The organism is Herbaspirillum sp. FG34 (assembly GCF_057809315.1).
Window position 1 is genome coordinate 1 of sequence record NZ_JBMDJS010000016.1, and the last position, 107,263, is coordinate 107,263.

A 107,263-nucleotide genomic window follows, 5' to 3' on the forward strand; every position below is an offset into this window, starting at 1 on the left:
GCCAGCGCCCTTTCTGGACAGAACGCATCTCACGCCTATTTATGAAATGGGTTCTGATAATTCCATCCCGCTTTATCGCGTCAGATAGTCCTTGAGCAGTGCAATACGGAAAATGGTCTCGCCCGAATCCCGGTCAACGATGAGGATGGCATACGGCCCCGGATAGTCCTTCATGTCGGCAATGTAGGCACCCAGGCAGGCGGGCGCCTCGGTCAATATTTCGGAGCCGATCAAGGTGGTTGGATAATTCTCGAGCATCCAGAACCGCGCATCGGTGCGATCCAGATTGCTGGATTTGAAGGGGCTAAGATTCCACCGGGGAGGAAACACCTGGTTGGTCGAAGGAATGAACATGGCCTTGATCTGCTCGGTCTGGCAATTCATTTTCTCCATCATCGAGTCGGCCGGGCGGTAGTCCAGCGGTCCAATGCCGTTCCAATAGAAACGGATGAAGAACAGCAGGACGTAACGAAAGACGAAAATGGCGATCAGCGTCCAGCACACAATTCTGATCTGACGGTGGTGGTCTGCGCACCATTGAAATTGGCGCCTGTTGAGCATGTTCTGCTTCCTCCGGTCGGGTTGTCTTCTTGTTGAACGTGATGTTCTTCAGCGTGCAGTGCTCGTCTCTGGGAGAGCGGCTCAAGGCTCCTTTGTGCTACTTGAACGGTATGCAAGAAAGAGAGCCATTGAAGCGCAAATCGCGGTGGGGGGATATTGAAATTCTTCTGGATTGAGCGAGGGCTTGACGATTTTTCCTTCGATCAAAAATCAAATGATATTCAGCACAACGCTTCCATCTGGACGGTCAGGTGGAATAGTTTGCTTCGTCAGTCTTGGTCGGTATGAAATAGAGAGGCGGGAGGGAAGGGGGCGAATTCGGACACCTCAATCGCGGTGACTCTCTCCCTCCGAAATGTCAGGTTCATCGCTGATCGGATGAAGTCCGCTGATGCCGGGTAATCGGAGATATTCTCAATACGTCGAAAGGTGAGGTGCTATCCCGAGGGGGGCTCCCAAGGCAATCAACATCGACCAACACCAACAAGCCACACCCGCCCCGATTCCCCCCAATCGCCCCAACTTGACCCATTTTTCGCGTAAAATGCCGCATTCTCCGAATCCGTCGAATACAGCAAACAACCATGGCCATCAAGTCAGACAAGTGGATCCGCCGCATGGCGGAGCAGGAAGGAATGATCGAACCCTACGAGCCCGGTCAGGTGCGCCTGGCGGCCGACGGGAGCAAGATCGTTTCCTACGGCACCTCGTCCTATGGCTACGATATCCGCTGCGCCAACGAATTCAAGATCTTTACCAACATCAATTCCACCATCGTCGATCCCAAGAACTTCGATGAGAAATCCTTCGTCGATTTCAAGGGCGATGTCTGCATCATCCCCCCCAACTCCTTCGCCCTGGCACGCACCGTCGAATACTTCCGCATCCCGCGCAGCGTGCTGACCATCTGCCTGGGCAAGTCCACCTACGCGCGCTGCGGCATCATCGTCAACGTCACCCCCTTCGAACCCGAATGGGAAGGCTATGTCACCCTGGAGTTCTCCAACACCACCCCGCTGCCCGCCAAGATCTACGCCGGCGAAGGCTGCGCCCAGGTGCTGTTCTTCGAGAGTGATGAAATCTGCGAAACCTCCTACAAGGATCGCGGCGGCAAGTACCAGGGGCAGCATGGCGTGACCCTGCCCAAGACCTGATGGGTTGAATTCCATAAATGATATAAATCATTTATGGAATGTTGCTGCACTATGATTGACGGGCTGCGCCGGCCAATCAAGCGCCTCGCAGCATGTCCGTCGGATCAGAGGGCGCGCTGGTTGACGCGCCCGGTCAGTTCTTCGGCCGATTCTCTTCGCTCGCTATAGCGGTCAGTCAGGAAGGGCGAGACGTCGCGCGTCAACAGCGTGAATTTGAACAGTTCCTCCATCACGTCCACCACGCGCTCGTAGTATGCCGACGGTTTCATCCTGCCGGCTTCGTCAAACTCCTGATATGCCTTGGCCACCGAAGACTGGTTCGGGATGGTCAGCATCCGCATCCAGCGACCGAGTATCCGCATCTGGTTGACGGCGTTGAAGGACTGCGAGCCGCCCGATACCTCCATGACCGCCAGCGTCTTGCCTTGCGAAGGGCGAATGGCGCCCTGAGAGAGTGGAATCCAGTCGATCTGTGCCTTCATGATCCCCGTCATGGCACCATGGCGTTCAGGCGAGCACCACACCATCCCTTCAGACCAGTTGGCCAGCTCCCGCAGTTCAAGCACTTTCGGATGTGTGTCCGGTTCGCTGTCCGGCAGCGGCAGGCCGCGCGGATCAAAGATCCTGACATCGCCACCCAATGCCTCCAGCAAGCGGGCCGCTTCCATGGTCAGCAGTCGGCTATAGGAGCGTTCACGAACGGAGCCGTACAGCAAGAGAAATCGCGGAGGGTGTGACGACGCCCCGATCCTGGCGAAATCGGCGATGGAGGGGGCCTTGAACTGACTCGCGTCGACGTTGGGCAGATCACCTGGCAGAGTTGACACGGTGGCCCTCCGCATTGACGACGACTTCGCCGTCTTCTTTCGTGAATCCACCTTGCTGAGGATTTTCCAGGATCTCCAGTACCAGCTCCGAGGGGCGGCACAGGCGGGTTCCCCTGGACGTCACCACGAATGGCCGGTTGATCAGAATGGGATGGGTCAGCATGGCATCGAGCAACTGGTCGTCGCTCAGAGCGGCATCATCCAGGCCCAACTCGGCGTAGGGCGGAGCTTTTTGACGGATGGCGTCGCGTACGGTGAGACCGGCATCCCGGATCATCTGGACCAGCTGCTCGCGGCTGGGCGGGTGCTGCAGGTATTCGATGATCGTCGGCTCTTCACCGCTGTTGCGGATCATGGCCAAGGTGTTGCGGGAGGTGCCACATGCGGGGTTATGGTAGATCGTGGTCATGATGAATGCCTGTGTTGAAGTTGACGGAGCGGGCAGGGCCATCCTGCTCATCCCCCCAGCCTGATGGCCAGAGCGGATAGGGTGATCAGCAGGACCGGCAGCGTCAGCAAGGCGCCGACCCTGAAGTAATAGCCCCAGGAAATATGAATGTTCTTCTTGTCCAGCACGTGCAGCCACAGCAAGGTGGCCAGGCTGCCGATGGGGGTGATCTTGGGGCCAAGGTCGCTGCCAATGACGTTGGCGTAGATCATTGCCTCTTTCACGACGCCCTGTGCGGTGGTGGCATCGATCGATAGTGCCCCGACCAGCACCGTGGGCATGTTATTCATGATGGAGGACATCAAGGCCGTCAGGAAACCGGTGCCGAGTGCAGCGCCCCAGACGCCATGTTCGGCAAGACCGTTCAGCACGCCCGTCAAGTGGTCCGTCAGTCCTGCATTGCGCAGTCCATACACCACCAGGTACATCCCCAGCGAGAAGAACACCACCTGCCAGGGCGCGCCTTTGATGACTTCACGCGTGGAAATGACTTGGCCCTTGCCTGCGACTGCCAGGAGAATCACTGCGCCCGCGGCTGCCATGACGCTGATCGGTACGCCCCTGTCTTCCAGCCAGAAAAAGCCTGCCAGCAGCATCGCAAGTACCCACCAGCCGGCGACGAAGGTCGCTCGATCATGGATGGCTGCGGCGGGTTCTTGCAGTTGCGTCAGGTCATAGTGTCGGGGGATATCGCGGCGGAAGTAGATGAACAGGACGATAAGCGTCGTCACGACCGAGACCACGTCCACCGGGATCATGACCGAGGCGTATTGCGCGAATCCGATCTTGAAGAAGTCCGCCGAGACGATATTGACCAGGTTCGACACCACCAGCGGCAGGCTGGCCGTGTCGGCGATGAAGCCGGCCGCCATCACGAAGGCCAGTGTTGCCTGCGGCGAAAAGCGAAGTGCCAGCAGCATGGCGATGACAATGGGAGTGAGGATCAGCGCAGCGCCGTCGTTGGCGAACAGGGCCGATACCGCCGCGCCCAACAGGACCAGCAGCACGAACAGCAGACGCCCGCGTCCACCTCCCCAGCGCGCTACATGCAGGGCGGCCCACTCAAAAAAGCCGGCCTTGTCCAGCAACAGGCTGATGATGATGATGGCGATGAAGGTGCCGGTAGCGTTCCAGACGATATGCCAGACCACCGGGATATCCGAAAGATGGATGACGCCCGCCGCCAGCGCCACGGCCGCACCGGCGCAGGCACTCCAGCCAATGCCCAGTCCTTTGGGCTGCCAGATGACAAACATCAGGGTGAGCAGGAAGATGACGAGCGCAGTCAGCACTTTCTATCCTTGGTCAGTAAATGAGGGGGCAGGGGTTTAAGTCGGTGGGTGCTCATGATGAACTCTGTCTGATGGTTCCCGCTGTTGCTGACGTGGTGGTGGAGCGCTCGCTGCAGGCGCTCACGGGCGAGCACGGATTGCCCCCGCAGCAGTTTTCCGTCAGAAAACTCAATACTTCATTCATTGCACCGTAGTTGGCCGCGTAGATGACGAAACGCCCGTCCTGGCGGGAGCTCACCAGGCCGGCGTGTGTCAGCTCTTTCATATGAAAGGAGACGGACGAGGGGGCGATGCCCAAGGTTTCTCCGATCTTGCTGGCGGCGCAGCCTTCGGGGCCGAGCTGAACCAGGTGCCGGAAGATGGCCAGGCGCGATTCCTGGGCTAATGCGGCCAATGCGGTGATGACAGTCCTGGTTTCCATTTCGCTCTCCTTCAATCCAATATTTCAATTATTATTGAAATATTGGATCGAAGCAAGAGGCCGTCTCCACATCGCCGCCTGCCTTCAGGTTGAAATCCACACTCTCATCAGCTGCAAGCCTGCTTTGTATGGATGTGAAACTTGCCATATGCAGCAGATATCAACGCCGTTTGCGCCCCGCACTCAATTTCAAGGCTTCCTGCCGCATCAGGCGCGCCGCACCGCTGATGCTGCCAGTCCGGTAAGCCAGGTGCAGCGGTGCCTTCAGCTCGGGCGCACCGGTCAGCTTCAGGTACACCACGCCCTCCGCATTGACCCGCGTCATCGATGCCGGGATCACCGCCACCCCCACGCCAGCAGCCACCAGCGATAGCGTGGACAGATTCTTGCGCGCCTCCTGGATCACCTGCGGCGAGAATCCGGCCGCATGGCAGGCCGCGATGATGGTGTCGTACAGGCCAGGACCGTTGGGCCGGCGCGTCATGATGAAGGATTGCTCGGCCAGTGCGTGCAGGGCGAGGCTCTTGCGCTTGCCCTGCTCGGCCAGCGGATGGTCGATGGGCAACGCGGCCACCATGTCTTCGACCAGCATGGTCTCGATGGTCAATCCGCCCGAATCGCCCACCGGGGAACGGACGAAGGCCAGATCCAGCCGCTTGGCGCGCAGTGCTTCGATCAGTTCATTGGTATTGCTCTCTTCCACCGTCATGGCGACATCCGGCGCATCGGCGCGAAAGGCGCGGATCACCGAATGCACGAAGGGATGCAGCGAAGCCGATTCGGTAAAGCCCACCGCAATGCGCCCCATCTTGCCCTGTGCGATACGGCGCACGCTGGCCACCGACGTATCGAGTTGCGCCAGCAGGGCGCGTGCATCATTGAGCAGGGCCACCCCGCTGTCAGTGAGCTCCATGCCGCGCGGCAGGCGGTTGAAGAGGGTCACGCCCAGCTCGCGCTCCAGCAGGCGGATCTGCTGCGACAGCGGCGGCTGCTGGATGCCGATGCGCTCGGCCGCCTTGGTCAGGTGGCCCTCTTCAGCCACAGCGATGAAGTAGCGCAGCAGGCGCAGATCGATGGAAGGTGACATATTTTTAAAATATGGATCAAGTATCTGACATATATTAGACAAAAACCCTCCCCAAGAGTAGCCTTTCATTCATCCGGCAATCACGCCGCGTTCGCATGAGATGATGATGAGTACTCCTGACCTGCCGGCCCCTGAGCGGGCCGTTCCTTCTACCCGGGAAATCTTCCTGGGCTTTCTTGGCCTGGGCATGACCGCCTTCGGCGGTGCCTTGCCGCTGGCGCACCGCATGATCGTGGAGCGCCGTCGCTGGCTCACCGATCCCGAATTCGTCGAGCTGCTGGGCCTGTGTCAGTTCCTCCCCGGGGGCAACATCATCAACCTGTCGGTGGCGCTGGGCATGAAGTTCCGGGGCTGGAAGGGGGCGCTGGCCGGTATCACCGGGCTCATCGCCGTGCCCTCGATGGTGGTGATCCTGCTGGGCATGATCTACCAGCACTTCCAGCATGATCCCAACGTCAAGCACCTGTTCGCGGGACTGGCGGCGGCGGCAGCGGGGCTGTTGATCCAGATGGCCGTCAAGATCGCCTTGCCCCTGCGCAAGAACCTGGTGCTGGCGGGCGTGGCAGTGGTCTGTTTCATTGCCATCGCCTTGCTGCGCATTCCGCTGCTGTGGGTGATGCTGGTGATGACGCCCGTCAGCGTGGTGCTCACCGCCCGCTATGGCAGCCGCTTCGCGGCCAAGCCGCAGACTGCGGGCAAGAAGGAGGGCGCGCAATGAGCCAGACCCTGATCGCATTGGCCATCATCTTCACCCAGTTGTCGGTGCTGGCCTTCGGTGGCGGCAATACCATCCTCCCCGAGATGCAGCGCCAGGTGGTGGAAGTCCATCACTGGATGAGCGCCGAGGATTTCAGTGCGCTGTTTGCATTGGGTCAGGCCGCGCCGGGCCCCAACCTGATGGTGGTTACGCTGGTGGGCTGGCATGTGGCGGGCTTCTGGGGGATGCTGGTGACCAGCCTGGCCAAGTTCGGTCCGTCCTCCATCATCACCATCATCATGTTGCACGTCTGGGAGAGGTGCAAGGACAAGCCCTGGCGGCGTCACGTGCAGGCCGGCCTGCTGCCGGTCACCGGCGGGCTGGTGGCGGCTTCGGCGCTGTTGATCGCGCAGGCGTCGATCACGCATGGCTTCCTCGCGGCCATCACGGCGACCACCGCCATCATTGCGCTCAAGACCAAGATTCATCCGCTGTGGTTGTTGTTTGGCGGGGCACTGGCGGGTTATTTCTATCTCGGTAGCTTCTGATCGGATTGCATCCGGCAGCAGCATGAAAAAAGCCGATGCCTTCGCAGGCACCGGCTTTTTTTGCACGCAGCACCGAGACTTACTGCTTGACGCAATCCACGAAGTAATCGCGGCGGCCGTTGACTTCACGCTTGACCAGTCCGTGCACGTCGGTTTCGAAGCCCGGGAATTTCTCGTTGAAATCACGCGCAAACTTCAGGTAATCAACGATGGTCTTGTTGAAGATCTCACCCGGGATCAACAGCGGAATGCCCGGCGGATAGGGGGTCAGCAGGATCGAGGTCACGCGACCTTCCAGTTCGTCCAGGGGGACGCGATCGATTTCGCGGTGGGCCATCTTGGCGAAGGCGTCCGAAGGCTTCATGGCCGGCTGCATGTCCGAGAGATACATCTCGGTGGTCAGGCGGGCCACGTCGTAGGCGCGGTAGGTCTCGTGGATCTGCTGGCACAGGTCGCGCAGGCCCAGGCGCTCGTAGCGCGGGTTGCGCTGGGCGAACTCGGGCAGGATGCGCCAGATCGGCTGGTTCTTGTCGTAGTCGTCCTTAAACTGCTGCAGCGCCGTCACCAGGGTGTTCCAGCGGCCCTTGGTGATGCCGATGGTGAACATGATGAAGAAGGAATACAGGCCGCACTTCTCCACGATCACGCCGTGCTCGGCCAGGTACTTGGTCACGATGGAAGCAGGGATGCCGCTCTCGCCGAACTGGCCGTTCAGGGCCAGGCCGGGGGTGACGATGGTGGCCTTGATCGGGTCCAGCATGTTGAAGCCCGGCGCCAGGTTGCCGAAACCGTGCCAGTCGTCCTCGGCCTTGATGACCCAGTCCTCGCGCTCGCCGATGCCGTCGGCGGCAAAGCTGTTGGGGCCCCAGACCTGGAACCACCACTCATCGCCAAATTCCTGGTCGATCTTCTTCATGGCGCGACGGAAGTCCAGCGCCTCCAGGATGCTTTCTTCCACCAGCGCCGTGCCGCCCGGTGCTTCCATCATGGCCGCCGCGACGTCGCAGGAGGCGATGATGGAGTACTGCGGCGAGGTCGAGGTGTGCATCAAGAAGGCTTCGTTGAAGGCGTCTTCGTCGAGCTTCACGGTTTCCGATTCGCGCACCAGGATCTGCGAAGCCTGCGACAGGCCGGCCAGCAGTTTGTGAGTCGACTGGGTTGAGAAGATCAGCGACTTCTTGGCGCGCGGACGGTCCTTGCCAATGGCGTGCATGTCCTTGTAGAAGTCGTGGAAGGTGGCGTGCGGCAGCCAGGCTTCGTCGAAGTGCAGGGTCTCGATCTCGCCGTCGAGCATGTTCTTCAGGGTCTCGACGTTGTAGACCACGCCGTCGTAGGTCGATTGCGTGATGGTCAGGATGCGCGGCTTCTTGTTCTTGGCTTCGCGGGCGAAGGGGTTGGCTTCGATCTTGCGCTGGATGCTTTCGAGGGTGAACTCTTCCAGCGGGATCGGGCCGATGATGCCGAGGTGATTGCGGGTCGGCATCAGGAACACGGGAATCGCACCGGTCATGATGATGGAGTGCAGGATGGACTTGTGGCAGTTGCGGTCCACCACGACGATGTCGCCGGGGGCGACGGTGGAGTGCCAGACCATCTTGTTGGAGGTCGAGGTGCCGTTGGTGACGAAGTAGCAGTGGTCGGCATTGAAGATGCGCGCCGCATTGCGCTCCGAGTTGGCCACCGGGCCGGTGTGGTCCAGCAGTTGGCCGAGTTCTTCCACGGCGTTGCAGACGTCGGCGCGCAACATGCGTTCGCCGAAGAACTGGTGGAACATCTGGCCCACAGGTGACTTCAGGAAGGCCACGCCGCCGGAGTGACCGGGGCAGTGCCAGGAATAGGAGCCGTCCTGGGCGTAATCGACCAGGGCGCGGAAGAAGGGCGGGGCCAGGCCGTCCAGGTAGGACTTGGCTTCACGGATGATGTGACGGGCCACGAACTCCGGCGTGTCTTCGAACATGTGAATGAAACCGTGCAACTCGCGCAGCACATCGTTGGGAATGTGGCGCGAGGTGCGGGTTTCACCGTAGAGATAGATGGGGATGTCGGCGTTTTTATGACGGATTTCGCTGACAAACGCACGCAGGGCCTTCAGGGCGTGGTCGGTCTCTTCATCCGAGCCGGCGCCCATTTCTTCATCGTCGATGGACAGGATGAAGGCCGAGGCGCGCGACTGTTGCTGGGCGAACTGGGCCAGGTCGCCATAGCTGGTCACGCCCAGCACTTCCATGCCTTCGGCTTCGATGGCGTCGGCCAGGGCGCGGATGCCCAGGCCCGAGGTGTTTTCGGAGCGGAAGTCTTCGTCGATGATGACGATGGGGAATCGGAATTTCATGGATTTCTCCAGGCTTTGCGCGCGGGGAGCCGGTTCGGCACACGCGCGCAGGGGGTCAAAAGAAAAGCGCCTGGGCTGGCAGTGCTTGCGCGCCGGAAAAATGAAAGCGGGATTGTCGCAGATATGCGCGCCACGTGTGCGCCAACTGCGCTAAAGAGCTGCGCAGTGTAAGCAAAAAAGGGAAAAAACAACAGCCTGTTGTCGGGCCGGATCAACGTCTTTGGTATGTCACAAAAGCGTAGTCCAATCCGGAAGTTTCGGACCGGTGGTTCTCGCGCGCCGTCTCCTGCCACAGCGCCTGGTCCAGGGCCGGGAAGAAGGCGTCGCAATCGAAGACTTTCCCGATGCGGGTGATGATGAGGCGGTCCACCAGCGGCAGCGCCTCGGCATAGATCTGCGCCCCGCCGATGATGAAGGCCGGCGCTGCCTGCACCAGTGCGGCGGCTTCCTGCAGGGAGCCGGCCGTCTCCACGCCCGCGTGTTGCCACCCGCCATTGCGGGTGATGACGATGTTGCGCCGGTTGGGCAGCGGCCGACCGATCGATTCGAAGGTCTTGCGGCCCATCAGGATGGCATGCCCGGAGGTGGTGCGCTTGAAATGCGCCAGGTCTTCCGGCAGATGCCAGGGCAGGGTGTTGCGGATACCGATGCCGTTGTTGAGGTCGGTGGCGACGACGATGGTCAGGGAGCCGGAAGCAGTGGTCATGCGCAAATCTGGGTTGGAACGAGGGGAAAGCAGGCCGGCACGGGGCCGGAGGCAGGCGCGACAAAACATAATGTTACAGCAGCCATGCTGCAACACGGAACTTTATGCAGCGCCATCTGCCCTTATATCTGAACCGGTCGGCTGCCTTGAGCACTAAAGCCGGGTTTGCGGCCGAATGAAGTTTCTTTCATGAAACATTGCCCATTGGGGCCATTCCGGCCGCAAGCATGCCATCCCGATATGAACTAGCGAACAATCCTGGCCACATTTGGGTAAACTAGCGCCTGCCTTCCGGTGCGGCGCTGCTTCCAGTGTCTGCCGGGGCAATCAACCAGAAAACTGCATGTCCGACAAAACAATAATGCTGCTTCACACCACCTCCTGGCCTGGCGAGGGACTTGTTTCCCCGCGCAGTGCCGCACGACGGGCCTGGTGGCGTCGCCTTGCCGCTCCGGCGGCCCTGGCGGGTCTGCTGGCGCTGGCCTTGCCGCAGGCGGCCCTGGCCTTCGATTTCAACACGGTGGCCGCCCGCGCCAAGGCACTGGCCGGCAAATCCTACAAGAAGCCTGCTGATGACCTGCCCAAGTCGCTCAAGGACCTGAGCTACGAGCAGGCCAGCCGGCTCTACTTCCGCGATGACAAGTCGGTCTGGCGCGCGCAGAAGCTGCCCTTCGAACTGTCCTTCATCCATCTTGGCGCCAGCTATACCGAGCCGGTCAAGATCAATGAAGTGGTGGGCAACGCCGTGCGCGAGATCCATTTCAGTCCGGCCCTCTTCGACTACAGCGCCAATCGCAGCGTCGATCCGCGCACCCTGCGCAATATCGGCTTTGCGGGTTTTCGTATCCGCTTCCCGCTCAACTCGGCCAAGGTCAAGGATGACGTGCTGACCTTCCACGGTGCCAGCTACTTCCGCGCCATGGGGAAAGGGCAGAGCTACGGCCTGTCGGCACGTGGTCTGGCTATCGATACGGCGCTCTATTCGGGCGAGGAATTCCCCCGCTTCACCGAATTCTGGCTGGAGCGCCCGGCCGCCGATGCCAAGGACCTGGTGATCTACGCGCTGCTGGATTCGCCGCGCGCCACCGGCGCCTATCGCTTCGTGTTGAAGCCCGGCGTGGATACGGTCATGGACGTCAAGGCCCAGATCTACCTGCGCAGCAACGTCACCAAGCTGGGCATTGCTCCGCTGACCAGCATGTTCCTCTTCGGCGAGAACCAGCCGGGTCCGGCCGACGACTTCCGTCCGGAAGTGCATGACTCGGACGGCCTGGCCATGCAGTCGGGGACCGGCGAATGGCTGTGGCGTCCGTTGGTGAACCCCAAGCGCCTGCTGGTGACCTCGTTCTCCTTCGACAATCCCCAGGGCTTTGGCCTCATGCAGCGTGACCGCAACTTCTCGCACTACGAAGACCTGGACTACAACTACCAGTCGCGCCCCAGCGCCTGGGTCGAGCCCAAGGGCAAGTGGGGTTCGGGCCGCGTGGAGCTGGTGCAGATCCCCACGCCTGACGAGACCAACGACAACATCGTGGCCTACTGGATCCCCAACACGCTGCCCAAGCCGGGCCAGCCGCTGAACGTGGAATACCGCCTGTCCTGGCAGAAGGACAACGAGAAGCGCCCGCCGCTGGCCTTCGTCACCCAGACCCTGTTCGGCCATGGCTATCGTCCCAAGCAGGACGGCAAGACCGATGAGGTGCAGCAGCTGGCGATTGACTTCGATGGTGGCAATCTCAAGAAGCTGCCCGCCAACGCGCGGGTGGAAGGGGTGGTCGAGGCCGATGCCAATGGCAAGCTGGCCAGCGTGACTACCCGCAAGAATGACGTGACCGGCGGCTGGCGTGTGGAAGTCAAGCTGCGCCGTCTGGAAGAAAACAAGCCTGTCGAGCTGCGCGGTTTCCTGCGCAATGCCAATGGCGGCACAACCTTGTCTGAAACGTGGAGCTACATATTACCCCCCAACTAAGGCAGACTTCGGCAGCCTCGCAGACGCTGGAGGATTACCTCGCGTGCCTGCCGCTGTCGCCTGAACAACGCCAGGACCTGGCCGCGCGGGCGGGTGCAATCGGCTCCGGCGATCCGGTGGTCGACCTGCACCGCGTGCTGGCCGAGGCCAGCGGACGCGATGCCAGCCTGGTGCCGGCCGCGGCGCAAGCCTCGGTCGATGCCCGCCTGCGCCTCATGTATCCCGCCGCCCAGCCGGTTGCGGTGCCGGCCGTGCAAGCTGCGCGGGCCGTGCAGGGCGCCCCGGTTCCACCCATCGGTCAGGAGCGCGGCCAGCCGCGCATTCCGGTCGGGCCGCCTCTGCAGCGCAAGTCCATGGTGCCGCGTCCCTGGGGTGAACTCAATCCGTTCTCGCGTTGGGTGGAAGAAGAAAACCGCCGCCTGGAACGTCGTCCCAGCCGCTGGCGGCGCGCCCGCAAGGGCCGCGCCAAGGTGGTCGAAGCCGTGCCGCCGGTGGATGACGAACCGCGCTACATCGAAGATCACCTGGACCAGTCCGAGGCCCCCGATCCCAAGGGGCATTGGCAGCATACGGGCAACGTGCGCCGTATTACGCTTTTGGTGCTGATGGTGTTGCAGACCTCGATGGCCACCTACTTCATGAGCGACGTGCTGCCCTATCACGGCACCAAGCCGCTGGAGATGCTGGTGCTGTTCCTGTTCGGGCTGCTGTTCCTGTGGGTCTCGGCCGGGTTCTGGACGGCCATGACGGGTTTCCTGGTCTTGATGCGTGGTGACGACAAGTATCTGATCTCGCATGAGAAGGCCGGCAATACCGAGATTGCACCCGAGGCCCGCACGGCCATCGTCATGCCCATCTGCAACGAGGATGTGGCGCGTGTCTTCGCCGGCCTGCGGGCGACCTACGAGTCGCTGGAACGCACCGGGCAGATCCGGCATTTCGATTTCTTCATCTTGAGCGACAGCGGCGAAGCTGATATCTGCGCGGCAGAAACCGCCGCATGGGATCGCCTGTGCCGCCAGACTGGTGGCTTCGGGCGCATCTTCTATCGCCATCGCCGCCGCCGCGTCAAGCGCAAGAGCGGCAACCTGGACGATTTCTGCCGCCGCTGGGGCGCCGCCTATCGCTACATGGTGGTGCTGGACGCCGACAGCGTCATGACCGGCGAATGCCTCACCAAGCTGACCCGCCTGATGGAAGCCCATCCGGGCGCGGGCATCATCCAGACCGCGCCGCGTGCAGCCGGACGCGATACGCTCTATGCGCGCATCCAGCAGTTCTCCACGCGCGTATACGGCCCGTTGTTCACGGCCGGCCTGCATTACTGGCAGCTGGGCGAATCGCACTTCTGGGGCCACAACGCCATCATCCGTCTGCAGCCCTTCATGAAGTATTGCGCGCTGGCGCCGCTGCCGGGCAAGAGCAACCTGTCCGGGCCGATCATGTCGCACGACTTCGTGGAAGCCTCGCTGATGCGGCGCGCCGGCTGGTCGGTGTGGATCGCCTATGACCTGGATGGCAGCTATGAAGAAATGCCGCCCAATCTGCTCGACGAGTTGAGCCGCGACCGCCGTTGGTGCCAGGGCAATCTGATGAACTTCCGCCTGTTCCTGGCGCGCGGCATGCACGTGGTGCATCGCGCCGTGTTCGTCACTGGCGTGATGGCCTATGTGTCGGCGCCGCTGTGGGGCCTGTTCCTGATCCTCTCCACGGTGTTGCTGGCGGCCCATACGCTGATCGATCCGCAATATTTCACGGCGCCCCGCCAGTTGTTCCCGATCTGGCCCGAGTGGCATCCGGAAAAGGCCCTGGCGCTGGTGTCGGCTACGGCCACCATCCTGTTCCTGCCCAAGATCCTGGCCGTGCTGCTGTTTGCGGTGAAGGGCGCACGCGGTTTCGGTGGCGCGCTGGCCTTGTTCGTGAGCATGCTGATCGAACTGCTGTTCTCGATGGCGCTGGCCCCGGTGCGCATGCTGTTCCATACGCGCTTCGTGCTGGGGGCCTTCCTCGGCTGGAATGCCGGCTGGAAGTCGCCGCCGCGGGCCGACAATGAAACCGGCTGGGGCGAGGCGGTGCGTCGCCATGGCTGGCATTCGGTGCTGGGCGTGGCCTGGGGCGCGCTGGTGTACTGGCTCAATCCCTCCTTCATCTGGTGGCTCATCCCGATTGCCGGTTCGCTGGCCGTTTCGGTGCCGGTGTCGGTGCTGTCTTCGCGGGTAACTTATGGTCGTGGTTTCCGCCGTGCCGGTCTGTTCAAGATCCCGGAAGAGACCTCGCCGCCGCTGGAACTGCGCGAGACCGTGCGCCATCACGAAGAGACGCCGCCGTTGCCGGGCTTCGTCGAGGCCGTGGTCGATCCGTCGTTCAATGCGCTGGTGTGCGCCACCGCGCATGCGCACCCGCAGGTGCCGGCACTGACGCAGCACCTGCGCGAGAAGCTGGTGCGTAGTGCGCTCAAGGATGGACCGGACGCGCTCAACGACAAGCAGAAGAACAGCATCCTGGAAGAGCCGGGCCTGCTGTCGCAACTGCACCAGGCGGTCTGGAGCGGTGCTGCCGAGGTTCATCCCGACTGGCACGCGGCCCGCCAGCAGGCCGTACCCGCCAGCGCCATCGAAGCACCGGTACTGGCCGCCTGAGGGGGCGCGCCAGCACCGCAACAGGGACGGCCGAAGACATTCGGCCGTCATGTTTTGCAGGGATCATCACGCCTTGTTGAATCCGACTTGAACGCTTGCCGCCAGTGACATGACCGAGCCGCACGAACCACTTCCACATATTATTCCGACCACCCATGCGCCTGCGCGGCAGAAAGCCTGGTGGAGCGGTATCGCCCTGGCGCTGGTGCTGGGCGGCGGCTATGCGCTGTATTCCCGCCAGGCGCCGCCACCGCCGCCGCCCAAGCCGATTCCGGTGAAGCTGGAGACGGTCGCGGTAGAGCGCGCCGACCTGGAACAGGTGGTCAACGCCACCGGCAATGTGGTGGCTCAGGATTACGTGGATGTCGGCTCCAAGGTGGCCGGACAGATCTCGGATGTGGAAGTGGTGATCGGTGAGTCGGTCAAAGCCGGGCGCCTGCTGGCCACCGTGGCGCCGGCCGTGCAGAACAGCCGCATCGAAAGCAACCGTGCCACCCTGGCGCGCCTGAAGGCCGAACTGGCCGGACAGAACGCCCAGCTCGACTTTGCCCAGTTGCAGTTCCAGCGCCAGACCCAGCTCAAGGCCGAGAACGCCACCCGCGAAGAGTCCTATGAATCCAGCCGCATGAACATGTATGCGGCGGCGTCCCGCGTGGACGCCACCAACGCCCAGATCCAGCAGACCGAAGCGGCCATCCGTGAAGATGAGGCGGTGCAGAAGCAGACCCGCATCGAAGCCCCCGCCGGCGGTACCATCGTCACCCTCAATGCACGTCCCGGCCAGATGGTCAGCGCCAACCAGGAAGTGCTCATGCGCATCGCCGATCTCTCGCGCATGACGGTGCAGGTGCCGGTCGCGGAAGAGGACGTGACGCGCCTGCAAAAGGGCATGACGGCGTATTTCACCACGCCCGGCTACCCCGGCAAGCGCTGGAGCGGCAAGCTGCGCCAGATCATGCTGCTGCCCACCGATGACTCCGGACGCCAGGGCAAGAAGGCGTATTACACCGTGCTCTTCGATGTGGCCAATCCCAGCCGCGAACTGATGAGCGGCATGAGTGCCGACGTGTATTTCGTGCTGGCGCGCGCCGAGCATGTGCCGACCATTCCGCGTTCGCTGGTGACCAAGCCGGGCATGGACGGCACCCAGAGTGTCAAGGTGGTGGCTCCCGATGGCACGCTGGAGACGCGCAAGATCAAGATCGGCATTCGCGATGGCGAACGCGCCCAGGTACTGTCGGGGTTGAAGGAGGGCGAGCAGGTGCTGCTGCCGGCCAATCCGCCGGCGCTTGCCAAGTAGTCGCGCACGGCCGGCAGGGCTTGCTGTACAGTAACGGCTGCCCGGGCGGCCCGGTTTCTCCGTTTTCCGTTTTTCGACGTTCAAGGCCATGACATTGCGTAGTTCACTGCTGCTGACTTCTTTCCCGTTGCCCCGCTTGACGCGGGTGGCGATGGCCGTCGCGCTGGTCCTGGCCATCGGTGGCTGCGTCACGCGGGACGTGCAGCCCGATCCCATCCTGGAAATGCAGGTGCCCGACCAGTGGGGCGGCGGCGCCTCCGCCGACGTCGCCCACGCCGAGCAGCTGTGGCCCGATAGCGACTGGTGGAAGCAGTTTGGCAGCAGCGAATTGTCCGCGCTGGTGCAGGAAGGCCAGCGCAACAATTATGAAATCGCCGCCGCCTTCTCGCGCGTCAAGCAGGCCGAGGCACAGGCCCGCATCGCCGGGGCGCCACTGTTGCCCAACGTGGCACTGAACGCGGGTGCCAGCCGCGAGATGCCCATTTCCGGCGGCACACCGACCAACACCGCCAATGCCAGCCTGCAGGTCAGCTACGAAATCGATTTCTGGGGCAAGAACCGTGCGGGCGTCGAAGCCGCTGAAGCCACCTTGCGTGCCAATCGTTACGATCGCGAGACGGTGGCCCTGACCGTCACCAGCGGCATCGTCTCCACCTATCTGCAGGTGCTGTCATTGCGCGACCGGCTTGAGATCGCGCGCCAGAACGTCAACAATGCCGAGCGCGTGTTACGCCTGGTGGAGGCGCAAAGCCGCGCCGGCTCAGCTTCGCCATTGGACCTGGCGCGCCAGCGTTCGGCCCTGGCCAACCAGCGCCAGTTGATTCCCGACCTGCAGCAGCAGGAACAGGATGCGCAGACCGCGCTGGCCATCCTCTTGGGCCGTCCGCCGCAGAATTTCAAGGTCGAGGAAAAGGGTCTGGCGCGCATCCAGATGCCGCGCATCTCGGCCGGCCTGCCTTCCGAACTGCTGACCCGCCGCCCCGACATCCGCCGCGCCGAGGCCAATCTGGCGGCCGCCAATGCCAATGTGGCGGTAGCACGGGCCGCGCTCTTCCCCAGTATTTCGCTCACCGGCTCCACCGGCGCGCAGAGCAATGCCTTGCTGTCGCTCTTCAATGGTCCCAATCTGTTTGCCAATCTCGGTACCAGCCTGATCGCGCCGATCTTCGATGGCGGCAACCTGCGCAACCAGCAGGCGCTGGCCGAAGCGCAGAAGGAAGAGCTGGTGCAGGTCTACCGGCAGCGCGTCATTACCTCGTTGTCGGAAGTGGAAAAGGCGCTGGGCGCCATTCGCAGCCTGGAAGAGCGCTATCGCCTGAAAATCAATGAAGTGGACCAGGCGCGCTTCGCCTTCGAACTGGCCGAGATCCGCTACCGCGCCGGTGCGGAAGACCTGCTGGTGGTACTCGATACCCAGCGCACCCTGTCCGAAGCCCAGAACCAGCTCGGCCAGATCAAGCTGCAGCGCCTGCAGGCCACGGTCTCGCTCTACAAGGCGCTGGGCGGCGGCTGGCAGGACAAGCAGGTTCCGGACGACACCGTCACCCGCACCGACACCGTTTCCTGAACACGGGCAGGCTCAGGCCTGCGCCCGCCACTCCTGCACCAGCAGGTGCACCAGTTCCCCCACCGTATAACCATCCCGGATCAGCGCGGCGCCCTGTCCGGCCCAGTGGGCACCGAACTCGTGCACGTCCCTGGCGCTGGCCAGGGCATGCAGTTGCTTGGCGGCGTCGTAGGCGGCGGGGTAGGCAGGGAGGCGGTTTGCAGTCGATATGTCGATTTCTTCCATGAAACGGTTGACGATGCCCCGTGCGCGGCGGCCCGAGATCGCTGCCGTCACGCGGGTGTGGTGGGCACGTGAACTTTTCAGCAAATTCCTGTAGGCGGCATTGGCCCCCGATTCGCGGGTGAGCAGGAAGGCCGTCCCCAACTGCACTGCCTGTGCCCCCAGTTGCAGGGCCGCGGCGATGCCGGCGCCGTCCATGATGCCGCCAGCGGCGATCACCGGCAGTCGGCAGTGCGTGGACAGCAGGCGGACCAGGGCGAAGGTGCCGATTTCTTCATCCTTGTGTTCATCGAAGATGCCGCGATGGCCGCCGGCCTCGATACCTTGCGCGACGATGGCATCGACGCCCGCAGCTTCGATCAGGCGCGCCTCCTCCAGGCTGGTGGCGGTGGCCATGAGGAAGACGCCTGCATTCTTGAGCGCCTGGATCACGCCCGCCTGCGGCAGACCGAAGTGGAAGCTCACCACTGCCGGGGGCAGTTCCAGCACCAGCTGCTGCATCTCGGTATCGACGACGAAGCTGCGGTAGATCTCCTTGAGCGGCAGCTTGATACTGCCGCCGAATTCGTCCAGATGCCCTTGCAGATGCGCGATCCAGGCCGCATCGCGCGCCCCGTCCAGCACCGCTGGCTGATGGCAGAAAAAATTGACGTTGAAGGGTTTGTCGGTCAGGGCATGCAGTTGCGCCAGGGCTTCGCGCGCCTGCGCCACCGAAGAGGCGCCCAGCGCCAGCGAGCCCAGTGCGCCCGCATTGGACGCCGCAGCGGCCATGGTGACGGTGGAGGTGCCCGCCATGGGCGCCTGGATGATGGGATGGGCCAGGCCCAGTCGTTGCAGCAGCGCAGTGAACATGCGAACTCCCGAAGCGCAGGCCGGCGCCGATGCGATGCCGTGGCCTGCCGAAGTGGATCAGACCGCCATGGGCGCGGTCAGCGGGGCGTGGTGCTGGTAGTTGACCAGCGAGAAGTCGCTTGGCTCGACCCGTTCCAGCCATTGCGGGGCGTACTCGCGGGTCCTGGCGAATTCCGGCACGCGCTCGGCGATGGCCAGTTGCGGCAGCGGGTAGGGCTCGCGCGTCAACTGCTCCTTGACCATGTCGATATGGTTTTCGTAGATGTGCGCATCGCCCACGAAGTAGCTGAACCAGCGCGGCCGGTAGCCGGTCAGGCGTGCCACCAGGTGCAGCAGCGCCGCCCCCTCGGCCAGGTTGAAGGGCGTGCCCAGGCCGATGTCATTGCTGCGCACGTACAGGCAGAGCGAGATTTCACCGGTGCTCTGGTTGGGCAGGAACTGGTACAGCAGATGGCAGGCGGGCAGGGCGATTTCGTCGAGCACCGCGCAGTTCCAGCCGTGGAAAAGGATGCGGCGGCTGCCGGGATTCTTGACGATGGTGTCCAGGCATTCGCGCAGCTGGTCCACGGCTTTGTAGAGCAGGACTTTTTCCACGCCCTTGTCCTGCAGCGAGGAGACGATGGCAAAGCCCTTGGCGCGGGCCGCGTCGATCTGCGCGGTGTGCGCGGCGTCGATCAGCTTGTAGGCCGGCCATTCTCGCCATTGCACGCCATACACCGGACCCAGATCATCGGTGCCGGTACGGAAGGGATTGGCCAGCCAGTCGGCGTTTTCGTTGGCGTTCTGGTCCCAGACCTTGCAGCCGAGAGCACGAAAATCGGCCGCGCTGCGGGTGGCGCGCAGGAAGCCGCACAGTTCGCCCACCACCGACTTGAAGGCCAGGCGTTTGGTGGTCACCGCCGGAAAACCCTTCTGCAGGTCGAAGCGCATCATGGCGCCGGGAATGCTCAAGGTGCGGATGCCGGTGCGGTTGTCTTGCCAGGAGCCGTTCTCTAGCACGTCCTGGATGAGGTCTTGGTATTGTTTCATTGCAATGCTCGGGAGGCTGGCCGGGTGGCCAAAAGATGAAGGATTGTAGCGTATCGACCGCCCGAACACCCGATGCCGGACCGGCTTGTCATTGCAGCAAGATGAAGAAAAACACCGGAGACGCTGTTCCGTCCCGGTGTTCCCCGCAAGCCCGGGCCTGTTTCAGAATCCGACGTTCTGCCCGCCCTTGAGTTGCAGCATGTCACGCGCTTCGTCCGGCGTGGCCACCTGCAAGGACAGCGCCTCGATCACGGTACGGATACGACGCACTTGATCGGCATTGCTTTTGGCCAGTTGGCCGGGGCCGTCCCACAGAGAATCTTCCAGCCCCACGCGGGTGTGTCCGCCCATGGCGGCGGCCATGGTGGCAATCGGGATCTGGCCGCGTCCGGCCCCCAGCACCGACCAGAAATAGGCATCGCCGAAGAGACGGTCGGCGGTGCGCTTCATGTGCATGACATCTTCCACATCGTTGCCGATACCGCCGCGCAGGCCGAATACCGACTGGATCAGGAAGGGCGGCTTGATCAGGCCGCGGTCGATGAAGTGCGCGGCCGTGTAGAGGTGGCCGATGTCATAGCACTCGATCTCGAAGCGGGTCTGGTTGGCGCTGCAGGATTCAAGGATGTAGGCGATGTCCTTGAAGGTATTGCGGAAGATGCGGTCGTCCGAGCCGGCCAGGTAGGGTTGTTCCCAGTCGTACTTGAAGTCCTTGAAGCGGTTCAGCATTTCATACAGGCCGAAGTTCATCGAGCCCATGTTCAGGGAAGCCACTTCCGGTTTCAGTTGCAGCGCCGGTTGCAGCCGTTCTTCCACCCCCATGGTCGGCGCGCCGCCGGTGGTGAGGTTGATGACCACGTTGGAGGCGGCCTTGATCTGCGGCAGAAATTTGCGGAAGGCGTCCGGATCCTGGGTCGGCTTGCCATTGTGCGGGTCGCGCGCATGCAGGTGCACGATGGCCGCGCCCGCCTCGGCGGCAGCCAGGGCTTCATCGCGGATCTGCTCGGGCGTGACCGGCAGGTAGGGCGACATCGAAGGCGTATGGATGGCGCCGGTGACGGCGCAGGTGATGATGACTTTGCGAGGCTGGGCCATGGGACTTGCTCCTGGAGAGGACAAAGAAAAGGGGAAGGGCGCTAGGCCAGCGTTTCGACGTTGCCGCACACCGACAGGCTCTGGCCGCTGATGGCAGCACCGGCGGGCGAGCAGAGGAAAAGGATCTGGTTGGCGATGTCCTGAGCGCTGACCATGCGCCGCAGCGAGACCTTGGAAAGCAAGCGTGAGCGCATTTCTTCATGTTCGATGCCATAGGCCGCCGCCTTGGCGGCCACGATGCGCTCCTGTCGCGGCCCTTCGACGATGCCCGGCAAGACGGCATTGACACGGATGTTGGACGGGCCCAGTTCGATGGCCCAGGTCTCGGTCAGGCCGATGACGCCATACTTGGATGCCGAATAGGGCGTGCGCAAGGCAAAGCCCAGCCGACCGGCCACCGAGGAAATATTGACGATGGCGCCGCCGCCGTTTTTCTTCAGCATGGGCACGGCGCGCCGGGTGCAGAGGAAGGGGCCGGTCAGGTTGATGGCGATGGTCTGGTCCCATTGCGCCGCATCGATGTCTTCCACCGGCAGCGTGGGACCGGCAATGCCGGCATTGTTGACCAGGACGTCCAGTCTTCCGTCCCAGCGCGCGGCCAGGTCGGCGAACATGGCATCGACCTGCGCCGCACTGGCCACGTCGGTACGGCTGAAACTCACCGCCGCGCCTGCCAGTCGGGCACGTGCATCGGCCAGGAAAGCCTCATCGATATCGCAGACGTGCACTTGCGCGCCTGCTTTGATGAACGTTTCAGTAATTGCGAGGCCGATGCCCTGGGCACCGGCGGTGACGATGACGTGATGGTCCTGCAGGTTCAGATCCATGGTTTGGTCTCCTGGGGGGGGGATCCGGCCCCGATGCCAGCGTGGGCTGGTCTTGTCGTAGTGGGGAAAGGCCGGTGCGAACGACTGTAGTGGAGCCGCGCAGGAGCGTCAACGGCAGCATTCTGACTCGGGACTTCCCTTGAAACCGCCCGATCCGGCCGCCACAGCCCACGGGTAGCGGGCTCTGGCACAGCGGCCTGGGCCATGGCTGGGGTGGAGCATGAACAGATTGCGCGACAGGGAAAAACTTTCATCAATGCGCGAGGGGAGGAGGGGCGGGAAGGGTGGCTGCGGCACTGCATCAAATTTCGCGGAGAGGGGCGGGGCTGTTGGTACAATGCCCACTTTCTGCCACTTCCCCTCTCTCTACAGGCTTATGGATATCCTTCTGTTCCTGGTCGATTTCATCCTCCACATCGACCGTCACCTGGCCGAACTGGCCGTTTCCTATGGTCCCTGGTTATTCCTGATCCTGTTCCTGATCATCTTTTGCGAAACCGGTCTGGTGGTCACGCCCATTCTGCCCGGCGACTCGTTGCTTTTCGTGACCGGCGCCCTGGCCGCTACCGGCGCCTATGACATTCACCTGATGCTGCTGACCCTGATCGTGGCCGCCATCCTGGGCGACAGCACCAACTACCAGATCGGCAAGATGCTGGGTATCAAGGTGTTCGACAAGCCCAACTCGCGCATCTTCAAGAAGGAATACCTGGACAAGACCCATGCCTTCTTCGAGAAGCACGGCGGCAAGGCCATCATCATCGCCCGCTTCGCCCCCATCGTGCGCACCTTTGCACCCTTCGTGGCGGGCGTGGGCGCGATGACTTACAAGCGCTTCTTCCTCTACAACGTCATCGGTGGCATCGCCTGGGTGGCCAGCTTCGGCTATGCCGGCTACTTCTTCGGCAACCTGCCCATCGTCAAGAAGAACCTGAGCCTGTTGATCGTGGCCATCGTGATCCTGTCGATCCTGCCGGGGATCATCGAGTACTTGCGCCACAAGCGTCGTCCGGGCTGATCGCCTCACGACGCGAAGCCAGCAAAAAACTGCCGTTCAGCCTGAAGGCTGAACGGCAGTTTTTCTTTCAGGCGCTGCTTGTGAGGCCCAGGTCCTGTTTGCCGCCGTATTGCACATCCGGCCGCAACGGTGTCTTGCTGGACGCCGCCCGCACGTATTGCGGCGGCCAGGCCACGTCTTCGCGCAATTGCTGAGCGGCATGCAGCGGCCAGTAGGGATCGCGCAGCAGTTCGCGCGCCAGCAGCACCAGGTCGGCCTGGCCGGTCCGCAGCACGTGCTCGGCCTGGAAGGCGTCGGTAATCATGCCGACCGTGCCGGTGGCGATGCCGGTCTGGTTTTTCACGCGCGCCGCAAAGCCGGTCTGGTAACCGGGGCCGACCGGAATGGCCGCCGAGGGCAGGTTGCCGCCCGTGGACACATCCACCAGGTCCACCCCCATTTCCCGCAGGCGGGCCGAGAGGGCCACCGTATCGTCGGCGCCCCAGCCGCCCTCGGTCCAGTCGGTGGCCGACAGGCGCACCAGCAGGGGCAGTTCGGCGGGCCAGACGGCGCGGGTCGCCTGCACCGTTTCCAGCAGGAAGCGGATGCGGTTCTCGAAGCTGCCGCCGTACTGGTCGGTGCGGTGATTGCTCAGGGGCGAGAGGAACTGATGACCCAGGTAGCCGTGCGCGCCATGCAGTTCGACTACCTTGAAACCGGCGGCCAGGGCGCGACCGGCGGCCTCGGCGAAGGCTTGCACCAGTGCGGCAATTTCCGCCGTACTCATGGCATGCGGTTCGGTATAGGTGGTATCGAAGGCCAGGGCCGAGGGCGCCTGCGGCAGCCAGCCTCCCTTGGCCACCGGCACACTGGCCGCCGGGCCATCCCAGGGACGCAGGGCACTGGCCTTGCGGCCCGCATGCGCCAGCTGGATACCGGGCACGGCACCCTGCTGCTCGATGAAGCGGGTGAGACGGCGCAGGGGCGCGACGTGCTCATCCTTCCAGATACCGAGATCGGCGCTGGTGATGCGGCCTTCCGGAACCACCGCCGTGGCCTCCATGATGACCAGGCCGGCCCCGCCCACGGCACGGCTGCCCAGGTGCACCAGGTGCCAGTCGTTGACGAAGCCGTCCTCGGCCGAATACTGGCACATCGGGGAGACGGCGATGCGGTTGGGCAAGGTGACCCCGCGCAGGGTCAGCGGCGAAAACAATAGACTGCTCATGCAAGAACTCCTGTCATGTCATGGCATCGGGAAGATGCCGAGATGCGCAGTCTAGGGGATTTCTTCAAATTGCGTCGGCGGCCCCCGCCGTATGCCTTATTGCGTCTCGAACTGCAATGCCGCCAGGCTGGCATAGAGGCCATCGCGGGCCACCAGTTCGGCATGGGTGCCGGTCTCGACGATGCGACCGTGTTCCAGCACGATGATGCGGTCGGCGCGCTGCACGGTGGCCAGGCGGTGCGCGATGACCAGCGTGGTGCGGCCGACCATGGCCGCTTCCAGGGCGCTTTGCACCAGGCGCTCGGATTCGGCATCCAGGGCGCTGGTGGCTTCGTCCAGCAACAGCAGCGGTGGGTTCTTCAGCAGCGCGCGGGCGATGGCGATGCGCTGGCGCTGGCCACCGGAAAGGCGCACGCCGCGCTCGCCCAGGAAGCACTGATAGCCCTCCGGCAGGCGTTCGATGAATTCATGCGCAGCGGCCATGCGGGCGGCCGCGATCACTTCTGCATCGCTGGCATCGGGGCGACCGAAGCGGATGTTTTCCATGGCATTGGCCGAGAAGATCACGGTGTCCTGCGGCACGATGCCAATCGCCTTGCGCAGGTCATGGAGGGTCAGGTAGCGGATGTCCACGCCCTCCAGTCGGATACTGCCGTGCTGCGGATCGTAGAAACGCAGCAGCAACTGAAACAGCGTGGTCTTGCCGGCCCCCGAGGGACCGACCACGGCCACCGTCTCTCCCGCACGCACATCCAGCGAGAAGCCGGACAGTGATGCGCTGCCGGGGCGCGAGGGATAGTGGAAGTCCAGGTCTTCGATCTTCAGGGCTGCGCCGTTGGCGGTGCGTGGCGGCAGTTGTTCCGGCAGCAGTACGGACTGTACCGGCGACTGCGCCGCCAGCAGGTCGAGCAGGCGTTCGGTGGCGCCGGCGGCGCGCTGGGTGTCGCCCATCACTTCCGAGAGGGCGCCCAGCGAACCGGCCACCAGGGATGCGTACAGAATGAACTGGCCCAGCTCGCCGCCGGTCATGCGGCCCTGCATGACCGCATGCGCGCCCAGCCACAGCACGAAGACGATGGCACCGAAGACCAGCAGGATGGCTACGACGGTGAGCAGCGAGCGGGCGCGGATGCGGTCCATCGCTGTCTGGAAGGCACGCTCGACGGAATCGCCGAAGCGGCGCGCCTCGATCTCTTCATGCGTGAAGGCTTGCACGGTCGGCATGGCGTTGAGGATTTCACCGGCCATGGCGGCGGCATCGGCCACGCGGTCTTGCGAGGCGCGCGAGAGCTTGCGCACGCGGCGCCCGTAGAAGACGATGGGCAGCACCACGGCCGCCAGCATGACGATGATGATGGAGGTCAGCCTGGCGCTGGTGATGAAGAGCATGCTCATGCCGCCCAGGAACAGCAGGGCATTGCGCAGGGCCATCGAAATGCTGGTGCCGACCAGGGCCTGGATGAGCGTGGTATCGGTGGTCAGGCGCGAGAGGACTTCGCCGCTCTTGGTGGTTTCGAAGAATTCGGGACTCTGCGTCACTACGTGGGCATAGACCGCGCTGCGCAGGTCGGCGGTGACCCGCTCGCCCAGCCAGGACACCATGTAGAACCGTGCCGCCGTGGCCACCCCCAGCACGCAGGCCACGCCGAACAGGGCCAGGAAATACAGGTTGATGTGGCTGGCGCTCTTGCTGCCGGCCGCGCCAAAACCGAGGTCGATCATCTGCTTGAAGGCATAGGGTACGGCCAGTGTGGCTGCGGCCGCCACCAGCAGCGCCAGGCCGGCCAGCAGGAACTGCTTCTGGTAGGGCGCGAGAAAGGGGAGCAGTCCGCGCAGTGCGGCCAGCGCGGATTTGCGGGCGGTGGGAGAATCCGAGGCTGGCGTGGCGTCGGTGGCAGGGGAGTTGATGCGGGAAGGAGTCGTGGAGGACATGGACATGGATGAGCTGTTGAGGCTGCCGGGCCAATCGTTGCGTGCATGTTGCCGCACGACCAGAGTCGCCGGTCAACGCCGGGAAAAACTGCTGGCTGCGTTGAACCAACCGGGCTTGCCTTAATCGGAAGAGGCATAAGTATAGACAGTCCGTGCAGACATCGCGCAGCTTGTCTCACAACGCGATGTTGTTCGTCAGCCATTGCTTGCCTGCCTTGCCCTGCTAGAGTATGCGGATTCGAGCGCGATCAGCTCGACCGGCGCAGCGCAGCAGCAGGCATCCGCATCATCCCAACCCCATGACAGGCAAGGAGATTCGCTTGGCCCAACCCGCACTGATCCCCTCCCGCCGGGAGGTCGCGCCAGCAGAGCGTACATCACATGATGAACTGCTGGCCGGGCTCACCGCCGCCGAGGCGGCCATCTCACCCAAATATTTCTATGATGCGCTGGGCAGCAAGCTCTTCGAAGCCATCTGTGCTCTGCCCGAGTATTACCCCACCCGTACCGAAGCCGCCATCTTCGCCGCCCATCAGCAGGCCATGGCGCAGGCCATCGGCAAGGGCTGTACCTTGATCGATCTGGGCGCCGGCAATTGCGCCAAGGCCGCCGCGCTGTTCGAGGCCTTGCAGCCGCAACAATATGTGCCGGTGGATATCTCCACCGATTTCCTGCACCAGTCGGTGGCCGGTTTGCAGGAGCGCTTCCCGCAACTGCCCATGTTGCCGCTGGCGATGGATTTCTCCGCCACGCTGGCACTGCCGGAAACGGTGCGACAGCAACGCCGCCTGTTCTTCTATCCCGGTTCCTCGCTGGGCAACTTCGATCCACGCCAGGCGCTGGACTTCCTGCGCCGGGTGCGTGCGGCCTTGCCGCCCGGTGCCAGCGATGGCGGCATTCTCATCGGGCTGGATCTGGTCAAGGATGCGCGCGTGCTGGAAGCGGCCTATGACGATGCCATCGGTGTGACAGCGGCATTCAACCTGAACCTGCTCAACCATGTGAACGACTTGATCGGGGCTGACTTCAGCCCCCGCGACTGGCGCCACGTGGCCTTCTACAACGGCCGCCAGCAGCGCATCGAAATGCACCTCGAAGCGCGGCGCGACCTGATCGTGCGCTGGCCGGGCGGACGCCGCACCTTCCATCAGGGCGAGCGCATCCATACTGAATACAGCCACAAGTTCACCGAGCAGGACATCCTGGGCCTGCTGGAAGAAGCCGGATTCGGCAATTGCCGCCTGTGGTTTGACCAGCGGCGCTGGTTCGCGGTCTGCCATGCGCAGGCGCGCTAGGCGGCGCTGGCCCATATTGATTCAATGATTCTTGCAGGAGACCGGATGCCTTCCGTCATTACCCAGGACACCACCACGCAAGGCGAAGACGACCAGGCCGTCGTCACTGCCGCCACCGCTGCCACCATCGATGCCGTCATCGACGCTGCCGTCCAGCACCTCCATCAACGCCCGCGCGAGCGCCTGGGCGACCGTTACCGGCGCCTGCGCCGGCAGTCCCTGCTCATCGCCGAACCGCTCTCGGCCGAGGATTGCTGCGTGCAGGCCATGCCGGATGCCAGCCCCGTCAAGTGGCACCTGGCCCACACCACCTGGTTCTTCGAAACCTTCCTGCTGGAGCGTTTCCAGAGCGGCTTTACGCCCTTCCATCCGCAGTTCCGCGTGCTCTTCAATTCCTACTACGACGGCGTGGGCGAGAAGTTTCCGCGTCCGCAGCGCGGGTTGCTCACGCGGCCCGCGCTGGAGGAGGTGCTGGCCTATCGCGAGCAGGTCGATGCACGCATGCTGCTGCTCATCGATGCCCTGGAGTCGGAACCCGGCGAAGCGGGCAGCGCGCATCCGCAACTGTCGGGTTTCCTTGCGCTGCTGGAATTGGGCATGCAGCACGAGCAGCAGCATCAGGAGCTGATGCTCACCGACATCAAGTTCCTGCTGTCGATGAACCCGCTGCAACCGGCCTATCAACCCCTGCCGATGAACCTGCAGCTGGACGACCCGGCCGAGCTGGCGCTGCGCTGGCATCGCATCGAGGCCGGTATCGTCGAGATCGGTCATGCCGGTGGCGGCTTTTGCTTCGACAACGAGACGCCGCGCCATCGCCAGTTCGTCGAGCCCTACCAGTGCGCTTCGCGGCTGGTGAACAATGCCGAATACCTGGCCTTCGTTGAGGCGGGCGGTTATGAAGATGCCGCACTGTGGTTGTCCGAGGGATGGGAATGGAAGCGGCAGGCTGGCCTGTCGCATCCCCTGTACTGGCGCCGCGGCGCCGACGGCCAGTGGCGCGAATTCACCGAGTATGGCGTACAGCCCTTGCAGCCGCATCGGGCTGCCGTGCATCTCTCGTATTACGAGGCCGATGCCTATGCCCGCTGGGCTCAGGCCCGTCTGTTGACCGAGGCCGAGTGGGAACATGCCGCCGCGCGGCTGCATGGGCGCGGACGTGAATTTTTTGGCGTGGCCTGGCAGTGGACCAGCAGCAGCTATGGGCCTTACCCCGGCTTCACCGCCGCACCGGGTGCGGTAGGTGAATACAATGGCAAATTCATGGTCAACCAGTACGTGCTGCGTGGGTCATCTTCGGCCACGCCGCTGAACCACGCACGGTTGACCTATCGCAATTTCTTCCCGGCCAGCGCACGCTGGCAGGTCAGCGGCATACGCCTGGCCCGCCAGGGCTGATGGCCTTGCTTGCGTCTTCAAGCTGCCACCAGGGCCGCAGCCGGCCCTGGTGGCGGTACCGACTTTGACCTCTCAGAAGGTTTCCCACTCTTCCGATTTGTCTTCCTTGCTGGTGGCCGGAAGCGCGCGTGGTGCCGGCGCGGCAGCCGCGGCGCGGACTGCGGGCGGCTTGCCGGGCAGGGCCGTCGTCGATGCCGGTGTCGCCGTGCGCAACGGTGCGGCGCGCACCACCGGAGCCGGTGCGGGTGCCGTGCCCAGGTCATCGAGACGGAACACGCTCACCAGTTCCAGCAGTCGCTGCGCCTGATCCTGCAAGGCCTGCGCGGCGGCGGCGGCTTCCTCCACCAGCGCGGCATTCTGCTGGGTAGTGTTGTCCATCTGCATGATGGCCTGGTTGACCTGCTCGATGCCATCGCTCTGCTCGCGCGTGGCGGCCGAGATTTCCCCGACGATGTGGCTGACCTGCTCGATGCTGTGGACCACCTCATCCATGGTGCTGCCGGCCTGTGCCACCAGTTCAGTGCCGGCCGTGACCTGGCCGACGGAATCATTGATGAGTTCCTTGATTTCCTTGGCGGCGGTGGCCGAACGCTGGGCCAGGCCGCGCACTTCCGACGCCACCACCGCGAAGCCACGGCCCTGTTCCCCTGCGCGTGCTGCCTCCACGGCCGCATTCAGCGCCAGGATGTTGGTCTGGAAGGCGATGCCGTCGATGACCGAGATGATGTCCACGATCTTGCGCGAGGAATCATTGATGGCGCCCATGGTCTGCACCACCTGCTTGACGGTCTGGCCGCCCTGGTTGGCCACTTGCGTGGCGTTGCCGGCCAACTCGCTGGACTTGCGGGTGTGGTCGGCATTCTGTTTGACGCTGGAGGTCAGCTGTTCCAGCGAGGAGGCGGTTTCTTCCAGGGCGCTGGCCTGCTCCTCGGTGCGCGAGGACAGGTCCAGGTTGCCGCTGGCGATCTGGGTCGAGGCGGTGACCATGGAGTCGGTACCGCGCCGCACCTCCTGCACGATGGCCTTGAGCTTCTGGTTCATGGCCGCCAGCGCCTGCAGCAGTCGGCCGGTTTCATCGTTGGAGTGGGCGGCGATGACGGCGGTCAGATCCCCCGCCGCCACGGTCTCGGCCACTTCCACGGCACGGCTGAGCGGACGGGTGATGCTGCGCGAGATGGTCCAGGCGATGAAGGCGGCGAACAGCGCCGAGAGGAGGCCGGAGACCAGCATGATGGTGCGGGTGGAGCTGTAGATGGCTTCGGCATCGGCAACCGACTGATCCATCAGTTTCTGCTGCATGTCCGAGAGCGCATCGAGATGGCCGAAATAGAGTTTCTGCAGCGGCATCATCTGCTCCAGCATGAGCTTGATGGCGGCATCCTTCTCGCCACTGTTGTAGAGGCGGTCGATCTCCTTGCGCAGGGCGGCGTAGCTCTTGCGCGTTTCCGTAACCTTTTCGAACTTGGCGCGGGCCTCCGCATTGACGATCAGGCTGCCCAGTTCATCGTAGAGCTTGGTGTTTTCCGCTGACAGGCGCTCGATGGTTTGTTGTTCGTTGGCAATCTGCGCCGGATCGCTCATGAGCAACTGGTTGCGCAGCGAGATGGCCAGATCGTCGACTCTGCCGGAAATGTTGTTGATGATGTCGATCTTCTTGTAGCGGTCATTGACCACCAGGTCCAGCGCCTGGTTGATGTTGCTCAAGCGGGCCAGGCCCAGCGTGACGATGGCGGCGATCACCAGGATCAGTACCGAGAACGCGAGTGTGAGTCGTATGGAAATGCTGAGATTGTTGAAGCGCATGATTTTCCCCCCGAAAAATGTGGATGCGGCTTGCTGATGAGAGATGTCACACGTGGCATGTGACTTTTGACTGGTATGACGACCAGCAAGCAATAATAAGCCAGTTACGTACATTGAGAACGTTTGGCACACGTAAATTCTGCGAACTTGTCCGGCGTCAGGGAAAACGAGGATCAGCGCAGATTGCCGCGCATCAACGTGGCGGCCGTGCAACGACGTCAGACGGCAAGAGGGCGGGGGAGGGGGATGCAACAACGCCGCCCGGTAGGGCGGCGTCGCGTTCAGAAAGCGGCCGGGATCGCCGGCCGGATTCCGTTTCAGGCAGCCTTGGCCTGTGCGGAGCCAGCCTGGTTGGCGCTCTCGCTGATGGCGATCTGGCGGTTCACGGCAGACAGCACGGCCTTGAAGGAGGCAGTCACGATGTTGGCGTCGATGCCCACACCGAATCCGGTCGGGGCTTCGTTCAGGCGCAGCTCGATATAGCTGGCAGCCTTGGCGTCGGCGCCGGCACCGATGGCGTGTTCATGGAAGTCCATCAACTTGATGTCCAGGCCCAGCGCATGCACGAAGGCATCGATGGGACCATTGCCGCTGCCGCGCACGGTCACCGGCTGGCCATTGCGTACGATGTCGACTTCGATGTTGATGGATTCGGCCTTGGAGCTGTCTTCGGACATGCGGTGCGCACGGTAGACATAGGGCTCTACGCGCTCCAGGTATTCACGCTGGAAGATGGCGTGGATATCGGAGGCGGCGATTTCCTTGCCGGTGGCATCGGCCTCGCGCTGGATGGCGCGCGAGAACTCGATCTGCAAGCGGCGCGGCAGGGCCAGGCCATATTCCTGTTCCAGCAGGTAGGCCATGCCGCCCTTGCCGGACTGGCTGTTGACGCGGATGACGGCATCGTAGCTGCGGCCCAGGTCGGCCGGGTCGATCGGCAGATAGGGTACTTCCCAGATGGCGTCGGGCTGCTGCTTGGCGAAGCCCTTCTTGATCGCGTCCTGATGCGAGCCGGAGAAGGCCGTGAAGACCAGATCGCCGACATACGGGTGGCGCGGGTGAACGGGGATCTGGTTGCATTCTTCCACCACCTGGCGCACCACGTCGATATCGGAGAAGTCCAGGCCCGGGTTCACGCCCTGGGTGTACAGGTTCAATGCCAGCGTGACCAGGTCGACGTTGCCGGTGCGCTCGCCGTTGCCGAACAGGCAGCCCTCGACGCGGTCGGCGCCGGCCATCACGGCCAGCTCGGCCGAGGCCACGGCGGTGCCGCGATCATTGTGCGGGTGCACCGAGATGATGGCGCTGTCGCGGTGCTTCAGGTTGCGGCACATCCATTCGATCTGGTCGGCGTAGACGTTGGGGGTGGCGCACTCGACGGTGGAGGGCAGGTTCAGGATGATCTTGCGCTGTGGGGTGGCACCCCAGGTTTCGCAGACGGCATCGCAGATGTCCTTGGAGAAATCCAGCTCGGTGGTGCTGAAGGATTCCGGCGAGTATTCGAAGCGCCATTCGGTGCCCGGGCGCGCATCGGTCAGTTCCTTGACCAGGCGGGTGCCGGTGACGGCGATGTTCTTGATCTCCTCGCGCGACATGTTGAAGACGATCTTGCGGAAGGCCGGGGCCACCGAGTTGTACAGGTGGACGATGGCCTTCTTGGCGCCTTCCAGCGATTCGACGGTGCGGCGGATCAGTTCTTCGCGCGACTGGGTCAGCACGATGATGGTGACGTCATCGGGGATGCGGTTCTCGACGATGAGCTTGCGCACGAAATCGAAATCGGTCTGCGAGGCGGAGGGGAAGCCGACTTCGATTTCCTTCAGGCCGGTCTTCAACAGCAGTTCGAAAAAGCGCAGCTTGCGCTCGGCGTTCATCGGTTCGATCAGGGCCTGGTTGCCATCGCGCAGGTCGGTGCTCATCCAGATCGGCGGAGTGTCGATGACCTTGCCGGGCCAGGTGCGGTCGGGCAGGTCGATGGCAGGGAAGGGACGGTATTTGGCGGCGGGGTTGCTTAACATCATGATGGACCTCTTGGTTTCCGGATGGCGTGGAATGCTTCAGTGCTTGGATACGTGAATGCTTCAGTGCGTCAGATGTGGCCGATCGGGTTGCCTGGCTGCCACGAGCGCGTGGCCAGGCAACCCTTCATAGAGCCAGAGGCGGCATCTCCCGCAGCGGGGCGCCTGCCTGGGGCAGTTGCGCGCGCTGGTTGCAGATTGTGCGGATCATCGAATACATATGCTTGGCCTGGTGGGCGGCGACGTCGGCTTTCATCATGGAACGCGCGTCACTGCCTGGTTGTACTGCCGGACCTGCTGGATTTTGTGGGTTTGCCGGATCGCGTAAAGTCAGCGGATACGACAGGAAAACGGATTTTAGCGCGAGGCTAGTAGTAGCGACACCGATAGCAACGCTAGCAGGCTGCTGGCGCTGTTGTGGCGGATGGAGGTGGTTGCTGCGGAGTTCATCCGAGCAATGTAGAAGATTGGGCATCCGCTTGTCAAGGGCTATCTTTTTTACAGACGGTTGACACACGTAAAAGAAAGGTACATTCCAATAAATTCGTTGCTAGAATCGTCTTGTTAATAACCGGCTGGTCATTTATCTGCATTGCTGCAATATCAATTCCTTGTGAGGATGGAACGCCGCCGGGTGAAAATGCTCCAAACCGAGCGCTGCAGTAGTCCTTTTGCCAACCAGGGTTGACTTGTTGCGCCGGCACCGCTCTCTGCGTCGCCTGCCACGAAGAACAAACAACAGAATGCCGACGCCTCCGCCACCCCGGAAGGATAGTCAATAACCGCCAACATCCATGCAGAAACGTACCGACCTCATCGTTTGCGAAGAATGCGACGCCGTCTACCAGCGCATGACGCTGGGCGAGCGCGAGGTCGCCCGCTGCCTGCGTTGTGGCGCCGAACTGGAGCGTGATACCGGTCGCCGCCTGCAGCACCTGCTGCCGCTGACCATTGCTGCGCTGATCCTGTTCGTGATCGCCAATGCCTTTCCCATCGTGACCATCGAGCTGCAGGGGCTCTCCAGCCAGACCACGCTGATCGGCGCGGTGGTGGCGTTGACCCGTGACGGCATGTCGGAGGTGGCCCTGCTGGTGCTGGCCACGACCTTGCTGTTCCCGCTGATCCAGCTGGGGGTGTTGCTCTACCTGTTGCTGCCGGGGGGACGCCAGTCACGTCCGCCCGGCTTCGTGCTGCTGCTGCGGCTCATGCAGGTGGCACGGCCCTGGGGCATGATCGAGGTATTCATGCTGGGCGTGCTGGTGGCGCTGATCAAGCTGTCCAACATGGCCGAGGTCATCCCCGGTCCGGCCTTGTGGTCCTTCGGTGGACTGACGGTGCTGCTGACGGTCGTGGTGTCTTTCAATCCACGCTACCTCTGGCACGTGTGGGAGCAGCAGCAAGCCGGGCAATACGGTGACAAGAAGGCCGGTGCATGAGCTTCTTCACCCGCCAGGTGACATCGCATGCGCCCGACCTCACTCAAGAGCCGGATGAAGACCTGCCCGTGCAGGATGCCGCTGCGCTGGGCGTGATCGGCTGCCATCACTGCGGCACCGTGTGGGAAGGGGCCCAGCCCCATCAAGCTTGCGGCGTGTGCCATGCGCGGCTGCACGTACGCAAGATCGATAGCCTCACCCGTACCTGGGCGCTCCTGATTGCGGCCTGCATCATGTACATCCCGGCCAACATGATGCCGGTGATGGTGACCCGTACCCTGTTCGATGAACAGCGCGACACCATTCTCTCCGGCGTCATCTATTTCTGGACATCCGGTGAATGGGGCCTGGCGCTGGTGGTATTCGTGGCCAGCTTTCTGGTGCCGCTGTTCAAGCTGGTGGCGCTGGGCATCCTGGTTTTCTCGGCCCGTCGCCGCAGTCGCTGGCGCCGGCTGCAGCGCGCCAGGCTGTATCGCGTGGTCGAGGCCATCGGACGCTGGTCCATGCTGGATGTTTTCGTGGTCTCGGTCCTGACCGGGCTGGTCAAGATCCACGGCTTTGCCAATATCCACGCCGGTATCGGCATCGCGGCTTTCGGCGCAGTGGTGGTGCTGACCATGCTGGCCTCGCTGGCCTTTGACCCGCGCCTCATCTGGGACGAGCGCGAGACCGATCAAGCCTTCCCTGCACCTGGCCAGCCGCTCCCCGATACTGCTTCTCCCCATGACAACGTCAACAAGCCACAGGAAACCGCATGACTCCACCCGATCATTCCGATGACAAGCCGGCGCTGCTGCAACCGCGCCGCGCGCGCCAGCGCAACTGGCTGCCCTCGCTGGTGTGGCTCATTCCCATCGTTGCGGCCATCGTCGGCCTGACGCTGGTGGCCAAGATCCTGGTCGAGCGCGGCCCCATGGTCACGGTCAGCTTCCGTTCCGCAGAAGGGTTGGAGGCCGGCAAGACCAGGGTGAAGTACAAGGATGTCGAGATCGGCCAGGTGCAGAGCCTGAAGCTGGCCGCCGATCGTTCGCACGTGCTGGTGGGCATCCAGCTCAACCAGGACGCTTCCGGTTTCAATGCCGAGGACACGCGTTTCTGGGTGGTGCGTCCGCGCATTGCCGCCTCGGGCATCTCGGGCCTGGGCACCTTGCTTTCGGGGGCCTACATCGGCGCCGATGCCGGTGTCTCGGAAGAGACCAAGAAAGACTTCGTCGGCCTGGAGCAGCCCCCCATCGTCACGCGCGATGCCTCGGGACGGCAGTTCGTGCTGCATACCGATGACCTGGGCTCGCTGGATATCGGCTCGCCCATCTTCTATCGGCGCATCAAGGTTGGTCAGGTAGTTGCCTATGACCTCGACAGCGATGGTCGGGGGGTGACCCTGCGCATCTTCGTCAATGCGCCCTACGACAAGTTTGTCACCCAGGCTTCGCGCTTCTGGCATGCCAGCGGCTTCGACATGGAACTCAACGCCAGCGGCTTCAAGCTGCACACCCAGGCGCTCTCCACGGTGGTGCTGGGTGGCATCGCCTTCCGCGAGCGCGATGAACAGCACGTGAGCCCACCGGCCAAGGAGGGCACCGAGTATGCGCTGGTGGAAGATGAAAGCACTGCCATGAAGGAGCCGGATGGCGCGCCGCAAACGGCCCTGCTGTATTTCGACCAGTCCCTGCGTGGCCTGCAGCCGGGTGCGGCGGTGGACTTCCGTGGCGTGGTGCTGGGCGAGGTCAAGAGCATCGGCGTGGAGTACGACAAGGCGCGCGGTGAATTCCGCATGCCGGTGCTGGTGCAGATCTATCCGGATCGTTTGGGCCGCCGCTTCCACGAAGAGACCGGCGAGCAGCGCCGTTCCAACGCGCAGTTGTTGCGCATGCTGGTCAAGCGCGGCATGCGTGCGCAGCTGCGCAATGGCAACTTGCTGACCGGCCAGCTGTATGTGGCGATCGATTTCTTCCCCAAGGCCAAGCCGGCGCAGATTGATCCGGACAAGGTGCCGCTGGAGCTGCCGACCATCCCGGGCAGCCTGGACGAACTGCAGAAGCAGCTCTCCGACATTGCGGGCAAGCTCTCCAAGGTACCGTTCGACGAGATCGGTCGCGATCTGCAGACTACTCTGAAGACCTTGAACAAGACCTTGACCACGGCCGAGCAGACGGCCGCACACATCAACAACGACATCGCGCCGGAGATGCAGGCGACCATGAAGGATGCCCGCAAGACCTTGAATGCCGCCGAGCGCACGCTCTCCGATGATGCACCGCTGCAGTCGGACATCCGCCAGACCATGCAGGAACTGTCCAAGGCTGCGGCCTCGATCCGTATCCTCACCGATTACCTGCAACAGCATCCGGAAGCGCTGATCCGGGGCAAACAGGAGCCATGATGCAAGACAAGACTTCGTTCTCCCTCAAGACCCTGGTGGCGACCGTACTGGCCGCTTCCCTGCTGGCCGCCTGCGGCAGTTCACCGCCGACGCGCTTCTACACGCTGGCGGCCCCGGCCGATGGCGGCGCGTCCGTACGTACGGCCAGCCAGGGGCCGCAGACCTTCATCGAAGTCATGCCGGTGTCCGTGCCCGACCGCCTGGCGCGTCCGCAACTGGTGGTACGCAGCGATGGCACGCAGGTGGAAGTGCTGGAGCAGGATCGCTGGGCCTCACCGTTCAACAATGAATTGCGCGATGCACTGGCCGCTGGTGTGGCGTGGCGACTGGGCGCCATCGACGTCTCGCGCGGTGGTCGTCCGGCAGACCAGCCGAGCTACCGCATCCATGTGGAACTGCGCGATTTCGATGCAGCGCGCAACGGCCATGTCCAGGCCAGCTTCGGTTGGACCATCACACGCTCGGATGACCGTCGCAGCGCGGCGTGCCGCCTGACGGTGGTGGAACGGGTGGCAGGCGCTGCCAATGCCGATGTCGTCGCTGCCACGCAGAGGGCAGTCGGGAAGGCGGTGCAGGCCATTGCCGATGATGTTCGCGCTTTGCAGGCGGGGCAGGGAGGACAGTGCTCAGCTTGAGCTGGCGCATTTTGTCGCACCAAAGAAAAAGCCGCTTCCAAGGAAGCGGCTTTTCAACATCAGGACAGCTTGCAGCGATCAGCGATCGCCGTAGGAGCGGCGCGGGCCATCGGCGCGGAAGCCGCCGCCGTTGTTGCCCTTGTAGCCGCCACCGCCGCCGCCTTCACGACGCGGGCCGTTGCTCGGCTTGGCGCCGCCGAAGCTGCGGCCTTCGCGGTTGCCACCGAAGCCGCCTTCACGATTGCCGCCAAAACCACCTTCACGGTTGCCACCGAAACCGCCCTCGCGATGACCACCGCCTTCGCGGTTGCCGGCGCCGAAGCGCGGGCCGCTGTTGCTGCGGCCATCACCCGGACGCCAGCCACCCGGCTTGCGCGGGCTGCGCGGTGCAGCCGACTTCTTCGGCTCGAAACCTTCGACCACATCCACCGGAATGGTCTGCTTGGTGAAGCGCTCGATGCGCTTGACCTGCATGCCTTCGGCGTGATTGACCAGCGAGATCGCCACGCCATTGCGGCCGGCACGGCCGGTACGGCCGATGCGGTGCACGTAGTCTTCAGCGAACTTGGGCAGGTCGTAGTTGAACACGTGGGTGATGCCCGGCACGTCGATGCCGCGCGCGGCCACGTCGGTAGCCACCAGCATGCGCACCTGGCCGCGGCGCAGGCTGTTCAGGGTACGGTTGCGGGCGCCCTGGTGCATGTCGCCATGCAGTGCGGCGGCAGCGAAACCGGCGATGTTGAGGCGATCGGCGATGGTGTCGGCGTCACGCTTGGTGGCGGTGAAGATCACTGCCTGGTCGATGCTGGTGTCGCGCAGCAGATGATCCAGCAGGCGGTTCTTGTGCGACAGGTCATCCACGAAGTGCACGCGCTGCATGATGTTTTCATGACGGGTCGACGAGCTGGCGATCTGGATGGTCAGCGGGTTGTTGGTGATGCGCTTGGCCATGTTGCCGACGACGCCGTCCAGCGTGGCCGAGAACAGCATGGTCTGGCGGGTGGCCGGGGTCGCGGCGACGATCTTTTCGATGTCGTCGATGAAGCCCATGTCCAGCATGCGGTCGGCTTCGTCCAGCACCAGGATCTGCAGTTGCGAGAAGTCGATCTTGCCGGACTCCATATGGTCGATCAGACGGCCCGGGGTCGCCACCAGGATTTCCGGGTTGCGCGACAGCAGCTGCATCTGCTTCGGATAAGGCATGCCGCCCAGGATGGACACCACGCGCACACGGCGCATGTAGGCACCGTACTTGTCAGTGGCGGTGGTCACTTGCAGGGCCAGTTCGCGGGTCGGGGTCAGCACCAGCATCTTCGGCTGTGCCGGCTGGTAACGCGGACGCTCGCCACGGGCACGGGTAGCCTGGCGTTCCTGGTTGGGGGTACGGGCTGCTTGCGGCGCCTGCGGCAGATCTGCCAGCTGATGCAGCGACGGCAGCATGAAAGCGGCGGTCTTGCCCGAGCCGGTCTGCGAGGATACCAGCAGATCCTGGCCGCTGATGGCGGCGGGGATGGCCTTTTCCTGCACCGGGGTCGGGGAGGTGTAGCCTGCTTCGGTCAGGGCTTTGATGATCGAAGGGTTCAGGCCGAGTGCTTCAAAAGTCATAATCTCTTTCGTGAAAGTGAACGCCAGGCACGAGACGGGCGCACGCGAGCGCGCCGGGCATCGAGTGCCTGAACGAAAAAAAGCAACGCCAACCGACGAAATGACTATGAAAAATACAAAGAAATTTCGGCACAAAAGCTTTGCGCCGGGACGGCATCATCAAGGGATGCCAGGGGCGGGGGGCTTTTACTGGGAACTTGTCGTAATGACAGGTAAGGCTTGCGAAGCTGCTTGGACAAATACGGCTGGAAACACTGCAGAACAGATTTCACGTCCGATTCGCCTGTGCATTGGTTATTGCAATGCACAAGGCGAATCATACCCTAAAACATCGAAATTGGCACGAAGCTATTTCGAGAAACTGTCTCTTTATTGTGGGCGGTGCTTGATTATTCTGCCATTCCACCCACGACGCGGGAGAAGCCACCATCCACATAGGTGATTTCGCCGGTGATGCCCGAGGCCAGGTCGGAGAGCAGGAAGGCCGAGGCATTGCCGACATCTTCGATGGTGACGTTGCGGCGCAGCGGGGCGGTGGCGGCAACCGCCCCGAGGATCTTGCCGAAGCCCTTGATGCCGCTGGCTGCCAGGGTCTTGATGGGGCCGGCCGAGACGCCATTGACGCGCACGCCCTTGGGGCCCAGCGATTCGGCCAGGTAGCGCACCGAGGCTTCCAGCGAGGCCTTGGCCAGGCCCATGGTGTTGTAGTTGGGTACCACGCGCTCCGAACCCAGGTAGGTCAGGGTCAGCAGGGCGGCGTTGGAGGACAGCAGCGGCATGGCAGCCTTGGCCATGGCCGGGAAGCTGTAGGCGGAGATGTCGTGGGCGATCTTGAAACCTTCACGCGAGAAACCTTCCAGGAAGTCGCCGGCAATCGCTTCGGAGGGGGCGAAGCCGATGGCGTGCACCAGGCCGTCCAGCTGGCTCCAAGACTTGCCCAAGTCGGCGAACAGGGCATTGATCTGCTCATCGCTGCCGACGTCGCAGTCGAAAATCAGCTTGCTGTCGAATTCCTCGGCGAACTTGGTGATGCGGTCCTTGAAGCGCTCACCCACATAGGTGAAGGCCAGTTCAGCACCTTCGCGCTTGCACGCCTGGGCGATGCCGTAGGCGATGGAACGGTTGGACAGCAAGCCGGTGATCAGGATTTTTTTGCCTTGCAGAAATGCCATGTTGACTCCGTAGGGTCCGCCGCGTATTGCGTGTTTCTGCGGGGCAGAAGCAGGCGTGGCGCGGCCGGTAAATGATAGCGGCGCCGCGCAGCGGCGGCGGCCGGGATGGGACAGACCCGGATTGTAGGGGCTTGCGGCAGGCGCGGCAACCTTTGCGGCACCGGCAGGGCATGACGCGGCAAGCCAAGCAGCATTCGTCAAGTTGCTTTAATTGCTTCCCTGTAATCGCTGCTCTCTTTACAATGCCCCGACACGGAAATCGTTTCCTGATCCCGTCCCCCAGGCTGCTGGCATTCGGCCGGAGCCCATCAGGCGCGGGACTTGCTTGCCCCCGAGACATCACAGCCCACGAGAGTGCAGACAGACAACCGCATGGTCCCGCCCCTGAAGACAGCCAAGATTTTTCTCTCCTGCCTGCTGGCCGCCGCCCTGGCCCATGGCACCCTGGCATTCGCCGAGCCTGCCTTTTCACTGTATGACACGCCCAAGTACGGGCCCGGCTTTACTCATTTCGACTACGTCAATCCGGATGCGCCCCGGCGCGGCACCTTGTACCTGGCCAATCCGGACCGTCGCACCAGTTTCGACAAGTTCAATCCCATGTCGATGAAGGGCGTGGCCGCCGCTGGCCTGGACCAGCTGATGTTCGAGAGCCTGGCCGTGTCCTCTTCCGACGAAGTCGCCACCGTCTATGGCCTGCTGGCCGACGACATGAAGCTGGCCCCGGACCGCATGTCGATGACCTTCCACTTGAACCCCAAGGCGCGTTTCAACAATGGCGACAAGGTCACTGCCGAGGATGTGAAATACTCCTTCGACACCCTCATCGCCAAGGGCGCGCCCCAGTACAAGTCGGTCTTCGCCGATGTCAAGGGCTGCGTGGTGGTCGATGCCGCCACCGTGCGCTTTGACTTCGCCAGCAAGAACCACGAGTTGCCGCTGATCGTCTCCAGCGTGCCGGTGTTCTCAAGGAAATGGGCACAGGGCACGCCCTTCGACCAGATCCAGCTGACCCCGCCCATCAGCACCGGCCCCTATCTGATCGAGAGCTACGACACCGGTCGCAGCATCATCTACAAACGCAACCCGGATTACTGGGGCAAGGACGTCGCGGCCCGACGCGGCATGTTCAACTTCGAGCGCATCGTCTACCGCTTCTACAAGGATGACCTGGCGCGGCTGGAAGCCTTCAAGGCCGGCGAATTTGACGTGGTCGTGGAATACAGCGCCAAGAACTGGGCGCGCAGCTATACCGGCCCGCAGTTCCGCGATGGTCGCATCATCAAGAAGGAATTCAAGCATTCCAACGGCGCCGGCATGCAGGGCTTCGTGATGAACCTGCGGCGCGACCAGTTCAAGGATGTACGCGTGCGCCAGGCCATCGGGCTGGCGCTGGATTATGAATGGATGAACCGTCAGCTGTTTTACGGCCAGTACAAGCGTATCTACTCGTTCTTCAACAACAGCCAACTGGCCGCCACGGGGGAGCCGCAAGGCGATGAGCTGGCCCTGCTGAAGTCCTTGCAGGCCAAGGGCTTCAAGCTTGATCCTGCGGTCTTCGGACCGGCGCCGGTTCCGCCCTCGACCGACCCGCCGTCTTCCTTGCGCGCCAACCTGCGCCAGGCCCGCGCGCTGCTGGCCCAGGCCGGCTGGGTCTATCGCGATGGCGCGGTACGCGATGCCCAGGGCGTGCCGCTGTCCTTCGAGATACTCGACGACCAGAGTTCGATGTCGCGCGTCATCAGCGTATTCGCCCGCAACCTGCGTACGCTGGGCATCGACGTGGTCCAGCGCAGTGCCGACTATGCGTTGGTGGCCAAGCGCATGGAAGACTTCGATTTCGACATGACCAGCGTGCGCTTTCCCGATACCAGCAGCCCCGGCAACGAACTGTTCGACATGTTCAGCTCCAGGGCCGCTGACGAAAAGGGTTCCAACAATGCCTGGGGGCTCAAGGACCCGGTGGTGGACCAGCTGGTGCAGACCGTGGTGGCCGCCGATACCCGCGCCAGGTTGACAGCGGCTGCCCGCGCGCTCGACCGTGTGTTGCTGCACAAGTACATCGTGGTGCCGCACTGGTATTCCTCCACGCATCGCATCGCCTACCGCAACCGTTTCGGTATCCCGGCGGTGGCGCCGCTGTACTACCAGGCCGATCCCTATGTGATCAGCACCTGGTGGGAGGAAAAGGCGCGGTGAGGCAAAAAATGAATGAAAAGACCAAGGCCCGCACCCGGTGCGGCGGGCAGGAACGAGGATGGTGGCAGGCATGAATATCTGGTCCTATATTTTGAAGCGGGTGCTGTTGATGATTCCCACGCTCTTCGGTGTGGTGGCCATCACCTTCGCGGTGATCCAGTTCGTCCCCGGCGGTCCGGTGGAACAGGCCATGCTGGAGATGAAAGGGCGCGGCGGTGGCGGTGAAGCCTCCGGTAGCGGCGCCGCCAGCGGTGCCTCGGCCTATCGCGGACGGCAGGGCATCGACGAGCAGCGCATCGCCGAGATCAAGCAGCTCTACGGTTTCGACAAGCCGCCGGTCGAGCGTTTCTGGATCATGCTCAAGGGTTTCCTGACCTTCGACCTCGGCAAGAGCTTCTACCACCACGGCGATGTCTGGACCCTGGTCAAATCCAAGCTTCCGGTCTCCATCAGCATCGGGTTGTGGACCTTCCTGCTGAGCTACCTGATCTCGGTGCCGCTGGGCATCGCCAAGGCGGTGCGCGAGGGCAGCCGTTTCGATACCGCCACCACCGGGCTGGTGCTGGTCGGCTATTCCATTCCCGGTTTCGTGCTGGGGGTGTTCCTGCTGGTGCTGTTTGCCGGCGGCAGCTTCGTGCAGTGGTTCCCGCTGCGCGGCCTGACCTCGGACAACTGGGCCAGCCTCTCCTTCATGGGCAAGATCACCGATTACCTGTGGCACATCACCCTGCCGGTAACGGCCTCGGTCATCGGCGCCTTCGCCGTCATCACCATGCTCACCCGCAACACCTTCCTCGAAGAGATCCGCAAGCAATACGTGCTGACCGCCCGCGCCAAGGGCTTGTCAGAGCGCAAGGTGCTGTACAAGCACGTGTTTCGCAATGCACTCATTCCGTTGGTAACCGGTTTTCCCTCGGCCTTCATCGCCTCTTTCTTCGCCGGCAGCCTGCTGATCGAAACGCTGTTCTCGCTGGACGGCATGGGGCTCCTGGCCTATGAATCGGCGATCCGGCGTGACTATCCGGTGGTCATGGGCACGCTCTATCTGTTCACGCTCATCGGCCTGGTGGTCAAGCTGGTGGGCGATCTCTGCTATGTGTGGGCTGACCCGCGCGTCCAATTCGAAAGCCTGGCGCAATGAGCATGACTACGCCCGCCACCCCCTCCCTCTCGCCCAGCCGTCGCATCTGGCTGCGTTTTCGCGCGGATCGCACCGGCTACTGGAGTCTGGTGATTTTTTCCCTTCTCTTCATACTGAGTCTGGGCGCCGAACTGATCTCCAACGACAAGCCGCTGGTGGCCAGCTACCAGGGCAGGCTGATGTTCCCGATAGTGAAAGATTATTCAGACAGGCATTTTGGCGGCGACTTCGACTCGCCCGCCGACTACCTCGATCCCTTCATCGAGCAGCAATTCCGCAAGGACGGCAACTGGGTCATCTATCCGCTGAACCGCTATGGTTACAACACCCTGAACTACTTCGCCAAGGAACCCAACCCGGCGGCCCCCTCGGCCGAGAACTGGCTGGGCACCGACGACCGCGGTCGCGACGTGTTCGCGCGCCTGCTCTATGGCTTCCGCGTGTCGGTGCTGTTCGGCATGGCGCTCACGTTCATCGGGGTGGTGCTGGGCGTGGCCGCCGGTGCGCTGCAGGGTTACTTTGCCGGACGCACCGACCTCATCACCCAGCGCCTGCTGGAGATATGGGGATCGATGCCGGAGCTGTACCTGCTGATCATCTTCTCCTCCATCTTCCAGCCCAGCCTGGGTCTGCTGCTGGTATTGCTGTCGCTGTTCGGCTGGATGAGCCTGTCCGATTACGTGCGCGCCGATTTCCTGCGCAATCGCAACCTGGAATACGTGCAGGCCGCGCGCGCCATGGGCTTGCCCAACCGCCTCATCATCTGGCGCCACGTGCTGCCCAACAGCATGACGACGGTGGTGACCTTCCTCCCTTTCCGCATGAGCGCCGCCATCCTGGCGCTGACCAGTCTGGACTTTCTCGGCCTGGGCGTGCCGCCCTCCACCCCCAGCCTGGGTGAACTGCTGGCGCAAGGCAAGAACAACCTGGATGCCTGGTGGATCGCGGTCTCCACCTTCGTGGTGCTGACCGTGACCCTGCTGCTGCTGACCAATATCGGCAACGGGCTGCGCAACGCCCTGGACGTACGGAGGAAGGCATGAGCGCCCCGCTGCTGGAAGTGAAGGATCTGACGGTACGCTTCGGCGACACCGTGGTGGTGGACCGCGTGAGCTTTGCGATGTCCCCTGGCGAGAAGTTTGCCCTGGTGGGAGAATCGGGTTCGGGCAAGACCGTGTCGTCGCTGGCGGTCATGCAGCTCAATCAGGATGCCCGCTACGAAGGCAGCATCCTGCTCGACGGCCAGGATGTGCTGAAGAAGAACGAGCGCCAGATGCAGCAGGTGCGCGGCAAGGATGTGGCGATGATCTTCCAGGAGCCGATGACGGCCCTGAACCCGCTTTTTACCATCGGCAACCAGATCGCCGAGGTGTTGATGCTGCACGAGGGTCTCCATGCGCGCGATGCGGCCAGACGCGCCGTGGCGTTGCTGGAGAAGACCGGCATTGCCGAACCGGCGCGGCGTGCGCTGTCGTATCCGCATGAACTCTCGGGCGGCCAGCGCCAGCGCGCCATGATTGCCATGGCTTTGGCCTGCAAGCCCAGGCTCCTCATTGCCGATGAGCCGACCACGGCCCTGGATGTGACCATCCAGGTACAGATCCTGGCCTTGCTGAACCAGTTGCAGCGGGAAGAGAACATGGCCGTGCTCATCATTTCGCACGACCTGAACCTGGTACGCCACTTCGCCGACCGCGTCGGCGTGATGGAAAAGGGCAAGCTGGTCGAAAGCGCCAGCGTCGCCGAGCTCTTCGCCAATCCGCAGCAGCCTTATACGCGCAAGCTGTTGCAGAGCCGTCCGCAGCGCAATGCGGCAGAGGTGCCGGCCGAGGCCCCTGTTGTGCTACAGGCTGAGCAACTGCGCTGCACCTATCACATCAAGCAGGGCTGGTTTGCCAAACGCGCCTTCCATGCTGTCGATGGCATCGACCTGCAACTGCGTCGTGGCGAGACCATCGGCATCGTCGGTGAATCCGGCTCCGGCAAGTCCACGCTGGGCATGGCCTTGTTGCGGCTGTCGGCGGCCAGCGTGAGTGGCAGTATCCGCTTCGACGGCGAGCCCATTTCCGAGCGCAGCAGCCGTGCGCTGCGGCCTTTGCGCTCGCGCCTGCAGGTGGTGTTCCAGGATCCCTTCGCCTCGCTTTCGCCGCGTCGCACGGTGGAGCAGATCGTCGGCGAAGGCCTGGCCCTGCACCATCCCGAGAAGACCCCCGCGCAGCAGCGCCAGGCCATCGTCGGCGCGCTGGAAGAGGTCGGTCTGACGACAGCCGCCCTGGAGCGCTATCCGCATGAATTCTCCGGCGGCCAGCGCCAGCGTATCGCCATCGCCCGCGCGCTGGTGTTGCAGCCGGAACTGCTGTTGCTGGACGAGCCGACCTCGGCCCTGGACGTGACCGTGCAGCAGCAGGTACTGCAACTGCTGGCCGACCTGCAGCGCCGACATGGCCTGGCCTATCTGTTCATCACCCACGACCTAGCCGTGGTGCAGGCCATGGCGCACCAGGTGATCGTGATGAAGGATGGCAAGGTGGTCGAAAGCGGCCCTGCCGAGCAGGTACTGCAGCATCCACAGCAGGACTACACGCGCCGCCTGGTGGCCGCCGCCACCTACGCCGAAGCCGCGCGCTGAAGGTCTCGCCAAAAAGAAAACCCGAAGTCCGGATCAGCTCCGGGGCTTCGGGTCCATACAGACTGCAATGTTTTTCTTCTTCCGTGCTTGGGGCGCGTCTTCTTGTAGTGGGCGGTCGAGCCGCCCGGGTCTCCTCCGGTTTCCTCCGGATTATTGCTTGCGGGCGCCGTTGCCGGAGGCCAGGGTCAGCGGCTTGCCGGCCACCTTGCGGGCCGGCGGGGCCGCCTTGCGCACCGGTGCCTTGGCCGAGGCGACCTGACGTCGCGCCGGGGCGGCGCGATGGGAGGCAACGCGTCGCGGCGCCGCATGGACGGCGACGTTGGCCACGTGCAGTTGCAGGCTCTGGCCGGCAGCCAGGGTGTCGTGCTTCAAGCCGTTCCATTGCTTGATCTGCGCCACGCTCACGTGGTAACGGCTGGCGATGCCGCCCAGGGTGTCGCGCTTGCCGGCCTTCACATAGATGCGGCGGGTTTCCGGAACGTCAGGAGCGATGGCCAGGCGGGCGTTGTCGGCGATTTCCGGGGTCAGGTCGGTATCGAGGGAGGCAGTCTCTTCGTTCTTGGGCACCAGAATCGTGGAGCCCGCTTTCAATACCATGCGCGGCGGGATCTGGTTGACGCTGCGGATGACTTCGGGAGTGGTGCCGAACTTGCTGGCGATGGTCTCGATGCGTTCGCGGGCGCTGGAGACGGTGTGCGCCGTCCAGGTTGAGAAGGCCTGGGTCCACTTGGACATGTTGGCCTTGAACTTCTCGGCATTGCTTTCCGGCAGCAGGATCTTGGTATCGTCGCCACCGATGATGACGGGGCGGTTGAACTGCGGGTTCAGCGCCTTGAACTCGTCGACCGACAGTTCAGCCAGTTGCGCGGCGACCTTCACGTCGATATTGCGGGTCTTGCCGATGGTGACGAAGTAGGGCTGGTTGTCCACCTTGGGCAGGGCGATATCGTAGGCGGCCGGATTGGCGATGATGTTCTTGACTGCCTGCAGCTTGGGTACGTAGTTGCGGGTCTCGGCGGGCATCTGCGCCGACAGCGTATTGAAGTCGATCGGCAGGCCGGCGGCGAGATTGCGGTTGACTGCGCGCTGCACCGAGCCCTCGCCCCAGTTGTAGGCTGCCAGCGCCAGTTGCCAGTCGCCGAACATGCCATAGAGCTTCTGCAGATAGGTCAGCGCGGCATCGGTGGAGGCCAGCACGTCGCGGCGCTCGTCGGTAAACATGTTCTGCTTGAGGTTGTAGTCACGCCCGGTGGAGGGAATGAACTGCCACATGCCCGCTGCCTTGGCGGTGGACAGTGCCTCCGGATTGAAGGCCGATTCGATGAAGGGCAGCAGCGCCAGTTCGGTGGGCATGCCGCGCTTTTCCAGCTCCTGCACGACGTGGAACAGATAGCGCGAGGCGCGCACCGTGGTGCGCTGGATGTAGTCGGGACGGGAGCTGTACCACTGGGTCTGGCTCTCCACCAAGGCATTGTCCAGATCGGGAATCCCGAAGCCCTTGCGAATGCGCGTCCAGATGTCGATGTCGTTCATCCCCGGCAGGGCATTGCCGGCCAGTTCGGGATTGATCGCATTGAAGGGGGCGGGGTAGATCGAGATATCGTTGGCGTGGGAGAGCAGCGGGGTACCAGCGCAGAACAGGGCGGCAATGGCGAGTTGTTTCAAAGTACGCTGCATGTGGGCGATATCCTGTACCAGAGGCAAAAGTTTGCGTGCGGCGCTTCCGTTGCAGAGCTGTGATGAAGCTCGACACCTCCTGCCGGCGGAGTCCGGATCAGTCCGATCACGGGCGCGTGCAGGTTGACGGTAATGCAAGGTCGGAAGCTGCGAGTCTCCCCGGCGTGGTGCAGAGTGGACAGCGTTCGTAAAACTTCGTAAAAACGCTGGTGCCCATTTTGGGGAATTGAAGGAGTGTACGAAAGACCCTTTTCGGCAGTCAAGCAAAAATTGGCCTCTGTTACAAAGCCAAGTCCTTGATTTGGCAGGAATTTGCTCCTGAACGTCTGTCAATATCCCCTTATCTGTAGGTATTTTTCCATTCGCGCAGGGCTGCGAAGCTGTTAACGTCGTCCAACTGCGCCAAACGACCTGCCTTTTGCAGCGATTCGAGGATTTCCTTTTCGCCGGTGCGCAGGAAGGGGTTGGTGGCGCGCTCCAAGGCGATGCTGGTCGGTACGGTCGCCTCCCCGCGTTCGCGTCTGGCACGCTCGCGCAGGATCCGTGCGGTCAGCGCTTCATTGCCGGGCTCGACCTCGGCAGCGAACTTCAGATTGGAGAGGGTGTACTCATGGGCGCAATACACTTGTGTATCGCCGGGCAGGCTGGCGAGCCTGGTCAGTGATTGGACCATCTGTGCTGCCGTGCCTTCGAAGAGGCGCCCGCATCCTCCTGCAAAAAGCGTATCGCCACAGAACAGCAGGCCTTGATCTGCCGCGTAATAGGCAATGTGACCGAGCGTGTGGCCGGGTACGTCGATGACCTGCAGCGACAGGCCCAGGGAAGCAATCTTCACTTCGTCATTCCCGTGCAGCGGGATCGTCATGCCCTTGATGCGGGAATGCTCGCGCGCCGGGCCATAGACGGGGATGTTCGGGAAGGCGTCGCTGACGGCACTGCGCGCCAGCTCAAGCACACCGCCGACATGGTCAGCATGGTGATGAGTCAGTAGAATAGCGGCCAATGTCAGGCCCTCGGCCTGCAATGCGGCCAGGACGGGGACCGCGTCGCCGGGGTCGACCACGGCGGCATGGCGGCCGTCATGGATGATCCACAGGTAATTGTCGTCGAACGCCGGTACGGCCAGGACGTCCAATGAAGTTTTCTGATCTGCTTGAGCTGGCTGGGCTGGCTGGGTCATGAGGCGCGAAAGAAGAGATGGCTGACAAGGCTGACACTGCAGTGACTGCGAACAACGCCGAAATTATAGACCTGGCCGCCTGGTTGCAGACGCCTATCGGCGACTATCTGCGCCAGTGGGAGCAGCGCCATCTCAATGCCCTGACGGCGGACATCTTCGGCTTCAACGCCGTGCAGATCGGTTCACCCCAGATCCACGCGCTGCAGGCCAACCGCATGCCCTATCGCTGGCTGGCCGACAAGCGCATGCCGGTGGAAGGGCAGTCCGAGCTGGAAATCCCGCAGGTGGTGACGCCGGACTTCGGCGAACTGCCTTTCGCCACGCAGAGCCTGGACCTGGTGGTGCTGCCGCACGTGCTGGAGTTTGCCGCCGAGCCGCATCAGGTACTGCGCGAGGTGGAGCGGGTCTTGATTCCGGAAGGGCAGGTCATCATCTGCGGCTTCAATCCCAGCAGCCTGTGGGGCATGCGCCAGGCTGCCGGCCGCCTGACCGGTGCGCATTTCCTGCCGCAGGATGGTGAATTCATCCGCCTGCCGCGCCTGAAGGACTGGCTCAAGTTGCTGAACATGGAGGTCAATCGCGGCCACTTCGGCTGCTACGCCCCGCCCTGCGAGACCGCGCAATGGCTGGACCGCTTCGGCTTCATGGAAAAGGCCGGCGACCGCTGGTGGCCGTATTTCGGCGCGGTCTACATCGTCCAGGCCATCAAGCGGGTGCCGGGCATGCGCCTGATCGGCCCGGCGTTGCAACGCCAGAAGCTGAAGGCCCCGCGTGGCGTGCCGGTGACCAATCGCATCCACAAGACCGACTGAACCTACGGGCCTTGCAGCGAGATCAGGTATCATCGCGGCCCGCTTATCATGCGCCAATGTGCATGGGCAAACCGATTGAAGTGAAGAGTATGGACAAAGTAGAGATCTATTCCGATGGTGCCTGCAAGGGCAATCCTGGTCGTGGCGGCTGGGGCGCCTTGCTGGTGGCCGGTGGCAAGGAGAAGGAAATCTTCGGTGGCGAGCCCAACACCACCAACAACCGCATGGAGCTGATGGCGGTGATCCAGGCGCTCAATGCCTTGAAGCGCCCCTGCGAAGTGGTGGTGCATACCGACAGCCAGTATGTGCAGAAGGGCATCAGCGAGTGGATCCACGGCTGGAAGGCGCGCGGCTGGAAGACCGCCAGCAAGGAGCCGGTCAAGAATGCCGACCTGTGGCAGGCGCTGGACGCCGCCCAGCAGCAGCACCAGGTCGAGTGGCGCTGGGTGCGCGGGCACAATGGCCACGCCGGCAACGAGCGCGCCGACCAGTTGGCCAATCGCGGCGTGGACAGCATAGGCTGAGCGGGGCGGTTTTTTCTTTCATATCAGTGTTTTAGCAGCATCAACATCAGCAGGAGCAAGCATGCGTCAGATCATCCTCGATACCGAAACCACGGGCCTTTCGCCGCGCAACGGCAACCGCATCCTGGAAATCGGCTGTGTGGAGGTGCTCAATCGCCAGCTTTCGGGCAAGAATCTTCACTTCTACATCAATCCCGAGCGCGACTCCGAAGAAGGCGCGCTGGCCGTGCACGGCCTGACCACCGAGTTCCTGGCTGACAAGCCGACCTTCAAGCAGATTGCCGCCGAGTTCCTGGACTATGTGCGTGGTGCGCAGATCATCATCCACAATGCGCCCTTCGACGTCGGCTTCCTGGATGCGGAGCTGGCCTTGCTGGGCCTGCCGCCGTTCAAGGAGCACGTGGCCGATGTGGTGGACTCCTTGCAGATGGCCAAGGAACTGCACCCGGGCCGTCGCAATTCGCTTGATGCGCTGTGCGACCGCTACGGCATCTCCAACGCCCATCGCGTGCTGCACGGTGCGCTGCTGGATGCGGAGTTGCTGGCCGAAGTGTATCTGTCGATGACGCGCGGGCAGAACTCGCTGACCATGGATCTGGGTGCCGAGGAAGAGGTCAGTGAAGGCGAGGGCAAGCTGGAGTTGGCGCCGCTGGCCGAAGTGATCGTGGTGACGGCCAGCGAGGAAGAACTGGGCCTGCATGAAGACGTGCTCAACCAGCTTGACAAGGAAGCGCGCGGCAGCTGTGTGTGGCGCTTCGAACCGCCGCCACCGGAGGCGGCCGCTGAAGCGGCGTGAGGCTGATGTTGGTCAGGTCTTTGTCGTCATCCGGCAGCGCTTTCGATAAAAAATGAAGAATTATTTACGAAGCACTTGCACAGGTCGAAAAACGTTGGCATAATCTCGCTTCTCGATTGGTTCTGCAGCAACAAACCAGTCAGGTAAGGAAGGTTAGCTCAGTGGTAGAGCACTGCATTCACACTGCAGGGGTCGCAAGTTCAAACCTTGCACTTTCCACCAAAATTCAGAAAAGCCCGCCTTGTGCGGGCTTTTTGCATTTCTGCCTTTCCTGCCGATTTTCTTTCCTCGTTTTCTCTCTCTGCACCGCGGGCGCGATCCGTTAAGCTAGCGGTCATCTGACAAGAACAGGACCCGAGCATCCATGCACGACATCATCTGCCCCCACTGCGGCAAAGCCTTCAAGATCGATGAGGCCGGCTATGCCGACATCCTCTCGCAAGTGCGCGACAGTGCCTTCGAGCAGCAATTGCACGAGCGCCTGGAGCTGGCCGAGCAGGACAAGCGCAACGCCATCGCGCTGGCGAGCGCCAAGGCCGAGGCGCAATTGCAGAAGGCCGCAGCCGCGCGTGATGCCGAGATCCAGGAATTGAAGGCAAGGCTGGAAGCCGGTGAAATGGCGCAGAAGATGGCCGTGGCCGAAGCCATGGCCAACGTCGAGCGCGAGCGCGACAAGCTGGCCAATGAACTCGAACAGGCCAGAAAAGAAAAGCTCGCCGACCAGCAATTGGCCGAGGCTCGCCTCGCCCGGCAATTGCAGCAGACCGTCAGTGAGAAGGATGCCGAGATCCAGGCATTGAAAGCGAAGATGGATTCCATCGCGCTGACCCAGAAGCTGGCCGTGAACGAGGCCGTCGGCGTGGTGGAGAAGGAGCGCGACGAACTCAGGAACAACCTGATGCGCGCCGAGCTGGAAAAACAGCTGGCCGAGAAATCACTCAAGGACAAATACGAGACCCAGCTCAAGGACCGCGAAGACATGATCGAGCGCCTGCGCGACATGAAGGCGCGGCTATCGACCAAGATGGTCGGCGAGACGCTGGAGCAGCATTGCGAAACCGAGTTCAACCGTATTCGCGCCACCGCCTTCCCGCGCGCGTATTTCGAGAAGGACAACGATGCGCGCAGCGGCAGCAAGGGTGACTACATCTTCCGTGATACGGATGAAGCCGGCACCGAGATTGTCTCCATCATGTTCGAGATGAAGAATGAGAACGATCACACCGCCACCAAGAATCGCAATGAAGACTTCCTCAAGGAACTGGACAAGGACCGTCAGGAGAAGGGCTGCGAATACGCCGTCCTGGTTTCGATGCTGGAGCCGGAGAGCGAGCTGTACAACACCGGGATCGTGGATGTCTTCCACCGCTATCCGAAGATGTACGTGGTACGTCCGCAGTTCTTCATTCCCATCATCACGTTGCTGCGCAATGCTGCGCTCAACTCGCTGAAATACAAGACCGAGCTGGCGCTGGTGAAGGCGCAGAACATCGACATCACCAACTTCGAATCCGAGCTGGACACCTTCAAGGCGGCCTTCGCCAAGAACTACGACCTGGCCTCGCGCCGCTTCCAGACGGCCATCGATGAGATCGACAAATCCATCGACCACTTGCAGAAGACCAAGGAAGCCCTGCTCGGTACTGACCGCAACCTGCGTCTGGCCAATGACAAGGCGCAGGATGTGACCATCAAGCGATTGACGCGGGGCAATCCAACCATGGCGGCCAAGTTTGCGGAGCTCAAGAAGGAGCAGTCTGACGACGGGCAATGATGGTCTGGTTGCTGGTGACAGCTTCAGCTTTTTACAGTGAAGCGATCAGGGTGGCACCGCAGGCGGTGGTATCTCCGTGATAGGCCACCTGCTTGCCATGATGCTTGCGGGTGCTGCCGCCGCCACCGGGCTGGATGGCGAACTGGCCCTTGCACTTGGGGCAGAATGTCATGTCTGCTTCGAGTGCGACGGCTTTGCCCATGGCTTTGAGCGAGTCGCAGGCGGAAATGACTTCGCCGCCGTGGGAGGTTTTGTCGCCGAGGCGGATCACGGCTCGGCCTTGATGGTCTTTCATGGGCGCTTTCATTATCTTGTTGGGGGAGGGATGTCTTTGGCCCAAAGTAGAGCGTTAAGAGCAGGATTCTTTTCGCCAGACCAGTTTTTCATTTCTCGTTTATCGCCATCAGGATATTCGCCACGATCAATAGTGTGGATAGTTTCTGCCCAACCCACGGGAGTGTTCCCGGACGGTTGATCGAATGGATCGTCAGGCTCAATGACGCTGACCTTGGCTACCGCGTCAGGCCAGATTGGATCGCGGCAGGTCCAGAGTGCCATCAGGCGGTGGCTGGTCATCAGCAGGATGGCCGGTATCATCACGATACGATAGGCAGCACTGGCGCGCATGCCGAAGTCATACATGCAGAACAGGAAGCTCTCCAGCATGTTCTCCTTTTCCTTGAAGAAGAGCAGGGGCTTGGGTAACTCCGCCGGGCCGTGATTCATGTACCAGCACCAGTAGTTCCACTGAGAGAGAAGATCTTCCAGGCACTCGTCCTCCTCCCATTTTCGCCCTAGTGCGAATGCGCGGACTACGTTGCTATTCTGATCAATCTCGTAGTATCGAATATGGTAGACGTGTCGGCGATCAACCATTCTGCGGTGAATGCAGAAGATCGAATTTTCATTCCAGGGAACCTCCCATGTGATATCGCCCTCGCCTGATCTGGCGAAGAATCTACGACGGCGGATGGCGTAGATTTTTTTCTCTTTGCGACTGAAACGGATAGGGCGTCGGTTCAGTGACAAGAATTCGTCTCGGCCGTATTTGAAAGCGAAATATCCGAGCGCTGAAATTGCTCCTAGTACTAAAAGGATTGTAGAAATCAGGTAGCTATCAAGAGTGTTGTTTGGATTTTGTATGACGCCAGTGCCATGAAAAATTGATGCAGCGATACCCAGACACAACGTGAGCACTCCACCGGCCGTCCATTGACGATCTCGATACGGTTGATCTGTCACATCCATGTAGCTCGAATTGATTCTGAAGATCGTAGAGGAGTCTTTCATTTCGGGACCAACAGGTCTATGAATATGGAGACGATGTCTTAGGTCCCATTCGGGAATTGGCTGACCTGCCTTGAATTGAAATATGCGTTCATCCATAGTTCATCCTCCAGTAGCCTCGCGAAATGCTTCCAATTGCGTCTCAAATGAGTTGTATTTTTCACCCGGCTTTATCTGCATTTGGAGAGTTGACCAGGATGTCGTATGCTCCCGCGATTCAGCGCCACCATCTGCACGATCATGGTCGCAACACCGAGCCTGAAGTCTCGAGGCGATCCGGAGCCAAGCCACTTCTGCGTCAACGCGACACCCGGAAGTCCAATCCTCTTGATGGTCCCCGGCACGATGCGTCCCTGCTTCTGATGAATTTTCGCCAGCCCCTTTGCCAGTACGCTACGCACTCGCAGATTGAATGTGAACTGGTACTAATGTTTTGGAGGAATGTCTTCATCCCAAAGCAAGGCATTCAGCGCGGGATCGTGTTCACCCCGCCATGCCTTCATTTCGCTCTTGGGATCATAGGGATATTCACCCCGTTCGATGGCCTGCAAGGTCTCTCCCCAGCCTGTCGGAGTACGGCCATGTGGTTCATGGTAAGGGTCATCAGGTTCGATGGCACTAAGTTCTTCAATGGTTTGCGGCCATACTGGCTCACGACAAGTCCACAAAGCCATGATACGGTGGATAGTCATCAGCAGGACGAATGGCATCACTGAAATACGATAAGCAACGCTGGCGCGTGTGCCGAAGTCGTAAAGGCAGAACAGAAAGCTTTCCAGCATGGTTTCCCGCTCTTTGAAGAAGAGCGGAGGCTTCGGTAATTCGGCCGGTCCGTGGTTCATGTACCAGCACCAATAGTTCCATTGCGATAGCAGGCCTTGGAGATTCTCTTTCCCTTCCCACGTTCGACCAATTGCGAAAGCGCGTATGACGTTGTCATGTTCATCGACTTCATAGTGCCTTATATGGTATGCAGGTCTACTGTTGACTATGCGCCTGTGGATACAAAAGATCGCCTTCTCGTCCCACGCAGCTTCCCATGTGAAATCGCCTTGACCCGGCTTGGACAGGAAACGACGATGACGGATCGCGTATATTTTTTTCTCCTTGCGATTGAAACGGATGGGCCGGCGTTTCAACGCAAAGAATTCATCCCGACCGTACTTGAAGGTCAAATACGCGAAGATGGCTGAGCCGCCAATCAATACGAAATACGCAATGCCTAAGCTGAGGAAAAATTCTCTGGGAGGATGGAGCAGCATGTAACCAATCAGCCACAATGGAGCGAGAGCTCCTATGCAGGAAACAAGTACTCCGCCTGCGTGCCATTGCCGATCTCTATGCGGTTGATCAGTGACATCCATATACGTAGAATTAAGTCGGAACAGGGTGCCTGTGTCTTTGCGTTCCGGGCTTACCGGTTCGTGGATTGATAATCTGTGTTGCAGATCCCACTCGGAAATTGGATTTCCGGCCTTATGTGAAAAGATGCGCTCATCCATAAGTTAAATCCCGGCTATCTGATTGAAGGCTTCCATTTGGTCTTCGAATGAACTGTATTTTTCCCCCAAAGAAAACTCACATCGAGAAATCCAGGTCTTTAATTGACTGTTGTTAACTACTGCGATGGACACACTTATGGCAAAGGACACGATCAGAAGCGGCGCCCATATGGCGGCGATTGAATAATAGGCAGCGAAGGCGATGCCGATTCCAGATAGTCCGTTCAGCGCGTAAAGAGTCATAAGAAGATAGTTCTCGTCTCTGTATGCAGGTAAAGCATTAAATGCCAGATCATAAACGCCGGCTAAGATGCCAGCGCCGGCCCCAGCTATGCGTGCACCTCTTAGAATTGTGCCCACCAATTTTGCGTCCATCGCCCATTGGCCGCGGATAAATGCAGCCAGCGGATGCTCCACCGATTTTTGAAGACTTACCGCGGCGGTCTCGACAATCGTTGCACTTAAGCTGATGATCGCCAGCGTTGCCTTCACACGAGTTTCCCACTGATTGAACTGATCATTGCCCGCCAGATCCTTCATCGCAAAATTCAGCGCCACCATCTGCACGATCATGGTCGCAACACCGAGCCTGAAGTCTCGAGGCGAGCCGGAGCCAAGCCACTTCTGCGTCATCGCGACACCCGGAAGTCCAATCCCCTTGATGGTCCCCGGCACGATGCGCCCCTCCTTCTCCAGTCTGGCGATATCCAGTTCATAGACGAAGTGCTTCTGCACCTTGGCTTGCTTGACTGCTCTGCCGGCTTCCTTGCGTGCATCGGTTCGGGTCTGCTGTCGCGCCGTCTCCAGTTTGATGCCTTGCTCTTTCGCTTGTGCGATTGCCCATCTCGCCACATCGACACTGCTCATGTTGCTGACCTTGATGGCAACCCCCGACATCAACTGAAGATGAACCTGCGCCAGTCCCTTTGCCAGTGTGCTGCCACTCTCACTGATGGCCTTGGCGATGACATTGCCCGTGGTCAGCGCCAGGCGGTCAATCAATTGTTCCGCATGCCCCTGGTTGTGCAATCGCTCAACAGCACCCTTGTAGATGTTGAGGATGTTCTCGATCTGGACATCGCTGCCCTTGATTTGTACCTCGGTGGCCGCAATGATATCGGCCTGATTGAGCAACAAGGCGCGACCATACAAATTGCGCGTGTCCTTGAGATTGCCGCTGGAGATCCATTGGGTGAGCTGTTCGATGCAGGGCTTGGAGCAGGCAGCCTTGCCGATACATTGCGACATCGATTCGCTATAGGCATAGCCACTGAGGATGTCGGCATCGTCATGAACACCTTCCATCCAGTTCGCCAATTGTTCGCTCTTGAGCCAGCCAAGATGTGCCATCACCAGCTGCAAGAGTTGCGGCTCGAATTCCTTGAGCGCAGCCTCGTAGATCGGAGGAAAAGCCTTCAGCCGTGCTTCATCCAGAGTCGGCCTGCCATTGTCATGGGTCAAGTCATACCATGCCTCGTCTTCCGCTGCCTGCTGACGACCGGCCAGATCTACGCCATACTTTTTCCGCCTTTCCTTCTGCTGCTCGGCGTAGCGTCTTGGGCCGCCCGCCTTTATCACCGCGAACACGGTCTTCGCACTGTTGTAGGTGTCGCCATCAGGAAAGGTGGCCGAGATCTCGGCAACGTTGTCACTAAACTCAACGTCCTCCCGAGCCTCTTTGCGCACGCATTTTTCTGTAATCGCCAACAGGTCGGCAATCATCCTGGACTGGTGCATCTTCTCATCGAACCCGGCCTGCAGGTCCGGTATCGTCAATTCACTCAAGTCATTGGTCATGCCTACCGGATCATTGAGAGCAGCGATGTAGCCCTTGTGATGCGGTCCATGTTCGGCCATGATCGCCTTGAAGCGCACGGCCGTGGCGAGCTTGCGTGTTTCGGATTCAACGGGCGCATTGCTGAAGGCATAGGCCTTTTTCATCGCAGCTTCTTCTGCCACGAAATGCGCTACCTTGTCCGCGCTCGCGTTGAACTCCGCAGTGTGCGCTGCACCGCCCGCCAGCATCGCGGCAACGTCAATACACTGCATGTGCTTCCTGCGCCAACCCGCTTCACTGACTTTCTTGATCAGGGTCTTGGTCCACTGCACATTGGACCAGCCTATCCAGAAATTGCCGGCCGGGTCGGCTGCGGTGTGGGAGATATCGACACAATAGGCCCGCACCAGCTCGCCGGGATCAATGCACGCAAAGCGGATCTTCGCCGGATGGGGGGCGTTGTACTCCAGCGGATAATTCCAGAGATGCCCGGTCGGCATGACCACATAAGCCTTGAGTCGCCTCCGCTTCTCGTCATAGGTGTAGAGATAGCCGGGACGTAGCGCACGCAAGGTGTATTTGGCTGCGCCGATGGACTGTGGCGCACCCTCGATTCTGAAATTGCCGGACAAGCCCGGCACGCCAGCCGCGCCGTAAGGACTGGCCACGGCATAACGGACCGGATAGATCAGCAAGCCTTTCTTGTCGCAAAAATTGCATCCGTTCATTGTGCTGCTCCTTTGGCAGGGGACATCAGATGGCGCAGGGCTTCCATCTGCCGATAATCGTCAGGGCCCAGGCGCTGCAGCAGGGCGCTCCAGCTGATCTGCCCACTGGCCAGCGCTGGCCAGGCTTCGTACAGGTGGGGGTGGTCGAGAAACGCGTTGTCATAACGCAGGCAATGCAGGGCGTATTCCCTCAGTTCGTCCGGATCGCTGAGCTTGAGTACCTGCCGCCCGCGCACCAGGGCCAGATCGGCGCGTCGCTGATACAGCAGGATTTCAGGCGGTGTACATCCGGCAAGCTTGTCCGCCAGTGCGCGCAACATGCTGTTGAGCACATCGCAGTGCGCCAGACTGCTCCACTGGTTGGTGCCAGGCCAGGCCGGTCGGCTGCCGCCCAGTACCTCGATTTCTTCACCGGGGCCGGCCACGCTCCACCAGTGACCGCACCATGGAAAACGCCACTGCGTAATCGGTCCCAGCAAGGCGCGGGTCTGTTCATCCGAGAACAAGTGCATGGTCAGCGCAAAGACACGGGGGTCGTAGTAGCGCCAATAAGTCTCCCGCCCGTCCAGGCCGACCCCGATCAGGAAGCGTGTGAGCGCGCGCATGAGCCGCTCAGGGTCGGCTTCAGTCTCCAGCCAGGCACACAGTAGCGGCGGTTCATCGGCATGGGGAGCACATCGCAGCGCAGTGTTCAGGTACTTCTGCTGGGCCGCAGTGAGTCCGCTGATATTGATAAGGCGCGGCGTCAGCTCGTCCGCATCCCGGAGCCGGGCGACCTCGCACACCTGCATGGGCAAGTCATGTAATGGCGAGCGGGGATCCAGATTGGCCGGTTCCACCAGCACATGGCCCGTGGTGATGAGTTCAGCGGGAAGCGCAATGGCGTGCATGTGATCCACCCAGCGCTCAGGACAGCGCCACACTGGCACTGCCGGACTGTGCCGCACCGCTGGCGCGCGACGGGCAGAGCCGAGACCCGGGGAACTCGGCGGGCCTGGCCTGCGGTCCCAAGGTCTGGTGGTCGGCAGCATGTATGTGGTGCGCGCCCTGCGTAAAGCCGGTGATGCCCTCCGCAATCACCAGTTCACTGCCCCCACCGTTGAGACGGATACCTTTCTTGGCCTTGAGATTGATCCAGTCACGGGTGCTGATGATGTCCACCACCTTCTGCGCGAGGATCTCCATCCCATCGTTCTGTGCCTGGATCTCTACCCGACCGCTGGCAGCAATCAGTTTGGCGCCAAGACGATAGGCCAGCAGCGAGAGCTTTTCTGCTGCGCTGGCAAAGAAGGATTTGCCAGCCGCGACCGAGATATGGCTGCCGGCCGTCAGCGCCGCATGTTCGGCACTGGCCAGATGCGTGGAGGCCCCCGAGCTGGCTTCGATGCCGCTCGGGCTGGCGAGGACCAGATGTGGTTCGCCCAGTTCAGGGAAGCGGTCGCGGCTGGCGTTCCCATCTCCCTTGAGCGCCGCATTCTGTGCCTTGATCGCCTGTGCCGCATCGTGCTGATCCGCATCCCTGTCTTGCGCCTGGTGCGCCTGCGCCAGTTTGCTCAGACTGGCAAGCGTGGCTTGCGCCTGGGTCAGGCGGCCAACGGTCTCGCCCATGTCGGTGACATGTCCGTGCGCCTTGGGTCGCGGTTCGCTGGTCAGCAACAAGCCCTGGGCAGCGCGCACCACGCCATGAGCGTCGGTACGCAGTTCGAAGCCTTCACCCCGTGCATCGCGACGACCCCCATGGTGTTCGATGCGGGTGATGTGACCCAGTGCCAGCTGGCTGTCGAAGGCATCGCTGCGGATCTGGGTCTGGATGGCCTCGTGGGTATCGTCGAAGAGCACATGGCCGCAACGTCCGCCAGGTGCATTGCCCGCCTGCGGGGCCAGTTCGCGGCTGCGCATCCCGGACAAGGCGGCCTGGGAGGGCAGGGCCCAGGGTGGCATGTTGCGCTGATTGACCACCGCACCGGTGATGATGGGGCGATCCGGATGCCCGCCCAGCCACTGCACGATCACCAGTTGTCCGATGCGCGGTACCGCCACCAGCCCCTGTTCCGCACCGGCCCAACTGCTGGCCACACGCATCCATGTCGTACTGTGTTCATTGTGACGGCCATGCAGGTCCCAATGGAACTGCACCTTGACCCGGCCATATTCATCCACATGCAGATTCTCGCCGGCCGGCCCGACCACGGTGGCGGTCTGCATGCCGTGCAAGTGCGTGGCTTGACTGTAGTAGCCGCGACCAGGACGCCAGGGAATATGCTTGCGTATGCAGCGGACGCGATTGGTATAAAGGGGCGGAGTGTCCGCCTCCTGCAGATAATTGTTGGTGGCGCTGTGCTCCACACTGACGATCAGGAATTCCTGGTCCTGGTGGCCGGCGCGACTGTCGGCAAGCGCGCCAGTTTGCTCCGAAAAATGCCCAGTGAGGCGGAAGGTCCGCCCCGGCTGGAGGTAGCGACAATTGCCTGCGCCCTCGAATAGCAGGGCCGATGCCTCGAATTCTTCCATGCGCAGGCGGCTTTGCCGGTCGCCGTCTTCACGATGGGCAAATCCATAGGCTCCGGTATATTCGTAGTGCTCCAGCGGCAGTACCGCCCCTTGCCGGTTCAGCGTCGGCACGTCCACCTGTTGCGCTTGCGCAGTCTTGAAGTCGTAGCTCGACAGGCGCGTACTGGCGGGCTGAAATTGCCGCACCGCCGACCACTGTGCCATGCCATCTTCCTCGATGGCACCGCCGTGGTACTGGAAGGGAATTTGTCCTGTGCCATCGATGGGATTGGCATAGGTCGAATCATCCGACAAGCTCAGCTGATGACCATTTGCCTGATGTTCATAGTGGTAGTGCCATCCGGCATCTTCCCAGCGTCGATGCAGGAGGTTGCCGTCACTCTCGTCGAACTGAAACAGCTCGGTGCGGATCGGATCGGCGTGGTGCAGCTGACAATCCCATCGGGCATGCGAAGGGTAGTCCTGGAAGACCTCGGCACTGACTCCTTCGAGGCTGCGCTGATGAAAGATGCGATTGTTCCTGCGCGCCGCCAGGAAGGCCAGCCAGGGTGCCAGCCGTGCTTCGTAGAAGGCGATGCCGCCGTCGGTGCGCAAGAAGGAGAAACGTTGCACATATCCGCTGAAATGGCGCAGCGTGCCGTCCGCTCGGACCAGGGCCACGCACAGCAGCTTGCCCATGACGGCTTCCAGCGGGATGTCGGCATCGTTGCTCAGCAGTTCCAGCGTGTAAGCGTAATCGCGGCTGAGTGCCTCGCTGGCCTCAAGGCGATTGATCAGCAGTTCGGCGTCGGGAGCGTCGTCATTGACGAAAGAGAGTTGCAGGATGCGATGGTGCTGGCGCTGCCGGGTGAGCTTGTCCCAGCGGGTGGTACTGGCGTGCATGCGTGTCCTTCCGCGGGAAAAATGAATGTCCCGAAGAAGGCGCAGAAGACCTCAGCAGGCCGCATCGGGAAGCGCAGATGTTGCCCGAGGACCTGCATGAAGTCTGTTGAATTTCTTCGATAAATGCTTTGGTTTTATTTTTGTCGCGGAGTAGATGGGAGCTCAGCCATCAGCCAACATCAGGACTGCGAGAAGGCGATGAATTCGTCTGCAAGACCGCGATAGAGACGCCGGTATTGTGTCAGCCTGCGCTGAAGTTGTGCCTGCCTTGCCGAGTCGGGCCGGTACCACTCCAGTACCTCGGGCGCCACGCACACGCGGCCCGCCTCTTCACCGGTATCGGCCAACCTCGCCAACCTGGCCGCGCCCATGGCCGCTCCCACCTCCGCCCCCGCATGTCGCCGCAGTGCAATGCCCAAGGCCGTCGCACACAATTCCCCCCAGAACGCACTGCGCGACCCGCCGCCGACCAGGGCTGCGCTGTTGAGCAGCGTACCTGCCGCCTGCAAAGCCGCATAGCCATCGGCCATCGCAAAGGCCACCCCTTCCATCACCGCATAGGCCAGGTGTGCACTGTCATGCGCCGGTGTCATGCCGAACAGCACGCCCTTGGCCGTCGCATCATTGTGCGGCGTACGCTCGCCGTTCAGATAGGGCAGGAACAGCGGCGCCTGCGCCTGCTGCATCGCCGTCAGTTGCGCCGCGCCCGCCACCAGCGTGGCCACGGGCTGCCCGGTCACGCCTGCGAGCCAATGCAGGCTGGCCGCCGCCGACAGGATCACGCTCATCTGGTGCCATTGCCCCGGCAGGCAGTGGCAGAACGCATGCACACCCTGCTGTGGATTGGGCGCATGTCGCGCCGTGGCGGCAAACAGGACGCCCGAACTGCCCAGTGACAGGAAGGCATCGCCCGCCTCGATCACGCCGATGCCCACCGCGCTGGCGGCGTTGTCCCCGGCACCACCGGCCACCACGACCGGGCCGCTCAGGCCCCACTCGCGCCGCAACTCTTCACGCAGATGCCCGGCCACGTCACTGCCTTCGATCAGGCGCGGCATGTGGCTGCGATCCAGCCCGGTGGCGGCCAGCATGCGATCGGACCAGTCGCGCCGGGCGACATCCAGCCACAGCGTTCCGGCCGCGTCCGACATCTCGGAGACGAATTCACCCGTCAGCTTCCAGCCCAGGTAATCCTTGGGCAGCAGGACCTTGTCGATGGCGCGGTACACCGCAGCTTCGTATTTCGACAGCCACAACAGTTTGGGTGCCGTCAATCCCGGCATGGCTCGGTTGCCCGTGATCGTCGGCGCGTCGGGTACCAGGGCTTCCAGCTCCACGCATTCGGCATGCGCGCGCATGTCGTTCCACAGGATGGCCGGACGCAGTACGTTGCCGTTGCGGTCCAGCAGCGTGGCCCCGTGCATCTGACCGGAGATGCCAATGCCGCGCAGTGCCTGGAAGTCCTGCGGGGCCTGGCTGCGCAGTGCGGCGATGGCGTCCAGGGTGGCATTCCACCACGCCTGCGGAGCCTGCTCGGACCACAGCGGATGCGGATTGTCCACGCGCAGCCGGGCGCTGCTGGTGGCGATGACTTGGGAGGCGTCGTCGGTGAGGACGAGCTTGACTTCGGAAGTGCCGAGGTCGATGCCGAGATAGCTCAAATCGTTTTCCTTTGCGTACACGTGGATGGGCTTTACGCAACTGCCCGGACGTCGTCGTTGAGCCGGTGCAGCGCACGAAAGCGCGAGGGCGGCATGCCCTTGTGGGCCAGGAACTGGCGGTTGAAATTGGAGAGATTGTTGAATCCGACCCGGTAGCACACCTCGGTCACGCTCAGTGCGGTGCACATGAGCAGTTCGCAGGCTTCGTTCAGACGCAGGCCATTCTGGTACTGGATGAAGGTGCAGCCCGTATGACGCTTGAAGAAGCGGGTAAAGCTGCTCACGCTCATGCCGGCCAGTTCGGCCACGTCGCTCTCGCGCAGATTGCCGCCCAGGTTCTGGCGGATGCAGGAGAGCACCTGGTTGATGGTGGAGGACATGTGGCGCTGGGCATCCAGATCGTAGCCCGGTCCGGCCAGTGGTCTGCGTTCGCGGCAGGAGGCCAGTTGTTCCAGCACGCTCATCATCAGCACTACACGGCGCGCGCCATTGGCCTGTGCCAGGTCCCGCATCAGCGGGATGATCGACCTGCCCAGGGCATCAGGAAACTGCAAGCCGCGCGCCGCCCCCTCCAGCAGATCCTGCAAGGGCGAGAGCTCCGGGATGGCCCCCAGCATGCGGTCGGCGAAGGGGCGCGAGAATTGCAGTACCAGGTCGCGTGCGGCCACCTGCTGGCCCGCACCGAGGTTGCTGACCCAGTTGTGCGGCAGGTTGGGGCCGGTCAGCACCAGGTTGCCGGGGGCGAAGTCGCCGATGAAGTCGCCCACGAAGAACTTGCCGCTGGAGGCGGTGATGATGTGGACTTCGTATTCGGGATGGAAATGCCACTTGGCTACCGTGTGCGGGTAGTCATGCACCCAGGCCCTGAACGATTCGTCCTGGCGTGTATGCACCAGCTCCAGATCCGGACTCATGCTTGGTCTCCTTGCCATGCGGGCCGTCATCATGCCCGCTGGCCGCGCAGGCGGCTGCGGGCAGCGACAGGTTCTCTCCGCTTTGTACATCGAACACATGCAGCGCCTGCTCATCGAAGGCCAGGTGCAGGCGCTCGCCTGCCTGCGGCAGGTGCTGCGCGCTCACCAGGGCGGTCAGCGTCTGTTGACCGAAGCGGGTGGTCAGGAGCGCATCGGCTCCCAGGATATCCACCAGTTCCACACTGACCGGGCAGTTCAGGCTGCGGATGGCTTCCCGCTCGTCGGCAATGCGGACATAGTCAGGACGTACCGCCAACTTTACCGTCATTCCCGGCGTGAGGCGTGAAAACCTTTCATCCTGAAGAATCCAGCGCCGCTCTTCACAGCGTACGGCCAGCACGGCGCCGTCCCGTTCGACCACGCCATCGAGGAAGTTCATGGCGGGCGTGCCGATGAAGCCCGCCGCAAAGAGCGTACGTGGATAACGGTACAGCTCGGCCGGTGAGCCTGCCTGCACGATGCGGCCGCCGTGCATGAGGATGACGCGGTCGGCCAGGGTCATCGCTTCGAGCTGGTCATGGGTGACGTAGACGGTGGTGGTGCGCAGGCGCTGGTGCAGGCGCTTGATGTCGCCGCGCAACTGGGCGCGCAGTTTGGCATCGAGATTGGAGAGCGGCTCATCGAAGAGGAACACCGAGGGCGTCTTGATGATGGCGCGCGCAATCGCGGCGCGCTGCTGCTGTCCGCCGGACATGGCTCGCGGCTTGCGGTCGAGCAGAGTCTCGAGATTGAGCATGGCAGCCACCTCGCGTACGCGGCGATCGATTTCATCCGCAGGGCGCTTCAAGCGCCGCAGGCCGAAGGCGATATTGTCATAGACGTTCATGTGCGGATAGAGCGCATAGTTCTGGAACACCATGGCCACGTTGCGCTCCCGCGCGGGCAGGTCGTTGACCACCTGGCCACCGATGGAGAGTGTGCCGCCGCTGATTTCTTCCAGCCCCGCGATCATGCGCAGCATGGTGGATTTGCCGCAGCCGGAGGGGCCGAGCAGGACCACGAATTGACCGTCGCCGATACGCAAGTCCAGCGGATGCAGCACCGGCGGGCCGCCGGCGTAATGCTTGGAGAGGCCCTGGCAGTGGATGTCAGCCATGGTCAGCCTTCCATTTCGATCTGGATCTTCACATCCTGCGGATGAGCGCGCGCGGCTTCCTCGAAGGCCTCAATCCCCTGCGAGAAGGGGAAGCTGCGTGAAATGAAAGGCTTCACATCGATCGTTCCCGAGCTCAGCAGGGCCAGTGCGCGCGGGAAGATGTTGGCATAGCGGAACACTGATTCCAGTCGTACTTCCTTGGTCTGCATGCTCACCACATCCAGCGCCACCGGTTCCGGCGGCATGCCGACCAGCACCGCGCAGCCGCCCGGGCAGACCAGGTCCAGCAGGGTCTGGTAGACCCCGGCATGGCCCGAGGCTTCGAAGACCACATCGGCACCCCAGCCCTCGGTAACTTGCCGTACCACATCGGTCAGCGCCTGCCGTGTCACATCCACCGTGATGACGGCCGGATTGTGCGCAAAATGCGCCAGCTTCTGCGCCACTACATCGGCCAGGATCACGCGCGCCGCGCCCCCGGCCAGGGCGGCCAGCGCGGTCATGGCGCCGATGGTGCCGGCACCGATCACCACGGCGGTGTCGCCCGGTTTCATGCGTGCCTTGGTAGCGGCTTGCAGGCCGATGGACAAGGGTTCGACGATGGCACCTTCGGCAAAGCTGACATTGTCCGGCAGCCGGTAGGTGAACGCCGCCGGATGCACCACGCTGCCGGTGAGGCAGCCGTGGATGGGCGGGGTGGCCCAGAAGCGCACGGCGGGATCGAGGTTGTACAGGCCGCGCAGGGTGGCCGGCGAATCCAGGCGCGGGATGCCCGGCTCCATGCAGACACGGTCGCCGACCTTGAGCTGGCTGACTTCGCTGCCGACCTCGGTGATGGTGCCCGAGGCTTCGTGTCCCAGTACCATGGGCGCGTCCACCTTGAAGGGGCCAATGCGGCCATGGGTGTAGTAGTGCAGGTCGCTGCCACAGATGCCGACGGTATGGATGCGGATGCGCACATCCTGCGGGCCGAGCTCCTGGGGCAGGTCGATGTCGCGCAGAGCCAGTTCGCGCGTGGCTTCGAGTACGAGGGCTTGCATGGGGTCTCCTTATTTTCCGGTGAGGATGGAATTCAACAGCCGGCTCAACACGCCGACAAAGATCAGGGGCGGCAGCGCCAGCAAGACGGTGGAAGCGTTGATCACGCCCCACGGCACTTCCTGCCCCATGGAGGTAAAGGCCGAGGCCACCACCGGCAGGGTGGCGCTGTTGGAGGAGGTCAGCGCCAGGGCGATCATCAGTTCGTTCCAGACCAGCACGAAGCTGAAGATGACCCCGCCCAGCAAGGTGCCGGCGCAGTTGGGCAGGGCAATCTTCCAGAACACCGCGTAGGGGCCGTAGCCATCGAGGGTGGCGGCTTCTTCGATCTCGCGCGGCATGCGCTGGAATACCGGAATCGAGAGCCAGGTGATGGTCGAGAGCGTGGTCAGGAGGTAGGTCACGATCATCGAGAAACGCGTGTCATACAGCCCCAGATCGACCCAGATCGCAATGAGCGGAATGGCCACCGCCACCGGCGGCAGAAAGCGCAGCGAGAGCAGGAAGAACTGGATATCGCGCTTGCCCGGCACGTGGTAGCGCGCAATCACGTAGGCCGCCGGTACACCCATGAGCGTACCCAGCAGCACGGCGCTGCCGACGATGACGATGCTGTTGCTCAGGCCCACCAGCACTTCCGGGCTGCCGATGACCTGGCGATAGTTTTCCAGCGTGGGTGTGAAGATGAAGCGCGGCGTCGGTGTGACGATGTCCAGCAAGGTCTTCAAGGAATTGAGCAGCGCCCACAACAGCGGAAACACCGCCACCAGCACCAGCAGGATGCCCACGCCCCAGATGGCGCAGCGTGTGATCAGTCTTCCCATTGGCTCACCCGTTTCCAGATCAGGGTAAAGATCAGTGTGGTCGCCACCATCATCAGCACCGCCATGGTGGAGGCATAGGAGACCTTGCCCGAGAGTCCGATGCCTTGTGCATAGGCATACATGTCCAGCGTCTCGGTGGCCACGCCCGGCCCACCCTTGGTCATCACGTAAATCAGGTCGAAGGAGCGCAGCGATTCCACCATCTTGATGAAGACCAGGCTGATGAGCGGGGCCTTCAACATCGGCAGGGCGATATAGGCATACACCTGCCAGGTGCGCGCATGATCGAGCCGGGCCGCTTCCAGCGGTTCGGGTGGCAAGGTTTCCAGCAGCTTCAATACGATCACGGCGAAGAACAGTCCCCACTGCCAGATATCCACGGCGGCCACCGCATAGAGCGCCAGCACCGGGTCCGACAGGAAGGCCGTGTCATGGATGCCCACCAGCCCCAGCAGCCAGCCCAGGATGCCGGTCAGCGGCGAATACATGAACTTCCAGATGAAGGCGGCCGACACGCGCGGCAGCAGCACCGGCGTGATCAGCAGCACGCACATGGCCTGGCGCCATTTGCCATGGACGTTTTCGAACAGGTAGATGGCGATGAGGATGCCGAGCGCCACCGCACCCAGTACGGTGACCACTTCCCAGATGGCCGAGACTTCGATGGCGTTGAGGAAGCGCCGGTCCGACATCAGCCGCTCGATGTTGCGCAGCCAGACATAGTCACTGTCGGGATAGCGCAGCACGCGATTTTTCAGCGCCAGGTTGATCGCCGCCACCGTCGGCACCAGCCCCAGCACCAACATCACCAACAGTGAGGGGCCGAGGAACAGGTAGGGCAGCGAGGTCTTTCCACGATTGAACATGCAGGACTCCGGAATCCGCCCTGGTCCGGCAAGGGAATAGGGCGGCTGCAGCGTGTAACGCGATTGAATGAAGTAAATTATTTACGCGCGTGTTCCATCGCGTCCTGCGCATACTGCGCGGCTTCGTCCAGGGCACGCGGAATATCCTTGCGGGTACCGGTGAAGATTTCTTCCAGCGTCACGCCGAGGTTGTCGCCGATGTCCGGCCATTGCGGGCTGGGCCAGATGGTCAGCCTGGAGACCGGCGTGGTGTCCTTCAGGCCGGCGAGGATTTGCGGCTTGACGTGCTTTTGGAAGTAATCGCTCTGGATGGTGCTGGTGCGGTTGTAGTCGCTGAAGACCTTTTCGCGCAGACGGGCCTGTTCCTGTTCCTTGCCGGTAGCAAAGGCGATGAATTTGCCCGCCGCCTGGCGGGTGCACTCATCCTTGGCGCCGACGGCGGAAATGGCCAGCCCGTGGCCGTAGGCGGCCGAAGGCAGCGGTGCGGGCGGACGCGCATAGCCGACCTTGTCGGCCACGCTGGATTTGCTGCTGTCCTCCATCCAGTCGGCGAAGGGCGTGGACTCGATCATGAAGGCCACCTTGCCGGAGCGGAAGGCTTCCAGCGCATTGCTCCAGTCATAGGTAGCCGCGCCCGGGGGCGCGTACTTGAACAATTCGGCATAGAGTTGCGTGGCCTTGACCGCAGCGGGCGAGTTGAAGGCCGGCTGGTTGTTCTTGTCGGTCCACTGGCCGCCCTGCGCCAGCATGAAGGGCGCCCAGCGCCAGACGTTCATCCCCGAGCCGCGCTGGCCGCGTGCCACCCAGCCATAGACGTTCGGGGGAGAATGCAGTTTCTTGATGTCGGCCACCAGTTCGTCCAGCGTGCGTGGCACCGGCAGCCCGGCTTTTTCCAGCAGGTCGCGACGATAGAAGAGAAAGTCCGAGCCCCCGATCAGCGGTGCGAAATACGCCACGTCCTTGTAACTGGCCACGGCGCGGCGACCGGGCAGGAAGTCCTGGTAGTCGGCGTCCTTGGGGAAATACTTCAACAGCGGCACGATCCAGCCCGCCGAGGCAAACTCGGCCACGTTGGCTTCGTCGACGTAATACACTTGGTAGGAACCGGCCCTGGTGGAGGCATCCAGGCGCGACTTGGCGCGCCGGTCGTTCTCGCCGAAGTAGCTGATCTCGATGCGGGTGCCGGTGCGCTTCTGGTAATCGGCCAGCGATTTTTCCATCACGGTCAGGCCCAGGCTCTTCTGCGCCAGCACCTTCAGCACGGGGACATTGCAGGACTGCGCCGATGCCACCAAGGGCAGGGCAGCGCCAAGGACGGCGCACGCGGCGCCCAAGCGGATCTTGTTCACGGTTTGTCTCCTGGTTTTTTTATCGTTCAGGCGGGTGCCGGTGCAGCGGGGGACACTGCGCAGCCCCATTTGCCTTGAGGGCAGGAGCAAGAGTACGAGGGCAGGGCGCGCCGCTCCACGCCAAAAGCGTGCCGCGGGCTGATACTTTTTGATCGTTTGTATTGGGCGCTGCGCGCTGTTGTATTGCTGCGCGCCCAGGCGTCAGCTTTCCAATGCCGGCAGGCTCACGGTCGCCACCAGCCCGCTCCCCCCGGCCGGCGCGTCGAGCCGGATCGATCCCTGCGAAGCCTGCACGATCTCGCGCACGATGGCCAGCCCCAGTCCGGAGCCCGGCTGGTCCGGTGCGGCATTGCGATAGAAGCGTTCGAAGACCCGTTCGCGCACTTCGGCAGGAATGCCGGGGCCGTTGTCGGTGACGGTGATGACGACCTGGCCGCGCCTGTGTGCCAGCCCCACCGTGACCTTGCCGCCCGGCGGCGTATAGCGCAGGGCATTGTCGATCAGGTTCATGAACAGGCCCATCAATTGCGCCTCGTTGCCGTTGACCATGGCGCTTTCCAGCGTGCTCTCCAGCCCGAGATCGATGCCCTTCTTCAGGGCCAGCCCGGCCAGTTCTTCCAGCACCATGGCCGCCACCGCCATCAGGTCCACCGGCGCGCGCGGGAAGGCGATGCTGTTGGAGGCTTCGGCCTGCGAGAGCAGCAAGAGTTTGTTGGTCAGGTCGGTCATGCTGCGGCTGCTGTCCTGCAGCGCGGCCAGCACTTCCTTGACCCGTGCCGGATCGTCCAGCTGGCGGGCGAACTGGATCTGTGAATCGATCACCGCCAGGGGCGTGCGCAACTGATGCGCGGCATCGGCCACGAAGCGCTTCTGCACCGTCACCTGGGCATTGAGGCGGAAGATGTACTGGTTGATGGCTTCCACGATGGGCCGCAATTCCTGCTGCAGACCGCCGGCACGCAGCGGCGTGAGTGAGTCTGGCTCGCGCGTGGTCAGTTCATCCTTGAGCGCCAGCAAGGGGCGCAGTTCCATCGTCAGGCCCAGCACCACCAGGCTGATGGCCAGCAACAGCAGCACGATCTGACGACGCAGCGAGGCATGCCACTGGTCGGCGATCATTTCCTGGCGTCCCTGCATGGTCTGGCCCACCGACACGGCCACCATGCGCAGCGTGCCTTCGTCGAACAGCGCGCGGATGTAGCTGACCACGCGCAGCGGCTTGCCTTCGAACGTGGTCGTGGCATAGACCGGATAGAGTGCCGCAAAGTCAGGCCGGGCGGGGAAGTCCGGACGACCGGCCAGGAGCGTGTCATCATCCATGCGCACCTGGTAATACACCGCATCCTGGGCCGGCGAGGCAAACAGTTCCAGTGCGGCAGGCGGTATTGAAACCACCGGGGCGCCATCATTCCAGCCCACCTGGCCCGCCATCATGCGGGCCGACGCCAGCAGCGCGCGGTCCTGCACCAGGGTGGCGCTGGAGACGGCGTTGTCATAGGCATCGCTGGTGGACAAGCCCACGTAGACCGCCATCGGGATCAGCAGCCACCACAGCAGGCGCAGGCGCAGGCTGTCAATCATCTTTCTGCTTCAACAGGTAGCCCAGGCCGCGCAGGGTCATGATGGCTGCGCTGGAGTGTTCCAGTTTCTTGCGCAGGCGCGAAATGTAGATTTCGATGGCGTCCGCGCTGGGCTCTTCGGAAAGACTGAAGACACCCTTCATCAGCGCCGTTTTCGATACGGTCTTGCCCTGCTTCAACATCAGCACTTCCAGTACGTCATGCTCCCGTGCCGGTAGCGCCAGGGTGGCACCGGCGATGGCGAACTGGCGCGTATTGCTGTCATAGACCAGGTCACCGCAATGAATCTCGGCGGCCTTGTCGGGTGTCTGGCGGCGCACCAGCACCTTGATGCGGGCCACCAGCTCGCGGATCTCGAAGGGTTTGACCAGGTAGTCATCGGCGCCGGCGCCCAGGCACTCGACCTTTTCATCGATGGAGCCGCTGGCCGTCAGGATCATCACCGGCACACCGTTGTGGCGCTCGCGCAGGCGGCGCAGCACGTTCTTGCCGTGCAGCTTGGGCAGCATCAGGTCCAGCAGCACGACATCGTAATTCTCGTCGCGCAGCACCTGGTCGGCGATCTCGCCATCGGCGGCGATATCGACCTTGAACTTGTGTTCCTTGAGGATCTGCTCCAGCCAGTGGGCAAGCTGGGGATTGTCTTCGATGAGGAGCAATTTCATGCGTTGGTCTCTTGTTCTTGACGTTCTTTTTGTTGCACTGCAAAGAAAAAAGCCGAAATTTGGAAAGCTGGATGAAGGTTTCGGCTTCTTAGAATAGGCCCGCAAGTCTACAAGAAGTGAAGATGGCGACAGACCATCCCACCCCAAAAAATATGGAGACAATCATAATGCGTCACGATACCCCTGTGTTCCCGCGTTCGCTCGCGGCCCCATTGCGCCGTAGTGCGCGCGCCTTGGCCATCGGCGCCATGGCCGCCTGCACGCTCGGCCTGATCGCCCCGCAGGCCCATGCGGCCGACAAGATCATCATCATGGTGGGCGGCATCAACAAGCTCATTTACCTGCCGCCCAAGCTGGCCGAAAGCCTGGGCTACTTCAAGGACGAAGGCCTGGACGTGGAACTGCAGTCGCAGCCGGCCGGGGTCGATGCCGAGAATGAACTGCTGGCCGGGGCCGTGCAGGCGGTGGTGGGTTTCTATGACCACTCCATCGACCTGCAGAGCAAAGGCAAGGAAGTGACCTCCATCACCCAGCTGCTGCGGGTACCCGGCGGCATGGAGATGGTGCGCGCCGACCTGGCTGACAGTGTCCACAGCATGGCCGACCTCAAGGGGCGGACCCTTGGCGTGACCGGGCTGGGTTCGTCCTCCAGCTTCCTGGCGCAATACCTGGCCGCCCGCGCCGGACTGAAGTCGGGCGATTACTCGATGCTGCCCGTCGGTGCCGGCAATACCCTGATTGCCGCCATGAAGCAGAAGCGCGTGGATGTGGCCTGGACCACTGAACCGACCACCTCCATCCTGCTGGCCTCGGGTGCGGCCAAGGTGCTGGTCGACATGAGCACCGTGGAGGGCACCAAGGCCGCGCTGGGCGGACTCTATCCGGCCTCCAGCGTCTATGTGCACCGTTCCTGGATGAACAGCCACAAGGCCGAGGCGCAGAAGCTGGCGCGCGCCTTCGTCAAGACGCTCAAGTACATCCAGACCCATTCCGCCGAAGACATCGCCGAGAAGATGCCCAAGGATTACTACGGCGGCAACAAGGCCATCTACGTGCAGGCGCTCAAGGCCTCGCTGCCGATGTATTCGCCTGATGGCAAGATGCCCGCCGGTGGCCCCGAGCAGGTGCTCAAGGTGATGGCCGGCTTCAATCCCAACATCAAGGGCAAGAACATCGACCTTGCCAAGACCTATACCAACGAGTTTGTCGACGCGGCACAGTGAATTGCGCCGTCTATATGAAGACCCCGTAGAATTCGCGGGCTGCTGCATCCATTTCGAGGAGCTGACATGAACAAAAATTTCCGTCGTGGCCTGTTGTCGCTGGCCGTTGCCGGCACCGTGCTGGCCGCCATGCCGATCCAGGCGTCGGCTGCCGCCAAGGTCACCATCATGGTGGGCGGCATCAACAAGATGATCTACCTGCCGGCCAAGCTGGCCGAACAGTTGGGCTATTTCAAGGAAGAGGGCCTGGACGTGGAGCTGCAGTCGCAGCCGGCCGGGGTCGATGCCGAGAATGAACTGCTGGCCGGTGCCGTGCAGGCGGTGGTCGGTTTCTATGATCACTCCATCGACCTGCAGACCAAGGGCAAGGAAGTCACCGCCATCACCATCCTGGGCCAGGTGCCGGGTGAAGTGGAACTGGTCTCGAGCAAGGCCGCGCCACACTTCCAGAGCATGGCCGATGCCAAGGGCAAGACTCTGGGCGTGACCGGACTGGGTGCGTCCACCAACTTCCTGACGCAATACCTGGCCTCCCGCGAGGGCATCACCTCCAAGCAGTTCTCGGTGCTGCCGGTGGGCGCCGACAATACCTTCATCGCCGCCATGAAGCAGGGCCGCATCGATGCCGGCATGACCACCGAACCAACCGTCTCGCAGTTGCTCAAGACGGGGGATGCCAAGGTGCTCATCGACATGCGTACCGTGGAGGGTACCGTCAAGGCGCTGGGCGGACTGTATCCGGCCTCCAGCGTCTACGTGCAGCGCAGCTGGCTCAACGGCCACAAGGAAGAGGCCGAGAAGCTGGCGCACGCCTTCGTCAAGGCACTCAAGTTCATCAACACCCATACCGCCGAGCAGATCGCCGACAAGATGCCCAAGGACTATTACGGCAACAACAAGCCGTTGTATGTCCAGGCGCTGAGCAATTCGCTGCCGATGTATTCGCAGGACGGCAAGATGCCCAAGGGCGGCCCGGAAACCGTGCTGGCCGTGCTGTCGGGCTTCAACCCCAACGTCAAGGGCAAGCATGTGGACCTCTCCAAGACCTATACGGATGAATTCGTCAGCACCGTGAAATGAAGCCGGGACTGGCCAGTGACCAGTGAGCATTGGCCAGTCCTTTCCTGCATTCGATCGATCCCGTCAATGATCTACGCCATGATGCGCTTGCGCGCGTCAGGGCAGCACTCAACCTTCAGCTACGAAAGAGCACCACGATGAACGCCATCAACCAGCAGGCCTTCACCCCCGCCGGCCAGGCCGCCCAGGCAACGCCGGCCATCGAACTGCGCAACGTGAGCTGCCGCTTCATTACCGCCGATGGCAAGGCCACCGTGGCGCTGCGTGATTTCTCCATGAGCGTGGCGCGCGGTGAATTCGTCGCCGTGGTCGGCCCGACCGGTTGCGGCAAGTCGACCACGCTCTCGCTCATCACCGGCCTGCTCAAGCCCACCGTGGGCGAGGTGCGGGTGATGGGGCAGCCGGTCAACGGCATCGATCCGCGCATCGGTTTCGTGTTCCAGAACGACGCCGTCTTCCCCTGGCGCAGCGTGCGTGACAACGTCGCCGCCGGTCCGATGTTCCGTGGCCAGTCCAAGGAACAGGCGCATGCCCTGGCCGACGAATGGATCCGCCGCGTGGGTCTGGACAAGTTCGGCGACCACTATCCGCACCAGCTCTCCGGCGGCATGCGCAAGCGCGTGGCGCTGGCCCAGACCTTCATCAACAGCCCCGAGATCTTGCTGATGGATGAACCCTTCTCGGCGCTCGACATGCAGACCCGCACCCTGATGCAGGATGAACTGCTGCGCCTGTGGTCGGCCCATTCGGGCTCGGTGGTGTTCGTCACCCACGACCTGGAGGAAGCCATCGCCCTGGCCGACAAGGTCTATGTGCTCACCGCCCGTCCGGCCACCTTGAAGAGCGTCTACCCCATCGATCTGCCGCGTCCGCGCGTGATGGAGGAGGTGCGTTACGAGCAGCGCTTCATCGATATCTCGCGCCGTATCTGGGCCGATCTGCGCGAGGAAGTCCACATCGCGTGATGCGCCTGGACGCGCGTACGTACATCGCCTATTCAATTCTGAAATACAGGGGAATCCCATGACACAAGCACAAGCAAGCCACAATGCCCCGATGATGGACATCGCCGCCGTCGAAGCGGAGGCGCAACGCAAGATCCGCGCGCGTCACCAACTGGTGATCGGCCTGCGCATCGCCATCCTGGTGATCGTCCTGGGCGGCTGGGAAGTCTGCGCGCGTATCGGCTGGATCGATCCGTTCTTCTTTTCCCAGCCCTCGCTGATCGTGGCGCAGATCTACGATTGGATGGTGGAAGGGACTTCCCAGGGTTCGCTCTGGACCCAGGTCCTGGTGACGCTGGAAGAGACCGTGCTGGGCTTCCTGATCGGCTCGGTGGCCGGGGTCATCGCCGGCATCGTCCTTGGGCGCAACAAGCTGCTCTCGGATGTCTTCAGCCTCTACATCCAGATCGCCAATTCGATTCCGCGCGTGGTGCTGGGTTCGATCTTCGTCATCGCCTTCGGCCTGGGTATGGCCTCCAAGGTGGCGCTGGCGGTGGTGATGGTGTTCTTCGTGGTGTTCGCCAATGCCTTCCAGGGCGTACGCGAGGCTGACCGCTACATGATCGCCAACGCCCAGATCCTCGGTGCCTCGCGCCGCCAGGTGACCATGGCGGTAGTGGTTCCCTCGGCGCTGTCGTGGATCCTGGCCAGCCTGCACGTGAGCTTCGGCTTTGCACTGGTGGGGGCCGTGGTGGGCGAGTTCCTCGGTTCCAAACAGGGTATTGGCCTGCTGATCTCCACTGCTCAGGGCGCCTTCAATGCCAGCGGCGTGTTCGCGGCCATGATCGTGCTGGCGGTGGTGGCCCTGGCGGCGGACTGGCTGCTGCATGCGCTGGAACGACGCCTGCTGAAGTGGCGTCCGCAGGCCTTCTGATGAGAAGGCGCTCAAGGCGTAGAATGTGGCGGTAGTACGCGGGGACACGGATGCTTGCGAGCGACGTGTCCCCGCCGTATTTTCGCCAGCGCATTCCCACTTCGACTTCGCCATGTCCGCCAACTTGCCGCCGCGTCTTCGCGACACGCCCGCCCCCGCCTCTCTCAACGATCCCGTGACCCAGCGTGCCTTGCTGTGGATCGTCGCGTCGGGCTTCTTCATGCAGACGCTGGACACCACCATCGTCAACACCGCCTTGCCCGCCATGGCGCGCAGCCTGGGCGAACCGGTCCTGAACATGCACCCGGTAGTGGTGGCCTATACGCTGACCATGGCCTCGCTCACGCCGGCCTCCGGCTGGCTGGCCGACCGTTTCGGCACGCGCCGCGTGTATTTTGCGGCGATCCTGCTGTTCGCGCTGGGCTCGGTGCTGTGCGCGGTGGCGTCGACGCTGCCATTGCTGTTGGCCGCGCGTGTGGTGCAGGGGCTGGGGGGATCGATGTTGCTGCCGGTCGGACGCCTGGCCGTGTTGCGGGCCGTGCCGGGCGCGCAGTATATTGCCGCGCTGGCCTCGATCTCGATTGCCGGGCAGCTTGGGCCGGTGGTCGGCCCTGTACTGGGCGGGTGGCTGGTGGAAAGCCTGTCCTGGCACTGGATCTTTCTGATCAACTTGCCTGTAGGTGTACTGGGGATGGGGGCCGTACTGTACTTTCTCCCCGATGACAAGCTTGCCGGTCCACTTCGCTTCGACCTGATCGGGTGCGTCTTGCTGTCCGCCTGCATGGTGGCCTTCTCGCTGGCGCTGGACGTGCCTTTCGATCACAACCGTACTGGCTGGAGCATCGGACTGTTCGGTCTGGCAGCGCTGACTGTACTGGTCTACTGGCGCCATGCGTCCGTTCATCCGCGTCCACTGTTCCGGCTCGGTCTGTTTGGTGAGCCCAATTTCAGCATCGGACTGGCGGGCAACCTGGTGTGTCGCATCGGTTCTTCGGCGGTACCTTTTTTGCTGCCCCTGCTCTTGCAGGTGCGGCTGGGTTATTCGCCGCTGCATGCGGGCATGCTGCTGCTGCCGGCGGCCATTGCCGGCACCATCGCCAAGCCGTGGATCGCCCCGCTGGTCAAGCGTTTCGGCTATGACCGCTTCCTGCTGGTCAATACGGCCATCGTCGGCCTGTCCATCGTCTCCTTCGCGCTGATCACGCCCGGCTGGCCGCTGGCGGCGTCGATCGTGCAACTGGCCGTCTTCGGCGCCTCCAACTCGATGCAGTTCGCGGCCATGAACAGTGTGACCTTGAAGGGGCTGCGCAAGGAAGATGCGGGCAGCGGCAACAGTCTGTTCTCGATGGTGCAGATGCTGGCCATCGGGCTGGGAGTGACCATCGGCAGCACCATGGTCAATCTGTTCAAGAACGAGGCGGGCACGGCGACCAACGCCAGCTTCCAGATCACCTTCGTGATCGTGGGCGCGATCACCCTGATCTCGGCCTGGGTGTTCCGCAAGATGGATCCGCGCTACTTCCGATAAGCGATATCAATCATTGGGCCGGCGCAGGAGCGATCAGGTCTCGCTCCATTGTCGCAGCAGGTTGTGGTAGCAGCCCACCAGGGTGCGCCGTGCGAGCGCATCGGCATCGGTCTGGTTCAGGCGCTGGATGGCGTTGTCCATGTCGAACAGCATCTGGCGCTGGCCATCGTCGCGCACCAGGCTTTGAATCCAGAAGAAACAGCCCATGCGTACGCCGCGCGTGATCGGTGTCACGGTATGCAGGCTGGTGGCCGGATAGAGCACCATGTCGCCGGCGGCCAGCTTGACGCTGTGCATGCCGTAGCTGTCGTCGATCTGCAATTCACCGCCATCGTAGTCAGCCGGGTCGGCCAGGAACAGCGTGGCCGAAACGTCGGTGCGCAGCTTGCGTCCCGTGTGCGGATGGATGCGCACGCTGCCGTCGACGTGGGCACCAAAGTGCATGCCCTGGCCATAGCGATTGAACATGGGCGGGTAGATCAGGTTGGGCAGTGCCGCGCTGATGAAGCGCGGATGCCGCTCCAGCGCAGAGACGATGATGCGCTGGCATTGCAGGGCGACCTCCGAATGCTCGTCGATCTGCTGGTTGAACTTCACCGGCGCACCCTGGTAGCCCGCCGTGACGCGTCCATCCACCCAGGCTTGGCCCGCCTGGTCCAGCAAGTTGCGTACGTGCTGCAGGGCTTGCGGGTCCAGCAGCTGAGGGATGGTGATGAGCATGGGCGCGTCTTCTTTCTTACATGCGATAGGTCAGTGACAGCAGGGCGGTACGGCCCGAACCCGGGACCGAACGGCCGCCGTCGGACTGGATCAGCGCATCGTAATACATCTTGTTGCTCAGGTTGTAGAGGTTCAGGCGGATGTCGTAGGCCTTGGTGGTGTAGGCCAGCATCGCGTCGTAACGGGTGTAGCCGCCGACCTGCACTGTGTTGGTAGCGTTGGCATAGCGCTGCGACATATAGGTCGCGCCGCCACCGACCTGCCAGTGCGGGGCCAGGTCGTAGGTGGTCCAGGTGGTCAGGGTGTGCTTGGGGGTGTTGACCGGGATCTTGCCTACCGACGTGTCGGCCACGGCACCGCCGATGACCTTGGCATCCAGGTAGGTGTAGTTGGCGGCGATCTGCCAGTCGCGCGTGATGCGACCTGTGGCACCGGCGCGCGCACCGTTCACGCGGACCGTACCGGCCAGTGCGTAGACGCCGGTAGCCACCTGGCTGCGGGCGTTTTCCTTGGTGATCTGGAAGCCGGCGGCAGTCAGCGCCAGGCCTTCGGCGACATCCCACTTGCCACCGACTTCATAGGAACGGTTCTTTTCCGGATCCAGGTTCTGCTGGCCTGCGGTACCGGTCAACTGCTCCAGCGAAGGATTGAATGAGGTGCCGTAGGAAACGTAATAGGACTGCGCGACACTGGGCTGCCAGATTGCGCCCGAACGTACGCTCAGGAAGTTCACGCTCTGCTGGGCATAGCCCAGTGCGGTGGAACCGGTGGTATTGCCCGAGTTGATCGAATTGGTGATGCTGGCCACATAGCGGTCATAGCGCAGGCCGCCCACCAGCTTCAATTGCGGCACCAGCGCGATGGTGTCGCCCACATAGGCGGCGATGGTGTTGGCGCTGCCACCGGCATGGTTGCCTGCGGTATCGGCTACGCTGCTGCCGGCAGCGCTGTAGGACGGATTGACCACGCTCACGCAATCCAGGTAGCCGGTGGTGGCACCGGAGGCATTGAGCGAGCGGCCATTGCAGCTGCCGTTGCGGTAAGAGGCCTGGTTGTCGTAGCCGTCGTGGCCGACTTCCAAACCGACGATGGCATCGTGCTTGACGCTGCCGGTGGCGAACTTGGCCGCCAGTTCGGTCTGGTTGAAGATGGAATAGTCGGTGATCACACGGTCATGGCTCTGACCGCGCACGTAGAGACTGGACAGCGGCAGGCTGCTGCTGGCATTGGTGAGCGCCGTGAAGCCGCTGGAAGAGATCGTGCCGATGGTATTGGGCGCGGTTTCCACCGCATCGGTGTGCACGTAGTTGAACTGGGTCTGATTGCGCAGCGTGACGTCCGGGGCGATTCGGTGCTTGATGCCTGCATTGAACGAAGCCACGTCCTGGATGGTGCGGTCACTGTCCAGGCCATAGGCGGTATTGCGGTCAACGTTGACGGGATGGCCGTTCAGTGCCGGCAGGCCGTAATCGGGCTGGTCCTGGTTGTGTTGCAACAGGGCCGACAGGGTGATCTCGGTGGGGGTACCGATGCCCCAGACATAAGAGCCGGCCAGGCCGAAGTCCTGCACGTCGGTCTGGTTGCGCGTGCTGGCCGCGCCGTTCTGGGCCATGGCTTCGATGCGCAGGGCCGAGGTGTCCGAGAGCGGACGGTTCACATCGACCGTGCTGCGCACCAGACCATTGGTGCTGACCGAACCGGAGATTTCGGTGGCAGCCTTCAGATTGGCCTTCTTGCTGACCTGGTTGATGATGCCGCCGGTGGAGCCACGCCCGAAGAGCATCGAGGAAGGGCCCATGAGGACTTCCACTTCCTCGATGGCGAAGGTGTCGCGGTAGTACTGGCCACGGTCGCGGAAGCCATCGAGATAGATGTCGGTGCGCGCCGAGAAGCCGTTGAGGTTGATGTTGTTGCCGATCTGACCGCCTTCGGCACCGCCCAGGGTGATGCCGGACACGTTGCGCAGCGCATCGGCCAGCGAACTCACGCCTTGCGACTGCATCTGCGCCTTGTTGACCACGGTCACCGATTGCGCCACGTCGTGCAGGTCGGCGGGCAGTTTGGTGAGGGCGGTGCCGGTGCTGGCGAAATCATCCCGACGGCCTTCCACCGTGACGGGGGCGAGCTGGCTGTCGGCCGGCGCGGTGGTGGTGGCGCTGTCGGGAGTGGCCTGCTGCGCGTGGGCGGCGAGGGGGACGGCAAAGATGGCGACCAATGCGGCGGCCATCGGCGTGAGACGGTTCATGTTGTTCTTGTCGCTAGTGGAGTAGGAAATGATGAGGCGGTCCGCTCGCGCAGGACCGCCTCGCATGGCTGGCTACTCCGTCCTTCGACAAGGAGGGACGTTTGGCTGGCTGGTGACCAGTGTTTTTTACATGCTAATGATTGGGATTCTCATTCGCATGGCTGGCAAGATTAAGGGGCAAGCCTGACAAAGTGCTGTCAACTAGCTGACGCCGAACTGAGTGTGACAAAAAAGAAACACTCTGCGCATGCCGCCCCCCGCCTGGGCGAACGCCTCATTTGCAGCATGGCCTGGGCTGCAATACGATGCAGCGTTACGCAGATGTTTTGCGCCGTTTTTCTCAACAGAAGTCCCCCTATGAATGTTTTGCTGGTCGAAGACGACCCGGTACTCACCGACGGTCTGTCGCGGGTACTCAACTCGCATGGTTTCACCGTGCATACCGTCAACAACGGCAACGATGCGCTGTCGCAGCGTTTCAACGCGGCCGTGCTGGTACTCGACATCGGCCTGCCCGGCATCGATGGTTTCGAGGTCCTGCGCCGCATGCGCGCCAACGGCAACAACACGCCCGTGCTGCTGCTGACCGCCCGCGATACCATTCCCGACCGTGTGCATGGCCTGGAACTGGGGGCCGATGACTATCTGGTCAAGCCCTTCGCCACGCCCGAGCTGGTGGCCCGCATCAAGGCGCTGATCCGCCGCAGCGCGCCGCAACCGGCGCAACTGACCGTGGGTGGTCTGTCGCTGGACAATGCCACCAAGCGCGCCGATATCGATGGTCGCAAGATCGAGCTGTCGCTGCGCGAATGGACGGTGCTGGAATACCTGATGCAGCACGCCTCGCGCGTGGTTTCCAAGCAGCAGATCATCGATGCCGTCCTGCCCTGGGGCGAGGACTTCACCATCAATGCGGTGGAGGTCTATGTCTCGCGCATCCGCCTGAAGATCGCTGATTCGGGCGTGGTCATCCGCACCATTCGCGGCTTCGGCTACATGCTCGAAAAGAGCGAGAACTGAACCGGTACGCCGCACCATGACGGTCATCGACCAGCAGGCGGACAGCACTGCTGCGGCCCCGCGTCCTTCCGGGAACCCTCACCTCAGCATCCGGCGCGACCTGCTCAGGTGGCTGATCGCGCCCTTGCTGCTGCTGAACCTGGTGGGGGCCGGCCTGACCTACTGGCTGGCCTGGCTGCCGGCCCAGCATGCCTTCGACCAGAACCTGATGGATTCCACCTGGGGCCTGTATGCGCAGGTGCGCCATCGCCAGGAACGCACCACGGCCGAGCTGACCCAGCAGGCCGAACAGATCCTGCGCAGCAATCACTCCGACACCACCTTCTTTGCCGTGCGCAATACCGAGGGCGAGATCCTGGTGGGCGACAAGGGATTCCCGCAATTGCCGGAAAGCGAGATCTACGATCGTCCCTTCAACTATGACGGCCAGATGCGCGGTGAACCGGTCCGTATTTCGGCCATGCAGGTGCGGGTCAAGAATGGCGTGATCTCGGTGGCCGTGGCCGAGACCCTGCGCAAGCGCGACCGCGCCCATTACACCATCCTGCTGTCCTTCCTGCTGCTGGATGGCGCGCTGACCTTCGGTTCGCTGTCGGTGGTGCTGATCGCCGTGCGGCGTGGTCTGCGTCCCTTGAAGAGCCTGCAGCGCAACCTGGAGCAGCGCGGCCACGGCAAGCTGGGGGCCATCGACGGACTCGGCGCGCCGGTGGAACTGCAGCCGCTGATCGTGGCGATGAATGAACTCATGGCCCGTATCAGCAAGGGCGAAGAGGCGCAGCAGAACTTCATGGCCGATGTCGCCCATCAGTTGCGTACGCCCCTGACCGGCCTGAAGCTGCAACTGGAGCTGCTGCACGACAAGCACCAGGACCAGCCCGATACCGCCCGCTCGCTGGCGATGATGAATTCCTCGGTGGAACGCATGATCCGTCAGAGCCGGCAACTGCTGGCACTGGCCCGCTCCGAACCGGGCCTGTTCGAAAGCCGCAAGCTGGAAGAACTGTCGCTGCACAAGCTGGTGGAAGAATCGGTGCAGCACTTCATCGAGGAGGCCGACAAGAAGCAGATCGACCTCGGCTTCGATCTGCAACCGGCGCGTCTGCGCGGCGACCGTTTCCTGCTCGCCGACCTGATCGACAACCTCATCGACAATGCCGTGCGCTACTCTCCCCAACACGGGACGGTGACGGTGCGCTGCCTGGAAGAAGCGGGCGCCACCGTATTGACGGTGGAAGATTCCGGTCCCGGCATTGCTCCCGAGCACCGCGAGCTGATCTTCGACCGCTACTATCGCGCCAATGACAAGATCGCCGGCAGCGGCCTGGGTCTGGCCATCGTGCGCGAGATCGCGCATGACCATGGCGGCGTCATCACGGTCGATTGCAAGGAGCAGGGGCAGGGCACCATCTTCACCGTGCGCTTTCCTCTGGCGGCCTGACGTCGCCGGCGATGGCCGTACTTGCCGCAGGACATCATGCTTGCACAGAACCTCATGCCTGCGGCTGTGTCAAACGGGCTTCATCGTGAACGACACAGGAGGCAGCATGACGGACAAGGTCTTGCAAAGTGGCACCCATATCGCCCGCTACGATGCGGTGGAAAAACCCGATGAAGGCTTCGAGGCCCAAGTCTTCGTGCGTCTCTCGCGTGAGCCCGAGATTGCCGAAACTTACATTCCCGTGGGCATTTTCCCGACCGAGGAAGAAGCCCTGGCCAGCGCCCGCGAACGCGCCAGGCGCGCCTTGAAGGAGCATGAATTCTGAGCCGCGCGCCGCTGGCGGGAGCGCACAGGCCATGCTAACCTGCCCCTGCGTGACGCCGCAGCCTGAGGATGCAGGCGTCGCTCCAGAAGGCTCACCCTACCAAGAAGAACAATGTCTGTCGCCCGCCACATCCTCCAGGTCCACCCGCGCTTGCTCATCGGCATCGGCGTGGGGATTGCCGCCGCCCTCCTTGCTCCTGCCGGCAACTGGACAGGCCGCAGCCTCATCGGCTGGAATGTCGGCGTCTGGTTCTATCTGCTGAGCCTGTGGCTGATGATGTTGCGCGCCGATGCCGGGGCCGTCAGGCGTCTGGCCGAGACCGAGGATGAGAGCGCCCAGGTGGTGCTGGTGATGATCTGCGTGGCTGCCATTGCCAGTCTTCTGGCCATCCTGCTGGAGCTCGGCGGCAGCAGTCATCACGACGAGCGTGGACGGTTGTTGCGCTATGCCTTCACGGCCTCTACCGTCTTCGGCTCCTGGTCTCTGATCGGGACCATTTTCACGCTGCATTACGCGCGCCTTTTCTATGCCGAGGACGACGATGCGCAAGCCCTGCCGTTGCGTTTTCCCGATGGCATACGCAATCCCGGTTACTGGGATTTCCTGTATTTCGCCTTCACCATCAGCGTGGCGGTGCAGACCTCGGACGTGGCCGTGGCCTCGCGCGCGCTGCGCAAATCGGTGCTGGCGCATTCGCTGATCTGCTTTGTCTTCAATGCCGCCATCATCGGTTTGTCCATCAATATCGCCGCCGGCCTGGCCGGCAGCTGAAACGAATGTCCATGTCAGGATGACCGTGCCGTGGAACTGAACTGCCGGCACTTTGTCCTACCGGCGCTCTGCGCAAACCGGAAGCGGCCCGTATAATCGGCGGCTTTCCCGGTGGCAAGACCAAGGGGAGGGGGACACAGCGACACACAGAACCCCCGCAGCTCGACCAACGATTCGAACAACGGAGCGCACCGTGCGGGTTTATTCCAGCCAAGCTGAAGAACGTATTGCCATGTTGAGGCGCCAGGGCAAGGGCGCCTTTTCCGGACCACCGCTGCCCCTGGGGCCGCTGATCGGGTTTGCCGTCGCCATCCTGGCGGTGGTACTGATTGCCCTGTTCACCTGGGAGGCCTCGGTCAGCCGGGGCGAGGCTGCCAGCGCCGTCTCGCACACCATGAAGGTGCGCGAGCAATTGCAGATGCTGGTCTCCACCCTCAAGGATGCCGAGACCAGCCAGCGCGGCTTCCTGCTCACCGGCACCGAGTCCTATCTGAGTCCCTACAACCAGGCACGCGCCGCGCTGCCCGGCGAGATTGCCAAGCTGCGCGGGCTGCTCTCCGACAATCCGGATCAGTTGCAGCGGCTCTCGCAGATCGAGCGCGTGGTCGCCGACAAGCTCGAAGAGCTGGCCGAGACCGTCAGCCGCCGCCGCAACGGCGATACCGTCGGCGCACTGGCGGTGGTGCAATCCGATCGCGGCAAGATGTTCATGGACCGCGTGCGCGTACTCACGCACGACATGGAAGAACAGGAGCGTGACCTGCTGGCCAGCCGCCAGGCCGACTGGCGCGATGCCGTGGTGTTCTCCACCGCCGTGGCGTGGGGTGGTTCGGGCTTGCTGCTGGTCCTGATCATGGCCGCGGCCGTGACCACCTCGCGCGATTATCGCGCCCGCGAAAAGCAGGCATGGATCCGTGCCGGACAGATGGGCCTGGCCGAACGACTGCAGGGCGAACAACGCCTGGACGCGCTGGGGGAGAATACCCTGGCCTTCCTGACCGCCTACCTGAATGCACAGGTCGGTGCGATCTATCTGCGTACCGAGCACGGCGAGTTCCGGCGCTTCGCTGCCTATGCGCTGGCAGAAGAGGAGAGCGAACAGCCGCCGCACCTGCGCGATGGCCAGGGTCTGCTGGGCCAGGCTGCCAAGCTCAACCGCGTCATGCACGTCAAGGAGGTGCCGGAGCAATACCTCACCGTGGCTTCTTCCGTGGGACGCCATGCGCCACGCGAACTGATGATCGTGCCGGCCTCGGCCGATGGCATGGTGCAGGCAGTGTTCGAACTGGGCTTCCTGCGCCAGTTGCGCACCGAGGAAGAAGAGTTGCTGGCGCGGCTGTCGGACCAGATCGCCATTGCCGTGCGCTCCTCCAAGGATCGTACCCGCCTGGAAGAACTGCTTGAAGAGACCCAGCGCCAGTCCGAGGAATTGCAGGCCCAGCAGGAAGAGCTGCGCGTCAACAACGAAGAGCTGGAAGAACAGGGCCAGGCCTTGAAGGCCTCGCAACTGCGCCTGGAAACCCAGCAGGCCGAGCTGGAAGAAACCAATGCCCAGCTGGAAGAACAGACCCAGCTGCTGGAAATCCAGAAGGATGACCTGGCCAAGACCCAGGTGGTGCTGGTGGAAAAGGCCACCGAGCTTGAGCGTGCCAACCAGTACAAGAGCGAGTTCCTGGCCAACATGAGCCACGAGCTGCGCACACCGCTGAACTCCACCCTGATCCTGGCCAAGCTGCTGGCCGACAACAAGCAGGGCAACCTCTCCGAGGAGCAGGTGCGCTTCGCGCAAACCATTTCCTCGGCGGGCAATGACCTGCTGGCCCTGATCAATGACATCCTCGATCTGTCGAAGATGGAAGCGGGCAAGCTCGATATCGTTTCCGAATCCTTCGTGGTCAGCAAGATGGCCGAGGAACTCAAGGCCAGCTTCGCCATGACGGCGCAGCAGAAGGGGCTGGGCTTCAAGGTCGAGGTCGACCCGGGCGTGCCGCAGCGCATGGAAACGGATATGCAGCGCCTGGGCCAGATCTTGAAGAACCTGCTCTCCAACGCCATCAAGTTCACCGAGAAGGGCGAGGTCAGCCTGCGCATCTATCCGGATGCAGGTGGCCGCATCGCCTTCGCCGTGCGCGACACCGGCATCGGCATCGGTGCCGACCAGCACCAGTTCATCTTCGAAGCCTTCCGCCAGGCCGATGGCAGCACTCATCGCAAGTACGGCGGTACCGGTCTGGGCCTGTCGATCTCGCGCGACCTGGCGCATCTGCTGGGCGGCGACATCCAGGTGCAGAGCCGGGTGGGCGAGGGCAGTATCTTCACGCTCTCGTTGCCGCAGGTCTACAGTGGCGAGCAGGCCGTGGTGCGTACGCCGGCGGTCGTTGCCGCGCCTTCGGCGGCGGCTGCGACCCTGCAGGCCGCGCAGGTGGCCACCGCGCCGGACGTCCGTATCCCCAGCCCGCAGGTAGTGCCGGGTGCGCCGGTGAAACTGCAGGACATCACCATCGACGATGACCGTCATCGCATCGAATCGTCCTCGCGCCTGATCCTGGTGATCGAGGATGATGCCGCCTTCGCCATGATCCTGCGCGACCTGTCGCACGAGATGGGCTTCCAGTGCGTGGTCACGCATTCGGCCAACGATGGCGTGGCGGCCGCCGAGATGTATCGTCCCAGCGCCATCCTCATGGACATGAACCTGCCGGACTTCTCCGGCCTGGGCGTGCTGGACCAGATCAAGCGCAATCCCAAGACCCGCCACATTCCGGTGCACGTGGTGTCGGTGGCCGATTATTCGCACGAGGCGCTGGAGCGCGGCGCCATCGGTTATGCCCTGAAGCCGGTGCAGCGAGAGGAACTGGTGGGTGCCATTCGCAAGCTGGAAGCCAAGTTCCTGCAGGGCCTGCGCCACGTGCTGGTAGTGGAAGACGATGCGCGCCAGCTCGACAGCATCCGCCAGCTGCTGGCCGGGGAGAACATCAACCTGGTGGGTGTGCGGACCGCCGCCGATGCGCTGGCCCGCCTGCGCGAGACCACCTTCGACTGCATGGTGATGGACCTGAACCTGCCCGACCTGTCCGGATACCAGCTGCTGGAGCGGATGGCCGAGCAGGAACACGTGGCCTTCCCGCCAGTGATCGTCTATACCGGACGCTCGCTGTCGGCCGAGGAAGAACAGCACCTGCGCCGCTTCTCGCGCTCCATCATCATCAAGGATGCGCGCTCGCCGGAACGCCTGCTCGATGAAGTGACGCTGTTCCTGCACCAGGTGGAAACCACGCTGCCGGCGGAGAGCCAGCGCATGCTGAAGGTGGCGCGTGACCGCGAGACGGTCTTCGAAGGCCGCCGCATCCTGGTGGTGGAGGACGATGTACGCAACATCTTTGCGCTATCCTCGGTGCTGGAACCCAAGGGCATGAAGGTCGACATCGCCCGCAACGGCCGCGAAGCCCTGGAGGCCCTGCAACGCAGCCAGGAACAGCCCGGTGCGCCGATCGACCTGGTCCTGATGGATATCATGATGCCGGAGATGGATGGCCTGACCGCCATGCGCGAGATCCGCAAGCAGGCCGTCTGGAAGCGCCTGCCCATCATCGCCCTGACGGCCAAGGCCATGAAGGATGACCAGGAGAAATGCCTGGCCGCCGGCGCCAACGATTACATCGCCAAGCCTTTGGATGTGGAAAAACTGCTGTCCCTGGTACGTGTATGGATGCCGAAATAAACCAGGCGCTGGCCAACCAGCATTTCGATATCGAGATGCAGTTGTTGCTCGATGCCATCTACCTCAAGTATCACTGCGATTTTCGCGGCTATGCCGGCGCGTCGTTGAAGCGCCGCCTGGCCACGGCCATGATCCGTTTCGGCTGCGAGACGCTGTCGCAGTTGCAGGACAAGGTGCTGCATGATGTGACCGTGTTCCCGGCGCTCATGGATTACCTGACGGTACAGGTCAGCGAGATGTTCCGCGACCCCAGCTATTTTCTTGCGCTGCGTGAGAAGGTGATTCCATTGCTGCGCACCTATCCTTCGCTCAAGATCTGGGTGGCTGGTTGCAGCAGCGGCGAGGAAGTCTATTCGCTGGCGATCCTGCTGCGCGAGGAAGGGCTGCTGGAACGCAGCATCATCTATGCTACCGATATCAACCAGGCCGCCCTCAAGAAGGCCGAGGCGGGCGTCTACGAGCTCGACCGTATCCCCGGTTTCACCAGCAATCACCAGAAATCCGGAGCCAGGACCTCGCTTTCGGATTACTATACGGCCGCCTATGGGGCCGTGGTTTTCGACAAATCACTGCGCAAGAACGTGGTCTTTTCCGATCACAGCCTGGCCACCGACAGCGTCTTTGCCGAAATGCACCTGGTGTCCTGCCGCAACGTGCTGATCTATTTCAATCGCCATCTGCAGGAACGTGCGCTCGGCCTGTTCCGCGAGTCGCTGGTGCGCAAGGGCTTCCTGGGACTGGGTTCAAAGGAGTCGATGCGGTTCTCGACGCACGGTCCTGCCTTCGATGAAGTGGTGCGGGAAGATCGCATCTTCCAGAAAAAGGGGGACCTGTGAGCTCCGTCCCGCTGCCGGCCCTGGGGGGGCGTGCCATTGATGCGATCGTCATCGGTGCTTCTGCCGGTGGGGTGGAAGCCTTGTCGGAAATCCTGCCGGCGCTGCAGCGTGGTGCGCGTGTGGCGACCATGGTGGTGCTGCATATTCCGCGCGAGCGCCCCAGTCTGCTGGCCACCATCTTCGCCGACCGCTGCCGCCAGCCGGTGGTGGAAGCGCAGGACAAGGAGCCGGTACAGCCCGGCATGATCTACTTTGCCCCACCGGATTATCATCTGCTGGTCGATCGCGGCGACGAAGGTCCGATACTGGCCATGTCCAACGATGAGCTGGTGAACTATTCGCGTCCGGCCATCGATGTGCTCTTCGAATCGGCCGCAGATGTCTATCGTGAGCGCCTGCTGGGCATCGTGCTGACCGGTGGCAATCACGATGGTGCGGCCGGATTGCAGGCCATTGCGCGCGCCGGCGGCGTTACCGTGGTACAAAGTCCGCAACAGGCACAGGTGCCTTACATGCCGGCACAGGCATTGGCATTGGGACAGATCGATCATGTGCTCACGCTCTCGCAGATCGCCGATTTGTTGCGCTCGCTGGGCGTAACGGGGAATGACCAGAAAAAGGAAAGCAGGTGATAGAAAAGCATAAAGAGAGAGACCTGCCGCGGGTGAAATTCCTGCTGGTCGATGATCTCGATGAAAACTTGTTGGCCCTCTCCGCCCTGCTGCAGCGGAACGATGTGGAACTGCTGCTGGCGCGTTCGGGCCTGGAAGCGCTCGAACTGCTGTTGCAGCATGAGGTGGCGCTGGCTTTCCTGGACGTGCAGATGCCGGACATGGACGGTTTCGAGTTGGCCGAGCTGATTCGTGGCAGCGAGCGTACCCGCAACGTGCCGCTGATCTTCGTCACGGCCGGTGTGCGGGACGAGCGTCGCCTGTTCAAAGGGTATGAGAGCGGCGCGGTGGATTTTCTCTACAAGCCCATCGAACCACACATCCTGCGCAACAAGGCCGAGGTGTTCTTCCAGCTGTATCGCCAGAAGCAGTTGCTGGCGCTGGAGTTGCAGGAGCGCACCGAGACCCTGCGCATGAATGAGATGTTCGTGGCCATCCTCGGTCACGATCTGCGCAATCCCTTGAGTGCGGTGGTGATGGCCGCAACGCTCTTGCAGCGGACCTACAAGGATGAGGTGGCGCAGAAGGCCTCGCAGCAAATCCTCAATGGCGGCAAGCGCATGGCCAAGCTGATCGAGAACATGCTTGACCTGGCCCGTGCGCGACTGGCCGGCGGCATCCCGCTGGTACGTGCCAGTGCCTGCCTGGGTGAGATCACCGAACGGGTGGTGCAGGAGTACCAGACCACCTATGCGGGTAGCGTCGTGGAGCGCCGCATCGAAGGCGATGACAACGGCTATTGGGACGGCGACCGCCTCGGCCAGGTGGCGGCCAATCTGCTGGGCAATGCCTTGCAGCACGGTGCGCCGGGCAGCCCGATCTGCATCGGTATCGATGGCCGCAGCGAGCGGGAAGTGGTGATGACCATCGCCAATCGGGGCGTGATTCCGGCGGCCTTGCTGCCGGTGATTTTCGACCCCTTCCGTGGCGGCGAGCGCGAGGTCGGCCGCAAGGAAGGACTCGGGCTCGGGTTGTTCATCGCACAGCAGATCGTCAAGGCGCATGGGGGGAGTATCACCATGACCTCGGACGATCAGGTGCAGACCATGGTGACGGTGAGATTGCCAAGGCGCTGACGAACGCTCAACCCCGTTGATCGCCACTGCATGAGATGAAGGCCTGCTCCACCAAGCGGGCCTTTTTCATTGGTGCTGGCGCTCCTGCGCGTTTGCAGCAGGCCCTAGGTTGATGGTCTCACGAAGCGGGTGTCGCCAATGCGACATGGCACGGCAAAAATGCTTGCCAATCAAAGTTGATCGGTCTATATTGTCTGTACCGATCAGTACATAGTGTATTGATCGGTACATTAAAGGAGAATAACCATGTCGATCCGTCCGCCACTTCCGCCGTTCACCCGTGAAACCGCCATCGAAAAAGTCCGTCTTGCCGAGAACGGCTGGAACACCCGCGATGCCGAAAAGGTCGCGCTTGCCTATACCGAAGACAGCTGGTGGCGCAATCGTGCCGAGTTCGCCCAGGGCCGCGAAGCGATCACCGCCTTGCTCAAGCGCAAATGGACGCGCGAGCTGGATTACCGGCTGGTCAAGGAGCTGTGGGCCTTTGACGGTGCGCGTATCGCGGTGCGTTTCGCCTACGAGTACCATGACGATTCCGGCCAGTGGTATCGCGCCTACGGCAATGAAAACTGGGAGTTCGACGAGAACGGCCTGATGCACCATCGTCACGCCTGCATCAACGAGCATCCGATCAAGCCGGAAGAACGCAAATTCCTGTGGGACAATAGCGGCCCACGCCCGGCCGATCATCCCGGGCTGAGCGATTTCGGTATCTGAGGAAAATGAATGGCTAGAGTCATTGCGGAAAAGGACGATGTGATCCCCTTGCTGGCGGAAGTGTTTCGCACCTACGGTTTCGAGGGGGCGAGCCTGGCGCGCATCAGCGAAGGGACCAGGCTGGGCAAGGGCAGCATCTATCACTTTTTCCCTGGTGGCAAAGAGGAAATGGCCGAAGCCGTGCTGAGCCATGTGGATGCGTGGTTCAGGCGGCATGTGTTTGATCCGTTGAACGAGAGCGAAGATGCGGTTGCGGGGATCAAGGCCATGTTCGGCGATGTGAGTCGCTACTTCCTGTCGGGGCAACGGGTTTGCCTGGTGGGCGTGTTCGCGCTGGGCAATGAGCGCGACCGCTTTGCGGTGATGGTGCGTGATTACTTTGCCGCCTGGATCGAGGCGCTGGCCTCGGCGCTGGTGCGCACCGGGCGCAAGCCCAAGGAAGCCCGTGCCCTGGCCGAAGAGGTCGTGGGGGGAATACAGGGGGCGCTGGTGCTGGCGCGCGCGCTGGACAGTACCGATGTGTTTGCGGAGACCTTGAAGCGGTTTGAGAAACGGCTTTCAAGCTGATATCGCTATTCAAGCAAGGGGCCAGGGATGGCCTTTTCCATTTCCTGGACAGCGCTGGCGAATTACACTGCGGATTGCAGCAAGCCACTTCGAAGGCTCCATGGAGCCAATCCCCATCAACTCTGTCCATCACCCTGACCATGTCCCGACATCGCCCCGAAGAATTGATTTCCCACCTCAATCTTGAACCCCATCCGGAGGGCGGTTTCTTTCGGGAGAGCCATCGCAGCCCGGAGCGTGTAGCGCGCGCATCGGGCGGTGCTGGCCGCTCGGCGGCGACCGCCATTTATTACCTGCTTGCTGGCGGGGACCGGTCAACCTGGCACCGGATCGATTCGGAAGAGATGTGGCACTTCTATGAAGGCGACCCCCTGCACGTCCATGTCCTGCTGCCGCAGGGGGAGCTTCAGACCTTGTGCCTGGGCAATGCGCTGGAGCATGAGGGCGCCCATTTCCAGGCGCTGGTCCCGGCAGGCGCCTGGTTTGCGGCCGAGTGCACGGCTCAGGAGGGCTATAGTCTGGTCGGATGCACGGTGGCGCCGGGCTTCGAATTTGATGCGTTTGAAATCGCCCGGGCAGATCAACTGCTGGGGGATTGGCCGCAGCATGGAGAACTGATTGAACGGCTGGCGCGAAAGTGACGGTGGTGCAGGTCGACGGAAGTACGACGCAGGTCGGTGGCGGCCAGCATCTGCCGATGCTGCGCACTTGTCGCCTGCTCAGGAGCCCCTCCAGCCCTGGGCTTCCAGCGCCATCCTTATCCCCTCGACATAAGGCGTCTTCCTGATCGGCCCGATCAATTGCTGTAGCGCCGTATCGTCCATGATCACTGGCTGCGTCTGCAGATAGTGCATCTCCACCAGCTCGCGCATCATCGGATGGAAGAGTCCGATGAGCCGCAGCATGGTCTTGCCTGCCACGCGTTTTTTCAGCTTGCGTCCGGTCTGGCGTTCCATTTCCACAACCAGGGCCTGCTGTGTCGTCACGCCGGCACCGGCCAGGTGCCACACCTTGCCGAAGGCGGCAGGCGTGCTGACCAGCCTGGCCACTACCGGCCCGACATCGGGCACGAAGACGAACTCGTGCGGACGATCCAGCGGCCCGATCATGTCGGCCGTGCCGCCCTGGGCTGCGGCCTTGATCGCGCCATGCAGGAAACTGGCTTCGACGCCGGGGCCGTAGAAATCCGGCAGGCGCAATACGGCTGTGCGGAGGTGACCTTCCTTGTGCGCCTGCATCAGCAGGTCTTCCTGCGCCTTGCGCATGCGGCCCTTGAAGGTATGGGGGTTGCGCGGATGGTCTTCGCGTATCGGCGAGGACTGCGGCAGACCGTAGGGGTACACCGTACCGATGAGGATGATCTGTTTGACGCCCGCGCGGACGGCACCGGCCAGGGTCTTGCGCATCAGTTCCGGATGCAGCTCGAACTGCGTGTAGTGCACGCCCACCAGGTAGATCAGCGTATCGATGCCGTGCGCCGCCGCTTCGACCGAAGCCGGGGAATCGGGATCCCAGCTGATGATCTCGGCCAGGGGATCGGCGCCGAAGGCCTTGCGCAAGCTGCTTTCATTGCGCCCGACCACGCGGTAGGGGTGCCCTTGGGCACTGATGGCAGAGGCGATGCTTTGACCGATGGCGCCGGCGGCGCCGAAGAGGGCAATCCTGGACATGGGGTTCTCCTGGGTGAGGGCGTGAGTGTGAACATCCCCAGTATGCAAAATTGAGGTATAAATGAAAATCGCATAAATCAGCCTAGCAGCTATACATAAATGAATACCATGGCCGACATCGAACCCAACTGGGAGTGGTACCGCAGTTTCCTCAAGGTCCTGGAAACGGGATCGCTCTCGGCGGCCGGACGCGAGATGGGCCTGACGCAGCCCACCGTGGGTCGCCACATCGAGCAACTGGAAGCGGCACTGGGGCTCAAGCTGTTCGTGCGTTCCTTTGATGGTTTTTCACCTACGGATGCGGCGCTGGAACTGAAGCCCTATGCGGCCGGCATCGCGGCCACCTCTGCCGCGCTGCGCCGGGTCGCCAGCAGTCACGGCAGGGAAGTGCGAGGCACGGTGAGACTGACCGCCAGTGAGGTCATCAGCGTGGAGGTGCTGCCACCCATCCTGGCCGAACTCAAGCATCGTCATCCGGGTCTGTGCATCGAGCTGGTAATGTCGAACCGGGCCGATGACCTGTTGCAGCGCGAGGCCGATATTGCCGTGCGCATGTTCAAGCCGGCCCAGGATGCGCTGGTGGCCAAGCGGCTGGGTAACATCGAAGTCGGATTGCATGCGCACCAGCGCTACCTGGCGGCACACGGGGTCCCGCAGTCAATCGCCGCGCTGGCCGGCCATGCGCTCATCGGCTTCGATCAGGAGAATGCCTACGTGCGCAAGGTGCTGGAACAATTCCCCTGGCTCTCGCGCACCGGCCTGGCGTTTCGGGCCGATAGTGATCTGGCGCAACTGGCCGCCATTCGTGCGGGCTTCGGTATCGGTATTTGCCAGGTGGGCGTGGCGGCCAGGGAAGAGGCGCTGGTGCATCTGCTGCCCAGGAAATTCTCGGTCAAGATGGAAACCTGGATCGCCATGCACGAGGATCTGCGCGCCAGTCCGCGTTGTGCCGTGACTTTTGCTGCGTTGGTGGCGGGATTGGGGGCCTATATCCGAGGCTGATGCGCGCCTGCCTTGGTCAAAAAAATGCCTGCTCCGAAGAGCAGGCATTTTCATCTCAAAAGCCAGGGCACATGTCACTGCCACCCATACCGCTTGGCATACCACCCCTTCATCGCCTGGATCAGCACCGCATAAGCGACCAGGATGGCCACCAGCCACGGGAAGTAAGACAGCGGCAGCGCCTCCAGCTTGAAGTAATGCGCCAGCGGCGTCATCGGGATCGCAATGCCGATGGCCATGATGACCAGCGTCATCCCCATCAGCGGCCATGAGGCGCGGCTCTGGAAGAAGGGGATGCGGCGCGTGCGGATCATGTGCACGATCAGCGTCTGCGACAGCAGCCCTTCGATGAACCAGCCGGACTGGAACAGGGTTTGATGTTCCGGCGAGCTGGCACCGAAGACAAACCACATCAGCGCAAAGGTCGTGATGTCGAAGATCGAGCTGATCGGGCCGAAGAAGACCATGAAGCGGCCGATGTCACCGGCATCCCAGCGCTGCGGCTTTTCCAGGAATTCCTTGTCGACGTTGTCGAAGGGAATCGAGATCTGCGAGACGTCATACAGCAGGTTCTGCACCAGCAGATGCAAGGGCAGCATCGGCAGGAAAGGCAGGAAGGCGCTGGCAATCAGGACCGAGAAGACATTGCCGAAGTTGGAGCTGGCCGTCATCTTGATGTATTTCAGCATGTTGGCGAAGGTCTTGCGCCCTTCCAGCACGCCTTCTTCCAGCACCATCAGGCTCTTCTCCAGCAGGATCAGGTCGGCCGCTTCCTTGGCGATATCCACGGCCGTATCGACCGAGATGCCGATGTCGGCGGCGCGCAGGGCAGGGGCGTCGTTGATGCCGTCCCCCATGAAACCGACCACATGACCACGATCATGCAGCGCGCGCACGATGCGCTCCTTGTGGGCAGGTGAGAGCTTGGCAAAAACCGTCACCGTCTCCACCGCTTCGGAAAGTTCGGCATCGCTCATCTTTTCCACATACGAACCCAGCAGCATGCCCTTGACCTCCAGCCCGACCTCGCGGCAGATCTTGGCAGTGACCAGCTCATTGTCACCGGTCAGGATCTTTACCTTCACGCCGTGCGTACGCAGTGCGGCCAGAGCGGGCGCAGTCGATTCCTTGGGCGGATCGAGGAAGGCGATGTAACCGATCAGTACCAGGTCCGATTCGTCGGCCAGGCTGTAGACCTCCTTGGTCGGAGGCAGGTCCTTGGCGGCTACCCCGACCACGCGCAGACCTTCGGCGTTCAGGCTGCCGGTGGTGGCACGGATTTCTTCCAGCAGCGCCGGGGTCAGCGGTACCACTTCACCATTGACGCGAGCGTGCGAGCAGACCGAGACGATCTCTTCCACCGCCCCCTTGCAGATCAGCTCATGGTGATCCTCGCGCTCGGACACCACCACCGACATGCGGCGGCGCTGGAAGTCGAAAGGAATTTCATCGACCTTGCGATAGGCCGAGGCGATGGACATTTCACGTTGCAGCTCGGCATGCTCCAGCACGGCCACGTCCAACAGGTTCTTCAGGCCGGTCTGGTAATAACTGTTCAGATAGGCGTATTGCAGCACTTCATCATCGGGCTCGCCGTGGATGTCGGTATGACGTTCCAGGAAAATCTTGTCCTGCGTGAGCGTGCCGGTCTTGTCGGTGCACAGCACGTCCATGGCGCCAAAGTTCTGGATGGCGTCCAGCCGCTTGACGATCACCTTCTTGCGCGACAAGGCCACCGCGCCCTTGGCCAGGGTCGAGGTTACGATCATGGGCAGCATCTCGGGCGTGAGGCCCACGGCCACCGAGAGACCGAAGAGGAAGGCCTCGACCCAGTCGCCCTTGGTGAAACCATTGATGAAGAACACCACCGGCGTCATCACCAGCATGAAGCGGATCAGCAGCCAGCTGACCTTGTTGACGCCCGCCTGGAAAGCCGTCGGCGTGCGGTCGGTGGCGGTGACGCGCTCAGCCAGCGCGCCAAAATAGGTGCGCTTGCCGGTGGTCAGCACCACGCCCGTGGCCGAGCCGCTGACCACGTTGGTGCCCATGAAGCAGAGGTTGTCCAGTTCCAGCGGGCTGCTGGTGTCGAGATTGCTCGGGGTGACGAATTTTTCTACCGGCAGCGATTCGCCAGTCATCGCGGCCTGGCTCACGAACAGGTCCTTGGCGGCCAAGAGGCGCAGGTCGGCCGGGATCATGTCGCCCGCCGAGAGCAGCACGATGTCGCCTGGCACCAGCTTGTGAATAGGCACTTCGACGCGGCGCGCACCCTTGGGATGCAGGGTCACGTCGAAGTAGCGCTGGGCTTCGGCGGCGATCTCTTCGACCTGGTCGTGGCGCATTACGGTGGCGGTATTGCTGACCATGGCCTTGAGCTTGTCGGCAGCGGTATTGGAACGCGCTTCCTGCACGAAGCGCAGCAGTGTGGAGACCACCACCATGGTGCCGATGACGATGGCGGCCTTCATGTCCTCGGTGTAGAAGGAAACGCCGGCCAGCAGGGTCAAGAGCAGGTTGAACGGATTCTTGTAGCAGTGCCACAGGTGGACATACCAGGTGAGCGGCTTCTCGTGCTCGACTTCGTTGGGGCCGCTGTGTTCGCGGATGGCATCGGCTTCCGATTCGGTCAGTCCATCCAGGCGTGTGTGCAGGCGCTGCAGCAGGGCCCGGGCTTCGGTACGGGAGGCCTCGCTCAACTGCTGGGCCAGGGTTTGCGGGACTTCCTTTGTCACCGGGGCGCTGCGGAACATGTCCATGCCCAGGCGGCGGAAGTGACGATCCATACCGCGTGCGCGGATGAAGCTGACAAAGGTTTCTTTCAGCAGGTTCAGATTCATGGCGTGCTTCTTTTCTTGTTGGGCCTCGTCCCGGGGACGAAGCGGTGTGCATCGCGTCGGTGCTGCGGCAAAGGCAGACCGGCATCGGGGTCAGCGCCGTCTCCGGCCTCCGTCAGAACGGGCGAGCGGCTGCGGCGCGCTGGGTCTTCGCGTGTTCATGATGGATATGTCTGTCGCATTGCAGCCTCCGCCTGGTTGAGCGGAGCCCCTGTCATCGGCGCCTGATGCCGCAAACAGACGTGCAGCCGCATGGCGGCTGGCCATGCGAAAGGCGCTGCGTCACGATGCGGACGGCATCAGGCGATCCGGCTGCCGGCTCAAAAAGCCGGCAGGGCGGTCGCGATGCAGCCTGCGTCCTGACGCCGTGTCTGCGGCGGTCGATCGTCGATCTGTCGTTGTGAGGGAATATCGTTGCCGACGGCGCTGCTCAAAATCAGCCTGAAAAGGCCGTGCGCTGCCGACATGAAATGCCGTCATCTGCCTGGTGCAAGATGACGACAGGAAACGTCCTGCTGAAATCCTTGCCTAGGCTTAACCCGGAATTAACCGGCAACAACTGTCACCCGAACAAGTGCCCATGAGAGGGACTCCAGAAAATGAGAACGGGCGAATTCTACGCCCGCGCTGAAAACAGGGTCAAGGCAAATTCAGCCCGGTTGCGGAATATTTGTGCATCTGCAACAAGCGGGAAGGGTAGCTTTCTGCTTCACGATACAGATCGGGCTACTGTAATTCGCTGTCCTGGACGCTGCTGTGCAGCACCGATTCTCGCCCGGTGAGCCTTGTCTTCCATGGTGGTCGGCCTATACTCGAAACGAGGCAAGCCCGAACAGAGTACGCGCAGCAAGCCGCGCCAAACCAATAAACTCGACCAGGAGACGCATCATGCCCAACCTCATCATGAACAATCTTTTGTTCTTCATCCCCATGGCGTTGGCCGGATTGTTGCTATGCGGCGAGGTGCCGGTGGCGTCCCGCGTGGTTCGAACCAGTTTGAGAGCAGTGGGTGCGGTGTTCGGCGCACTGCTCGCCCTCTTAGTACTGGAAGCACTGCCAGTGCTAATTTAGCGGGCTTTCTGCGGCCCGCTTTGCCGCGCGTTGCGGCAGTGGCCGGGGCATCGGCGCAGGCATTTTTCCGAGGAAAGCACGCCTATCATTTCGTCATGCTGATCGTCCCGCCTTGATTTCCCTAGGTCGATGTTTTCACAGTGGTCTCGTGGCGGCCCCGAAAACATCGGCCTTTTTTGCGTCCATCGGCCGGATGGATGAATGTTTGCCGGTCCCTTCCTGATCTTTTCCCGATTTCGCTGTCGATGGCCAGACGGTCCTGCTAACGGCCCGCCGTGTCGGCATGCTTACCCTATAATGCCTGCTCCTGTTCCGCTTCTCATCTTCGTGTTCATCCATGTTGCTTTCGTCCTGCTTCACCCCATCCCGGTTTGCTGCTTCCCGTTTCCTGACTCGTGCCGTCTTCGCCGTGGCCTGCGCCGCCGGCAGCGCTGCGCTGGCGCAGGGCTTGCCGCCAGCGGTGGTGGGCGCGCTGCGCGTGGCGCGCATTGCGCAGAACAGCACCGGCGTGGTCGTGGTCGATGCCGAGACCGGCAAGCGCATGCTGGCGGCCAACAATACGGGGCAGCCCTTCAATCCGGCCTCGGTGATGAAGCTGGTGACTACCGATGCCGCACTCGAAATCCTCGGCCCTACCTTCACCTGGAAGACCCAGGCCTACATCGATGGCACGCTTGCCGGGGGCGTGCTCAATGGCGACCTGATCCTCAAGGGCGGGGGCGATCCCAAGCTGGTGCTGGAAAACTTCTGGCTGTTCCTGCGCCAGTTGCGCGCGCGCGGCATCAAGGACATTCGCGGCAACCTGGTGTTGGATCGCAGCTATTTTGCCGAGTCCAGCTATGATCCGGCGCAGTTCGATGGTGACCCGCAGAAGCCCTACAATGCCGGTCCCGATGCGTTGTTGCTGAACTATCGTACCCAGGCCCTGCGTTTCGAACCGGACGCTGCCAGCGGCCTGGTCAATGTGAGCATGGACCCGCCCATGGCCGGGGTCACCATCACGCCGCCGCGCCTGTCGCAGGAGCCCTGCGGCGACTGGCAGGGCAAGCTCAAGATGAACAACGACGCCAGTGCGGTCAATTTCGCCGGCACCTACAGTGCCGACTGCGGGCCGCGGGTGTGGTATGTCCATCCCTATCGCATGAGCAATGTGCAATATGTCGGTGCGAGTTTTGTCCAGATGTGGGCCGACCTGGGGGGGAGTTTTGCCGGGCGCGTGGTCAACGGCCAGGTCACGCCATCGGCACGGCTGATGGTGGAAGTGCAGTCGCCGCCGCTGCCGGAAGTCATCCGCGACATCAACAAGTACAGCAACAACGTGATGGCGCGTCAGGTGCTGCTGACGCTGGGCGCGGAGATGAGCGGCCAGCCAGGGGATACCACCAATGGCGCGCGTGCGGTGCGCGGCTGGCTGGGCGACAAGGGCATTGATACCGCCGGGCTGGTCATCGAGAATGGTGCCGGTCTGTCGCGCGTGGATCGCGTGACCCCGGCGCTGCTGGCCAGTGTGCTGGTGCAGGCGTATCGCTCGCCGCTGATGCCGGAGTTCGTCTCTTCATTGCCGCTGGTGGGTTACGACGGCACCATGCGCCGTCGCCTGAAGGAGCAAGGTGTCGCCGGACAGGCGCACATCAAGACCGGCACGCTCAATGACGTGAGATCGATCGCAGGCTACGTGCAGGCAGCCTCGGGCAAGACTTATGTGGTGGTGTTCCTGATCAATCACGCTGCGGCGCCGAACGGGCAGCAGGCGCAGGATGCCTTGTTGCAGTGGGTGTACGAGAACGGTTGAACCGGGAGGCGGGCGGAGTCAGGCGCAGCTGCCGCCCCGCCATCACCGCCGCCAGGACCATTTTGCCGAAGAAAACCATAGGAAGTTGGCTGCCAGCGACCGGCCCTGAAGGCGGCGCTACAGCAGCAGGGGTTTGTCGGATAGCTCGTTGGTCGCTTTTCCGCTGCCGTCGTCCCCGCGCGGCAGGACGGATTCCAGCAGGGCGTGCAAGGTGGCCAGCGCCTGCAAGGTACTGGCCTCGTAGTCGCCCTGGGCATAGCCTGAGGTCATCTGCCTGCACACCTGCTGCCACTGCTCGCGCGTGATGCGCGCATTGATGCCGCGATCGGCCACGATCTCGACTTTGCGGTCGGCCAGATTGAGGTAGACCAGCACCCCGCAGTTCTCTTCGGTATCCCAGATGCGGTAATGCGAAAACAATTCGTGTGCGCGCTGCCGGGCGCTTTCACCACGCCGCACCGCGCCCAGCGACAGTGAGGCTTCGACGATCAAGCGCACTTGCGCGCGATGGCGCCGTTCACCTTCCCCGATGCTGGCCTGGATCGCCTTGAGCGTGGACGAGGGGAAGATGCGCCGCGCTGCCGCCCGCGTCATGCGCAGATGACGCAGCAGGCGCGCCGGCAGGGAAGGGGATGCGTTGTTGTGCGCCATGTCACCAGTCTCCCGAGGCACCACCGCCATCGAATGTGCCGCCGCCACCGGAGAATCCCCCGCCCGACGAGCCGCCGAAGCCGCCACCGAAGCCGCCACCGAATCCACCCCCGCCCGAACGCGAACTGCCCCGTCCGGAACTGGCCTGGCGCAAGGCCTCATCGAGCAGGCTGCCGATGATGACGCCAGCCGTGGTGCTGCCGCCGTGTCCCCAGTCATTGTTGTTCAGAACGTTGCGGCTGCTGCGGCGCGACTTGAGCAGTACCGAGAAGAACACCACCAGAAACAGCCCGATCACCAGCAGCGTGATCCAGCTTGCACCATTGTCGATCTGTACCTGTGCGGTGCTGCTCCGATGTTTGACGGGGGGCAGCTGTTCCTGTTCCAGCAGGGTGGTGATGGCCGTCACGCCGGCCGCCAGTCCACCGTAGAAATCGTTCTGGCGGAAGTGCGGGGCGATCACGTCTTGCAGAATGCGTTTGGATTGTGCATCGGTGAGGCTGCCCTGCACCCCGCGTCCGGCTTCGATGCGCAGACGGCGCAGGGACTTGGGATTGTCCTTGGCGACGATCAGGATCACGCCATCGTCAATGCCCTTGCGGCCCAGTTTCCACGCATCGGCCACGCGGATGCTGTATTGCTCGATGGCTTCGGGCGCGGTGGAGGACATCAGCAGCACGCCGATCTGGCTGCCGGTGCGCTGTTCGATGTCGGCCAGCACGCCTTCCAGGGCCTGGCGCTGCTGCGGTTGCAGCAGGTGGACCTGGTCGATCACGCGGGCCGACAACGGCGGTACCGGCACCAGCCCGTCATCGGCGCGGGCCGGGCCGGCCGGCGCGATCCACACCAGCAGCGCGGTCAACAGCCAGGTCAGAAGCAGCTTGCGCATGGCCAATCGCGGCTCCCCGGCTTACTTGCCAAAGTTGACCGTGGGCGCGGTCGAGATGGCTTTTTCGTTTTCTACCGTGAACGAGGGTTTTACTTCATAGCTGAACAGCTTGGCCGTGATGTTGGTGGGGAAACTGCGCGCCAGGATGTTGTAATCCTTCACAGCGGCGATATAGCGCTGACGGGCCACGGTGATGCGGTTCTCGGTGCCTTCGAGCTGGGATTGCAGGTCGCGGAAGCTGGTGTCGGCCTTCAACTGCGGGTAGTTCTCGGAGACCGCCATCAGGCGCGACAGGGCCGAGGACAGTTGTCCCTGCACTTCCTGGAACCGGGCAAACGCCTTGGGATCGTTGAGCACCTCCGGGGTGATCTGGAAGCTGGTGGCCGCTGCGCGGGCGCGGGTGACGGCTTCCAGGGTGTCCTTCTCGTGCGAGGCATAGCCCTTGACGGTGTTGACCAGGTTGGGGATCAGGTCGGCGCGGCGCTGGTATTGGTTCACCACTTCGCCCCAGGCGGCCTTGGTTGCCTCGTCCTTGGCCTGGAATTCGTTGTAGCCGCAGCCGGAGAGGGTGAGGGCGGTGATGGCAATGGCCAGCCAGGCGAAGAGTTTTTTCATGTTGTTTTCCTCGTAGCAAAGTGAAGCAAAGGGAGCGCATGAGACCCTGGAACCCGCACGAAGTGCCCGATGTTCAGCGAAAACCCCTGAACATCAGTCAAAAATCGAGATCGGGACAGGCCGGCGCGCTACAATAGCGCATCTTTCAGTTAAAGGCATCACCGTGACATTCATCGAGAAACTCAACGCTGCGTGGACTTCGCGCAATTCCCTGCTGTGCGTCGGCCTGGACCCCGACCTGAAGAAATTCCCCGCCGAGCTGCAGGGCAAGCCGGATGCCATCTTCGAATTCTGCCGCGCCATCATCGATGCCACCGCCGAAGCCGCCTGCGCCTTCAAGCCCCAGATCGCCTATTTTGCCGCCCTGGGCGCGGAAGAGCAGCTCGAACGCATCTGCGCCTACCTGCGCAGCAACTACCCGGAGATTCCCCTGGTGCTGGACGCCAAGCGCGGCGACATTGGCGCCACCGCCGAGCAATATGCCCGCGAAGCCTTCGAACGCTATGACGCCGACGTCGTCACGGTCAGCCCCTACATGGGCTGGGACTCGGTCTCGCCCTATCTGGAATGGAAGGATCGCGGCGTCATCGTGCTGTGCCGTACCTCCAACGCCGGCGGTTCCGACCTGCAATTCCTGGAAGTCGATGGCAAGCCGCTCTATCAGCATGTGGCGCGCCTGGTGGCCGAGAAGTGGAATACCAATGGCCAGTGCGGCCTGGTGGTCGGTGCCACCTTCCCGCATGAACTGGCCCAGGTGCGCGCCATCATCGGCGACATGCCGCTGCTGGTGCCCGGCGTGGGTGCGCAGGGGGGCGATGTGGAAGCCACGGTGAAATCCGGGAAGACGGCCTCGGGAACGGGCATGATGATCAATTCTTCACGTGCCATCCTCTACGCCAAGCCGCAAGCCGGCGAGGATTTCGCCGCTGCGGCCCGCCGCGTGGCCATCGAGACGCGTGACGCCATCAATCGATTCCGCTGATTCGCGCAAGCAGATGTGAAGAAAAAGGCGGCGTTCCCAGGGGAGCGCCGCCTTTTTCTTCATGTTCACTGCTTCAGTCTGCCAGAAGCTTCAGCAAGCCCTTGAGCGAATGTTCCACGGTCTGCGCCCGCACCTGCTGGCGGTCGCCCTTGAAGACCAGGCGCTCGGTATAGGTCTTGTCGCCTACGCGCCAGCCGAAGCAGACAGTGCCGACCGGTTTGCCGGGCACGGCGCCACCCGGGCCGGCGATGCCGGTGGTGGAGACGGCTACATCCGAGCTGCTGTTGGCCACGGCCCCTTCGGCCATGGCACCGGCGATTTCCTCGCTGACCGCACCATGCTGGGCGATCAGGGCTTCGGAGATGTCCAGCAACTCATTCTTGGAAGCATTCGAATAGGTGACGAAACCGCAATCGAACCATTCCGAGGATCCGGCGATTTCGGTGATGGCGTGGGCAATGCCGCCGCCGGTACAGGATTCGGCAGTGGCCAGGAGCAGGCCACGGGCTTTGAGGGTGTGGCCTACGCGGGTGGCCAGGTCCAGGGTGCTGTCCATGAGTGTCATCCTCGGCTGTGCCGCAGTCTGCGCCGGGTAGCGGGCGCACTGCGGTCGGTTGATCAACGACGTGCGCGAACTAGCATACTCCGATGTCAGGAAGTGTTGTATCAGACAAGGTCTGATTGTTCACTTCCCGTTACCAATTCCCTCACCAATAAGTGCGCCAGAACGCAAACACCAGCAGCGTATAGAAGGCTGCCACGATGTCATCCCACATCACGCCGAAGCCGCCCTTGAAGCGGCGGTCGAACCAGGCGATCGGCGGCGGCTTGACCATGTCGAAGAAGCGGAACACCAGGAAGGCCGCAAACTGCGTCTTCAAATTGGCCGGCATGACCAGCACCATGACCAGCCAGAAGGCGATGATCTCATCCCACACCATGCTGCCGTCATCAGGCGAGTTCAGTGCCTGGCCGGTGCGATGGCATGCCCAGATGCCGATGATGAAACCGGCCGCAATGATCGCCAGCCAGTTTGCCGCCGTGAAGACATGCGGCCAGCGCGTCGACAGTACCGCATACGACAGCCACGCGAAGAGGGTACCGGCGGTACCCGGCATGATGGGTGAGAGGCCGCTGCCGAAGCCCTGCGCGATCCAGTGCGCCGGATGGGCCAGCATGAAGTGGGGAGTCGCCTTGCGTTTGCGCGGTGACGCCGGAGGCGGCGGGAAGGGCGAAGAAGCTTGGTTCATGAACGGAAATGATCGAAGGAATCCGGTGTGTCCTGCAGCGGCTCACCGGCCGCGTCCAGCAGGCGCAGACCGGCCTGCGCATCGATGTGGCCGATGCGGGTGACGGCGGTGCCGACCGACTGGGCGGCATGGAGAACGGCCTCGCGCTGGCGCACCGGGGCAGTGAAGCAGAGTTCATAATCGTCGCCACCCGACAGGCAGAAGCGGCGGCGCAGATGCAGGTCGCGCTGTTGCAGGGCCGGTCCGGGCGGCAGAGCATCCACATCCAGCGTGGCGCCTACGTGCGAACGGTCGAGGATGTGGCCGAGGTCGCCAGCCAGCCCATCGGAAATATCGATGGCGGCGTGGGCGATGCCACGCAAGGCCAGGCCCAGCGACACCCGCGGGCTTGGTGCGTGCATGCGTGGGGCGGCCTGCTGCAGCGCCTCGCTGTTGATGTCCAATTCCTGGCGGTATCCTGCCAGGGCCAGCCGGGCATCGCCCAGCGTGCCGGAGACCCAGATGTCATCGCCCGCGCGCGCGGCGTCGCGACGCAGCGCCTGTTGCGGCGGGACTTCCCCGAAGACGGTGATGCTGATGGTCAGCGGCCCCTTGGTGGTGTCGCCGCCGATGAGCTCGCAGCCATGTTCATCGGCCAGCGCCAGCATGCCCCGCGAGAACGGTGCCAGCCATTCGGCGCGCGCTTGCGGCAAGGCCAGGGCCAGCGTGAAGGCGATCGGCTGCGCGCCCATGGCGGCCAGGTCGGACAGATTGACGGCCAGGCACTTGTGGCCCAGCAGCAAGGGATCGGCATCGGGGAAGAAGTGGCGGCCCTCTACCAGCATGTCGCTGGAAATGGCCAGCTGCATCCCCGGCGCCGGTGTCATCAGCGCGCAGTCGTCCCCCACGCCGAGCGCCGTGCGGCTGTCGGGGGCGGGTGGGCGGCTGAAATAGCGCGCAATGAGTTCGAATTCGGAAAGCATGGCGCGATTGTAACCAATCCGTCACGGCTTCAGTCGCACAATATCGGCGCGACAGGGGATGTTGCGATGCAGCGCAACTTGGCCTCGCGTCTTGCTGCAGTTGCGTCAGCGCGCAGCGCCGCAAAGCCTAGGGGTTTTCCCCAATACCAGACAGACAGGGGCGGTGGCAGCCTCTCGTGCAGCAAATCAAGCTGCGTGCAACTGCGCACATCAGGCGACAAACGGTCGTCATCTGGCCCCGGAAAGACCATGTTCGCGGTCATCACGGGTTTCGGTCGACCTGCCGCAAAGCCAGTCCGGAAAAGGCTTTGCGCGGGGCAGCATGGGGCGGTCGGCCTATGATTGAGGGCCGACCTCTGCTAGAATCGACCCCCTTCGCAAGTCAACTAGAGAATACAGAGTATGGATTCGATGATCAGTAAGAAAGAAGAAGTGCGTCAGCAACTTCGTCAGGCAGCGCTCGATTACCACGAGTTTCCGACCCCGGGCAAGATCGCGGTCACGCCCACCAAGCTGCTGACCAACCAGCGTGATCTCTCCCTCGCGTATTCTCCGGGCGTGGCTGCGGCCTGCGAAGAAATCGTCGCCGACCCGCTCAACGCCTTCCGCTACACCGCGCGTGGCAATCTGGTGGCCGTCATCACCAACGGTACCGCCGTGCTGGGCCTGGGCAACATCGGGGCGCTGGCGTCCAAGCCGGTGATGGAAGGCAAGGGCGTGCTGTTCAAAAAGTTCGCCGGCATCGACGTCTTCGACATCGAAATCAACGAAACCGACCCGGACAAGCTGATCGACGTGATCGCGGCCCTGGAGCCGACCTTCGGCGGCATCAACCTGGAAGACATCAAGGCGCCGGAATGCTTCTACATCGAGCGCAAGCTGCGCGAGAAGATGAAGATCCCGGTCTTCCACGATGACCAGCACGGCACCGCCATCATCGTCGGCGCCGCCATCCTCAACGGCCTGAAGGTCGTTGGCAAGGACATCAAGGACGTCAAGCTGGTAGTCTCCGGCGCCGGTGCGGCCGCGCTGGCCTGCCTGGACCTGATCGTCGACCTCGGCTTCCCGATCGAGAACATCTTCGTCACCGACCTGGCCGGCGTGGTCTACAAGGGCCGCAAGGAACTGATGGACCCGGACAAGGAACGTTTCGCCCGCGAAACCGACGCCCGCACCCTGGCCGAAGTGATTCCGGATGCCGACATCTTCCTGGGCCTGTCCGCCGCCGGCGTGTTGAAGCCCGAGATGGTCAAGCAGATGGCCGCCCGTCCGCTGGTGCTGGCCCTGGCCAACCCGACCCCGGAAATCCTGCCCGAAGAAGTGATGGCCGTGCGTGACGACGCCATCATCGCTACCGGCCGCTCGGATTATCCGAACCAGGTCAACAACGTGCTGTGCTTCCCCTACATCTTCCGCGGCGCGCTCGATTCGGGTGCCACCACCATCACCCGCGAGATGGAGATCGCCACCGTCCACGCCATCGCCGAGCTGGCCCAGGCCGAGCAGTCCGATATCGTGGCCTCGACCTATGGCATCGCCAACCTGTCCTTCGGCCCGGAATACATCATTCCCAAGCCTTTCGACCCGCGCCTGATGATCAAGATCGCGCCGGCTGTGGCCCGTGCCGCCGAGAGCTCGGGCGTGGCCGCCCGTCCGATTCAGGACATGGACGCCTACATCGAAAAGCTGGAACAGTTCGTCTACCACAGCGGTACCTTCATGCGTCCGATCTTCCAGGTCGCCAAGAAGGCCGCCGAGGCCAAGAAGCGCATCGTCTACGCCGAAGGCGAAGAAGAGCGCGTGCTGCGCGCGGTGCAGGTGATCGTCGATGAAAACCTGGCCAAGCCCATCCTGGTGGGCCGTCCGGAAGTGCTGGAACAGCGCATCAAGAAGTTCGGCCTGCGCCTGCGTGCCGGTACCGACTTCGAGGTCATCAACCCCAATTTCGACAACCGCTACCGCGACTACTGGCAGACCTTCCTGGAAATGTCGCGCCGCAAGGGCGTCACCGAGCAATACGCCAAGCTGGAAATGCGCCGCCGTCACACCCTGATCGGTTCCATGGCCATTCACAAGGGCGATGCCGACGGTCTCATCTGCGGTACCTACGGCACCACCCAACTGCACCTGCACTACATCGATCAGGTGCTGGGCAAGCGTGAAGGCGTCAACGTCTATGCGGCGATGAATGCGGTGATCCTGCCCAATCGCCAGCTGGTGATGGTCGATACCCACGTCAACGAGAACCCCAACGCCCGCGAGCTGGCCGAAATCACCATGCTGGCCGCCGAGGAAATGCGTCGCTTCGGCCTGCATCCGCGTGCGGCGCTGCTGTCGCATTCGAACTTCGGTTCCAGCAACAGCGAATCGGCCCGCAAGATGCGCGATGCCCTGGCCATCCTGCGCGAAATCGCGCCGGACCTGGAAGTCGATGGCGAAATGCACGGCGATACCGCGCTCGATTCCAAGCTGCTCAACGCCGTGATTCCGGACTCGCCCCTGAAGGGCGACGCCAACCTGCTGGTCATGCCCAACATCGACGCCGCCAACATCGCCTACAACCTGCTCAAGACGGCATCGGGCAACGGCGTGGCCATTGGCCCCATCCTGCTGGGTTGCGCCAAGCCGGTCCACATCCTGACCGCGTCGGCGACGGTGCGCCGCATCATCAACATGACCGCCCTGTGCGTCATGGATGCCCTGTCGGAGCGCTGATCGCAGCGTCAGTCCACGGCTCAAGCCGGCTCAGCAAGACCGTGAAAGCGGCGCATGTCGAAAGACA

The 107,263-nt window shown here is 62.5% G+C and carries 89 protein-coding genes and 1 tRNA gene; 44 read left to right on the forward strand and 46 right to left on the reverse strand.

Annotated elements, in window-relative coordinates:
* Positions 1-72: 72 nt before the first annotated feature.
* Entirely contained in the window at positions 73-561 is a 489-nt protein-coding gene (locus ACODSZ_RS18235) for a hypothetical protein (RefSeq protein ID WP_488928213.1), read from the reverse strand.
* 584 nt (positions 562-1,145) lie between these two features.
* On the opposite strand from ACODSZ_RS18235, the gene dcd reads away from it, so the two are divergent.
* Positions 1,146-1,715 carry a dCTP deaminase gene (gene dcd, locus ACODSZ_RS18240; RefSeq protein WP_008331199.1) on the forward strand — a complete coding sequence of 190 codons (570 nt, stop codon included), beginning with the start codon at positions 1,146-1,148 and terminating at the stop codon, positions 1,713-1,715.
* 104 nt (positions 1,716-1,819) lie between these two features.
* On the opposite strand, the gene arsH is transcribed toward dcd, so the two are convergent.
* The 5 genes from arsH to ACODSZ_RS18265 form a co-directional block, all read right to left on the reverse strand.
* Positions 1,820-2,557, reverse strand: a complete 738-nt coding sequence (gene arsH, locus ACODSZ_RS18245; RefSeq protein ID WP_488928214.1) for an arsenical resistance protein ArsH — start codon at positions 2,555-2,557, stop codon at positions 1,820-1,822.
* Entirely contained in the window at positions 2,523-2,951 is a 429-nt protein-coding gene (arsC, locus tag ACODSZ_RS18250) for an arsenate reductase (glutaredoxin) (RefSeq protein WP_488928215.1), read from the reverse strand. The genes arsH and arsC overlap by 35 nt, the downstream gene beginning before the upstream one ends.
* Positions 2,952-2,998: 47 nt before the next feature.
* Positions 2,999-4,282, reverse strand: a complete 1,284-nt coding sequence (locus ACODSZ_RS18255) for an arsenic transporter (RefSeq protein WP_488928216.1) — start codon at positions 4,280-4,282, stop codon at positions 2,999-3,001.
* Positions 4,283-4,334: 52 nt separating this feature from the next.
* Positions 4,335-4,703, reverse strand: a complete 369-nt coding sequence (locus ACODSZ_RS18260) for an ArsR/SmtB family transcription factor (RefSeq protein WP_050978116.1) — start codon at positions 4,701-4,703, stop codon at positions 4,335-4,337.
* Positions 4,704-4,863: 160 nt separating this feature from the next.
* Positions 4,864-5,790, reverse strand: coding sequence for a LysR family transcriptional regulator (locus ACODSZ_RS18265; protein WP_008331177.1), 927 nt, complete (start codon positions 5,788-5,790; stop codon positions 4,864-4,866).
* 100 nt (positions 5,791-5,890) lie between these two features.
* Between ACODSZ_RS18265 and ACODSZ_RS18270 the strand changes: the two genes are divergently transcribed.
* Together ACODSZ_RS18270 and ACODSZ_RS18275 are read left to right on the forward strand one after the other, a co-directional pair.
* Positions 5,891-6,508, forward strand: a complete 618-nt coding sequence (locus tag ACODSZ_RS18270; protein ID WP_175343296.1) for a chromate transporter — start codon at positions 5,891-5,893, stop codon at positions 6,506-6,508.
* Entirely contained in the window at positions 6,505-7,035 is a 531-nt protein-coding gene (locus tag ACODSZ_RS18275; protein ID WP_008331175.1) for a chromate transporter, read from the forward strand. Before ACODSZ_RS18270 ends, ACODSZ_RS18275 begins: the two co-directional genes overlap by 4 nt.
* 79 nt (positions 7,036-7,114) lie before the next feature.
* Here the strand turns inward: ACODSZ_RS18275 and ACODSZ_RS18280 are convergent, their stop codons facing one another.
* Both ACODSZ_RS18280 and ACODSZ_RS18285 read right to left on the reverse strand, forming a co-directional pair.
* The gene (locus ACODSZ_RS18280) at positions 7,115-9,367 is read right to left on the reverse strand and encodes an arginine/lysine/ornithine decarboxylase (protein WP_175343297.1); all 2,253 of its coding nucleotides are present in this window, start codon (positions 9,365-9,367) and stop codon (positions 7,115-7,117) included.
* Between the two features lie 211 nt (positions 9,368-9,578).
* Complete coding sequence (locus ACODSZ_RS18285; protein WP_175343298.1) at positions 9,579-10,073, reverse strand: dihydrofolate reductase; 495 nt, start codon at positions 10,071-10,073, stop codon at positions 9,579-9,581.
* A gap of 343 nt (positions 10,074-10,416) precedes the next feature.
* Between ACODSZ_RS18285 and ACODSZ_RS18290 the strand changes: the two genes are divergently transcribed.
* The 4 genes from ACODSZ_RS18290 (at position 10,417) to ACODSZ_RS18305 (ending at position 17,548) form a co-directional block, all read left to right on the forward strand.
* Positions 10,417-12,042 carry a glucan biosynthesis protein G gene (locus ACODSZ_RS18290; protein ID WP_008331171.1) on the forward strand — a complete coding sequence of 542 codons (1,626 nt, stop codon included), beginning with the start codon at positions 10,417-10,419 and terminating at the stop codon, positions 12,040-12,042.
* A complete protein-coding gene (gene mdoH, locus ACODSZ_RS18295) occupies positions 12,015-14,681 on the forward strand; it encodes a glucans biosynthesis glucosyltransferase MdoH (RefSeq protein WP_488928217.1) in 2,667 nt (888 codons plus the stop codon). The genes ACODSZ_RS18290 and mdoH overlap by 28 nt, the downstream gene beginning before the upstream one ends.
* 109 nt (positions 14,682-14,790) lie before the next feature.
* A complete protein-coding gene (locus ACODSZ_RS18300; protein WP_008331166.1) occupies positions 14,791-15,981 on the forward strand; it encodes an efflux RND transporter periplasmic adaptor subunit in 1,191 nt (396 codons plus the stop codon).
* Between the two features lie 88 nt (positions 15,982-16,069).
* Positions 16,070-17,548: an efflux transporter outer membrane subunit gene (locus ACODSZ_RS18305; protein WP_249776961.1), complete on the forward strand. Its 1,479-nt coding sequence runs from the start codon at positions 16,070-16,072 to the stop codon at positions 17,546-17,548.
* A 12-nt stretch (positions 17,549-17,560) separates the two neighbouring features.
* Here the strand turns inward: ACODSZ_RS18305 and ACODSZ_RS18310 are convergent, their stop codons facing one another.
* From ACODSZ_RS18310 to ACODSZ_RS18325, 4 genes are all read right to left on the reverse strand, one after another.
* Entirely contained in the window at positions 17,561-18,622 is a 1,062-nt protein-coding gene (locus ACODSZ_RS18310) for an NAD(P)H-dependent flavin oxidoreductase (RefSeq protein ID WP_488928218.1), read from the reverse strand.
* 57 nt (positions 18,623-18,679) lie between these two features.
* Positions 18,680-19,651, reverse strand: coding sequence for a thymidylate synthase (locus ACODSZ_RS18315; protein ID WP_488928219.1), 972 nt, complete (start codon positions 19,649-19,651; stop codon positions 18,680-18,682).
* Positions 19,652-19,813: 162 nt separating this feature from the next.
* Positions 19,814-20,746 (reverse strand): 3,5-dioxohexanoate:acetyl-CoA acetone transferase, encoded by a 933-nt coding sequence (kce, locus tag ACODSZ_RS18320; protein ID WP_175343302.1) that lies wholly within the window; start codon positions 20,744-20,746, stop codon positions 19,814-19,816.
* Between the two features lie 41 nt (positions 20,747-20,787).
* Complete coding sequence (locus tag ACODSZ_RS18325; RefSeq protein WP_488928220.1) at positions 20,788-21,573, reverse strand: SDR family oxidoreductase; 786 nt, start codon at positions 21,571-21,573, stop codon at positions 20,788-20,790.
* A 376-nt stretch (positions 21,574-21,949) separates the two neighbouring features.
* On the opposite strand from ACODSZ_RS18325, the gene ACODSZ_RS18330 reads away from it, so the two are divergent.
* Positions 21,950-22,591: a DedA family protein gene (locus tag ACODSZ_RS18330; RefSeq protein WP_175343304.1), complete on the forward strand. Its 642-nt coding sequence runs from the start codon at positions 21,950-21,952 to the stop codon at positions 22,589-22,591.
* Between the two features lie 67 nt (positions 22,592-22,658).
* On the opposite strand, the gene ACODSZ_RS18335 is transcribed toward ACODSZ_RS18330, so the two are convergent.
* Together ACODSZ_RS18335 and ACODSZ_RS18340 are read right to left on the reverse strand one after the other, a co-directional pair.
* The gene (locus ACODSZ_RS18335) at positions 22,659-23,798 is read right to left on the reverse strand and encodes an NADH:flavin oxidoreductase/NADH oxidase (protein WP_488928221.1); all 1,140 of its coding nucleotides are present in this window, start codon (positions 23,796-23,798) and stop codon (positions 22,659-22,661) included.
* A gap of 96 nt (positions 23,799-23,894) precedes the next feature.
* Positions 23,895-25,736 carry an ABC transporter transmembrane domain-containing protein gene (locus tag ACODSZ_RS18340; protein WP_175343306.1) on the reverse strand — a complete coding sequence of 614 codons (1,842 nt, stop codon included), beginning with the start codon at positions 25,734-25,736 and terminating at the stop codon, positions 23,895-23,897.
* Positions 25,737-26,050: 314 nt separating this feature from the next.
* Here ACODSZ_RS18340 and egtD point away from each other — a divergent pair, with 314 nt between their 5' ends.
* Positions 26,051-27,025, forward strand: coding sequence for an L-histidine N(alpha)-methyltransferase (gene egtD / locus ACODSZ_RS18345; RefSeq protein WP_488928222.1), 975 nt, complete (start codon positions 26,051-26,053; stop codon positions 27,023-27,025).
* A 45-nt stretch (positions 27,026-27,070) separates the two neighbouring features.
* Complete coding sequence (gene egtB, locus ACODSZ_RS18350) at positions 27,071-28,423, forward strand: ergothioneine biosynthesis protein EgtB (protein WP_488928223.1); 1,353 nt, start codon at positions 27,071-27,073, stop codon at positions 28,421-28,423.
* Positions 28,424-28,495: 72 nt separating this feature from the next.
* On the opposite strand, the gene ACODSZ_RS18355 is transcribed toward egtB, so the two are convergent.
* From ACODSZ_RS18355 to ACODSZ_RS18365, 3 genes are all read right to left on the reverse strand, one after another.
* Complete coding sequence (locus tag ACODSZ_RS18355) at positions 28,496-30,226, reverse strand: methyl-accepting chemotaxis protein (protein ID WP_488928224.1); 1,731 nt, start codon at positions 30,224-30,226, stop codon at positions 28,496-28,498.
* Positions 30,227-30,543: 317 nt separating this feature from the next.
* Positions 30,544-32,247 (reverse strand): 2-isopropylmalate synthase, encoded by a 1,704-nt coding sequence (gene leuA / locus ACODSZ_RS18360; RefSeq protein ID WP_008331142.1) that lies wholly within the window; start codon positions 32,245-32,247, stop codon positions 30,544-30,546.
* A 124-nt stretch (positions 32,248-32,371) separates the two neighbouring features.
* Complete coding sequence (locus ACODSZ_RS18365) at positions 32,372-32,503, reverse strand: hypothetical protein (RefSeq protein ID WP_008331140.1); 132 nt, start codon at positions 32,501-32,503, stop codon at positions 32,372-32,374.
* A gap of 535 nt (positions 32,504-33,038) precedes the next feature.
* On the opposite strand from ACODSZ_RS18365, the gene ACODSZ_RS18370 reads away from it, so the two are divergent.
* Genes ACODSZ_RS18370 through ACODSZ_RS18385 form a run of 4 tightly spaced genes read left to right on the forward strand, consistent with a single transcriptional unit; the run spans position 33,039 to position 36,698 of the window.
* Positions 33,039-33,680, forward strand: coding sequence for a paraquat-inducible protein A (locus ACODSZ_RS18370; RefSeq protein ID WP_488928225.1), 642 nt, complete (start codon positions 33,039-33,041; stop codon positions 33,678-33,680).
* On the forward strand, positions 33,677-34,438 hold the full coding sequence (locus ACODSZ_RS18375; RefSeq protein WP_008331136.1) for a paraquat-inducible protein A: 762 nt from the start codon (positions 33,677-33,679) through the stop codon (positions 34,436-34,438). The genes ACODSZ_RS18370 and ACODSZ_RS18375 overlap by 4 nt, the downstream gene beginning before the upstream one ends.
* On the forward strand, positions 34,435-36,063 hold the full coding sequence (locus ACODSZ_RS18380; protein ID WP_008331135.1) for a PqiB family protein: 1,629 nt from the start codon (positions 34,435-34,437) through the stop codon (positions 36,061-36,063). Before ACODSZ_RS18375 ends, ACODSZ_RS18380 begins: the two co-directional genes overlap by 4 nt.
* The gene (locus ACODSZ_RS18385; RefSeq protein WP_488928226.1) at positions 36,060-36,698 is read left to right on the forward strand and encodes a PqiC family protein; all 639 of its coding nucleotides are present in this window, start codon (positions 36,060-36,062) and stop codon (positions 36,696-36,698) included. Before ACODSZ_RS18380 ends, ACODSZ_RS18385 begins: the two co-directional genes overlap by 4 nt.
* A 78-nt stretch (positions 36,699-36,776) precedes the next feature.
* Here ACODSZ_RS18385 and ACODSZ_RS18390 read toward each other — a convergent pair whose 3' ends face one another.
* Both ACODSZ_RS18390 and fabI read right to left on the reverse strand, forming a co-directional pair.
* Positions 36,777-38,303: a DEAD/DEAH box helicase gene (locus tag ACODSZ_RS18390; RefSeq protein WP_175343312.1), complete on the reverse strand. Its 1,527-nt coding sequence runs from the start codon at positions 38,301-38,303 to the stop codon at positions 36,777-36,779.
* A 389-nt stretch (positions 38,304-38,692) separates the two neighbouring features.
* Positions 38,693-39,475 (reverse strand): enoyl-ACP reductase FabI, encoded by a 783-nt coding sequence (gene fabI, locus ACODSZ_RS18395; RefSeq protein WP_008331118.1) that lies wholly within the window; start codon positions 39,473-39,475, stop codon positions 38,693-38,695.
* Between the two features lie 372 nt (positions 39,476-39,847).
* Between fabI and ACODSZ_RS18400 the strand changes: the two genes are divergently transcribed.
* From ACODSZ_RS18400 to ACODSZ_RS18415, 4 genes are all read left to right on the forward strand, one after another.
* The gene (locus ACODSZ_RS18400) at positions 39,848-41,674 is read left to right on the forward strand and encodes an extracellular solute-binding protein (RefSeq protein WP_488928227.1); all 1,827 of its coding nucleotides are present in this window, start codon (positions 39,848-39,850) and stop codon (positions 41,672-41,674) included.
* Positions 41,675-41,744: 70 nt separating this feature from the next.
* On the forward strand, positions 41,745-42,815 hold the full coding sequence (locus tag ACODSZ_RS18405; protein WP_488928228.1) for a microcin C ABC transporter permease YejB: 1,071 nt from the start codon (positions 41,745-41,747) through the stop codon (positions 42,813-42,815).
* Complete coding sequence (locus ACODSZ_RS18410) at positions 42,812-43,858, forward strand: ABC transporter permease (RefSeq protein WP_488928229.1); 1,047 nt, start codon at positions 42,812-42,814, stop codon at positions 43,856-43,858. The genes ACODSZ_RS18405 and ACODSZ_RS18410 overlap by 4 nt, the downstream gene beginning before the upstream one ends.
* The gene (locus ACODSZ_RS18415) at positions 43,855-45,444 is read left to right on the forward strand and encodes an ABC transporter ATP-binding protein (protein WP_241820784.1); all 1,590 of its coding nucleotides are present in this window, start codon (positions 43,855-43,857) and stop codon (positions 45,442-45,444) included. Before ACODSZ_RS18410 ends, ACODSZ_RS18415 begins: the two co-directional genes overlap by 4 nt.
* A gap of 150 nt (positions 45,445-45,594) precedes the next feature.
* On the opposite strand, the gene ACODSZ_RS18420 is transcribed toward ACODSZ_RS18415, so the two are convergent.
* A complete protein-coding gene (locus ACODSZ_RS18420) occupies positions 45,595-47,121 on the reverse strand; it encodes a transglycosylase SLT domain-containing protein (RefSeq protein WP_008331107.1) in 1,527 nt (508 codons plus the stop codon).
* A 340-nt stretch (positions 47,122-47,461) separates the two neighbouring features.
* Positions 47,462-48,256, reverse strand: coding sequence for a hydroxyacylglutathione hydrolase (gene gloB / locus ACODSZ_RS18425; RefSeq protein WP_488928247.1), 795 nt, complete (start codon positions 48,254-48,256; stop codon positions 47,462-47,464).
* A gap of 62 nt (positions 48,257-48,318) precedes the next feature.
* Between gloB and ACODSZ_RS18430 the strand changes: the two genes are divergently transcribed.
* From ACODSZ_RS18430 to ACODSZ_RS18450, 5 genes are all read left to right on the forward strand, one after another.
* Entirely contained in the window at positions 48,319-49,113 is a 795-nt protein-coding gene (locus ACODSZ_RS18430; protein WP_008331105.1) for a class I SAM-dependent methyltransferase, read from the forward strand.
* Positions 49,114-49,202: 89 nt separating this feature from the next.
* Positions 49,203-49,637 (forward strand): ribonuclease HI, encoded by a 435-nt coding sequence (gene rnhA, locus ACODSZ_RS18435; protein WP_034350828.1) that lies wholly within the window; start codon positions 49,203-49,205, stop codon positions 49,635-49,637.
* 61 nt (positions 49,638-49,698) lie between these two features.
* Positions 49,699-50,433: a DNA polymerase III subunit epsilon gene (dnaQ, locus tag ACODSZ_RS18440; protein ID WP_008331101.1), complete on the forward strand. Its 735-nt coding sequence runs from the start codon at positions 49,699-49,701 to the stop codon at positions 50,431-50,433.
* A gap of 147 nt (positions 50,434-50,580) precedes the next feature.
* Positions 50,581-50,655 (forward strand) — tRNA-Val (locus ACODSZ_RS18445).
* 142 nt (positions 50,656-50,797) lie between these two features.
* Entirely contained in the window at positions 50,798-52,207 is a 1,410-nt protein-coding gene (locus ACODSZ_RS18450; RefSeq protein ID WP_008331100.1) for a DUF2130 domain-containing protein, read from the forward strand.
* Positions 52,208-52,238: 31 nt separating this feature from the next.
* On the opposite strand, the gene ACODSZ_RS18455 is transcribed toward ACODSZ_RS18450, so the two are convergent.
* From ACODSZ_RS18455 to ACODSZ_RS18525, 15 genes are all read right to left on the reverse strand, one after another.
* Positions 52,239-52,502 carry a PAAR domain-containing protein gene (locus ACODSZ_RS18455; protein WP_008331097.1) on the reverse strand — a complete coding sequence of 88 codons (264 nt, stop codon included), beginning with the start codon at positions 52,500-52,502 and terminating at the stop codon, positions 52,239-52,241.
* Between the two features lie 11 nt (positions 52,503-52,513).
* Entirely contained in the window at positions 52,514-53,593 is a 1,080-nt protein-coding gene (locus ACODSZ_RS18460; RefSeq protein WP_488928230.1) for a DUF6708 domain-containing protein, read from the reverse strand.
* 326 nt (positions 53,594-53,919) lie between these two features.
* Complete coding sequence (locus tag ACODSZ_RS18465; RefSeq protein ID WP_488928231.1) at positions 53,920-54,996, reverse strand: DUF6708 domain-containing protein; 1,077 nt, start codon at positions 54,994-54,996, stop codon at positions 53,920-53,922.
* Between the two features lie 3 nt (positions 54,997-54,999).
* Positions 55,000-57,501, reverse strand: coding sequence for a T6SS effector BTH_I2691 family protein (locus ACODSZ_RS18470; RefSeq protein ID WP_488928232.1), 2,502 nt, complete (start codon positions 57,499-57,501; stop codon positions 55,000-55,002).
* A complete protein-coding gene (locus ACODSZ_RS18475) occupies positions 57,498-58,391 on the reverse strand; it encodes a DUF4123 domain-containing protein (protein WP_488928248.1) in 894 nt (297 codons plus the stop codon). The genes ACODSZ_RS18470 and ACODSZ_RS18475 overlap by 4 nt, the downstream gene beginning before the upstream one ends.
* A 16-nt stretch (positions 58,392-58,407) precedes the next feature.
* Complete coding sequence (locus tag ACODSZ_RS18480; protein ID WP_488928233.1) at positions 58,408-60,894, reverse strand: type VI secretion system Vgr family protein; 2,487 nt, start codon at positions 60,892-60,894, stop codon at positions 58,408-58,410.
* A gap of 179 nt (positions 60,895-61,073) precedes the next feature.
* A complete protein-coding gene (xylB, locus tag ACODSZ_RS18485; protein WP_488928234.1) occupies positions 61,074-62,555 on the reverse strand; it encodes a xylulokinase in 1,482 nt (493 codons plus the stop codon).
* Between the two features lie 32 nt (positions 62,556-62,587).
* A complete protein-coding gene (locus ACODSZ_RS18490; RefSeq protein ID WP_488928235.1) occupies positions 62,588-63,469 on the reverse strand; it encodes an AraC family transcriptional regulator in 882 nt (293 codons plus the stop codon).
* Complete coding sequence (locus ACODSZ_RS18495) at positions 63,405-64,625, reverse strand: ABC transporter ATP-binding protein (protein ID WP_488928236.1); 1,221 nt, start codon at positions 64,623-64,625, stop codon at positions 63,405-63,407. The genes ACODSZ_RS18490 and ACODSZ_RS18495 overlap by 65 nt, the downstream gene beginning before the upstream one ends.
* A gap of 2 nt (positions 64,626-64,627) precedes the next feature.
* Positions 64,628-65,665: an NAD(P)-dependent alcohol dehydrogenase gene (locus ACODSZ_RS18500; protein WP_488928237.1), complete on the reverse strand. Its 1,038-nt coding sequence runs from the start codon at positions 65,663-65,665 to the stop codon at positions 64,628-64,630.
* Between the two features lie 9 nt (positions 65,666-65,674).
* The gene (locus ACODSZ_RS18505; RefSeq protein WP_488928238.1) at positions 65,675-66,487 is read right to left on the reverse strand and encodes a carbohydrate ABC transporter permease; all 813 of its coding nucleotides are present in this window, start codon (positions 66,485-66,487) and stop codon (positions 65,675-65,677) included.
* Positions 66,475-67,353 carry a carbohydrate ABC transporter permease gene (locus tag ACODSZ_RS18510; protein ID WP_008331085.1) on the reverse strand — a complete coding sequence of 293 codons (879 nt, stop codon included), beginning with the start codon at positions 67,351-67,353 and terminating at the stop codon, positions 66,475-66,477. The genes ACODSZ_RS18505 and ACODSZ_RS18510 overlap by 13 nt, the downstream gene beginning before the upstream one ends.
* Positions 67,354-67,430: 77 nt before the next feature.
* Positions 67,431-68,702 (reverse strand): ABC transporter substrate-binding protein, encoded by a 1,272-nt coding sequence (locus tag ACODSZ_RS18515; RefSeq protein WP_175343326.1) that lies wholly within the window; start codon positions 68,700-68,702, stop codon positions 67,431-67,433.
* A 201-nt stretch (positions 68,703-68,903) separates the two neighbouring features.
* Positions 68,904-70,283 carry a sensor histidine kinase N-terminal domain-containing protein gene (locus ACODSZ_RS18520; protein ID WP_488928239.1) on the reverse strand — a complete coding sequence of 460 codons (1,380 nt, stop codon included), beginning with the start codon at positions 70,281-70,283 and terminating at the stop codon, positions 68,904-68,906.
* Positions 70,276-70,947: a response regulator gene (locus ACODSZ_RS18525; protein ID WP_008331081.1), complete on the reverse strand. Its 672-nt coding sequence runs from the start codon at positions 70,945-70,947 to the stop codon at positions 70,276-70,278. The genes ACODSZ_RS18520 and ACODSZ_RS18525 overlap by 8 nt, the downstream gene beginning before the upstream one ends.
* A gap of 167 nt (positions 70,948-71,114) precedes the next feature.
* Here ACODSZ_RS18525 and ACODSZ_RS18530 point away from each other — a divergent pair, with 167 nt between their 5' ends.
* The 5 genes from ACODSZ_RS18530 (at position 71,115) to mdtD (ending at position 76,656) form a co-directional block, all read left to right on the forward strand.
* Positions 71,115-72,170 (forward strand): ABC transporter substrate-binding protein, encoded by a 1,056-nt coding sequence (locus ACODSZ_RS18530; RefSeq protein ID WP_488928240.1) that lies wholly within the window; start codon positions 71,115-71,117, stop codon positions 72,168-72,170.
* 66 nt (positions 72,171-72,236) lie between these two features.
* Positions 72,237-73,250, forward strand: a complete 1,014-nt coding sequence (locus ACODSZ_RS18535; protein WP_175343329.1) for an ABC transporter substrate-binding protein — start codon at positions 72,237-72,239, stop codon at positions 73,248-73,250.
* Between the two features lie 137 nt (positions 73,251-73,387).
* Complete coding sequence (locus tag ACODSZ_RS18540) at positions 73,388-74,215, forward strand: ABC transporter ATP-binding protein (protein WP_008331072.1); 828 nt, start codon at positions 73,388-73,390, stop codon at positions 74,213-74,215.
* Between the two features lie 58 nt (positions 74,216-74,273).
* Positions 74,274-75,128, forward strand: coding sequence for an ABC transporter permease (locus tag ACODSZ_RS18545; RefSeq protein ID WP_008331071.1), 855 nt, complete (start codon positions 74,274-74,276; stop codon positions 75,126-75,128).
* 112 nt (positions 75,129-75,240) lie between these two features.
* Entirely contained in the window at positions 75,241-76,656 is a 1,416-nt protein-coding gene (mdtD, locus tag ACODSZ_RS18550) for a multidrug transporter subunit MdtD (protein ID WP_175343330.1), read from the forward strand.
* 33 nt (positions 76,657-76,689) lie between these two features.
* Here mdtD and ACODSZ_RS18555 read toward each other — a convergent pair whose 3' ends face one another.
* Positions 76,690-77,376: a Fe2+-dependent dioxygenase gene (locus ACODSZ_RS18555; RefSeq protein ID WP_175343331.1), complete on the reverse strand. Its 687-nt coding sequence runs from the start codon at positions 77,374-77,376 to the stop codon at positions 76,690-76,692.
* 16 nt (positions 77,377-77,392) lie between these two features.
* Positions 77,393-79,621 carry a TonB-dependent receptor gene (locus ACODSZ_RS18560; protein ID WP_488928249.1) on the reverse strand — a complete coding sequence of 743 codons (2,229 nt, stop codon included), beginning with the start codon at positions 79,619-79,621 and terminating at the stop codon, positions 77,393-77,395.
* Between the two features lie 357 nt (positions 79,622-79,978).
* Here ACODSZ_RS18560 and ACODSZ_RS18565 point away from each other — a divergent pair, with 357 nt between their 5' ends.
* The 11 genes from ACODSZ_RS18565 to ACODSZ_RS18615 all read left to right on the forward strand — a co-directional run bounded on the left by ACODSZ_RS18565 (position 79,979) and on the right by ACODSZ_RS18615 (position 91,404).
* On the forward strand, positions 79,979-80,641 hold the full coding sequence (locus ACODSZ_RS18565) for a response regulator transcription factor (RefSeq protein WP_008331064.1): 663 nt from the start codon (positions 79,979-79,981) through the stop codon (positions 80,639-80,641).
* A 16-nt stretch (positions 80,642-80,657) separates the two neighbouring features.
* Entirely contained in the window at positions 80,658-82,079 is a 1,422-nt protein-coding gene (locus ACODSZ_RS18570; protein ID WP_488928241.1) for a sensor histidine kinase N-terminal domain-containing protein, read from the forward strand.
* Between the two features lie 106 nt (positions 82,080-82,185).
* Positions 82,186-82,404, forward strand: coding sequence for a hypothetical protein (locus tag ACODSZ_RS18575; RefSeq protein WP_008331060.1), 219 nt, complete (start codon positions 82,186-82,188; stop codon positions 82,402-82,404).
* A gap of 111 nt (positions 82,405-82,515) precedes the next feature.
* Positions 82,516-83,175, forward strand: a complete 660-nt coding sequence (locus ACODSZ_RS18580; protein ID WP_175343333.1) for a DUF1345 domain-containing protein — start codon at positions 82,516-82,518, stop codon at positions 83,173-83,175.
* 232 nt (positions 83,176-83,407) lie between these two features.
* Positions 83,408-86,896 (forward strand): response regulator, encoded by a 3,489-nt coding sequence (locus ACODSZ_RS18585; protein WP_175343334.1) that lies wholly within the window; start codon positions 83,408-83,410, stop codon positions 86,894-86,896.
* Positions 86,881-87,732 (forward strand): CheR family methyltransferase, encoded by an 852-nt coding sequence (locus ACODSZ_RS18590; RefSeq protein ID WP_488928242.1) that lies wholly within the window; start codon positions 86,881-86,883, stop codon positions 87,730-87,732. The genes ACODSZ_RS18585 and ACODSZ_RS18590 overlap by 16 nt, the downstream gene beginning before the upstream one ends.
* Positions 87,729-88,364: a chemotaxis protein CheB gene (locus ACODSZ_RS18595; protein ID WP_008331050.1), complete on the forward strand. Its 636-nt coding sequence runs from the start codon at positions 87,729-87,731 to the stop codon at positions 88,362-88,364. Before ACODSZ_RS18590 ends, ACODSZ_RS18595 begins: the two co-directional genes overlap by 4 nt.
* Positions 88,361-89,479 carry a hybrid sensor histidine kinase/response regulator gene (locus ACODSZ_RS18600; protein WP_175343335.1) on the forward strand — a complete coding sequence of 373 codons (1,119 nt, stop codon included), beginning with the start codon at positions 88,361-88,363 and terminating at the stop codon, positions 89,477-89,479. The genes ACODSZ_RS18595 and ACODSZ_RS18600 overlap by 4 nt, the downstream gene beginning before the upstream one ends.
* A 246-nt stretch (positions 89,480-89,725) precedes the next feature.
* A complete protein-coding gene (locus ACODSZ_RS18605) occupies positions 89,726-90,196 on the forward strand; it encodes a nuclear transport factor 2 family protein (RefSeq protein ID WP_008331044.1) in 471 nt (156 codons plus the stop codon).
* A 9-nt stretch (positions 90,197-90,205) separates the two neighbouring features.
* Positions 90,206-90,763: a TetR/AcrR family transcriptional regulator gene (locus ACODSZ_RS18610; RefSeq protein ID WP_175343336.1), complete on the forward strand. Its 558-nt coding sequence runs from the start codon at positions 90,206-90,208 to the stop codon at positions 90,761-90,763.
* Positions 90,764-90,903: 140 nt separating this feature from the next.
* Positions 90,904-91,404 carry a cupin domain-containing protein gene (locus tag ACODSZ_RS18615; protein ID WP_488928243.1) on the forward strand — a complete coding sequence of 167 codons (501 nt, stop codon included), beginning with the start codon at positions 90,904-90,906 and terminating at the stop codon, positions 91,402-91,404.
* 78 nt (positions 91,405-91,482) lie between these two features.
* Here the strand turns inward: ACODSZ_RS18615 and ACODSZ_RS18620 are convergent, their stop codons facing one another.
* Complete coding sequence (locus ACODSZ_RS18620; protein ID WP_488928244.1) at positions 91,483-92,433, reverse strand: SDR family oxidoreductase; 951 nt, start codon at positions 92,431-92,433, stop codon at positions 91,483-91,485.
* 108 nt (positions 92,434-92,541) lie between these two features.
* On the opposite strand from ACODSZ_RS18620, the gene ACODSZ_RS18625 reads away from it, so the two are divergent.
* Positions 92,542-93,435 carry a LysR family transcriptional regulator gene (locus tag ACODSZ_RS18625; protein ID WP_299534287.1) on the forward strand — a complete coding sequence of 298 codons (894 nt, stop codon included), beginning with the start codon at positions 92,542-92,544 and terminating at the stop codon, positions 93,433-93,435.
* A 74-nt stretch (positions 93,436-93,509) separates the two neighbouring features.
* On the opposite strand, the gene mgtA is transcribed toward ACODSZ_RS18625, so the two are convergent.
* Positions 93,510-96,272, reverse strand: coding sequence for a magnesium-translocating P-type ATPase (mgtA, locus tag ACODSZ_RS18630; RefSeq protein WP_175343339.1), 2,763 nt, complete (start codon positions 96,270-96,272; stop codon positions 93,510-93,512).
* Positions 96,273-97,157: 885 nt separating this feature from the next.
* Between mgtA and ACODSZ_RS18635 the strand changes: the two genes are divergently transcribed.
* Positions 97,158-97,340: a hypothetical protein gene (locus ACODSZ_RS18635; protein ID WP_008331036.1), complete on the forward strand. Its 183-nt coding sequence runs from the start codon at positions 97,158-97,160 to the stop codon at positions 97,338-97,340.
* Between the two features lie 337 nt (positions 97,341-97,677).
* Positions 97,678-99,132 carry a D-alanyl-D-alanine carboxypeptidase/D-alanyl-D-alanine endopeptidase gene (gene dacB / locus ACODSZ_RS18640; protein WP_488928245.1) on the forward strand — a complete coding sequence of 485 codons (1,455 nt, stop codon included), beginning with the start codon at positions 97,678-97,680 and terminating at the stop codon, positions 99,130-99,132.
* Between the two features lie 117 nt (positions 99,133-99,249).
* Here dacB and ACODSZ_RS18645 read toward each other — a convergent pair whose 3' ends face one another.
* Genes ACODSZ_RS18645 through ACODSZ_RS18655 form a run of 3 tightly spaced genes read right to left on the reverse strand, consistent with a single transcriptional unit; the run spans position 99,250 to position 101,287 of the window.
* Entirely contained in the window at positions 99,250-99,783 is a 534-nt protein-coding gene (locus tag ACODSZ_RS18645) for a TPM domain-containing protein (protein WP_008331034.1), read from the reverse strand.
* 1 nt (position 99,784) lies between these two features.
* Entirely contained in the window at positions 99,785-100,672 is an 888-nt protein-coding gene (locus ACODSZ_RS18650; protein ID WP_488928246.1) for a TPM domain-containing protein, read from the reverse strand.
* A 21-nt stretch (positions 100,673-100,693) separates the two neighbouring features.
* Positions 100,694-101,287 carry a LemA family protein gene (locus ACODSZ_RS18655; RefSeq protein WP_008331032.1) on the reverse strand — a complete coding sequence of 198 codons (594 nt, stop codon included), beginning with the start codon at positions 101,285-101,287 and terminating at the stop codon, positions 100,694-100,696.
* A 163-nt stretch (positions 101,288-101,450) separates the two neighbouring features.
* Here ACODSZ_RS18655 and pyrF point away from each other — a divergent pair, with 163 nt between their 5' ends.
* Positions 101,451-102,269 (forward strand): orotidine-5'-phosphate decarboxylase, encoded by an 819-nt coding sequence (gene pyrF / locus ACODSZ_RS18660; protein WP_175343343.1) that lies wholly within the window; start codon positions 101,451-101,453, stop codon positions 102,267-102,269.
* Between the two features lie 73 nt (positions 102,270-102,342).
* Here the strand turns inward: pyrF and ACODSZ_RS18665 are convergent, their stop codons facing one another.
* The 3 genes from ACODSZ_RS18665 to thiL form a co-directional block, all read right to left on the reverse strand.
* Positions 102,343-102,825 (reverse strand): CinA family protein, encoded by a 483-nt coding sequence (locus ACODSZ_RS18665; protein WP_008331030.1) that lies wholly within the window; start codon positions 102,823-102,825, stop codon positions 102,343-102,345.
* Between the two features lie 151 nt (positions 102,826-102,976).
* Complete coding sequence (locus ACODSZ_RS18670) at positions 102,977-103,519, reverse strand: phosphatidylglycerophosphatase A family protein (protein ID WP_034350814.1); 543 nt, start codon at positions 103,517-103,519, stop codon at positions 102,977-102,979.
* Entirely contained in the window at positions 103,516-104,481 is a 966-nt protein-coding gene (gene thiL / locus ACODSZ_RS18675; RefSeq protein WP_175343344.1) for a thiamine-phosphate kinase, read from the reverse strand. Before thiL ends, ACODSZ_RS18670 begins: the two co-directional genes overlap by 4 nt.
* Before the next feature lie 402 nt (positions 104,482-104,883).
* Between thiL and ACODSZ_RS18680 the strand changes: the two genes are divergently transcribed.
* Positions 104,884-107,196: an NADP-dependent malic enzyme gene (locus tag ACODSZ_RS18680; protein ID WP_034350812.1), complete on the forward strand. Its 2,313-nt coding sequence runs from the start codon at positions 104,884-104,886 to the stop codon at positions 107,194-107,196.
* Positions 107,197-107,263 lie beyond the last annotated feature (67 nt).

Coding starts and splice junctions, on each gene's coding strand:
- ACODSZ_RS18610 (WP_175343336.1), top strand. CDS start 90,206: ATGGCTAGAGTCATTGCGGAAAAGGACGATGTGATCCCCTTGCTGGCG.
- ACODSZ_RS18280 (WP_175343297.1), bottom strand. CDS start 9,367: ATGAAATTCCGATTCCCCATCGTCATCATCGACGAAGACTTCCGCTCC.
- ACODSZ_RS18385 (WP_488928226.1), top strand. CDS start 36,060: ATGATGCAAGACAAGACTTCGTTCTCCCTCAAGACCCTGGTGGCGACC.
- fabI (WP_008331118.1), bottom strand. CDS start 39,475: ATGGCATTTCTGCAAGGCAAAAAAATCCTGATCACCGGCTTGCTGTCC.
- ACODSZ_RS18665 (WP_008331030.1), bottom strand. CDS start 102,825: ATGGACAGCACCCTGGACCTGGCCACCCGCGTAGGCCACACCCTCAAA.
- ACODSZ_RS18535 (WP_175343329.1), top strand. CDS start 72,237: ATGAACAAAAATTTCCGTCGTGGCCTGTTGTCGCTGGCCGTTGCCGGC.
- arsH (WP_488928214.1), bottom strand. CDS start 2,557: ATGCGGAGGGCCACCGTGTCAACTCTGCCAGGTGATCTGCCCAACGTC.
- ACODSZ_RS18480 (WP_488928233.1), bottom strand. CDS start 60,894: ATGCACGCCAGTACCACCCGCTGGGACAAGCTCACCCGGCAGCGCCAG.
- ACODSZ_RS18490 (WP_488928235.1), bottom strand. CDS start 63,469: ATGAGTCCGGATCTGGAGCTGGTGCATACACGCCAGGACGAATCGTTC.
- ACODSZ_RS18470 (WP_488928232.1), bottom strand. CDS start 57,501: ATGAACGGATGCAATTTTTGCGACAAGAAAGGCTTGCTGATCTATCCG.
- ACODSZ_RS18410 (WP_488928229.1), top strand. CDS start 42,812: ATGAGCATGACTACGCCCGCCACCCCCTCCCTCTCGCCCAGCCGTCGC.
- ACODSZ_RS18625 (WP_299534287.1), top strand. CDS start 92,542: ATGGCCGACATCGAACCCAACTGGGAGTGGTACCGCAGTTTCCTCAAG.
- ACODSZ_RS18390 (WP_175343312.1), bottom strand. CDS start 38,303: ATGACTTTTGAAGCACTCGGCCTGAACCCTTCGATCATCAAAGCCCTG.
- ACODSZ_RS18365 (WP_008331140.1), bottom strand. CDS start 32,503: ATGATGAAAGCCGACGTCGCCGCCCACCAGGCCAAGCATATGTATTCG.
- ACODSZ_RS18340 (WP_175343306.1), bottom strand. CDS start 25,736: ATGTCCATGTCCTCCACGACTCCTTCCCGCATCAACTCCCCTGCCACC.
- ACODSZ_RS18510 (WP_008331085.1), bottom strand. CDS start 67,353: ATGTTCAATCGTGGAAAGACCTCGCTGCCCTACCTGTTCCTCGGCCCC.
- ACODSZ_RS18560 (WP_488928249.1), bottom strand. CDS start 79,621: ATGAACCGTCTCACGCCGATGGCCGCCGCATTGGTCGCCATCTTTGCC.
- ACODSZ_RS18545 (WP_008331071.1), top strand. CDS start 74,274: ATGACACAAGCACAAGCAAGCCACAATGCCCCGATGATGGACATCGCC.
- leuA (WP_008331142.1), bottom strand. CDS start 32,247: ATGATGTTAAGCAACCCCGCCGCCAAATACCGTCCCTTCCCTGCCATC.
- ACODSZ_RS18275 (WP_008331175.1), top strand. CDS start 6,505: ATGAGCCAGACCCTGATCGCATTGGCCATCATCTTCACCCAGTTGTCG.
- ACODSZ_RS18335 (WP_488928221.1), bottom strand. CDS start 23,798: ATGAGCAGTCTATTGTTTTCGCCGCTGACCCTGCGCGGGGTCACCTTG.
- ACODSZ_RS18270 (WP_175343296.1), top strand. CDS start 5,891: ATGATGATGAGTACTCCTGACCTGCCGGCCCCTGAGCGGGCCGTTCCT.
- ACODSZ_RS18615 (WP_488928243.1), top strand. CDS start 90,904: ATGTCCCGACATCGCCCCGAAGAATTGATTTCCCACCTCAATCTTGAA.
- ACODSZ_RS18430 (WP_008331105.1), top strand. CDS start 48,319: ATGGCTGACAAGGCTGACACTGCAGTGACTGCGAACAACGCCGAAATT.
- ACODSZ_RS18235 (WP_488928213.1), bottom strand. CDS start 561: ATGCTCAACAGGCGCCAATTTCAATGGTGCGCAGACCACCACCGTCAG.
- ACODSZ_RS18605 (WP_008331044.1), top strand. CDS start 89,726: ATGTCGATCCGTCCGCCACTTCCGCCGTTCACCCGTGAAACCGCCATC.
- ACODSZ_RS18655 (WP_008331032.1), bottom strand. CDS start 101,287: ATGAAAAAACTCTTCGCCTGGCTGGCCATTGCCATCACCGCCCTCACC.
- ACODSZ_RS18680 (WP_034350812.1), top strand. CDS start 104,884: ATGGATTCGATGATCAGTAAGAAAGAAGAAGTGCGTCAGCAACTTCGT.
- ACODSZ_RS18650 (WP_488928246.1), bottom strand. CDS start 100,672: ATGCGCAAGCTGCTTCTGACCTGGCTGTTGACCGCGCTGCTGGTGTGG.
- ACODSZ_RS18645 (WP_008331034.1), bottom strand. CDS start 99,783: ATGGCGCACAACAACGCATCCCCTTCCCTGCCGGCGCGCCTGCTGCGT.
- ACODSZ_RS18375 (WP_008331136.1), top strand. CDS start 33,677: ATGAGCTTCTTCACCCGCCAGGTGACATCGCATGCGCCCGACCTCACT.
- ACODSZ_RS18370 (WP_488928225.1), top strand. CDS start 33,039: ATGCAGAAACGTACCGACCTCATCGTTTGCGAAGAATGCGACGCCGTC.
- ACODSZ_RS18555 (WP_175343331.1), bottom strand. CDS start 77,376: ATGCTCATCACCATCCCTCAGCTGCTGGACCCGCAAGCCCTGCAGCAC.
- ACODSZ_RS18415 (WP_241820784.1), top strand. CDS start 43,855: ATGAGCGCCCCGCTGCTGGAAGTGAAGGATCTGACGGTACGCTTCGGC.
- dcd (WP_008331199.1), top strand. CDS start 1,146: ATGGCCATCAAGTCAGACAAGTGGATCCGCCGCATGGCGGAGCAGGAA.
- ACODSZ_RS18635 (WP_008331036.1), top strand. CDS start 97,158: ATGCCCAACCTCATCATGAACAATCTTTTGTTCTTCATCCCCATGGCG.
- kce (WP_175343302.1), bottom strand. CDS start 20,746: ATGGCCCAGCCTCGCAAAGTCATCATCACCTGCGCCGTCACCGGCGCC.
- ACODSZ_RS18580 (WP_175343333.1), top strand. CDS start 82,516: ATGTCTGTCGCCCGCCACATCCTCCAGGTCCACCCGCGCTTGCTCATC.
- ACODSZ_RS18570 (WP_488928241.1), top strand. CDS start 80,658: ATGACGGTCATCGACCAGCAGGCGGACAGCACTGCTGCGGCCCCGCGT.
- arsC (WP_488928215.1), bottom strand. CDS start 2,951: ATGACCACGATCTACCATAACCCCGCATGTGGCACCTCCCGCAACACC.
- ACODSZ_RS18620 (WP_488928244.1), bottom strand. CDS start 92,433: ATGTCCAGGATTGCCCTCTTCGGCGCCGCCGGCGCCATCGGTCAAAGC.
- ACODSZ_RS18305 (WP_249776961.1), top strand. CDS start 16,070: ATGACATTGCGTAGTTCACTGCTGCTGACTTCTTTCCCGTTGCCCCGC.
- dnaQ (WP_008331101.1), top strand. CDS start 49,699: ATGCGTCAGATCATCCTCGATACCGAAACCACGGGCCTTTCGCCGCGC.
- ACODSZ_RS18285 (WP_175343298.1), bottom strand. CDS start 10,073: ATGACCACTGCTTCCGGCTCCCTGACCATCGTCGTCGCCACCGACCTC.
- thiL (WP_175343344.1), bottom strand. CDS start 104,481: ATGCTTTCCGAATTCGAACTCATTGCGCGCTATTTCAGCCGCCCACCC.
- ACODSZ_RS18265 (WP_008331177.1), bottom strand. CDS start 5,790: ATGTCACCTTCCATCGATCTGCGCCTGCTGCGCTACTTCATCGCTGTG.
- ACODSZ_RS18400 (WP_488928227.1), top strand. CDS start 39,848: ATGGTCCCGCCCCTGAAGACAGCCAAGATTTTTCTCTCCTGCCTGCTG.
- ACODSZ_RS18460 (WP_488928230.1), bottom strand. CDS start 53,593: ATGGATGAACGCATATTTCAATTCAAGGCAGGTCAGCCAATTCCCGAA.
- mgtA (WP_175343339.1), bottom strand. CDS start 96,272: ATGAATCTGAACCTGCTGAAAGAAACCTTTGTCAGCTTCATCCGCGCA.
- ACODSZ_RS18355 (WP_488928224.1), bottom strand. CDS start 30,226: ATGCGCTTCAACAATCTCAGCATTTCCATACGACTCACACTCGCGTTC.
- ACODSZ_RS18290 (WP_008331171.1), top strand. CDS start 10,417: ATGTCCGACAAAACAATAATGCTGCTTCACACCACCTCCTGGCCTGGC.
- ACODSZ_RS18495 (WP_488928236.1), bottom strand. CDS start 64,625: ATGGCTGACATCCACTGCCAGGGCCTCTCCAAGCATTACGCCGGCGGC.
- ACODSZ_RS18530 (WP_488928240.1), top strand. CDS start 71,115: ATGCGTCACGATACCCCTGTGTTCCCGCGTTCGCTCGCGGCCCCATTG.
- ACODSZ_RS18465 (WP_488928231.1), bottom strand. CDS start 54,996: ATGGATGAGCGCATCTTTTCACATAAGGCCGGAAATCCAATTTCCGAG.
- ACODSZ_RS18315 (WP_488928219.1), bottom strand. CDS start 19,651: ATGAAACAATACCAAGACCTCATCCAGGACGTGCTAGAGAACGGCTCC.
- ACODSZ_RS18260 (WP_050978116.1), bottom strand. CDS start 4,703: ATGGAAACCAGGACTGTCATCACCGCATTGGCCGCATTAGCCCAGGAA.
- rnhA (WP_034350828.1), top strand. CDS start 49,203: ATGGACAAAGTAGAGATCTATTCCGATGGTGCCTGCAAGGGCAATCCT.
- ACODSZ_RS18525 (WP_008331081.1), bottom strand. CDS start 70,947: ATGAAATTGCTCCTCATCGAAGACAATCCCCAGCTTGCCCACTGGCTG.
- egtB (WP_488928223.1), top strand. CDS start 27,071: ATGCCTTCCGTCATTACCCAGGACACCACCACGCAAGGCGAAGACGAC.
- ACODSZ_RS18670 (WP_034350814.1), bottom strand. CDS start 103,519: ATGAACCAAGCTTCTTCGCCCTTCCCGCCGCCTCCGGCGTCACCGCGC.
- ACODSZ_RS18325 (WP_488928220.1), bottom strand. CDS start 21,573: ATGGATCTGAACCTGCAGGACCATCACGTCATCGTCACCGCCGGTGCC.
- ACODSZ_RS18505 (WP_488928238.1), bottom strand. CDS start 66,487: ATGGGAAGACTGATCACACGCTGCGCCATCTGGGGCGTGGGCATCCTG.
- ACODSZ_RS18450 (WP_008331100.1), top strand. CDS start 50,798: ATGCACGACATCATCTGCCCCCACTGCGGCAAAGCCTTCAAGATCGAT.
- ACODSZ_RS18540 (WP_008331072.1), top strand. CDS start 73,388: ATGAACGCCATCAACCAGCAGGCCTTCACCCCCGCCGGCCAGGCCGCC.
- ACODSZ_RS18520 (WP_488928239.1), bottom strand. CDS start 70,283: ATGATTGACAGCCTGCGCCTGCGCCTGCTGTGGTGGCTGCTGATCCCG.
- ACODSZ_RS18455 (WP_008331097.1), bottom strand. CDS start 52,502: ATGAAAGACCATCAAGGCCGAGCCGTGATCCGCCTCGGCGACAAAACC.
- ACODSZ_RS18405 (WP_488928228.1), top strand. CDS start 41,745: ATGAATATCTGGTCCTATATTTTGAAGCGGGTGCTGTTGATGATTCCC.
- ACODSZ_RS18380 (WP_008331135.1), top strand. CDS start 34,435: ATGACTCCACCCGATCATTCCGATGACAAGCCGGCGCTGCTGCAACCG.
- dacB (WP_488928245.1), top strand. CDS start 97,678: ATGTTGCTTTCGTCCTGCTTCACCCCATCCCGGTTTGCTGCTTCCCGT.
- ACODSZ_RS18585 (WP_175343334.1), top strand. CDS start 83,408: ATGTTGAGGCGCCAGGGCAAGGGCGCCTTTTCCGGACCACCGCTGCCC.
- ACODSZ_RS18565 (WP_008331064.1), top strand. CDS start 79,979: ATGAATGTTTTGCTGGTCGAAGACGACCCGGTACTCACCGACGGTCTG.
- ACODSZ_RS18500 (WP_488928237.1), bottom strand. CDS start 65,665: ATGCAAGCCCTCGTACTCGAAGCCACGCGCGAACTGGCTCTGCGCGAC.
- ACODSZ_RS18575 (WP_008331060.1), top strand. CDS start 82,186: ATGACGGACAAGGTCTTGCAAAGTGGCACCCATATCGCCCGCTACGAT.
- ACODSZ_RS18590 (WP_488928242.1), top strand. CDS start 86,881: ATGGATGCCGAAATAAACCAGGCGCTGGCCAACCAGCATTTCGATATC.
- mdtD (WP_175343330.1), top strand. CDS start 75,241: ATGTCCGCCAACTTGCCGCCGCGTCTTCGCGACACGCCCGCCCCCGCC.
- ACODSZ_RS18310 (WP_488928218.1), bottom strand. CDS start 18,622: ATGTTCACTGCGCTGCTGCAACGACTGGGCCTGGCCCATCCCATCATC.
- ACODSZ_RS18475 (WP_488928248.1), bottom strand. CDS start 58,391: ATGCACGCCATTGCGCTTCCCGCTGAACTCATCACCACGGGCCATGTG.
- ACODSZ_RS18300 (WP_008331166.1), top strand. CDS start 14,791: ATGACCGAGCCGCACGAACCACTTCCACATATTATTCCGACCACCCAT.
- ACODSZ_RS18420 (WP_008331107.1), bottom strand. CDS start 47,121: ATGCAGCGTACTTTGAAACAACTCGCCATTGCCGCCCTGTTCTGCGCT.
- ACODSZ_RS18330 (WP_175343304.1), top strand. CDS start 21,950: ATGGATATCCTTCTGTTCCTGGTCGATTTCATCCTCCACATCGACCGT.